The 111,135-nt window shown below is 61.8% G+C and carries 109 protein-coding genes, 1 pseudogene and 1 riboswitch (2 of these 111 running past the window's edge); of the genes and pseudogenes, 70 read left to right on the top strand and 40 right to left on the bottom strand.

Annotation, left to right across the window (positions count from 1 at the left end; genetic code table 11):
• Window positions 1–61, bottom strand: partial view of a TIGR02300 family protein gene (locus tag SJY36_RS01605; protein WP_005851186.1) — the start only. Its footprint begins 266 nt before the window's first position; only the first 61 of its 327 coding nucleotides appear in the window; it begins with the start codon at window positions 59–61; its stop codon lies beyond the left edge, outside the window.
• A 112-nt stretch (window positions 62–173) separates the two neighbouring features.
• Between SJY36_RS01605 and SJY36_RS01610 the strand changes: the two genes are divergently transcribed.
• Complete coding sequence (locus SJY36_RS01610; protein WP_237278239.1) at window positions 174–872, top strand: M48 family metallopeptidase; 699 nt, start codon at window positions 174–176, stop codon at window positions 870–872.
• Between the two features lie 56 nt (window positions 873–928).
• Window positions 929–1,579: a GntR family transcriptional regulator gene (locus tag SJY36_RS01615; protein WP_005851189.1), complete on the top strand. Its 651-nt coding sequence runs from the start codon at window positions 929–931 to the stop codon at window positions 1,577–1,579.
• Window positions 1,580–1,600: 21 nt separating this feature from the next.
• Here the strand turns inward: SJY36_RS01615 and SJY36_RS01620 are convergent, their stop codons facing one another.
• The 3 genes from SJY36_RS01620 to SJY36_RS01630 all read right to left on the bottom strand — a co-directional run bounded on the left by SJY36_RS01620 (window position 1,601) and on the right by SJY36_RS01630 (window position 4,291).
• Window positions 1,601–2,563 (bottom strand): acetyl-CoA carboxylase carboxyltransferase subunit alpha, encoded by a 963-nt coding sequence (locus SJY36_RS01620; protein WP_005851191.1) that lies wholly within the window; start codon window positions 2,561–2,563, stop codon window positions 1,601–1,603.
• 64 nt (window positions 2,564–2,627) lie between these two features.
• Window positions 2,628–3,227, bottom strand: coding sequence for a LysE family translocator (locus SJY36_RS01625; RefSeq protein WP_235602511.1), 600 nt, complete (start codon window positions 3,225–3,227; stop codon window positions 2,628–2,630).
• A 104-nt stretch (window positions 3,228–3,331) separates the two neighbouring features.
• Window positions 3,332–4,291 carry an L-malyl-CoA/beta-methylmalyl-CoA lyase gene (locus SJY36_RS01630; protein WP_386172639.1) on the bottom strand — a complete coding sequence of 320 codons (960 nt, stop codon included), beginning with the start codon at window positions 4,289–4,291 and terminating at the stop codon, window positions 3,332–3,334.
• Between the two features lie 249 nt (window positions 4,292–4,540).
• Between SJY36_RS01630 and dgcN the strand changes: the two genes are divergently transcribed.
• Genes dgcN through SJY36_RS01645 form a run of 3 tightly spaced genes read left to right on the top strand, consistent with a single transcriptional unit; the run spans window position 4,541 to window position 7,417 of the window.
• Complete coding sequence (gene dgcN / locus SJY36_RS01635; protein ID WP_064216388.1) at window positions 4,541–5,542, top strand: N-acetyltransferase DgcN; 1,002 nt, start codon at window positions 4,541–4,543, stop codon at window positions 5,540–5,542.
• 45 nt (window positions 5,543–5,587) lie between these two features.
• Window positions 5,588–6,553 (top strand): N-acetyl-D-Glu racemase DgcA, encoded by a 966-nt coding sequence (dgcA, locus tag SJY36_RS01640; protein ID WP_386172641.1) that lies wholly within the window; start codon window positions 5,588–5,590, stop codon window positions 6,551–6,553.
• 3 nt (window positions 6,554–6,556) lie between these two features.
• A complete protein-coding gene (locus SJY36_RS01645) occupies window positions 6,557–7,417 on the top strand; it encodes a D-amino-acid transaminase (RefSeq protein ID WP_005851201.1) in 861 nt (286 codons plus the stop codon).
• A 31-nt stretch (window positions 7,418–7,448) separates the two neighbouring features.
• Here SJY36_RS01645 and SJY36_RS01650 read toward each other — a convergent pair whose 3' ends face one another.
• The gene (locus SJY36_RS01650) at window positions 7,449–7,763 is read right to left on the bottom strand and encodes a DUF1244 domain-containing protein (protein WP_132997512.1); all 315 of its coding nucleotides are present in this window, start codon (window positions 7,761–7,763) and stop codon (window positions 7,449–7,451) included.
• Window positions 7,764–8,043: 280 nt separating this feature from the next.
• Here SJY36_RS01650 and pyk point away from each other — a divergent pair, with 280 nt between their 5' ends.
• The 4 genes from pyk to rplT all read left to right on the top strand — a co-directional run bounded on the left by pyk (window position 8,044) and on the right by rplT (window position 10,474).
• On the top strand, window positions 8,044–9,489 hold the full coding sequence (gene pyk / locus SJY36_RS01655; protein WP_278374852.1) for a pyruvate kinase: 1,446 nt from the start codon (window positions 8,044–8,046) through the stop codon (window positions 9,487–9,489).
• 44 nt (window positions 9,490–9,533) lie between these two features.
• Window positions 9,534–9,761 carry a hypothetical protein gene (locus SJY36_RS01660; RefSeq protein ID WP_005851207.1) on the top strand — a complete coding sequence of 76 codons (228 nt, stop codon included), beginning with the start codon at window positions 9,534–9,536 and terminating at the stop codon, window positions 9,759–9,761.
• A gap of 131 nt (window positions 9,762–9,892) precedes the next feature.
• The gene (gene rpmI, locus SJY36_RS01665; RefSeq protein ID WP_005851209.1) at window positions 9,893–10,093 is read left to right on the top strand and encodes a 50S ribosomal protein L35; all 201 of its coding nucleotides are present in this window, start codon (window positions 9,893–9,895) and stop codon (window positions 10,091–10,093) included.
• Window positions 10,094–10,108: 15 nt separating this feature from the next.
• On the top strand, window positions 10,109–10,474 hold the full coding sequence (rplT, locus tag SJY36_RS01670) for a 50S ribosomal protein L20 (protein WP_005851211.1): 366 nt from the start codon (window positions 10,109–10,111) through the stop codon (window positions 10,472–10,474).
• A 72-nt stretch (window positions 10,475–10,546) separates the two neighbouring features.
• Here the strand turns inward: rplT and SJY36_RS01675 are convergent, their stop codons facing one another.
• Complete coding sequence (locus tag SJY36_RS01675; protein ID WP_240790831.1) at window positions 10,547–11,770, bottom strand: YbfB/YjiJ family MFS transporter; 1,224 nt, start codon at window positions 11,768–11,770, stop codon at window positions 10,547–10,549.
• Between the two features lie 138 nt (window positions 11,771–11,908).
• Here SJY36_RS01675 and pheS point away from each other — a divergent pair, with 138 nt between their 5' ends.
• The 6 genes from pheS (at window position 11,909) to mscL (ending at window position 18,018) form a co-directional block, all read left to right on the top strand.
• Window positions 11,909–12,982 carry a phenylalanine--tRNA ligase subunit alpha gene (gene pheS, locus SJY36_RS01680; RefSeq protein ID WP_037954562.1) on the top strand — a complete coding sequence of 358 codons (1,074 nt, stop codon included), beginning with the start codon at window positions 11,909–11,911 and terminating at the stop codon, window positions 12,980–12,982.
• Window positions 12,979–13,596, top strand: coding sequence for a hypothetical protein (locus SJY36_RS01685; RefSeq protein WP_386172644.1), 618 nt, complete (start codon window positions 12,979–12,981; stop codon window positions 13,594–13,596). Before pheS ends, SJY36_RS01685 begins: the two co-directional genes overlap by 4 nt.
• A 204-nt stretch (window positions 13,597–13,800) precedes the next feature.
• Window positions 13,801–14,478, top strand: a complete 678-nt coding sequence (locus SJY36_RS01690) for a PHB depolymerase family esterase (RefSeq protein WP_289085313.1) — start codon at window positions 13,801–13,803, stop codon at window positions 14,476–14,478.
• A gap of 83 nt (window positions 14,479–14,561) precedes the next feature.
• Window positions 14,562–16,961 (top strand): phenylalanine--tRNA ligase subunit beta, encoded by a 2,400-nt coding sequence (gene pheT, locus SJY36_RS01695; protein WP_289085312.1) that lies wholly within the window; start codon window positions 14,562–14,564, stop codon window positions 16,959–16,961.
• Window positions 16,962–16,977: 16 nt separating this feature from the next.
• Entirely contained in the window at window positions 16,978–17,427 is a 450-nt protein-coding gene (locus SJY36_RS01700) for a YtoQ family protein (protein ID WP_288959861.1), read from the top strand.
• Between the two features lie 159 nt (window positions 17,428–17,586).
• Complete coding sequence (gene mscL, locus SJY36_RS01705; RefSeq protein ID WP_005851224.1) at window positions 17,587–18,018, top strand: large conductance mechanosensitive channel protein MscL; 432 nt, start codon at window positions 17,587–17,589, stop codon at window positions 18,016–18,018.
• A 72-nt stretch (window positions 18,019–18,090) separates the two neighbouring features.
• On the opposite strand, the gene ald is transcribed toward mscL, so the two are convergent.
• Window positions 18,091–19,209, bottom strand: a complete 1,119-nt coding sequence (gene ald, locus SJY36_RS01710; RefSeq protein WP_386172647.1) for an alanine dehydrogenase — start codon at window positions 19,207–19,209, stop codon at window positions 18,091–18,093.
• Between the two features lie 141 nt (window positions 19,210–19,350).
• On the opposite strand from ald, the gene SJY36_RS01715 reads away from it, so the two are divergent.
• Window positions 19,351–19,812, top strand: coding sequence for an Lrp/AsnC family transcriptional regulator (locus SJY36_RS01715; protein ID WP_005851227.1), 462 nt, complete (start codon window positions 19,351–19,353; stop codon window positions 19,810–19,812).
• On the opposite strand, the gene SJY36_RS01720 is transcribed toward SJY36_RS01715, so the two are convergent.
• Complete coding sequence (locus SJY36_RS01720) at window positions 19,809–20,459, bottom strand: hemolysin III family protein (RefSeq protein WP_005851229.1); 651 nt, start codon at window positions 20,457–20,459, stop codon at window positions 19,809–19,811. The genes SJY36_RS01715 and SJY36_RS01720 overlap by 4 nt on opposite strands.
• A gap of 155 nt (window positions 20,460–20,614) precedes the next feature.
• A complete protein-coding gene (rpsU, locus tag SJY36_RS01725; protein ID WP_005851231.1) occupies window positions 20,615–20,821 on the bottom strand; it encodes a 30S ribosomal protein S21 in 207 nt (68 codons plus the stop codon).
• A 115-nt stretch (window positions 20,822–20,936) separates the two neighbouring features.
• On the opposite strand from rpsU, the gene SJY36_RS01730 reads away from it, so the two are divergent.
• From SJY36_RS01730 to SJY36_RS01745, 4 genes are all read left to right on the top strand, one after another.
• Window positions 20,937–21,635: a COQ9 family protein gene (locus SJY36_RS01730; protein WP_005851232.1), complete on the top strand. Its 699-nt coding sequence runs from the start codon at window positions 20,937–20,939 to the stop codon at window positions 21,633–21,635.
• Between the two features lie 84 nt (window positions 21,636–21,719).
• Window positions 21,720–22,445: an energy-coupling factor ABC transporter ATP-binding protein gene (locus SJY36_RS01735; protein ID WP_386176417.1), complete on the top strand. Its 726-nt coding sequence runs from the start codon at window positions 21,720–21,722 to the stop codon at window positions 22,443–22,445.
• Window positions 22,420–23,016: a CbiQ family ECF transporter T component gene (locus tag SJY36_RS01740; RefSeq protein ID WP_386172650.1), complete on the top strand. Its 597-nt coding sequence runs from the start codon at window positions 22,420–22,422 to the stop codon at window positions 23,014–23,016. Before SJY36_RS01735 ends, SJY36_RS01740 begins: the two co-directional genes overlap by 26 nt.
• A gap of 101 nt (window positions 23,017–23,117) precedes the next feature.
• Entirely contained in the window at window positions 23,118–24,110 is a 993-nt protein-coding gene (locus SJY36_RS01745) for an NAD(P)H-quinone oxidoreductase (protein ID WP_386172652.1), read from the top strand.
• Window positions 24,111–24,177: 67 nt separating this feature from the next.
• Here SJY36_RS01745 and SJY36_RS01750 read toward each other — a convergent pair whose 3' ends face one another.
• Both SJY36_RS01750 and SJY36_RS01755 read right to left on the bottom strand, forming a co-directional pair.
• Window positions 24,178–26,730, bottom strand: coding sequence for an ATP-binding protein (locus SJY36_RS01750; protein ID WP_386172654.1), 2,553 nt, complete (start codon window positions 26,728–26,730; stop codon window positions 24,178–24,180).
• Window positions 26,731–26,748: 18 nt separating this feature from the next.
• Window positions 26,749–27,228: a molybdopterin-dependent oxidoreductase gene (locus SJY36_RS01755; RefSeq protein ID WP_386172656.1), complete on the bottom strand. Its 480-nt coding sequence runs from the start codon at window positions 27,226–27,228 to the stop codon at window positions 26,749–26,751.
• Window positions 27,229–27,441: 213 nt separating this feature from the next.
• Here SJY36_RS01755 and SJY36_RS01760 point away from each other — a divergent pair, with 213 nt between their 5' ends.
• Window positions 27,442–28,062 carry a response regulator gene (locus SJY36_RS01760; protein WP_005851242.1) on the top strand — a complete coding sequence of 207 codons (621 nt, stop codon included), beginning with the start codon at window positions 27,442–27,444 and terminating at the stop codon, window positions 28,060–28,062.
• Here SJY36_RS01760 and SJY36_RS01765 read toward each other — a convergent pair.
• Window positions 28,055–28,699: a ribonuclease T2 gene (locus tag SJY36_RS01765; RefSeq protein WP_260004741.1), complete on the bottom strand. Its 645-nt coding sequence runs from the start codon at window positions 28,697–28,699 to the stop codon at window positions 28,055–28,057. The two genes, SJY36_RS01760 and SJY36_RS01765, sit on opposite strands and share 8 nt — an antisense overlap.
• A gap of 128 nt (window positions 28,700–28,827) precedes the next feature.
• On the opposite strand from SJY36_RS01765, the gene SJY36_RS01770 reads away from it, so the two are divergent.
• The 4 genes from SJY36_RS01770 (at window position 28,828) to aspS (ending at window position 34,270) form a co-directional block, all read left to right on the top strand.
• Window positions 28,828–29,589 (top strand): DUF1013 domain-containing protein, encoded by a 762-nt coding sequence (locus tag SJY36_RS01770; protein WP_074636070.1) that lies wholly within the window; start codon window positions 28,828–28,830, stop codon window positions 29,587–29,589.
• 108 nt (window positions 29,590–29,697) lie between these two features.
• Window positions 29,698–30,801: an endonuclease/exonuclease/phosphatase family protein gene (locus SJY36_RS01775; RefSeq protein ID WP_005851247.1), complete on the top strand. Its 1,104-nt coding sequence runs from the start codon at window positions 29,698–29,700 to the stop codon at window positions 30,799–30,801.
• Window positions 30,802–31,047: 246 nt separating this feature from the next.
• Window positions 31,048–32,226: a type III PLP-dependent enzyme gene (locus SJY36_RS01780; protein WP_386172658.1), complete on the top strand. Its 1,179-nt coding sequence runs from the start codon at window positions 31,048–31,050 to the stop codon at window positions 32,224–32,226.
• 193 nt (window positions 32,227–32,419) lie between these two features.
• The gene (aspS, locus tag SJY36_RS01785) at window positions 32,420–34,270 is read left to right on the top strand and encodes an aspartate--tRNA ligase (RefSeq protein ID WP_037943121.1); all 1,851 of its coding nucleotides are present in this window, start codon (window positions 32,420–32,422) and stop codon (window positions 34,268–34,270) included.
• A gap of 126 nt (window positions 34,271–34,396) precedes the next feature.
• Here aspS and SJY36_RS01790 read toward each other — a convergent pair whose 3' ends face one another.
• On the bottom strand, window positions 34,397–34,558 hold the full coding sequence (locus SJY36_RS01790) for a hypothetical protein (protein ID WP_235602514.1): 162 nt from the start codon (window positions 34,556–34,558) through the stop codon (window positions 34,397–34,399).
• A 165-nt stretch (window positions 34,559–34,723) separates the two neighbouring features.
• On the opposite strand from SJY36_RS01790, the gene SJY36_RS01795 reads away from it, so the two are divergent.
• Window positions 34,724–35,449 (top strand): GNAT family N-acetyltransferase, encoded by a 726-nt coding sequence (locus tag SJY36_RS01795; RefSeq protein ID WP_386172661.1) that lies wholly within the window; start codon window positions 34,724–34,726, stop codon window positions 35,447–35,449.
• 7 nt (window positions 35,450–35,456) lie between these two features.
• Here the strand turns inward: SJY36_RS01795 and SJY36_RS01800 are convergent, their stop codons facing one another.
• A complete protein-coding gene (locus tag SJY36_RS01800; protein ID WP_386172663.1) occupies window positions 35,457–36,176 on the bottom strand; it encodes a response regulator in 720 nt (239 codons plus the stop codon).
• Between the two features lie 134 nt (window positions 36,177–36,310).
• On the opposite strand from SJY36_RS01800, the gene mce reads away from it, so the two are divergent.
• Both mce and SJY36_RS01810 read left to right on the top strand, forming a co-directional pair.
• The gene (mce, locus tag SJY36_RS01805; RefSeq protein ID WP_005851258.1) at window positions 36,311–36,715 is read left to right on the top strand and encodes a methylmalonyl-CoA epimerase; all 405 of its coding nucleotides are present in this window, start codon (window positions 36,311–36,313) and stop codon (window positions 36,713–36,715) included.
• Window positions 36,716–36,717: 2 nt separating this feature from the next.
• The gene (locus tag SJY36_RS01810) at window positions 36,718–37,011 is read left to right on the top strand and encodes a DUF1467 family protein (protein ID WP_005851259.1); all 294 of its coding nucleotides are present in this window, start codon (window positions 36,718–36,720) and stop codon (window positions 37,009–37,011) included.
• Here SJY36_RS01810 and SJY36_RS01815 read toward each other — a convergent pair.
• The 4 genes from SJY36_RS01815 to trpS all read right to left on the bottom strand — a co-directional run bounded on the left by SJY36_RS01815 (window position 36,944) and on the right by trpS (window position 40,513).
• Entirely contained in the window at window positions 36,944–37,678 is a 735-nt protein-coding gene (locus SJY36_RS01815; RefSeq protein ID WP_037964839.1) for an EI24 domain-containing protein, read from the bottom strand. The genes SJY36_RS01810 and SJY36_RS01815 overlap by 68 nt on opposite strands.
• On the bottom strand, window positions 37,669–38,241 hold the full coding sequence (locus SJY36_RS01820) for a nitroreductase (protein ID WP_386172665.1): 573 nt from the start codon (window positions 38,239–38,241) through the stop codon (window positions 37,669–37,671). The genes SJY36_RS01815 and SJY36_RS01820 overlap by 10 nt, the downstream gene beginning before the upstream one ends.
• 11 nt (window positions 38,242–38,252) lie before the next feature.
• A complete protein-coding gene (locus SJY36_RS01825; RefSeq protein WP_386172667.1) occupies window positions 38,253–39,359 on the bottom strand; it encodes a class II histone deacetylase in 1,107 nt (368 codons plus the stop codon).
• A gap of 137 nt (window positions 39,360–39,496) precedes the next feature.
• The gene (gene trpS, locus SJY36_RS01830) at window positions 39,497–40,513 is read right to left on the bottom strand and encodes a tryptophan--tRNA ligase (RefSeq protein WP_005851266.1); all 1,017 of its coding nucleotides are present in this window, start codon (window positions 40,511–40,513) and stop codon (window positions 39,497–39,499) included.
• Between the two features lie 75 nt (window positions 40,514–40,588).
• Here trpS and SJY36_RS01835 point away from each other — a divergent pair, with 75 nt between their 5' ends.
• Window positions 40,589–41,275 carry a rhomboid family intramembrane serine protease gene (locus SJY36_RS01835; protein ID WP_386172669.1) on the top strand — a complete coding sequence of 229 codons (687 nt, stop codon included), beginning with the start codon at window positions 40,589–40,591 and terminating at the stop codon, window positions 41,273–41,275.
• 87 nt (window positions 41,276–41,362) lie between these two features.
• Here the strand turns inward: SJY36_RS01835 and murJ are convergent, their stop codons facing one another.
• The 3 genes from murJ to SJY36_RS01850 form a co-directional block, all read right to left on the bottom strand.
• Complete coding sequence (gene murJ / locus SJY36_RS01840) at window positions 41,363–42,955, bottom strand: murein biosynthesis integral membrane protein MurJ (protein ID WP_037964850.1); 1,593 nt, start codon at window positions 42,953–42,955, stop codon at window positions 41,363–41,365.
• A gap of 108 nt (window positions 42,956–43,063) precedes the next feature.
• Window positions 43,064–45,847, bottom strand: a complete 2,784-nt coding sequence (locus SJY36_RS01845; protein WP_037964853.1) for a [protein-PII] uridylyltransferase — start codon at window positions 45,845–45,847, stop codon at window positions 43,064–43,066.
• A 13-nt stretch (window positions 45,848–45,860) separates the two neighbouring features.
• Window positions 45,861–47,045, bottom strand: coding sequence for a penicillin-binding protein activator (locus SJY36_RS01850; RefSeq protein WP_386172672.1), 1,185 nt, complete (start codon window positions 47,043–47,045; stop codon window positions 45,861–45,863).
• 89 nt (window positions 47,046–47,134) lie between these two features.
• On the opposite strand from SJY36_RS01850, the gene rsmI reads away from it, so the two are divergent.
• The 4 genes from rsmI to SJY36_RS01870 are packed head-to-tail and all read left to right on the top strand — an operon-like array spanning window position 47,135 to window position 50,294.
• Entirely contained in the window at window positions 47,135–47,995 is an 861-nt protein-coding gene (rsmI, locus tag SJY36_RS01855; protein ID WP_386172674.1) for a 16S rRNA (cytidine(1402)-2'-O)-methyltransferase, read from the top strand.
• A 1-nt stretch (window position 47,996) separates the two neighbouring features.
• The gene (locus SJY36_RS01860; protein ID WP_386172676.1) at window positions 47,997–48,386 is read left to right on the top strand and encodes a YraN family protein; all 390 of its coding nucleotides are present in this window, start codon (window positions 47,997–47,999) and stop codon (window positions 48,384–48,386) included.
• A 58-nt stretch (window positions 48,387–48,444) separates the two neighbouring features.
• Window positions 48,445–49,380 carry a glutathione synthase gene (gshB, locus tag SJY36_RS01865; protein ID WP_386172678.1) on the top strand — a complete coding sequence of 312 codons (936 nt, stop codon included), beginning with the start codon at window positions 48,445–48,447 and terminating at the stop codon, window positions 49,378–49,380.
• The gene (locus tag SJY36_RS01870; protein ID WP_386172679.1) at window positions 49,377–50,294 is read left to right on the top strand and encodes an alpha/beta hydrolase; all 918 of its coding nucleotides are present in this window, start codon (window positions 49,377–49,379) and stop codon (window positions 50,292–50,294) included. Before gshB ends, SJY36_RS01870 begins: the two co-directional genes overlap by 4 nt.
• On the opposite strand, the gene SJY36_RS01875 is transcribed toward SJY36_RS01870, so the two are convergent.
• A complete protein-coding gene (locus SJY36_RS01875) occupies window positions 50,260–51,774 on the bottom strand; it encodes a YifB family Mg chelatase-like AAA ATPase (RefSeq protein ID WP_180828650.1) in 1,515 nt (504 codons plus the stop codon). The genes SJY36_RS01870 and SJY36_RS01875 overlap by 35 nt on opposite strands.
• Before the next feature lie 120 nt (window positions 51,775–51,894).
• Entirely contained in the window at window positions 51,895–52,476 is a 582-nt protein-coding gene (locus SJY36_RS01880; protein WP_005851284.1) for a histidine phosphatase family protein, read from the bottom strand.
• Window positions 52,477–52,648: 172 nt separating this feature from the next.
• Between SJY36_RS01880 and SJY36_RS01885 the strand changes: the two genes are divergently transcribed.
• The 8 genes from SJY36_RS01885 (at window position 52,649) to SJY36_RS01920 (ending at window position 60,105) form a co-directional block, all read left to right on the top strand.
• On the top strand, window positions 52,649–53,536 hold the full coding sequence (locus SJY36_RS01885) for an RNA polymerase factor sigma-32 (RefSeq protein WP_005851286.1): 888 nt from the start codon (window positions 52,649–52,651) through the stop codon (window positions 53,534–53,536).
• A 107-nt stretch (window positions 53,537–53,643) separates the two neighbouring features.
• Window positions 53,644–54,837, top strand: coding sequence for a bifunctional phosphopantothenoylcysteine decarboxylase/phosphopantothenate--cysteine ligase CoaBC (gene coaBC, locus SJY36_RS01890; RefSeq protein ID WP_386172682.1), 1,194 nt, complete (start codon window positions 53,644–53,646; stop codon window positions 54,835–54,837).
• Window positions 54,838–54,901: 64 nt separating this feature from the next.
• On the top strand, window positions 54,902–55,351 hold the full coding sequence (gene dut, locus SJY36_RS01895; RefSeq protein WP_039912208.1) for a dUTP diphosphatase: 450 nt from the start codon (window positions 54,902–54,904) through the stop codon (window positions 55,349–55,351).
• A gap of 99 nt (window positions 55,352–55,450) precedes the next feature.
• Entirely contained in the window at window positions 55,451–56,260 is an 810-nt protein-coding gene (gene phnC, locus SJY36_RS01900) for a phosphonate ABC transporter ATP-binding protein (protein WP_037943147.1), read from the top strand.
• 68 nt (window positions 56,261–56,328) lie between these two features.
• The gene (gene phnD / locus SJY36_RS01905; protein WP_386172685.1) at window positions 56,329–57,240 is read left to right on the top strand and encodes a phosphonate ABC transporter substrate-binding protein; all 912 of its coding nucleotides are present in this window, start codon (window positions 56,329–56,331) and stop codon (window positions 57,238–57,240) included.
• Between the two features lie 71 nt (window positions 57,241–57,311).
• Complete coding sequence (gene phnE, locus SJY36_RS01910; RefSeq protein WP_005851294.1) at window positions 57,312–58,196, top strand: phosphonate ABC transporter, permease protein PhnE; 885 nt, start codon at window positions 57,312–57,314, stop codon at window positions 58,194–58,196.
• Entirely contained in the window at window positions 58,193–59,491 is a 1,299-nt protein-coding gene (gene phnE / locus SJY36_RS01915; protein WP_064216357.1) for a phosphonate ABC transporter, permease protein PhnE, read from the top strand. Before phnE (SJY36_RS01910) ends, phnE (SJY36_RS01915) begins: the two co-directional genes overlap by 4 nt.
• Window positions 59,491–60,105 carry a chloramphenicol acetyltransferase gene (locus SJY36_RS01920; RefSeq protein WP_197145897.1) on the top strand — a complete coding sequence of 205 codons (615 nt, stop codon included), beginning with the start codon at window positions 59,491–59,493 and terminating at the stop codon, window positions 60,103–60,105. The genes phnE (SJY36_RS01915) and SJY36_RS01920 overlap by 1 nt, the downstream gene beginning before the upstream one ends.
• Before the next feature lie 12 nt (window positions 60,106–60,117).
• Here SJY36_RS01920 and phnF read toward each other — a convergent pair whose 3' ends face one another.
• Window positions 60,118–60,831 (bottom strand): phosphonate metabolism transcriptional regulator PhnF, encoded by a 714-nt coding sequence (phnF, locus tag SJY36_RS01925; protein WP_005851300.1) that lies wholly within the window; start codon window positions 60,829–60,831, stop codon window positions 60,118–60,120.
• A 102-nt stretch (window positions 60,832–60,933) separates the two neighbouring features.
• On the opposite strand from phnF, the gene phnG reads away from it, so the two are divergent.
• The 10 genes from phnG to SJY36_RS01975 all read left to right on the top strand — a co-directional run bounded on the left by phnG (window position 60,934) and on the right by SJY36_RS01975 (window position 70,464).
• Window positions 60,934–61,389, top strand: coding sequence for a phosphonate C-P lyase system protein PhnG (gene phnG, locus SJY36_RS01930; RefSeq protein ID WP_386176419.1), 456 nt, complete (start codon window positions 60,934–60,936; stop codon window positions 61,387–61,389).
• On the top strand, window positions 61,389–61,949 hold the full coding sequence (gene phnH / locus SJY36_RS01935) for a phosphonate C-P lyase system protein PhnH (RefSeq protein ID WP_386172688.1): 561 nt from the start codon (window positions 61,389–61,391) through the stop codon (window positions 61,947–61,949). The genes phnG and phnH overlap by 1 nt, the downstream gene beginning before the upstream one ends.
• Window positions 61,949–63,097 (top strand): carbon-phosphorus lyase complex subunit PhnI, encoded by a 1,149-nt coding sequence (locus SJY36_RS01940; protein WP_386172690.1) that lies wholly within the window; start codon window positions 61,949–61,951, stop codon window positions 63,095–63,097. The genes phnH and SJY36_RS01940 overlap by 1 nt, the downstream gene beginning before the upstream one ends.
• Window positions 63,094–63,963, top strand: a complete 870-nt coding sequence (locus SJY36_RS01945) for an alpha-D-ribose 1-methylphosphonate 5-phosphate C-P-lyase PhnJ (protein WP_386172692.1) — start codon at window positions 63,094–63,096, stop codon at window positions 63,961–63,963. The genes SJY36_RS01940 and SJY36_RS01945 overlap by 4 nt, the downstream gene beginning before the upstream one ends.
• Window positions 63,960–64,730 carry a phosphonate C-P lyase system protein PhnK gene (gene phnK, locus SJY36_RS01950; RefSeq protein ID WP_005851310.1) on the top strand — a complete coding sequence of 257 codons (771 nt, stop codon included), beginning with the start codon at window positions 63,960–63,962 and terminating at the stop codon, window positions 64,728–64,730. Before SJY36_RS01945 ends, phnK begins: the two co-directional genes overlap by 4 nt.
• 5 nt (window positions 64,731–64,735) lie before the next feature.
• Window positions 64,736–65,419, top strand: a complete 684-nt coding sequence (gene phnL / locus SJY36_RS01955) for a phosphonate C-P lyase system protein PhnL (RefSeq protein ID WP_386172695.1) — start codon at window positions 64,736–64,738, stop codon at window positions 65,417–65,419.
• On the top strand, window positions 65,416–65,991 hold the full coding sequence (gene phnN, locus SJY36_RS01960) for a phosphonate metabolism protein/1,5-bisphosphokinase (PRPP-forming) PhnN (RefSeq protein ID WP_386172697.1): 576 nt from the start codon (window positions 65,416–65,418) through the stop codon (window positions 65,989–65,991). Before phnL ends, phnN begins: the two co-directional genes overlap by 4 nt.
• The gene (locus SJY36_RS01965; protein ID WP_289084711.1) at window positions 65,988–67,130 is read left to right on the top strand and encodes an alpha-D-ribose 1-methylphosphonate 5-triphosphate diphosphatase; all 1,143 of its coding nucleotides are present in this window, start codon (window positions 65,988–65,990) and stop codon (window positions 67,128–67,130) included. The genes phnN and SJY36_RS01965 overlap by 4 nt, the downstream gene beginning before the upstream one ends.
• 181 nt (window positions 67,131–67,311) lie before the next feature.
• Window positions 67,312–68,361 (top strand): molybdopterin-synthase adenylyltransferase MoeB, encoded by a 1,050-nt coding sequence (locus SJY36_RS01970; RefSeq protein WP_306285437.1) that lies wholly within the window; start codon window positions 67,312–67,314, stop codon window positions 68,359–68,361.
• A gap of 87 nt (window positions 68,362–68,448) precedes the next feature.
• Window positions 68,449–70,464 (top strand): M3 family metallopeptidase, encoded by a 2,016-nt coding sequence (locus SJY36_RS01975; RefSeq protein ID WP_386172700.1) that lies wholly within the window; start codon window positions 68,449–68,451, stop codon window positions 70,462–70,464.
• 114 nt (window positions 70,465–70,578) lie between these two features.
• Here the strand turns inward: SJY36_RS01975 and SJY36_RS01980 are convergent, their stop codons facing one another.
• The 6 genes from SJY36_RS01980 to SJY36_RS02005 form a co-directional block, all read right to left on the bottom strand.
• Window positions 70,579–71,511: a 2-hydroxyacid dehydrogenase gene (locus SJY36_RS01980; protein WP_386172702.1), complete on the bottom strand. Its 933-nt coding sequence runs from the start codon at window positions 71,509–71,511 to the stop codon at window positions 70,579–70,581.
• Window positions 71,512–71,518: 7 nt separating this feature from the next.
• Window positions 71,519–72,658 (bottom strand): rod shape-determining protein RodA, encoded by a 1,140-nt coding sequence (rodA, locus tag SJY36_RS01985; protein ID WP_037943167.1) that lies wholly within the window; start codon window positions 72,656–72,658, stop codon window positions 71,519–71,521.
• Window positions 72,655–74,598, bottom strand: coding sequence for a penicillin-binding protein 2 (gene mrdA / locus SJY36_RS01990; protein WP_132997543.1), 1,944 nt, complete (start codon window positions 74,596–74,598; stop codon window positions 72,655–72,657). The genes rodA and mrdA overlap by 4 nt, the downstream gene beginning before the upstream one ends.
• A 10-nt stretch (window positions 74,599–74,608) precedes the next feature.
• Window positions 74,609–75,244, bottom strand: coding sequence for a hypothetical protein (locus SJY36_RS01995; RefSeq protein ID WP_005851327.1), 636 nt, complete (start codon window positions 75,242–75,244; stop codon window positions 74,609–74,611).
• Entirely contained in the window at window positions 75,241–76,146 is a 906-nt protein-coding gene (mreC, locus tag SJY36_RS02000) for a rod shape-determining protein MreC (RefSeq protein ID WP_009825979.1), read from the bottom strand. Before mreC ends, SJY36_RS01995 begins: the two co-directional genes overlap by 4 nt.
• Window positions 76,147–76,215: 69 nt before the next feature.
• Window positions 76,216–77,262, bottom strand: coding sequence for a rod shape-determining protein (locus tag SJY36_RS02005; protein ID WP_037944896.1), 1,047 nt, complete (start codon window positions 77,260–77,262; stop codon window positions 76,216–76,218).
• 174 nt (window positions 77,263–77,436) lie between these two features.
• Here SJY36_RS02005 and SJY36_RS02010 point away from each other — a divergent pair, with 174 nt between their 5' ends.
• Complete coding sequence (locus tag SJY36_RS02010; RefSeq protein ID WP_386172705.1) at window positions 77,437–78,021, top strand: VOC family protein; 585 nt, start codon at window positions 77,437–77,439, stop codon at window positions 78,019–78,021.
• A 145-nt stretch (window positions 78,022–78,166) separates the two neighbouring features.
• On the top strand, window positions 78,167–79,030 hold the full coding sequence (locus SJY36_RS02015) for a porin (RefSeq protein ID WP_386172707.1): 864 nt from the start codon (window positions 78,167–78,169) through the stop codon (window positions 79,028–79,030).
• Window positions 79,031–79,112: 82 nt separating this feature from the next.
• Here SJY36_RS02015 and SJY36_RS02020 read toward each other — a convergent pair whose 3' ends face one another.
• The gene (locus SJY36_RS02020) at window positions 79,113–80,684 is read right to left on the bottom strand and encodes a 2-isopropylmalate synthase (RefSeq protein WP_005851337.1); all 1,572 of its coding nucleotides are present in this window, start codon (window positions 80,682–80,684) and stop codon (window positions 79,113–79,115) included.
• Window positions 80,685–80,949: 265 nt separating this feature from the next.
• On the opposite strand from SJY36_RS02020, the gene SJY36_RS02025 reads away from it, so the two are divergent.
• A complete protein-coding gene (locus SJY36_RS02025) occupies window positions 80,950–81,615 on the top strand; it encodes an SDR family NAD(P)-dependent oxidoreductase (RefSeq protein ID WP_386172709.1) in 666 nt (221 codons plus the stop codon).
• A complete protein-coding gene (locus tag SJY36_RS02030; RefSeq protein WP_386172711.1) occupies window positions 81,609–83,138 on the top strand; it encodes a cryptochrome/photolyase family protein in 1,530 nt (509 codons plus the stop codon). The genes SJY36_RS02025 and SJY36_RS02030 overlap by 7 nt, the downstream gene beginning before the upstream one ends.
• Window positions 83,139–83,189: 51 nt before the next feature.
• Here SJY36_RS02030 and SJY36_RS02035 read toward each other — a convergent pair.
• A pseudogene (locus SJY36_RS02035) lies at window positions 83,190–84,659 on the bottom strand (MORN repeat-containing protein); the annotation flags it as partial.
• A 173-nt stretch (window positions 84,660–84,832) separates the two neighbouring features.
• Between SJY36_RS02035 and SJY36_RS02040 the strand changes: the two are divergent.
• From SJY36_RS02040 to SJY36_RS02050, 3 genes are all read left to right on the top strand, one after another.
• The gene (locus tag SJY36_RS02040; RefSeq protein WP_184583242.1) at window positions 84,833–86,491 is read left to right on the top strand and encodes an NAD+ synthase; all 1,659 of its coding nucleotides are present in this window, start codon (window positions 84,833–84,835) and stop codon (window positions 86,489–86,491) included.
• 77 nt (window positions 86,492–86,568) lie between these two features.
• Window positions 86,569–87,894, top strand: coding sequence for a glutamate--tRNA ligase (gene gltX / locus SJY36_RS02045; RefSeq protein WP_386172713.1), 1,326 nt, complete (start codon window positions 86,569–86,571; stop codon window positions 87,892–87,894).
• Between the two features lie 96 nt (window positions 87,895–87,990).
• Window positions 87,991–89,388: an MATE family efflux transporter gene (locus SJY36_RS02050; protein WP_386172715.1), complete on the top strand. Its 1,398-nt coding sequence runs from the start codon at window positions 87,991–87,993 to the stop codon at window positions 89,386–89,388.
• Here SJY36_RS02050 and SJY36_RS02055 read toward each other — a convergent pair.
• The gene (locus SJY36_RS02055) at window positions 89,368–89,922 is read right to left on the bottom strand and encodes a gamma-glutamylcyclotransferase family protein (protein ID WP_168592801.1); all 555 of its coding nucleotides are present in this window, start codon (window positions 89,920–89,922) and stop codon (window positions 89,368–89,370) included. The two genes, SJY36_RS02050 and SJY36_RS02055, sit on opposite strands and share 21 nt — an antisense overlap.
• 152 nt (window positions 89,923–90,074) lie before the next feature.
• A riboswitch (glycine riboswitch) is annotated at window positions 90,075–90,161 on the top strand.
• Between the two features lie 153 nt (window positions 90,162–90,314).
• Here SJY36_RS02055 and gcvT point away from each other — a divergent pair.
• The 3 genes from gcvT (at window position 90,315) to gcvP (ending at window position 94,729) form a co-directional block, all read left to right on the top strand.
• Entirely contained in the window at window positions 90,315–91,439 is a 1,125-nt protein-coding gene (gene gcvT / locus SJY36_RS02060) for a glycine cleavage system aminomethyltransferase GcvT (protein ID WP_386172717.1), read from the top strand.
• 19 nt (window positions 91,440–91,458) lie between these two features.
• A complete protein-coding gene (gene gcvH, locus SJY36_RS02065; RefSeq protein WP_005851355.1) occupies window positions 91,459–91,818 on the top strand; it encodes a glycine cleavage system protein GcvH in 360 nt (119 codons plus the stop codon).
• A gap of 67 nt (window positions 91,819–91,885) precedes the next feature.
• On the top strand, window positions 91,886–94,729 hold the full coding sequence (gene gcvP, locus SJY36_RS02070) for an aminomethyl-transferring glycine dehydrogenase (RefSeq protein ID WP_386172719.1): 2,844 nt from the start codon (window positions 91,886–91,888) through the stop codon (window positions 94,727–94,729).
• A 66-nt stretch (window positions 94,730–94,795) separates the two neighbouring features.
• Here gcvP and SJY36_RS02075 read toward each other — a convergent pair whose 3' ends face one another.
• Genes SJY36_RS02075 through SJY36_RS02085 form a run of 3 tightly spaced genes read right to left on the bottom strand, consistent with a single transcriptional unit; the run spans window position 94,796 to window position 98,913 of the window.
• Complete coding sequence (locus SJY36_RS02075; protein ID WP_386172721.1) at window positions 94,796–95,671, bottom strand: inositol monophosphatase family protein; 876 nt, start codon at window positions 95,669–95,671, stop codon at window positions 94,796–94,798.
• A 33-nt stretch (window positions 95,672–95,704) separates the two neighbouring features.
• Window positions 95,705–98,233, bottom strand: coding sequence for an ABC transporter permease (locus SJY36_RS02080; RefSeq protein ID WP_386172723.1), 2,529 nt, complete (start codon window positions 98,231–98,233; stop codon window positions 95,705–95,707).
• Window positions 98,230–98,913, bottom strand: coding sequence for an ABC transporter ATP-binding protein (locus SJY36_RS02085; protein ID WP_009825994.1), 684 nt, complete (start codon window positions 98,911–98,913; stop codon window positions 98,230–98,232). The genes SJY36_RS02080 and SJY36_RS02085 overlap by 4 nt, the downstream gene beginning before the upstream one ends.
• Window positions 98,914–98,961: 48 nt before the next feature.
• Between SJY36_RS02085 and SJY36_RS02090 the strand changes: the two genes are divergently transcribed.
• A complete protein-coding gene (locus tag SJY36_RS02090; RefSeq protein WP_005851366.1) occupies window positions 98,962–99,612 on the top strand; it encodes an arylesterase in 651 nt (216 codons plus the stop codon).
• A 66-nt stretch (window positions 99,613–99,678) separates the two neighbouring features.
• Here the strand turns inward: SJY36_RS02090 and SJY36_RS02095 are convergent, their stop codons facing one another.
• Entirely contained in the window at window positions 99,679–99,885 is a 207-nt protein-coding gene (locus SJY36_RS02095; protein ID WP_005851368.1) for a cold-shock protein, read from the bottom strand.
• 284 nt (window positions 99,886–100,169) lie between these two features.
• Here SJY36_RS02095 and SJY36_RS02100 point away from each other — a divergent pair, with 284 nt between their 5' ends.
• Together SJY36_RS02100 and preA are read left to right on the top strand one after the other, a co-directional pair.
• Window positions 100,170–101,492 carry an NAD(P)-dependent oxidoreductase gene (locus SJY36_RS02100; RefSeq protein ID WP_386172726.1) on the top strand — a complete coding sequence of 441 codons (1,323 nt, stop codon included), beginning with the start codon at window positions 100,170–100,172 and terminating at the stop codon, window positions 101,490–101,492.
• Window positions 101,493–101,512: 20 nt separating this feature from the next.
• Window positions 101,513–102,817: an NAD-dependent dihydropyrimidine dehydrogenase subunit PreA gene (preA, locus tag SJY36_RS02105; protein WP_005851372.1), complete on the top strand. Its 1,305-nt coding sequence runs from the start codon at window positions 101,513–101,515 to the stop codon at window positions 102,815–102,817.
• 15 nt (window positions 102,818–102,832) lie between these two features.
• Here preA and SJY36_RS02110 read toward each other — a convergent pair whose 3' ends face one another.
• Window positions 102,833–103,468, bottom strand: coding sequence for a TetR family transcriptional regulator C-terminal domain-containing protein (locus tag SJY36_RS02110; RefSeq protein WP_009825997.1), 636 nt, complete (start codon window positions 103,466–103,468; stop codon window positions 102,833–102,835).
• A gap of 169 nt (window positions 103,469–103,637) precedes the next feature.
• Between SJY36_RS02110 and SJY36_RS02115 the strand changes: the two genes are divergently transcribed.
• From SJY36_RS02115 to SJY36_RS02140, 6 genes are all read left to right on the top strand, one after another.
• Entirely contained in the window at window positions 103,638–104,888 is a 1,251-nt protein-coding gene (locus tag SJY36_RS02115; RefSeq protein ID WP_005851376.1) for a Zn-dependent hydrolase, read from the top strand.
• A 93-nt stretch (window positions 104,889–104,981) separates the two neighbouring features.
• Window positions 104,982–106,442, top strand: coding sequence for a dihydropyrimidinase (hydA, locus tag SJY36_RS02120; RefSeq protein WP_386172729.1), 1,461 nt, complete (start codon window positions 104,982–104,984; stop codon window positions 106,440–106,442).
• A gap of 106 nt (window positions 106,443–106,548) precedes the next feature.
• Entirely contained in the window at window positions 106,549–107,331 is a 783-nt protein-coding gene (locus tag SJY36_RS02125) for an ABC transporter ATP-binding protein (RefSeq protein ID WP_005851381.1), read from the top strand.
• Between the two features lie 69 nt (window positions 107,332–107,400).
• Window positions 107,401–108,267, top strand: a complete 867-nt coding sequence (locus SJY36_RS02130; RefSeq protein ID WP_009826002.1) for an ABC transporter permease — start codon at window positions 107,401–107,403, stop codon at window positions 108,265–108,267.
• Entirely contained in the window at window positions 108,264–109,103 is an 840-nt protein-coding gene (locus tag SJY36_RS02135) for an ABC transporter permease (protein ID WP_243251177.1), read from the top strand. Before SJY36_RS02130 ends, SJY36_RS02135 begins: the two co-directional genes overlap by 4 nt.
• A gap of 47 nt (window positions 109,104–109,150) precedes the next feature.
• A complete protein-coding gene (locus SJY36_RS02140; protein ID WP_005851387.1) occupies window positions 109,151–110,140 on the top strand; it encodes an ABC transporter substrate-binding protein in 990 nt (329 codons plus the stop codon).
• Window positions 110,141–110,242: 102 nt separating this feature from the next.
• Here the strand turns inward: SJY36_RS02140 and SJY36_RS02145 are convergent, their stop codons facing one another.
• Complete coding sequence (locus SJY36_RS02145) at window positions 110,243–110,794, bottom strand: L,D-transpeptidase (RefSeq protein ID WP_005851389.1); 552 nt, start codon at window positions 110,792–110,794, stop codon at window positions 110,243–110,245.
• A 137-nt stretch (window positions 110,795–110,931) separates the two neighbouring features.
• On the bottom strand, window positions 110,932–111,135 hold the 3' portion of the coding sequence (locus SJY36_RS02150) for a cold-shock protein (RefSeq protein ID WP_005851393.1). The gene runs 3 nt beyond the window's last position; 204 of the gene's 207 nt are visible here — the last part of the coding sequence; the start codon falls outside the window, past its right edge; the stop codon is at window positions 110,932–110,934.

Raw genomic sequence — 111,135 nt, forward strand, 5'->3', positions numbered from 1 at the left:
CGTAGAACCGCTTGCCCGTTGTGGGGCACAGGCGCTTGGTTCCCCATTCTTCATTGGGCATCGAAGTCCCCTTTTTGAAAGTGTTGTTGCGTATAGATGATTCAGGCCAAGTGCCATATGAGATAGGCACTGTCAAAGGCAATCGCCACCCCATCGCGACCCGGAACCCTGAAATGCCTGATCCTGTCCTGCCCGGAAACCCGCCTATCCCGCTGATCCTGCGCCGCTCTGCGCGGGCACGGCGGATATCATTGCGGATATCGCAGCTGGATGGGCGGGTGACGCTTACCATGCCGAAACGCTTGAAAGAGGCAGAGGGAATCGCCTTTGCCCGCGAGAAAGAGGCGTGGATTCGGCAACATCTGGAAGCGCGTGGCGCTGATGTTCTGGTGGGCATCGGGGCAGAGTTTCCCTTGGGCGGTCGGATGCTGCGGGTTGAAGCCGGGCAGGGCAGACGGGTGGTGCTGGGGACCGATACGATTTCCGTGCCCGGCCCTGCAGCGCGTGTGCCGACCCGGCTTGCCGCGCATTTGAAAGAGCTCGCGCGGGACCGGCTGACTGGGGCCTGCGACGATTATAGTGCGCTGCTGGGGCGGCCGTACAGCAAGCTAACCTTGCGGGATACGCGGTCGCGGTGGGGGTCTTGCACCTCGGACGGGGGGCTGATGTTTTCGTGGCGCTTGATCCTGACGCCGCCCGACGTGCTGGATTACGTCGCCGCCCACGAGGTCGCGCATCTGGCGCAGATGAACCATTCGCCCGCCTTCTGGGCCGAGGTCGAACGGATTTACGGACCCTATCAAGAGGCGCGTGGCTGGCTGCGCACCCACGGCAGTGACCTGCACCGGTTCAAGTTTACCACGCAGGCATAGGTCTCGCCCGCGTTTGCGACATTGACGCAGCGGCGATTCGTGATCACAACGGCGATATGAACCTGAACCCTCGCCCCCTTGATGCACATCCTTTGGCCCATGACCGTGTCTATCGGCAGTTGCGGACCCGCATCATGCACGGCGATTTGGCCCCGGGACAGGCGCTGACCCTGCGGGGAATCGGGAAGGAATACGAGGTGTCGATGACCCCCGCCCGCGAGGCCGTGCGGCGGCTGGCGGCGGAAGGGGCGCTGACCATGTCGGCCTCTGGCCGGATATCGACGCCGGAGTTGAGCAACGAGCGGATCGAGGAGCTGGCCGCCCTGCGTGCCCTGATCGAGGTGGAGCTTGCGAGCCGCGCCCTGCCGCGGGCCCACCTTGCGCTGATCGACCGGATGCAGGCGATCAACAATGCCATCTCGGATGCGGTGATCCACCGTGACGCGGTGAGCTATATTCGCACCAATCTGGAGTTTCATCGCACGCTGTACCTGCGGGCGCAGGCCCCTGCGATGCTGGCGATGGCTGAAACGGTCTGGCTGCAGATGGGCCCGACGATGCGGGCGCTTTACGGGCGGCTCAGACGGACAGAGCCGCCGCATTTTCACAAGCTGATTATCGCGGCGCTGCGCGCGGGCGACGAACCCGGTTTGCGGCTGGCAGTGCGCACCGATGTGACCCAAGGTCTGCGGATGCTGGCGACGTGATGCGCCAGCGGGCGGCGTAGATTACGCCGCCAGCCCCTTGGCCCCGAGGTCGAGGAATTTCTTGCGACGATCTGCCACCAGCGCCTTCGGGTCTTTGCCCGACAGGTCATCCAGCATCGCGGCAATCGCCTTGCGCACCGATGCAATTGCCTCTTTCCGATCCCGATGCGCGCCGCCACGGGGTTCGGGGATGATGCGGTCGTTGACGCCCAGTTGTTTCAGATCTTGCGCGGTCAGGCGCAGCGCTTCGGCGGCCTCGCGCATTTTCTCGGCATCTTTCCACAGGATCGATGCGCAGCCCTCGGGCGAGATCACGGAATAGACGGAATGTTCCAGCATGGCGACGCGGTTCGCCGTGGCAAAGGCAACCGCCCCGCCTGACCCACCTTCACCGATGATGACAGAAACGAGCGGCACACCGATCTGCAAGCATTTCTCGGTCGCGCGGGCGATGGCTTCGGATTGGCCCCGCTCTTCCGCGCCTTTACCGGGGTAGGCACCGGGGGTGTCCACCAGCGTGATCACGGGCAGCCCGAACTTGTCGGCCAGCTCCATGAGGCGCACGGCTTTGCGGTAGCCTTCGGGGCGGGCCATGCCGAAATTGCGTTCGATACGGGATTTGGTGTCGTTGCCCTTTTCGTGGCCGATCACGACGACAGGCGTGTCGTTGAACCGTGCCAGACCGCCCATGACCGCAAGATCATCGGCAAAGTTCCGGTCCCCCGCCAGCGGGGTGTATTCGGTAAAAAGGGCTTCAATATAGTCTTTGCAATGGGGCCGGTCGGGGTGACGTGCCACCTGACATTTGCGCCACGGCGTCAACGACTTGTACAGATCGTCAAGCATTTGGTGGGCTTTTTCGTCCAGCGTTTTGGCTTCGGCGCTCACGTCCATCCCTTCGGAGGACCGCGCCAGAGCGCGCAGCTCTTCCGCTTTGCCTTCCACTTCGGCCAGTGGTTTTTCGAAATCCAGATACTGTGTCATCACCTGCTCCGCGCTTTGTTCAGGGCTATATGGCGTTGATTTGCGGTCTTTGCAACGGAACCTGTCAGCTGGCCGGCCAAAGGGCGGGCAGCAGCGACGCCACAAGCAGCGCGGCCATGGTCACGTTAAACACCCGCAAACGCCGGGGATTGGTTAGAAAACGGGCCATCTGCCCGCCAAGAAGGGTCCAAAGGGTGACCGACGGCAGCGCCATCACCGCCACGACAAGCGCCGTGATCACCAGCGGCAATATGCCGGCAGAGGGCACGTAGATCGTGATGATGCTGAGCCCGAAGGCCCAGGCCTTGGGGTTGACCCATTGAAACCCCGCCGCTTGCAGAAAGCTCAGCGGTTTGGCGTTCGGGTCTGCGCTTTGCACCGGGGCGGCGGTGGCAATCTTATAGGCGAGGTAGATCAGATAGATCAGGCTCAGGATCTTGAGCACCGTATAGATGACGGGAAAGGCGTCAAACACGCGGATCAGGCCAAAGCCCACCAGCAGCAACATGACCATAAATCCAAGGGTGATGCCCATCATATGCGGGACCGTGCGCGCAAAGCCGAAGTTCGCGCCCGATGCCATCAGCATCAGGTTGTTCGGCCCCGGCGTGATAGAGGTGATCAGCGCGAAAAGCGCGAGCGCAGAGAGGACATCGATGGTCATGCTGCCTTGATGCCCCAAGCCGCGGGGCATGCCAAGCCCGCTTTGCTGCGGGGGAGGTGGCGCGGCGCGAGGGTCGCCTCGCGCCGCTGCTCAGTATCGCGGGGTTAGCGCGAGGCGATCATCTCGGACTGGCGCACGATGACTTCGGCCTGTTTGATGCTGGCGATATCGACCAAACGGCCCTTGTAGACGGTCGCGCCTTCGCCGTTGGCCTTGGCTGTTTCCATCGCGGCCAGAATCTCGCGCGCTTCGGCGACGGCTTCGTCGGAGGGGGTGAACACCTCGTTCGCGACGGCGATCTGCTTGGGGTGAATGGCCCATTTGCCGACCATGCCCAAGGTCGCCGACCGGCGCGCCTGCGCGCGGTAGCCTTCGTCGTCCGAGAAATCACCGAACGGACCGTCGACCGGCAGCACGCCGTGGGTCCGGCAGGCGGCGACGATGGCGGTCTGCGCCCAATGCCACGGATCGGACCAATGCTTTGTCCCGTCGCGCAGCATGTAATAGTTTTCTTGCGTGCCACCGATGCCGGTCGTCTGCATCCCCATCGAGGCGGCAAAGTCGGCGGCACCAAGGCTCATCGCTTGCAGGCGCGGGCTGGCGGCGGCGATCTCTTCGACGTGGGCGATGCCTGCGGCCGATTCGATAATCACCTCGAACGAGATTTTCTTGGTGCGGCCCTTCGCGGTTTCGATCGCCGTGACCAGCGCGTCGACAGTATATACGTCAGCGGCACAGCCGACCTTGGGGATCATGATCTGGTCCAGACGCTCGCCCGCCTGCTCCAGAAGGTCGACGACATCGCGGTACCAGTAAGGAGTATCCAGCCCGTTGATCCGCACGGACAGTGTTTTGTTGCCCCAGTCTACATCGCTGATCGCCTTGATGATATTGGCGCGGGCGCTGTCCTTGTCCGTGGGGGCGACACTGTCTTCCAGATCAAGGTTGATCACATCGGCGTCGGAGCTTGCCATTTTTTCGAAGATTGCCGGGCGCGAACCGGGGCCAAACAATTGGCAGCGGTTGGGACGTGCAGGTGCTGTAGGCTGGATGCGAAAGCTCATATGCGGAATCCTTGAGTAATAAAGTTACGACTTGATTGCCTTGGGTGGTATTAAATTGCGCTGCGCCCTGCAAGGGTGATCTCGCACCTGCAGCATCGGCGGCTGAATTTCTGTGCACAGTTCTTGCTTGGATGGTCGAATACCCGCAAAATTCCCGCGCCATCTCTTGCGCCTACCATTCATTTGCAACCTTATCGCGCCGAAAGGCTGCGAAACTGAGCCAAAGCCAAATTGCAGGAGCATGTGATCATGATCAAAACACCTTATCTTCTTTTTCTGGGCGACGCGCCGGATCACCTTGCGGTTAAAGTGGCGCAGGGCATCAAGGACTGGCGTCCTGAAAATGCCGTCGGTCAGCTGCGGCTGGACGGGTGCAAGGCGGATCTGGGTCTGACCGATATGACGCTTGCGCAAGCGAAAGAGGCAGGCGCGCAGACCCTGGTGATTGGCGTCGCCAACCGCGGGGGCACCATTAGCGCCACATGGCGCGCCGTGCTGGTCGACGCGCTGGAGGCCGGTTTCGATCTGGCATCCGGCTTGCATAACCTGCTGCGCAACGAGCCAGAGCTCGTGGCCGCCGCCGAGAAACACGGGCGCAGCTTGCATGATGTGCGTATCCCGTCGGTGCAGTACCCGATTGCGAATGGCGTCAAACGCAGCGGCAAGCGCGTGCTGGCGGTCGGGACCGATTGTTCGGTCGGCAAGATGTATACCGCGCTGGCGCTGGACGCGGCGATGAAAGAGAAGGGGCTGAAAAGCAGCTTCCGCGCGACGGGCCAGACCGGTATCCTGATCACCGGCGAAGGTGTGCCTTTGGATGCCGTGATCGCGGATTTCATGGCCGGCTCGATCGAGTATCTGACCCCCGACAATGACGATGATCACTGGGATATCATCGAAGGGCAGGGCAGCTTGTTCCACGTGTCCTATTCCGGTGTCACCATGGCACTGATCCACGGCGGCCAACCCGATGCTCTGATCCTGTGCCACGAGCCGACCCGCAAGACCATGCGCGGCCTGCCCGACTACACGCTGCCCACGTTGGAAGAAGTGCGCGACGTGGCACTGACGCTGGCAAAGGTTGCCAACGCAGGCTGTCAGGTGGTCGGTATCTCGATCAACACCCAGCATCTGTCGGAGGCAGAGGCAGACGCCTATCTGGCCGAGGTTGAACAACGCTTGGGCTTGCCAGCCGTGGACCCGTTCCGCCAAGGTGCCGCGAGATTGGCGGAGGCTTTGGCAGCCCTCTGATCGGCCCTTCGGGGAGAGTTTAAGTGGCAAAATGAAGGAGCGGATATGCGTATTGAGGTAAGCCGGGATGTCTTTCGTCTGGCGCAGGTCTTTACCATTTCGCGTGGATCGCGGACCGAGGCGCAGGTGCTCACGGTGAGGATCACCGATGGCGGCGTGACGGGGTGGGGCGAATGTGTGCCCTATGCCCGGTATGGCGAGACGCTGGAGTCGGTCACGGCAGAGATCGAAGCGCTGAGCGGGCCGCTGACGCGTGATGCGCTGTATGACCTGCTGCCGGCTGGTGCCGCGCGCAATGCAGTGGATTGTGCCCTGTGGGATCTGCACGCCAAGCAGGCGGGTAAACCTGTGTGGGAACTGGCGGGGCTGGCGCGACCGGGACCCGAGATCACGGCCTTTACCCTGTCGTTGGATAGCCCCGAAAAGATGCGCGAACAGGCCGCCTTGCATGCGCATCGCCCGCTGTTGAAGATCAAGCTGGGCACGCCGGATGATATGCCCCGCCTTGAGGCTGTGCGCGCCGGTGCGCCTGATGCGCAGATCATCATCGATGCGAATGAGGGCTGGTCGGCAGAGGTTTATGCCGATCTTGCCCCGCATCTGGTGCGGCTGGGTGTGTCATTGGTTGAACAGCCTTTGCCCGCAGGGGATGACGATGCGCTCGTCGGGATGGAGCGGCCCGTGCCGGTCTGTGCCGATGAAAGCTGTCATGACCGTGCGAGCCTTGCTGCGCTGAAGGGCAAATACGATGTGGTCAACGTCAAGCTGGACAAGACCGGTGGTCTGACCGAGGCGCTGGTGCTGCGCGATGCGGCTGTCGCGCAGGGCTATGAGGTCATGGTGGGGTGCATGGTCGGGTCGTCGCTCGCGATGGCTCCGGCGGTGCTGGTGGCACAGGGGGCAAAGGTCGTGGACCTTGACGGCCCGCTGCTTCTGGCCGAAGACCGCGACAACGCTTTGACATTTGACGCCGCCGGGGTGCATCCGCCTGCGGCCAAGCTTTGGGGATAAGACATGCGGACTGTATATGTGAACGGTGAATACCTGCCCGAGACCGAAGCCAAGGTTTCGATCTTTGATCGCGGGTTTCTGATGGCGGACGGGGTCTATGAGGTCACCAGCGTGCTGGACGGCAAGCTGATCGACTTTGACGGCCATGCCATCCGGCTTAGCCGGTCGTTGAACGAGCTACAGATGCGCAACCCGATCTCGAAGGAGGACCTTCTAGAGGTCCACCGCGAGCTGGTGCGCGTGAACGAGATCGACGAGGGGCTGATCTATTTGCAGATCACCCGCGGGTCGGACGGGGACCGCGACTTTGCCTTCCCCGATCCCGAGACGACAGAGCCGACGATTGTCTTGTTCACCCAGTCCAAGCCGGGTCTGGCCGACAGCCCCGCCGCCAAGAAAGGTGCCAAGATCATCAGCATCGAAGACATCCGCTGGGGCCGTCGCGACATCAAGACGGTGCAGCTGCTGTATCCGTCGATGGGCAAGATGATGGCCAAGAAGGCGGGCTGCGATGATGCCTGGATGGTCGAGGACGGCTTTGTCACCGAAGGCACCAGCAACAACGCCTATATCGTGATGGGCAACAAGATCATCACCCGCGCCCTGAGCAACGAGATTTTGCACGGCATCACCCGCGCTGCGGTTCTGCGTTTTGCCAAAGAGGCGCAGATGGTGGTGGAAGAGCGTAACTTTACCATCCACGAAGCGCAGCAGGCGGATGAGGCGTTTACCACCTCCGCCAGCGCCTTTGTCATGCCCGTGGTCGAGATCGACGGCGTGGCCTTGGGCGATGGAACACCGGGCAAGGTCGCGCCGCGTCTGCGCGAGATCTATCTGGACGAGATGCGCAAGGCGGCGGTCTAACCCGCCTTGCCAAGGGGCTGGCTGCGCGCGGTCAGCCCTTTTCGCCGACGTTCTGTTCGAAGGCGACCTTGAACGCCTCTTTCTGCGCGTCCTTCGCGTCGGTCTGATAGTTGGCTTTCCATGCGTCCATGGTCATGCCGTAGAATAGCTCGCGCGCTTCATCCTTGCCCATGTCGATCCCGCGTTCGTTTGCGGCTTCTTGATACCAGCGCGACAGGCAGTTGCGGCAAAATCCGGCCAGGTTCATCATGTCGATGTTCTGCACGTCCGTGCGGTCTTGCATCAGGTGCTGTTGCAGCCGGCGAAACGCCGCAGCCTGAAGTTCGATTTCCTGTTGTGTGGGCATTATGCTCTCCTGCGTGTGGGGTGGGCCCAAGCTATGGGTTGGCCGGTGCGGGTTCAAGGCGGCGGGCCGTGAATGTGGCGCGGCCTTCCGCCGCCCGCTGTCATCGTGCTGTCATACTGTGGTGGGCATAGACGGGGCGGGCGATCTTCGCTAAGTGTTAACGCTAACACATGTTAACGCTAACTTATTTACTATCCACTCTGACCGCCGCGCGTGTTAGACCCGTGGCAATAAGCGCAGGGGCTGCCAAAGCCCGCAGATGAAAAGGGACGTCACCAGTATGAAACGCACGCGGAATGTCAAAGTAGTTGCCACCTTGGGTCCGGCCTCGGACACGCACGAGACGATATCGGCACTGTTTCACGCGGGCGCGGATGTGTTCCGGTTGAACATGAGCCATGGCAGCCATGACGAAATTCGGATCAAGCACCAGATCATCCGCCAGATCGAAGAGGAAACGGGATCCACGATCGGTATTCTCGCGGATCTTCAGGGGCCAAAGCTGCGTGTGGGTGTCTTTTCGGGGGACAGCGAATTGCTGGTCGAGGGCGCGTCCTTCCGGCTGGACCTGGACGAGGCAGAGGGCAATGCCCGCCGCGTGTGCCTGCCGCACCCCGAGATTTTCCAGGCGCTTGAACCGGGCGCATCGCTGTTGGTCAATGACGGCAAGATCCGCCTGAAGGTCAAGGAATGCGGCCCCGATTTCGCGGAGTGCGAAGTGATGATCGGCGGCGTGATCTCTAACCGCAAGGGCGTGAACGTGCCGGATGTGGTGCTGCCGCTGGCCGCCTTGTCGGAAAAAGACCGCGCTGATCTGGAATTCGTGTGCGAGCTGGGGGTCGACTGGCTGGCGCTGAGCTTTGTGCAGCGTCCCGAAGATGTGACCGAGGCGCGCGACCTGGCCAAGGGCCGTGCCGCATTGCTGAGCAAGATCGAAAAACCGTCGGCCGTGGACCGGTTCGAGGACATCCTGGCGGTGAGCGACGGTATCATGGTTGCGCGCGGTGATCTGGGGGTTGAACTGCCGGTACAGAACGTGCCGCCGATCCAGAAACGACTGGTGCGCAAATGCCGTGCGGCGGCAAAGCCGGTGATCGTGGCGACGCAGATGCTGGAATCGATGATCGAAAGCCCGATCCCCACCCGGGCCGAGGTATCAGATGTCGCGACCGCCATTTATGAAGGGGCCGATGCGGTGATGTTGTCAGCGGAATCCGCGGCCGGTGCCTATCCGGTCGAGGCGGTGCGCACGATGGATAACGTGGCCACCGAGGTAGAGCAGGATCCGACCTACACCCAGATTATCGAATCGTCGCGCAAGGTGGACCGCATGACCGTGGCGGACGGTATCGTTGCCGCCGCACGCGAGATTGCGGAAACCGCGAACATCAAGGCGATCTGTTGCTTCACCCAAAGCGGGACCACGGCGCTTTTGACCGCACGTGAACGCCCGCGGGTGCCGATCATCGCGTTGACGCCCCTAGTCAAGACCGCGCGCCGTCTGGCGCTCACTTGGGGCGTCAATTGCGTTCAGACCGGTACGCTGGAACGCTTCAAGATGGCCGTGGTCAGCGCCGCACGCGTTGCCCGTGACGAAGGCTATGCCGGGCCGGAGGATATGATCGTTGTCACCGCAGGCGTGCCTTTCAACGTCGAGGGCAGCACAAATATCCTGCGCGTCGCACCCTGCGACGAACGATTGATTTTTAATACCGATCCGGAATAACCTCTGGTCAGGTAACAAGAATATATCGAGCAAGGGCAGGAATAATGGATACTGATCTGATTTTGGTGATTGGTCTTGCCCTTGCTGTGCTTTCTATCCCCTCTGTCGTGTCGGCCTTCTCTGATGGCCGTGCGCCGCGCGCGTCGGCGTTGACGGTGCTGATCGCGGGTGGGATGATCGTCTATGCCATCAACACCCATCCGGGCGGCTATGCGTTGGAAGACGTGCCAGACGCCGTTTTGCATGTGATTGCGCGCTACAAGTTCTGGTAAGCGCAGGCGTTTCGCGCTTTTGCCCTTGCTTTGGGCCCCTGTCCCTCCTATACGCCAGCTTCGTTCCGCGCGTCCGGCCTTCGTGGCATGCCGAGTCGCGCACTTACCGAACTCAAGTTAAGGAGACGGAAATGCCCAAGATGAAGACGAAATCGAGCGCCAAGAAGCGCTTTAAGATCTCGGCGACCGGCAAGGTCATCGGCGGTCAGGCTGGCAAACAGCATGGTATGATCAAACGGACGAAAAAATTCATCCGTGACGCGCGTGGGACAACAGCTTTGTCTGCACCCGACGCCAAGATCATCAAGGGCTTCATGCCCTACGACCGCTAAGATAGGAGAGCCGATATGTCCCGTACAAAAGGTGGTGTCGTTACCCACGCCCGTCACAAAAAGGTAATCAAAGCAGCCAAAGGTTACTATGGCCGCCGCAAGAACACCTTTAAGGTCGCCCGCCAGGCGGTCGACAAAGCCAACCAATACGCCACGCGCGACCGTAAGAACCGCAAGCGGAACTTCCGCGCATTGTGGATCCAGCGGATCAACGCCGCTGTGCGCAGCCACGACGAAGCACTGACATACAGCCGCTTCATCAATGGTCTGTCCCTGGCTGGTATCGAAGTGGACCGGAAGGTTCTGTCCGACCTGGCCATCAACGAGCCCGAAGCATTCGGTGCCATCGTGAAGCAAGCACAAGACGCACTGGCCGCGTAAGCGCCCTTTGCCGACCCCAAGTTTTAGAACGCCGCCCTGACATCGGGGCGGCGTTTTGCGTTTGTGCGGTGATCAGCTGGGGTCTTGTTGCGGCAGCGGTTTTTGAAACGCCACCACAGCGGCCCCTGTCAGCAGGATCGCAGCGGCAGCCAGGAGGCTGGACCCGATATTGCCCGTCAGGTCGCCCAAGGCACCGGCGGCGAAGGGGCCAGCGGTCTGCGCGATGGCAAAGACCACGGTGAACAGGCTCATCGCGGCGGCCCAGCTTTCGGCAGGCAGGTTCTGGCGGATAAAGCTGGTGATCGCGCCGGGGGCCATGAAGACGCAAAGCCCGAAAACCACGGCTGAAATCACCACGGCCCCACCCGCAGGCAGGACGAGCGGCAGCGCCGACCCGATTGCGATGCCGGTCAGGATCATCGCCAAGGGCTTGCCCGAAGCGTGCCGCGCCAATACCCCGCGCCAGACGAAGGGCGAGGCGATCAGCGCCACCCCCATGATGATCCACACCGCCGAGATCAGCAGCGCCGGTGCCTGTTGATCCGTCATCCACGCAGACAGGAACGTCAAATAGACGATATAGCCCATGGCAAAACCGACGTAGCCTGCAAGCTCTCTCCAGATCAGGTGCAGCTTGATGCCGCCGGCCGCCGTGTTGCGCTGTGCAGGCACCGACAAACGCGCCGCGGCCCATAGGGACAGGGGCAGGCAGGCCACGCTGATCACGCCGATGATATACCAGCCATAGCGCCATGATCCGGTGCCCCAGAACTCTATCATCAGGGGCAGGGACGCGCCTGCGAGCATGATCCCGATACCGCCGCCCGCGCCGAACAGGATCGCGATCGCCAGCGCATTGCGACGCGCGTCGCCCGGGAACAGCCGCGCGGTCAGAACGCCTGCGGTGGAAAAGGACATCGCCCCGAATACCCCCGCCGCGATCCGCCAGAAGGTCTGCCAGCCCATCGTCGCCTCGTACCCCGTCGCCAACAGCGTCAGCGTCGTGGTCACCATGCCGAACCCGAACAACCGCGCAGGCGCGATGCGCCCGATCAGCAGCAACGTCAGCACCGCGCCGATGATATAGCCGATGGCATTCGCCGTGTTCAGCCAGCCCGCCTGCGCATAGGTCCAGTCCAGCTCGGTCTTCATCGCGGGCAGGATCAGCCCGTAGGCAAAGCGCGCGAACCCGTTGGTGACCGTCACCCCCAGCGTCAGGCCAAGCAGCGCCAGCCAGGGCCGTGTGACAGGTCGGGGCAGGGACGGGTTGCCGTCGGGTTGTAAAATCTCTGCCACGCGCGGCACCCCCTTGATGGTTTGCGCCACTATGTGCCCGCGGTTTCAGCATCACAAGACCCGCTTCAAATGGCCCTGCCGCTTGTATTCGGGGCCAATTCTGCTAGCACCAGCCCGAGCAAAAGACATGAGGCCGATATGGACGACCTGAAAGCGAAATATCTGGGCCAGATCGCTGGTGCCGCCGACGAAGCCGCGTTGGAGGACATCCGTCTGGCCGCCGTGGGTAAAAAGGGTGAAGTCGCCCTGAAGATGCGCGAGCTGGGCCGTATGACGCCCGAAGAACGCCAGACAGTCGGCCCCGCGCTGAACGCGCTCAAGGACGAGATCAACTCCGCCATTGCCGCGAAGAAAGCAGCACTTGGGGATGCGGCCCTTGATGAGCGTCTGCGCAGCGAATGGCTGGACGTGACACTGCCCACGCGGGCGACGCGTCAGGGCACGATCCACCCCGTCAGCCAGGTGACCGAGGAAGTGACCGCGATCTTCGCCGAGCTGGGGTTTTCGGTCGCCGAAGGGCCGCGCATCGACACTGATTGGTATAACTTCGACGCGCTGAACATCCCCGGCCACCACCCCGCACGCGCCGAGATGGACACGTTCTATATGGCCCGTGCCGAGGGCGACGACCGTCCGCCCCACGTGCTGCGCACCCACACCAGCCCCGTGCAGATCCGCACGATGGAGGCCGAAGGCGCGCCCCTGCGCATCATCTGCCCCGGTGGCGTCTACCGTGCCGACTATGACCAGACCCACACACCGATGTTCCATCAGGTCGAAGGTCTGGCGATCGACAAAGACATCTCTATGGCGAACCTGAAATGGACGCTGGAGGAATTCTTTAGCGCGTTTTTCGAGGTCGAGGGCATCAAGACCCGCTTCCGCGCCTCGCATTTCCCCTTCACCGAACCATCGGCAGAGGTTGATATCCAGTGTTCCTGGGTCGACGGACAGCTGCGCATCGGCGAAGGCGACGGCTGGATGGAGGTGCTGGGCTCCGGCATGGTCCACCCGAAGGTGCTGCAAGCGGGCGGGATCGACCCGAACGAATGGCAAGGCTTTGCCTTCGGCATGGGCATCGACCGTATCGCGATGCTGAAATACGGCATTCCTGATTTGCGGGCGTTCTTTGATTCAGACCTGCGCTGGCTGCGCCACTACGGGTTTGCGAGCTTGGACCAGCCGACGCTGCATGGTGGTTTGAGTAGGTGACTGCTGCCCTAACTACCTTAGAGAACTTAAGCCAAGATTTCTTTTGGTTTCCAGATTTTCTTAAATGGTTTGGCGAGCTAATTTCCAATTTAAGCCCGATCATTGGTTTGGTTGGTGCCATACTATTGTACTACAAGAAACTTGAGGCTGACCGTGCAGAAAACCGACGGGAGGAACGCAGAAGGGTTTACGCTGACTTCATCTCTGAGTGCGGCGTGATATGGGAAAAGATTTCCGGTGGGCCCACCAGCGGGGAAATATCTAAGCAATTATCATTGATGAAGCGGAACATTGATGAGCTTCAACTGATAGCGCCATCGAACATCTTCCAACATGCGACGCATGTGCGAAGAATTTACATTGAGTACGGAATCTACATTATTGGTTTATCCAATCAGGACTGGGTGAACAAAAATGCAGATCAGTCACGCACTGACAAAGATTTTTTGTCTAGGCTAGTAGCGGCGGAAGATGCACTAATCACTGCCATGAGAAATGATTTGGGCAACTATCTTGGCGAGTTCAAAGGTGAAATCGCGAAAACGGGCTCAAGTGATCGTGAAATTCTCTCTATTCTGGCTAAAGAACCGTCTCGACACCACAGGGTGGACTAGTCAGGACACTCGATCACGCTGTGCCGGCCTCTTCACCCACTAAGTCTTCAACCCCTTCCGTGAGCTGCGCTGGTGAAACACTTAATACTTCTCTTCTGCTTCAGCGTTCTTCTCACCGCTCCCGCTCCCGCCACCGCCCAAATCCTCCCGCCCTGCGGCGGGGATACCGTCTGCCCTGTCGGCAACCGCAGCTACAACATCCTGATGCCCGACGATTGGGACGGCGTGACGCCCCTGCCTGTTATGATGCATTTCCACGCTTTTCTGCGGCGCGGGCGGACGGTGATCCATCATCCGCGTATCGGGTCCGAGACAAAGCCCCGTGGCGTGATGCTGGTGGCCCCGTCGGCGCAGCATCGGGCGTGGCGGTTCTGGCAGGATGACCCTGCGGATATCGCCTTTGCCGATGCGGTGCTGGCGGATGTGGCGAAACGCTATCCGGTGGATCAAAGCCAGATCTATATCTCGGGGTTCAGTTTCGGGGCGGCGATGGCGTGGCGCTATGCCTGCGCGCGCGGCGACCGGATCGCGGGGCTGATGACCATGTCGGGCACGATCAAACAGGCCAGCACCTGCGCCAACCCGCCGCGTCAGGTCCGCCATGTGCACGGGCTCAATGACCTGTGGATGAGCCTGCCGCGCGGGCCTGAGCATGACACCACCAATGTCGTCGCGCTGTGGCGCAAGGCGTTCCGCTGCGGCAAGGGCCGGCTGGATGGTGCGCTGACCCTCGCCCCGGGGGTAGAGTTCGCGCATTTCACGTGGGACAATTGCGCCGGCGACCGCAGCGTGACGCTGGACATCCATACCGGCGGACATTTCATCCCGACCGGATGGCTTGGCTACCAGCTGGACGGGTTGATGCCCAAAACACCGGGCTAGGCGCAAAACGCAGCCGCACCGCATTGAAACCGCGCCGATTAAACGCTACGCCCTAGCGCAAGCATTGCATGAGGATCACCGCCATGAAATTCACACTGTCCTGGCTGAAGGAACATCTCGACACCACTGCGTCGATCGATGAAATCACCTATGCGCTGACCGATCTGGGGCTCGAGGTCGAAGGCGTCGAAGACCGTGGCGCGAAGCTGGCGGATTTTACGCTGGGCTATGTGCAATCGGCAGAAAAGCACCCCGACGCGGATCGTTTGCAGATCTGTCAGGTGGATACCGACGAAGGCGTGCAGCAGATCATCTGCGGTGCCCCGAACGCGCGTCAGGGCATCACCGTGGTTGTGGCGAAACCGGGCGTTTATGTGCCGGGCATTGATACCACCATCGGCGTCGGCAAAATTCGTGGCGTCGAAAGCTTTGGCATGATGGCGTCAGAGCGCGAACTTGAACTATCTGAGGAACATGACGGTATCATTGAACTGCCCTCGGGCAATGTCGGCGACCGTTTTATCGACTGGCTGGCGGAAAACGACCCCGCCAAGGTCGACCCCGTGATCGAGATCGCGATTACCCCCAACCGACCCGATGCCTTGGGTGTGCGCGGGATCGCGCGTGATCTGGCAGCCCGTGGTCTGGGCACGCTGAAACAGCGCGATGTGCCTGCGGTCGAAGGGCAGTTCCCGTGCCCGATCTCTGTTTCGATCGACGAAGACACGCTGGACCAATGTCCGGTTTTCTACGGTCGTGTGATCCGTGGCGTCAAGAACGGCCCGTCGCCGGCGTGGTTGCAGGACAAGCTGCGCGCCATTGGCCTGCGCCCGATCTCGTTCCTCGTCGATGTGACGAACTTCTTCACCTATGACCGCAACCGTCCTTTGCACGTGTTCGACGCGGATAAGGTCGCGGGTAACAGCCTGCGCATCCACCGCGCCAAGGGCGGCGAGACCCTGATGGGGCTGGACGACAAGGAATATACCTTCAGCGAAGGCATGACCCTGATTTCGGACGCCGAAAAGGTTGAAAGCATCGCGGGTGTGATGGGCGGCGCGGAAAGCGGCTGTTCCATGGACACGGTGAATGTCTTTGTCGAAGCGGCCTATTTCGATCCGGTGCGCACCGCCTACACGGGCCGCGCGCTCAAGATCAACTCGGACGCGCGCTATCGCTTTGAACGGGGGATCGACCCCGAATGGACGCCCTATGCCATCGAACATGCGACCCGGATGATCCTGGACATCGCAGGCGGTGAGGCGTCCGAAGTTGTCGTCGCGGGCAAGGTGCCGGACTATTCTCGCGCCTACAAGCTGGACGCGGCGCGCGTGCAGTCGCTGGTGGGGATGACCATCTCGGAAAGCGAGCAGCGCAAGACGCTGACAGCACTTGGCTTCCGTCTGGAAGGCGACATGGCGCATGTCCCAAGCTGGCGCCCCGATGTGCAGGGCGAAGCCGATCTGGTCGAGGAAGTCGCGCGTATTGCGTCACTCACCAAGCTTGAAGGGCGCCCCTTGCCGCGCCTGACGACCGGCGTGCCCAAGCCCGTCCTGTCGCCGATGCAGCGCCGCGAGGCCATCGCGCGCCGCGCCTGCGCGGCCTTGGGTTATAACGAATGTGTGTCTTACAGCTTTATCGATCAGGCGTCTGCCGCGCTGTTTGGTGGTGGCACCGATGACACCCGTCTGGAAAATCCGATCAGCAATGACATGAGCCATATGCGCCCCTCGCTGTTGCCCGCCTTGCTGCAGGCCGCGGCCCGCAATCAGGCGCGGGGCTTCCCTGACATGGCGCTGTTCGAGGTCGGCCCCGTCTTCACCGGCGGCGAGCCCGGCGATCAGCATCTGCAGATCAGCGGCCTGCTGACCGGCAGCACCGGCCCCAAAGATGTGCATGGCGCATCGCGTCCGGTCGATGTGTTCGACGTCAAAGCGGATATCGAGGCGGTTTTGTCCGCCATCGGTGCCCCCGCCAAGGTGCAGATCAACCGCAATGGGGCTGACTGGTTCCACCCCGGGCGTCACGGGCAGATCTGCCTTGGCCCGAAAAAAGTGCTTGGCGTCTTTGGCGAAATTCACCCGCGGGTTCTGGCGGCACTGGATGTGAAAGGGCCCGCGATGGGCTTCACCATCTGGCCAGCCGAGGTGCCCTTGCCGCGCAAGTCCGGTGCCACACGTCCCGCGCTGAACACCAGCGCGCTGCAAGCGGTGGAACGCGACTTTGCCTTTGTGGTGGATGCCGATGTTGACGCGCTGACGCTGGTCAATGCGGCGATGGGGGCGGACAAGGCCCTGATTGACGATGTACGCGTCTTTGATGAATTCATCGGCGGTGCCTTGGGCGAGGGGAAAAAATCGCTCGCCCTCACGGTACGGATGCAGCCAAGCGACAAGACACTGAAAGACGCGGATATCGAGGCGGTTGGCGCCAAGGTGATCGACAAGGTGACCAAAGCCAGTGGCGGCGTGCTGCGCGGCTAAAGCGAACGGAGGCGGTATGACACTGCATGTATATCTCTCGGGTGAAATCCACACCGACTGGCGCGATCAGATCATCGATGGCGCGGCGGGGTTGGATGTTGTGTTCACCGGCCCTGTCACCGACCACGCGGCCAGCGACGACTGCGGTGTGGCGATCCTAGGGGCCGAGGAAAACAAGTTCTGGCACGACCGCAAGGGCGCACAGCTGAACGCGATCCGCACCCGCAAGGGCATCGAAGAGGCGGATGTCGTGGTCGTGCGTTTTGGCGATCAGTACAAACAGTGGAACGCGGCTTTTGATGCGGGCTATGCGGCGGCTCTGGGTAAATCGCTGGTGATCCTGCATGGGGCCGACCACGCGCACGCGCTGAAAGAGGTCGACGCCGCAGCTTTGGCTGTCGCCCAAGAGCCCGCGCAGGTCGTGCAAATCCTGCGCTATGTGCTGACGGGCACCCTGCCAGCGTAAGCACGCTTTGCACCGGATTGCGCGGTTTTCGCCTCTGTATGGGGGAAAACCGTGCTTATCCGACAAAAACCCATCGTTATTTCGAAAACTTGTGCTAACGCATGCGCAGTATGTCGTGCGACGTAGCGGACACGGCTTTCAATCATACGAGGGACAGACATGATTCAAGAATTCAAGGATTTCATTGCCAAGGGCAATGTTATGGACCTGGCAGTCGGTATCATTATCGGCGCGGCCTTTACAGCTATTGTGACCTCGCTGGTCAGCGATCTGATCAACCCTGTGATCGGTCTGGTCCTTGGCGGCGTTGATTTCACCAGCATGTATGTGGTGCTGTCTGGCGATGTGCCTGCGGGTACCGGTCTGGACGCGGCGCGCGAAACCGGCGCGGCGATCTTTGCCTATGGCGCGTTCATCACGGCCTGCATCAACTTCCTGATCATCGCTTTTGTGGTGTTCATGCTTGTCAAATCCGTCAACCGGCTGAAATCGCTGGCCGAACGCCCCGATGATGTCGCCCCCGAAGTGGCGACTGGCCCCAGCCAGTTGGATGTGCTGCTGCAAATTCGCGATGAGCTTGCCAAGAAGTAAGCGTTTCAACGGCGTGAAACGAAAAGGCCCGCAGGTGCACTGCGGGCCTTTTGCGTGGTGCGTAGGGGGTGATTAACCGGCGATGGCCTGATCGGCGGTGATTGCCTCCATCCCGAGCGCTTCGGCCACGGCGGCGTAGGTCAGCTGACCTGCGTGCACGTTCAGACCTGCCTTGAGGTGGGGATCGTCGGCGCAGGCTTGCTTCCAGCCTTTATCCGCCAGTGCCAGCATGAATGGCATCGTGGCGTTGCCAAGCGCAATGGTCGATGTCCGCGCCACGGCACCGGGCATGTTGGCAACGCAGTAGTGCATGATGCCGTCCACTTCGTATACGGGGTCTTGGTGGGTGGTCGCTTTCGAGGTTTCAAAGCAGCCGCCTTGGTCAATCGCCACGTCCACCAGCGCCGCGCCGGGCTTGAGCTCGGACAGTTGCGCGCGGCTGATCAGTTTGGGGGCGGCGGCCCCGGGGATCAGGACGGCGCCGATGATCATATCAGCCTCGCGCGCCAGTTCGATCGTATTGCCCGCCGAGGCGTAAGAGGTGTTGAACACGCCGCCATAGATGTCATCCAGATAGCGTAGACGGGGTAGGGACCGGTCAAGCACGGTGACATCCGCGCCCATACCAGCGGCAATGCGTGCGGCGTGGGTGCCGACAACACCGCCGCCGATCACGACCACGCGCGCCGGACCAACGCCGGGGACGCCGCCCATCAGCACGCCGCGCCCGCCGTTGGCTTTTTGCAGCGTCCATGCGCCCACCTGCGGGGCCAGACGACCCGCGACTTCGGACATTGGCGCAAGCAGCGGCAAGCCACCATTGCGGTCGGTGACTGTTTCATAGGCGATACAAGTCGCACCGGAAGCGAGAAGATCCTTGGTCTGTTCGGGGTCGGGGGCGAGGTGCAGATAGGTGAAGAGGATCTGCCCTTCGCGCAGCATCTTGCGCTCGACCGCTTGGGGTTCCTTGACCTTGACGATCATGTCGGCGCTGTCGAAGACCTCTTTCGCGGTGGCAAGGATCGTCGCGCCGGCGTCGGTATAGGCGGCGTCATCAAAACCAGCGCCGATGCCGGCACCTGCTTCGATAACAACCTCATGTCCCTTGTTCACCGCCTCGTAAGCGGCATTCGGGGTCATGCCGACGCGGAATTCCTGTGGCTTGATTTCTTTGGGGCAACCGATTTTCATGAGTTCATCCTATTGAGGGTGCATTTGAATTACGGTACGCCCCTCGATACGCAATTGGGCACGGATTATGGGCCGCTATCCCCCTTGCTCTTCGAATACTCTGCTGCATATTGGTTATTTCACGCGAAAGTATTGCGCCACATGAGTTTAGACGACATCGATCGCCGCATCCTTACTGCCCTGCAACGCAACGGGCGGATGTCGAACTCTGACCTGTCGGAAAAGGTACATCTGTCGCCGTCAGCCTGTCACCGGCGCGTGCAGCGGCTGGAAGCCGAAGGGTATATCCGCGATTACGTCGCCCTGCTGAACCCGCGCAAGATGGGCGTCCCCACGACGGTGTTTGTCGAGATCACCCTGCAAGGCCAAGCGGACGAGGTGCTGGACGCCTTTGAAAAGGCGGTTGCGCGTATTCCCGATGTGCTGGAATGCCACCTGATGGCGGGGGCCGCGGATTACCTGCTTAAGGTCGTGGCCGAAAATACCGAGGATTTCGCCCGCATCCATCGCCAGCATTTGGCGCGGTTGCCCGGTGTGGGGCAGATGCAATCCAGCTTTGCGCTGCGCACGGTGTGCAACACCACAGCGCTGCCAGTCGGTTAAGTCGCGGAGGGAAACAGCGCCATCCAGATGCCCGCGAACATCGCGATGCCGCCGATATTGACCCAAGCGTGCCATGTCGCATAGCGAAAGCGCATGGCCCGGCGCACGTAAAAGCCGACGCCGATCACATAGGCAAATGCCCCGCCGATGATGCACCAGAGTGTTGCCAGCGGCACCCCTGTCAGGTCCGGTAGCGCGCAAAGGCCAATGGCGCCCAGCCCCAGATAGGATGCGGTGGACCACTTGCCCTGAACCTGCGGGTCGGTGATCTTTTTGTACATCGCCACCAGTGCCAGCCCCCATGACACACAAAGCAGCGTGATCGTCCATGTCGTGCCGGCCTGCACGAAGAACGGCGTAAACGTGCCCGCGATACTGGGATAGATCGCCGCATGATCAATCCGCCGCATGAGTTTGCGCGCGTCATGCCACGGCGCGAAGTGGTAGGCGCAGGATGCAAGGTTTGATGCCAGCGCGCAAAGCACATAGACCACCACCGCGACCGTCACCGCCGTTTGCAGCGATGTGGCCGATTTCATCACCAACGCGCCGCCAGCCCCCAGAATCAGCGCAAGCCCCACAAGGTGGACGATCAGATCAGCCCGCCGGTGGATCGGGGCAACGCTGGGGTAGGTGGGCTGGGTCATGGTCTGTCCTGTCTTTGGCCGCTTTGCGATACGCTCTGCCATCGGGTCCTGTCTACTGTACCCATGCGTCACCACGCGCGCAGCGGCAGACAAAAGAAAACCCCCGGCACCGAAAGGTAACGGGGGTTCGTATTCTTATGCGTCGCTTGGATGATTTACATCATGCCTTCGCGCTGCAATTTCTTCCGTGCCAGTTTGCGGCTACGGCGGATCGCTTCTGCTTTCTCGCGTGCTTTTTTCTCGGAAGGTTTCTCGAAATGCTGCTTAAGCTTCATTTCACGAAACACACCCTCGCGCTGAAGTTTTTTCTTCAGGGCGCGCAGCGCTTGATCGACGTTGTTATCGCGAACACTAACCTGCATGTGGTTTTCACCACCTTTCTAGTTTGAAGTTGCAAGGATTTGCAGGAACTGGCCATATAGCAACCGAAACCTATATTGTCTAGAGCAAAGCCAATCACCCCTTCAGGAGGCCGCTATGACGAACACGTCCCAGACACCGAAAGAACAGCTGCTGGATGCCGCGCTGATGCATGTCGCGTTTGACGGCTGGTCAGAGGCGACGTTCAAGGCTGCGGTCAGCGATACCGGCATGGACCCGACCGTCGCGCGTGCTGTCTGTCCGCGCGGTGCCGTTGATCTGGCCGTCGCCTATCACAAACGGGGCGATCAGCAGATGATCGACCGGATGAAGGCCGAAAACATGACCGAGATGAAATTCTCGGCCAAGGTTGCCGCTATGGTCCGTTTCCGTCTTGAAGCCGCCACAGACAAAGAGGCCGTGCGTCGTGGGACAACCCTGTTTGCCCTGCCACAATATGCGCCCGAGGGGGCCAAACTGGTCTGGGGGACGGCGGATGCCATATGGGCTGCCTTGGGGGATACGTCCGAAGACGTGAACTGGTACACCAAACGCGCCACGCTGAGCGCGGTCTATTCCTCGACCGTGCTGTTCTGGCTGGGCGACACCAGCGAGGGCCACGCAGAGACATGGGCCTTCCTTGATCGGCGGATTGAGAATGTGATGCAGATCGAAAAGGTCAAGGCGCAGGTGAACAGCAGCCCGACGCTCAGCATGTTGATGGCCGGGCCCAACTGGTTGCTTTCCCATGTGAAAGCCCCCTCGCGGCTGAACCGTAGCGATCTTCCCGGTAGCTGGGGCAGCCCGCGACCCTAGGCTGGCTTTCCTCGCCAGACCAGACCTGCTAGGTGCTGCGGCGTCCGCATCCGGCGCGGGCGCGGCTTATTGGTACTCACGCATATGCACCCGTTTCTGATTGATCTGGACAAGGTTTCCTACACCCCCGAAGGAACCTCGGTGCTATGTGATGTGACACTGCAGGCATCCGAGCGGCGGATTGGTATTGTCGGGCGTAACGGGTCCGGCAAGACATCTCTGGCGCGGGTGCTGGCGGGGCTGGTGGCCCCGTCGTCGGGCAAGCTGCGGATCAACGGGGTGGATGTGGTCAAGGATCGCAAGGCGGCGTTGCGGCAGGTCGGCATCCTGTTCCAGAACCCCGATCATCAGATTATCTTCCCCACGGTGGAAGAAGAGATCAGCTTTGGCCTGACCCAGCTGAAACACGCCCCACAAGAGGCCGCAGAGAGAACGGCGGATATCCTCGCCCGCTTTAACCGCAGCCATTGGGCGAAGGCGGCGATCCATCAGCTATCTCAGGGACAGCGGCAGCTGGTCTGTCTGATGTCGATCCTTGCCATGCAGCCGCGCCTGATCATCCTCGATGAACCTTTTGCGGGGCTTGATATCCCGACGATGATGCACCTCACGCGCGTGCTGCACGCGGTAGAGGCGCATCTGGTGCACATCACCCATGACCCCGCGCATCTGGCGACCTATGACCGGATGATCTGGATCGATCAGGGTCAGATCGTGCAGGACGGCGCGGTGCCTCGGGTGACCCAAGCCTTTGTGGCACAGATGCAAGAGATCGGGGAAAGCGATGATTTCACTCACCTCCCCGGTTGAGACCCGCGCCCACGGTTGGCCTGCGGGGGCAAAGCTGGCAGCGCTTTGCGTGGCGACGATGGGGCTATTCAGCCTGACCCACCCCGCGCTGCAGGCGGCGGCCTTGGCGGTGACCCTGCTGCTTTATGCGCTGCCGGGATGGCGGTTTTTCAAGGTGGGGCTGGCGCGCTTGCGAGTGCTGCTGCCCTTCGTTGTGCTGATCATGGTCTGGCATATCGTGACCCATGACATCATGGCGGGCGCGACCGTGACGTTGCGGATGATGACAGCGGTGGCACTGGCGAATCTGGTGACCATGACGACCAAGCTGGCACAGATGGTGGCTGTGGTGACATGGCTGACAACGCCGCTGCGCCGCCTTGGTATCCAGACCCGCGCAATCGAACTGGGCATCGCCCTCGTCATCCGCTTTACCCCCGTTCTGGCGCAAAAGGGCCAGTTGCTGGCGCAGTCATGGCGCGCGCGTTCCACCAAGCGGATCGGCTGGCGGATGATCATCCCGTTTACCGTGCTGGCGATTGACGACGCCGAACATGTGGCCGAGGCCCTGCGTGCCCGTGGCGGGCTTTGATGTGAGACCCTCCGCGACCTGACGCCTGTCAGTTCGCATTGTGTGTGCCGAAAACCGTGCCTATGGTGCGGCAAATCAGATTTACGGAGGAGACGTAGTCGATGACAGAAACCATGCGTGCGATAGAGATCACCAAGGCCGGCGGGCCCGAAGTGCTGCAACCCACCGACCGCCCCATGCCGCAGCCGGCTCACGGGCAAGTGGTGATCAAAGTGGCCTATGCCGGTGTGAACCGCCCCGATGCGCTGCAACGCGCGGGCATGTATGCGCCGCCCCCCACTGCCAGCGATCTGCCCGGGCTTGAAGCCTCGGGCGTGGTGTCCGCCGTGGGTGAAGGCGTCAGCGGTCTGGCTGTCGGCGACAAGGTCTGCGCGCTGCTGCCCGGTGGCGGCTATGCGGAATATGTCGCGACGCCTGCGGCCCATTGTCTGCCGGTGCCCAAGGGCATGGACATGAAGGAAGCCGCCTGCCTGCCCGAGACATTCTTCACCGTCTGGTCCAATGTGTTCATGCGCGGTGGCCTGAAAGCGGGCGAACGGTTCTTGGTGCATGGCGGGTCGTCGGGCATCGGGACGACAGCGATCCAGCTGGCGCGCGAATTCGGCGCACGGGTTTTTGCGACGGCAGGGACCGATAGCAAATGCGACGCCTGCGCCAAACTCGGGGCGGAGGCCGCGATCAACTACCGTGACTCGGATTTCGTTGATGTGCTGAAAGCCGAGGGCGGGGCAGACCTGATCCTTGATATGGTCGGCGGCGATTACATCCCGCGCAACCTGCAAGCGCTGGCCGAAGACGGCCGTCTTGTGCAGATCGCCTTCCTCAGCGGGCCGAAGGTAGAGGTGAACTTTGCCACGCTGATGACACGCCGTCTGACGATGACCGGCAGCACCCTGCGTCCGCAAAGCGATCTGGCCAAGGCCAAGATCGCCGAAGAACTGCGCGAGAAGGTCTGGCCACTGCTGGAGGCGGGCAAGATCGCACCGGTGATGGACAGCGAATACGCGTTCGAGGACGCGAGCGAGGCGCACGCCCGCATGGAGACAAGCGGCCATATCGGCAAGATCGTGTTGAAGGTTGACGCCAACGCCTAAGCGGCGGGCAATAATTTGAGGCAAGGGGTGCTCTGATATCAGGGTGCCCTTTGTCGTTCAGGGGGCGTTACGCCGACAGGCGCGCCTCCCATGCGTCAAGGGTTTCGGCCCATGCCGCGGGCACTTTGGCGACCTGATCACGGGCCTTGTCCACGTCGCCCTGTTTGCAGTCCTGTTCGATGGTGGCGAGCAGCGCGTGCATACGCTCTGCGCCGAACATGCCGCACAACCCGGCAAGGTCGTGGGTCTTGCGTTGCAGATCGTCGCGGTCCTCGGCAGAGGCTAGAGGCGGCAATTGCCCCTCTACACGTTGGCGCAGATTGCCAATGCGATCGGCAAGCTTTTCAGGGCCAAGCAGTTCGAACAATTCGTTCACCTGATTGGCGTTCAGTACCGGATGCTGCGGCTCGGCGTGCGTCGCTTCAGCCCCATCAGAGGCACCGTCAGCGGCAGGCATCACAAGCTCGCTTAGCGCGGTTTTCAGACGGCGCGTGTTGATGGGTTTTTGCAGAAATCCGGTCATCCCGCCCGCGGTAAAGGCCGCGCGTTCGTTGGGCAGGGCGTGGGCGGTCACGGCCATGATCGGGGTATCGGCATTGGGCCCGCCCCCTTGAAGGATCACCTGCGTAGCCTGTAGCCCGCTCATCCCCGGCATCGAAATATCCATCAGGATCGCGTCAAACCTCTGTTCGGCCGCGCGATCGATGCCTTCAGGGCCGCTGCTGGCAAGGGTGACCTCGTGACCCAGACGGCCCAGCATCGCCTTAAGCAGATCGCGGTTGATCTCGTTATCGTCGACGACCAGCAGGTTCATCGCGGGGGTGTCTTCGGTATCAAGCTGCGGTTGGGCGACGGGCTGCGGGGCTTCTGTCTGCACGAAGTCTGCTGGCAGTCGCACGATAAACCGCGCGCCTTTGCCAGCCTCCGAGACGCAGGTGATCGTGCCGCCCAGACGGTGCACCAGCCGCCGCACGATGCCCAGCCCCAGACCGGTGCCCCCTGTGCGCCGCTCGTAGCGGCTGTCGAGCGATACGTAATCCTCGAAAATCCGCTTGAGGTCATCGGGCGGGATACCGGGGCCATTGTCTGCCACTTCGATATGCAGCATCGGCGCATTGGCCGTTTCGATGTCATAGGTCGCGCTAAGCACAATATCGTCGTCGGGGCTGAACTTGATCGCGTTGCTGATGAGGTTGACCAGAATCTGCTGCACCGCGCGCGGGTCTGTCAGGATGGGTGTGTCGGTCAGCCCGTCCTGATCCAGATGCAGGCGCGTGTCCGATGTCTTGGCCAGTGGCGTCATGGTGTTGACCATGCCGGCGGTCAGCGCGACCATATCACTGGCTTGCAACTCGTTGTCGTTGGTTTCGGCCTCACTGCGTTCGATGGCTAGCACGTCGTCGATATGGCCCAGCAGGATGTCACCGGATTTCAGCGCGGCTTCGACGTATTTGCGCTGTTCGGCGTCCAGCTTGTCGTCATGCAGCAAGTGGATGGCGGAGAGGATGCCGTTCAGCGGCGTGCGCATCTCGTGGCTCATCATCGCGAAGAAACGCGATTTTTCCTGATAGGCATCCAGTGCCTCGTCGCGGGCGCGGATGATCTCTTGCTCTTTTTGCAGTTTGTCGGTGATGTCGCGGATATAGGTGACGAAAACCGGCGCGTCGTTTGACCGCGCCAGCGACACCGAAAGTTCGACAGGGAAGATGCGCCCGGTGCCGTCGATCATCTCTGTCTCGTGACGGCCGGTTTCGGCCAGCCGCGTTTTGCCGGTCTCGTTGAAATGGGCGAGGTTATCCCGTTGGCGATGGCGCAGTTTAGGGGGGACCAGCAGTTCGATGTAGCTGCGCCCAAGCGCATGATCGCGCGAGATGCTAAAGACCTCTTCGGCGGAGCCGTTGAAATCGATAATCTCGCCATCCACCGACAGCACCATCACCGCATCAAGCGAGGCGCGTAGCATGGTTTCAAGCTGCGAGTGGTTGCGTTCGACCTCGCGCGAGGCACGGTTGAGCGTGATCGTCTGGCGCGACAGCCGGAGGATCGCCCCCAGTAGCGCAATGGTCACGGTCACCACGATCACCAGCAAGATCTCGATCAGCTGCGCGATCTCTTTGCGCTCGGCCTCCGCCGCTTTGGCGGCAAAGGAGATGGAGGCAAGCCCGATGTTGCGCGGCATATCCTCGACCGTGGCAAGCGCTTCCGATAGGGTGGGCACACCGGCGGCAAGCGCCTCATCGCTGCCGTCGATCAGGGGGATCTGTGTGTCCAGAACCGCTTGGATTTGTTGGATTTCACGGGTCAGGTCGCCGCTTTGCTGTACGCGTTCGGCGACTTCGGTGCGGCTGTAGAAGATGTCGAACCGTTTGCGCAGGTTCGCCAGATCGTTTTCGTCCCCGGACCGCGCCTGTTCAACGGCACCATCCAGTTTGAGAAAGTCGATTTCAAGCTGCGAGAACACCCACTCGGCATGATCCTGCTGCGCGCTGCCAAGGGCGCGCACGCGGTCCCAGACGTTGAACGCCAGGTAACCGGCAAGCAGGATGCCGACCATCAGCGCCAGGGCAAGAATATATCTTACCCTGTTGCGCTGTGGGCCGTCCTGCATCAAATCGGCCATGGTAAACATGCCTTGCGGTTACTTGATCGCCAGCCGGTTCAACTGCCAGATAGAACGGCTATAGATCGTTTCTGTCTGGTACTTTACGTTGCTGTCATAGGGATAGACAATCCATAGCGGACCTTTCCCGCGGCGCGACATCTCTTTGTCGTTGTTAGCGTAGGCGACGATCGGCCCGTCGGACACCGCATCCTCCATCGGGATTTCGACCGCATAGTCGTTGATCGCGGTTGCTTCGATCATACCTTCGGACAGGTCCAGCGTGTCCATCAGATCCTTGAGCGATACGCCCTGAAAGGTCTGCGCGCCTTCGGTCCAGATGGTTTCGGTCTCGAAGCTGGACGACGGCAGTTCTTTCAGCTGCTCCATCGTATAGGTGTGTTCCATGTCGCCTGCCGTGACGGTCAGAACGGCGTCTTCTTGTGCACTCACAGCAGTGGCCAATGCGGCACCGCACAGTGCGGCGGTGATTGTCTTGGTGAAAGCTTGAAACGTCATAACTCGGTATCCTTCCCCTGTGTTTGTACATCAACCTTAGGTTAACGCCGTTTGGAGAGCGACTGAGATTAAGGGTATTCTTACTATACGAAGGTATAGCCGTCAAAAATTCGACACAGTTATCCTATCCTCATGTGTGCTATTATTCGCCCATAAGTTGGTCTACGACTACTTAAGCAGCATTGAGGTGGTGGCGAGGGAAGGAAAGAACTTATGGCATTACGGATACTGATTGCGGACGACCACGATATGGTCCGCGAAACGATTGCAATGTTTCTGGACGCCGATGGCGGGACAGAGACGGTTGCAGCAAGCGACCTGCCCGAAGCGATGGCCAAGATAGAGGCAGAGGGGCCGTTTGATCTGGTACTGCTCGACTATACGATGCCCGGCATGAAGGGGCTTGAGGCGCTGCCTAAGGTCATGAAAGCCAACGAGGAAAAGCCTGTCGGTCTGATTTCGGGCACGGCAACGCGGTTGATCGCGGAACAGGCGCTGGCCATGGGCGCGATTGGTTTCCTGCCCAAGACGCTGCCTGCGAAATCACTGGTCAACGCGGTCCGCTTTATGGCCGCGGGCGAGATTTACGCGCCCGTCAACTTTATGTCTGGCAAGGACGATCCCGAAGAAACCGACTTTGAAAAGGCCCTGTCAGAGCGGGAGCGTCAGGTTCTGCGCGGCTTGATGGAGGCGAAATCGAACAAGGAAATCGCCCGCGACCTAGAGTTGCAAGAGGTCACGATCAAGCTGCACGTCAAAACGCTGTGCCGCAAGCTGGACGCCCGCAACCGCACCGACGCCGCAATGATCGCACGTAGTGCCGGGTTTATCTGATCGGGGTAAACAGCGCGTCGTCCAGCGTGCAATCCTTGATCACGTCGCGCCCGCAAGGCACCGGCTCCAGCGTTTTTGACAGGCATAGACGCACTTCTTGAATGTAGCCGCTTTTGCAGGTGACGGTAACGCCATCGGCCTCCATCGTCGGGTTTGCTTTCAGAAACGCTTCCTCCACCACCGAGGCGGGCAGGCGGATGTCGCCCGTGACCTTGCGAAAGACCGCGGGGCGGGTCACGGCATCATAGGCCTGACGCGACAGATCGAAATATCCGGTGGCGGGCAGGCCGGTACAACTGCCGTGTTTCTTCCATTGATGCCACGCCAGACCGGGCGTTCCCATAATGTCAGCCATGGCGGCGGTCATGCCACGGGTGGGGGGCCGTTCGGCGGTGCGGCAATAAGAGGGAAACCCCCGATGCAGCTGCGGCCAAAGCCCGTGCATGATCCAGCCGTGATCGTGGCGCGCGTCGCATTGCGCGGAATCGCGCGCGTCGCCTTCCAGCGCGCACCAGTTGGGCGACCAGCTGAGCGCCAGCACGTAATAGTCGAATTCCCCTGCAATTTCGCCCTTGGCCGCCGCGGGGCGGGGCATCGGGGCCAGCAACAGACACAGGCACAGGATCAGCAATCGCATTGGGGTCTTTCCTTATTTTGCCGGTCCGAGTATAAGGCGTTCAAGTTCCCCCACAATGGAAACCGTTCTGCCCCGCAGGACAGCCTATTTCAGGCGACGGGGAAAGTGCGTTTTAAGGAGAGACCGACATGGCAAAACCGATTATGGCCCGCGCCACTGCCGTATGGCTGGTGGACAACACAACCTTGAGCTTCAAACAGATCGCGGATTTCGTGGAAATGCACGAGCTTGAAGTGCAGGGCATCGCGGATGGTGACGTGGCGCAAGGCGTGAAGGGCTTTGACCCGATTGCCAACAACCAGCTGACCGAAGAAGAGATCGAAAAAGGGCAGGCGAACCCGCTGCACAAGCTCAAGCTCAAGTTCAACGCGTCTGCCCAAGGCGAAGAGAAACGTCGCGGCCCGCGCTATACGCCGCTGTCCAAACGTCAGGACCGCCCCGCGTCGATCTACTGGCTGGTCAAGTTCCACCCCGAACTCTCCGACGGTCAGGTCAGCAAGCTGGTCGGCACCACCAAGCCAACCATTCAGGCGATCCGCGAGCGGACGCACTGGAACATAGCGAATATCCAACCGATCGATCCCGTGGCTTTGGGGCTGTGCAAACAGTCCGAACTGGACGCCGCCGTCCAGAAAGCCGCTGCCAAGAAAGCCGCCGAAGGTGGCTTGATGACCGATGACGAACGCCGCCGTCTGGTCAGCACCGAACAATCGCTTGGCATGGATACGGAACCGAAGATGCCGACCTCTATCGAAGGTCTGGAAACGTTCACCCTGTCCGGCAACCCTGCGGATGACGAAGAAAAAGACCACGGCGACTATTCTGACGCCGACAGTTTCTTCAAGCTGCCCGAGGGCGGTTCCGACACGGATGAAGACGACGACAAGTAATTCGGTTCCGCCCTTCTGGCGGCTTCGGAACAATTTCGCTTAACCTCGTGTTGAGCTAGGGGTGCAGGGCAACCGCTCTGCGCCCCTTTTTTGACGTAGGGGGCATGCATGCTGGCGACGATACTACTCGGTCTGTTTTGGGGCGTTGTCGCACTCGTTGCTGCGATCAGCGTGCTTCCCTTTAGCAAGATACCGCACGGCGCGATCCGGGGGATGGCGTTCCCCCGTGAGCAGCTGTTTGTGTTGACCGTGGCGCTGGCTGCCGTGGCGCTGGTGTTTCTTGAACCTGACCATCGCAACCCGGCGTTGGCGATCCTCGCTGTGATTGCGGCGATCCACACGGGCTACATCCTGAAATTCACGCCGCTCTGGCCGCGCCAATCGGTGGATGCGACCGAGGCACAGGCCGCTGATGCGGAAAACCGTGTCACCATCCTTGCGTCAAACGTGAAACAATCCAATCGGCAGTATCAGCGTCTGATCGACCTGATCCGCACCGAAGACCCCGATATCGCCGCCGCGCTTGAGGTGGACCCAGACTGGGTCGACGCGCTTTATGACGCGCTGAAAGACCAGTACCCCCATTGGGTGAAAGTGCCCAAGGATAACTCCTATGGCGTGGTCATGATGTCCAAGATGGAGCCGTCAGAGACGCAGGTGCGGGACCTGCTGGTTGATGATGTGCCGTCGATCCGGACCAAGGTCGCGATGCCGTCAGGGCGGATGTGGCGTTTGTATATTGTGCACCCCGAACCCCCCGTGCCCTATCACGATACCAAGGGCCGCGACGGAGAGATCGCGTTGGTCGGCATCGAAGCCAGCAAGGACGATCTGCCCGCGATCGTGACAGGTGATCTGAACGACGTTGCCTGGTCCACCACCACCCGCCGGTTTCAGCGGCTATCGGGATTGCTGGACCCACGGGTCGGACGTGGGTTCTATAACACGTTTCACGCGGGTATTGCCGTCATGCGCTGGCCCCTTGACCACCTGTTCCATGATGCAGAGTTCCGCCTGATCCGTATGTCGCGCTTGCCCAATATCGGGTCCGACCACTTCCCGATCCTGTTCTCGCTTGCCCTGACAGGGGAGCCACAGTCAAATTCCACGCCCGAACAAAGCGACGCCGAAGAGCGCGCGGAAGTGCGGGAAATGGCAGCTGAGGAACGCGAAAAGGACCGCGAAGCCATCGGCACGGATTGGGAAAAATAGCCCCGATCCGTCACCGCTCACCGGTACGCAGCGCTTTGCGTGCCTCCTTGAAAAACGAATTGTCGTATCAAGTATTTTGCCACTTGCGCGAATCTGAAAACAGCGTAAATGCGCGCTTACAGACGCCAACGCACGCGCCTCTGGCCGGTCCGTCTGTCCGCGGATTGACCCCGCGCCTATGCAGCGACGGTAACGTCTCTTGAAACGACATGTTAGGGTACTCCCGCCCTTCCTTGCTCTTTGGAGATGACCATGAACGCCACAGCTACCGCCACCGTGAACACATCCGCGGCATCGAACTATGACGAAGCGGCTGATTACATCTGGAACAACAGCTTCGACAAACCGACTCTCGTCGTCAGCCGCGCCCGTGTGGGTGTACAATACGACGCGCTGCAAGCCGGTCTGGGCGATGCGCGAATCCACTATGCGGTAAAGGCGAACCCCGCCCCCGAGATCATTCGTATGCTGGTCGAACGCGGCTCGGGCTTTGATGCGGCGTCGCGTCAGGAGATCGAGCTGTGTCTGTCCCAAGGGGCGGATCCTGCGAAAATCTCTTTCGGCAACACCATCAAACGCGGCGTTGATATCGCCTTTGCCCATTCCATCGGGGTGACCATGTTCGCCGCCGACTGCGAGGCAGAGCTCGACAAAATCGCAGAGCACGCCCCCGGCGCGCGCGTCTATATCCGTCTGATCGTCGAGAATTCCATGGCGGACTGGCCGCTGACCCGCAAGTTCGGCTGTGCGGGCTCGCTGCTGCCAAGCCTGCTGGATTACACCAAATCCGTGGGTCTCGTGCCTTATGGTCTGTCGTTTCACGTCGGGTCGCAAACCCGTCGCGCCGAATACTGGCACCCCGTTCTGGATCAGGTCGCCCCGCTGTGGCACGCCGCGAAAGAAGCAGGGCACGACCTGCAACTGCTGAACATCGGCGGCGGTTTTCCTGCCTATCACGGTGATCCGGTGGATGCGCCGCGCGGCTATGCCGCCGCAGTCGTTGCCGCCGTCAAAGAACGCTTTGGCGAGATTCCGGTCCTGATGGCAGAGCCGGGCCGCGGCATGGTCGCAGAGGCAGGGCATATCGCGGCCGAAGTGTTGCTGGTGTCGCGCAAATCGGCAGAGGCGGCGCGCCGTTGGGTGTATCTGGATATCGGGCGTTTTTCCGGTCTGGCCGAAACCGAGGGCGAGGCGATCCGCTATCAGTTCGTGACCCCGCATGACGGCAAGCCCGTCGGCCCCTGTGTGCTTGCTGGCCCGTCCTGCGACAGTGCCGATGTGCTTTATGAAAAAAATCCGGTTGACCTTCCACTTGACCTAAGGGACGGTGACAAAGTCATGATCAAGAACTGCGGCGCTTACACAAGCTCGTACAGTTCGGTCGGCTTTAACGGGTTTCCGCCGCTTGATGTATTGGTCCTGTAAGAGGATCATCAACGTCGCGCGGGAAGGGCCGTCTGCTTTGGGAGGAGCAGGCGGCCCATCTATTTTCAGCCCTATGGTTTAACGCGGGGGTTTTACCCGCGGTTTGTGCCGTTTTTACGGGAAACTCTTGACTTCCGCGGCCCCAAACGGTGTACCTGCCCCGAACAATTCTAGCCCTCGAAAGGGACCCGTCATGCACGCATATCGCAGCCATACATGCGCCGATCTGAGCAAGGAAAACGTTGGCGACAAGGTTCGCCTGTCCGGGTGGGTGCACCGTGTGCGCGACCACGGTGGTATCCTGTTTATCGACCTGCGCGACCATTACGGCATGACCCAAGTGCTGTGCGACCCTGATTCCCCCGTCTTCGCCGAGGTGGAAAAGGTGCGGTCCGAATGGTGTATCCGCATTGATGGCGAGGTAAAGGCCCGCGACGCCGATCTGGTCAACACCAAGATCCCCACCGGCGAGATCGAAGTTTTCGTGCGCGACATCGAAGTGCTGGGGCCCGCGAAAGAACTGCCTTTGCAGGTCTTTGGCGATCAGGAATACCCCGAGGAAACCCGCCTGCGCTATCGCTACCTCGATCTGCGTCGCGAAAAAATGCAGGACAACATGGTGCTGCGGTCCGATGTTGTGTCGTCGATCCGCAAGCGCATGTGGGACCAGAACTTCAAAGAATTCCAGACGCCGATCATCACCGCGTCTTCCCCCGAAGGCGCGCGCGACTTCCTCGTGCCGTCGCGTCTGCACCCGGGCAAGTTCTACGCTTTGCCGCAGGCCCCGCAGCAGTTCAAACAGCTGCTGATGGTGTCCGGCTTTGACAAGTATTTCCAGATCGCGCCCTGTTTCCGCGACGAAGATCCGCGCGCTGACCGGTCGCCCACCGATTTCTACCAGCTCGACCTCGAGATGTCCTTTGTCGAACAGCAAGACGTGTTCGACACCATCCAGCCCGTGCTGACCGGCATTTTCGAAGAATTCGGCGGCGGCAAGGCTGTGGATCAGGAATGGCCGCAAATCTCTTATAAAGATGCGGCGCTGTGGTATGGCTCTGACAAGCCCGACCTGCGCAACCCGATCAAGATGCAGGTCGTGTCTGACCATTTCCGCGACTCCGGCTTTGCGATCTTCGCGAAACTGCTGGAACAGGAAGGCACCGAAATCCGCGCCATTCCCGCGCCCACAGGCGGCAGCCGCAAGTTCTGCGACCGCATGAACGCCTTTGCGCAAAAAGAAGGGCTGCCCGGCATGGGCTATATCTTCTGGCGCGAGAAAACCGCCGACAGCGTGGCACAGGAACTGGGCATCACGGTGAAAGAAGCCCAAGCCAAGCTGAAAGCCGGTGAGGTCGAAGGCGGCATGGAAGCAGCGGGCCCACTGGCCAAGAACATCGGGCCAGAGCGTACCGAGGCGATCCGCCAGCAATTGGGGCTGGACGTGGGCGATGCGGCGTTCTTCCTTGGCGGCAAGCCCAAGTCCTTCGAAGGTGTCGCGGGCCGTGCCCGTAACGTTATCGGTGCCGAATTGGGTCTGACGGACGAAAACCGTTTCGCCTTTGCCTGGATCGTCGATTTCCCGATCTACGAGAAAGACGAAGAAACCGGCAAGATCGACTTTGAACACAACCCGTTCTCTATGCCACAGGGCGGGATGGACGCGCTGATGGGCGACCCGCTTGAAGTGCTTGGCTATCAGTATGACCTTGCGTGCAACGGCTACGAACTGGTGTCCGGTGCCATCCGGAACCACAAGCCAGAGATCATGTTCAAGGCGTTCGAAATCGCAGGCTATGGCAAGGACGAAGTCGAGAAGCGGTTCGGCGGCATGGTGAACGCGTTCCAATACGGTGCCCCGCCCCACGGTGGTTGTGCCGCCGGTATCGACCGGATCGTCATGTTGCTGGCGGAAGAGGCGAACATCCGCGAGGTGATCCTCTTCCCGATGAACCAGCGCGCCGAAGACCTGATGATGAACGCGCCAAGCGAACCACAGTCTGATCAGTTGATGGAGCTGGGTCTGCGGGTCATCCCGCAGGACTAAGCCCTGCAACATTCCATAGAAAAGCCCGCCTTGGATATTCCAAAGGCGGGCTTTTTCGTTTGAACGCGATGGAACCGCGTTGGTGTCGGGGTGGCGGTCTATGTCAGGCCGGCCTGCGCCCGAGGCTCAGAAACCGGCTTGCGCAACCTCTACCACGGTCTGTGCGCCAAAGTCGCGCGCATGGGCAAAAGCCAGTGCCACGATCGCCACACCCACCACATTTGCCGCAAAGACTGTCCAGTCGAAACTGGTTTCCTTGGCGTAGATGCGGCGCAGTTTGGTGAACATGATGTGCCCCTTGGGATGGGTGACGTGGGTGGGTTGGTGGTTGCGGATGCCATCAGCCTCGCAGGCGTTTGTGGCAAAAACAGGACTTTTCTGCGCTCCAGATTGGGTGATGTCATATGACATTCGGGTCTTGGCGCTGACAGCGCTTGGCCTTAACGTAAGCGCATGAAACAAGATGACCAGCCCCCCGGCCCACTTGGTGCCCCTGTTGCAGATTTTTCCGTCCCGCCGCGACCGCCGCGGACGGTGATGGCAGGCCGCTACGCCCAGCTTGAACCGTTGAACGCCGAGGCCCACGCCGCCCTGCTGTTCCGCGCCTTTGAAGGGCAGGATCACCTGTGGCATTATATGTATGACGGGCCGTTCTCATCCTCTGCCCAGTTTCACCGCTGGGTGCGCGAGGTCGAAACCAAGGACGACCCGCTCTTCTATGCGATCAAGAACCTAGAGACAGGGCATATCGAAGGGGTGGCAAGCTATTTGCGCATCGCGCCAGAGGCCGGATCGATAGAGGTCGGGTCAATCACCTTTGGGCCCGCGTTGCAGCGCACGCGGGCGGCGACGGATGCCATGTATCTGATGATGAAATGGGCGTTCGAGGCGGGATACCGTCGGTATGAATGGAAGTGTAACGCGCTGAACATGCCGTCGCGCCGTGCCGCGCAACGCTTGGGCTTCAGCTACGAAGGCATCTTCCGGCAGGCGGCTGTCGTTAAAGGGCGCAACCGCGATACGGCATGGTTTGCGGCGATTGACGCCGAATGGCCGGGCCTGCGTGAAGCCTTCGAAGCGTGGCTTTCCCCTGCAAACTTTGACGCAGAGGGCAAGCAGCGCGAACGGCTGGGCGATCTGACCAGCCTCGTGCGGGTGTCCAGTGACCCGCTGACGTGACCCGCGACTAGATCGCGATTTGCCGCATCAGCCGTTGGCGCAGGACCGATCGGATCACCCGTTGTTCCTCTATCGCGGGCAGGCCCAAGGTGCTGCGTGTTGCCAGCGCTGTCGCCGCCTGTTCCAGTGCGGCGTCCCGCGCACTGCGCGCCACGCCGGTCAGAAACTGCGCGACATATTCCAGCGTCTGAGGCGTACAGGGGCCGGACAGAACGTCATCCATATGCGCCATGTCATCCTGCAACGCGATAGTGTCGGGCGTGATCGTTTCATCGGCAAGCACGGACAGTCCCAGCGGACGGTGATGCTGCGGCAGGGCGGCCAGCACGACCTGTTGAAACTGTGACAAAGACTGCAACGGTTTGCTCATGAAACGGTCTGCCCCTGCGGCCAGCGCATCCGCCGCCAGGTGGGTGTCCCCCGAAATCGCCAGTAGCGCATCCACGCGGGGCTGCGATTGTGCCAGTTCCGCAATCAGATCAATGCCGTTTCCGTCTGGTAACCCCAGATCGGCAATCACGATCGACGGGCGGTAGACCTGCAAATGCCGCCGCGCCGCGCGCAGGCTGTCGGCCCGTCTGATCCGCGCGCCAGAGCGGAGACAGAGCAGGCGCATCGCCTCGCAGGCAAAGCGGCTGTCTTCGATCACCAGAACGGTAAGCCCCAAAAGCGGGCGGTCGGCCGTGGGGGCGGGCAGGCTTTGGGCCTGATGTTCAAGCGTATCCATGATTCCTCCGTTATGCTTTGTGGGTGACCTATGGTTAGGCGCGCTTCGCTAATACGGTGTTAACGTGACGCATTGCTCTTGCGGCAGCGGCAGCCCATAAACCGGGTCAAATGTTGATTTGAGGGAGAAGAATGATGATCGGTCGCCTAAACCACGTAGCTATCGCCGTGCCGGACCTTGAGGCCGCTGCGGATCAATACCGCAACGCTTTGGGTGCGAATGTCGGTCCTGCGCAGGACGAACCCGACCACGGCGTCACCGTAATCTTTATCGAACTGCCCAATACCAAGATCGAACTGCTTTACCCGCTGGGGGACGATAGCCCGATCAACGGTTTTCTGGAAAAGAACCCCGCCGGTGGCATCCACCACATCTGCTATGAGGTCGAAGACATCATCGCGGCGCGGGATCGCCTGAAGGAAAGCGGCGCGCGTGTTCTGGGGAACGGAGAGCCCAAGATCGGTGCCCATGGCAAGCCGGTGATTTTCCTGCACCCCAAAGACTTTAACGGCGCGCTGGTCGAGCTGGAGCAGGTGTAACCATGGCCGTCATGTCAGGTATCGTTCTGTTCACCGTGATCTGGTCGATGGTCTTTATGATCCTGCTGCCAGTACGGGTGCAGACCCAGGGGGATCTGGGCCAGATCGTCGAGGGCACCCACGCGGGGGCCCCCGAACATCACCATCTTAAAAAGAAAGCGCTGTGGACGACCGCTGTGTCGATCGTGCTTTGGGCGATCATCGCGGGGATCATCCTGTCGGGCTGGTTCACCGTGGCGGATGTGGAGCAGTGGCTCCACGGGGCGCCGACACCAATTGGTGGAACAAATGGGTAAAGGTCGCCGCCCCTAGGATCGGAATCACCAGATTCAGCAGCGGCACCGACAAGGGAATCGCCATCAACACGCCGGCGGCCCAGATTGTAAGGCCATGTTTCCCGCGCAGACGCTTTGCCTCGGTCCGGCCTACCCGCCGGATCGCGGCAAGCGTGAAATACTCGCGCCCCAGCAAGAAACCGTTCACGCTCCAGAAGATCAGGGGCGCGAAGGGGGCGAACATCAGGTACAGCACCAACGCCACGACGTTCACGCCGATCAGCACCCCCATGAAGTTCACCGTATCGCGCAGCGCATCGCCAAAGGGCACAGGCGTGGCGGGGGGCAGATGGGGGTAGTGTTCGGCCTCTACCGCGTCGGCCACATCATCCAGAAACATCGACGTGATGGCCGAGGCGACGGGCACCATCAAGAACACCGACAGCACCATCAACAGCAGCGCTGCCCCCCAGCTGAACAGATCGTCAAGCCACGAAACCTCGCCCAGAACGGGCAGCCAGTTGTCCTCTCCGGTCAGCCAGTCGATCAGCCAGACAAAGCCCGCAGACGCACCGACCAGCAGCAGCAACGCCAAGCCGACACCCAGCAGCAGCACGCGGCGAAAGCTTGGATCGCCAACCTGTCCAACGGCCAGCCCGAAGGCGCGAAAAATCTGTGCTATTGCCATGTGGTGATCGCCGTGATGTCGGGGCGCCCGCGCTCTGGCGGGGCGGAGGTTTCGGTGCCGATATGGATAATGCCGGCGATGCGTTCATGTTCCGCGAGGTCGAAAGCCTCGGTCATGAAGGCGCGGTCGTGGCTGACCCAACCGCTTAGCCAGTTCGCGCCCCAGCCAGAGGCGAGCGCGGCATTGACCAGCGAAAGGCAGACCCCGCCCACGGCATAGGTCTGTTCCAACGGCGGGATCTTGGGCGAGGGTTTCTGCACCTCGACCACAACAACCGCCAGATCGCCCTGATCGAATTGCCCGCGGCCCTTCTGGATCTGCTCGGGGTCAAGCGCCAGGGCGGTGCCGCGTGCCTCGGCGATGTCGGCCAGACGCGCCATCGCGGGCTTTTCGATCACGATAAAACGCCACGGCTCCAGCATCCCGTGATCCGGCGCGCGCGAGGCCAGGGTCAACAGCTCGGTCAGCGTGTCGCGGTCGGGGACCGGTGTGGTCAGGGTCTTGGCGGGGCGCGAACGGCGGGTTTGCAGGAAGTGCAGCGCGTCGGGATTGGGTGTCGGCATCGGGGTCTCTCTTATAGGTTCAGCTCCTGCGCCATGTCGTCAATGGACGCGCGCAGGAAAGCGTCGAATGCGGGGCTTGGCTGGCGAATGCGAAAGTTCTTCGCATGGGGATCTGGCGCTGTGATGTCACTGTCTGCGAGGGCTGCAATGGTGGCGTGGCCACAGAAGGGAACATAGGCCTCTGAATAGCCGCCTTCATGGACGAGCACCAGCTTGCCGCCGCAAAGTTTTTGCGCCGCGGCTTTGATCCGCTGTGTCATCTCGGCAAAGGTTTCCGCTGTGGCCTGCATGCGCGCCAGCGGGTCCACGATAGAAGCATCGAAACCGCAGGCGACGATGATCATATCGGGCTGATACGCGTCGAGCGCGGGGAGCACCACACGATCGAGCGCATGCAGATAGGCCGTATGCCCCGACCCCGCGTGCATCGGCAGGTTGATATTGTAACCGGCTCCCGCGCCGTCGCCCCGATCCGCCAGCGCGCCGGTATCAAGCGGGTAATTCCCTTCTTGATGGAGCGAGATCGTCAGCACGTCGTCGCGGTCATAAAAGATCGCCTCGGTGCCATTGCCGTGGTGCACATCCCAGTCCAGCACGGCAACGCGGCGCACCAGTCCCTTGGCCTTTGCTGCCTCGATCGCGATGGCGATATTGGCGAGCAGGCAGAAGCCGTTGGGGAAATCAGGCAGCGCATGGTGCCCCGGTGGACGGCTGAGCGCATAGGCATTGTCGAGGTCACCTTTGGCGACGGCCTCTACCGCGGCGAGGGAGAGACCCGCGGACAGCGCCGCAATCTCGAACCCGCCGGCGGCGAAGGGGGTGCGCAACCCCAGCTCTCCTCCGCCCGCGTCTGAAAGGCGTTTGAAGTCGTCGAGATAGGCAGCCGGATGGACCCGCAGCAGATCCTCGCGCGATGCAGGCGATGCGCTGCGCAGGTCGAGCTCGGCCATCAGGCCGGTGACCTCCATCAGATTGCGCAGGCGGCGTTTGGTCTCGGGGTTTTCCGGCAGGCCGCCCGCGGCCAGCGGCTGCACCAAGCCGCCCACGGGCATGGTAAAGGCATAGTTGCCACCTGCGTGCCAAAAGCAGCGTTCATCCATGAAAAAACCGGTGGTCATCGTCTATCCCCTTCGTGGTTCGGGCGAAGGCTGGCAAAACGCTAAAGGATTGTCCATGGGGGCAAGGCCCGCAGCCGTGGTGCTGCGGGGGGACCTGTGGAGTGAGTATTTGGGAAAGGGTGAAGGGGCGGGCTGGTTTAGCCCACCATGCCCACAATCTCGTAGGTTTTCTTGAGGATCGGCGCGGTGATCTCGCGCGCTTGGGTGGCACCGTGGGCCAGAATGCGGTCGATCTCTGCCTCGTCGGCCATCAGCTCTGCCATGCGGGTGCTGATCGGGGCCATTTTGGCGACGGCGAGTTCAGCCAGTTTGGGTTTGAAGGTGCCGAACTGCTGGCCGCCCACATCGGCCAGAACCTGTTCAACGGTCTGGTCGTTCAGCGCGGCGAAGATATTCACCAGATTGCGCGCCTCTGGCCGGTCCTTGAGGCCGTCCACTTCGGAGGGGAGCGCATCGGCGTCGGTCTTGGCCTTGCGGATTTTCTTGGCGATGGTGTCGGCATCGTCGGTCAGGTTGATACGGCTGGCATCGGAAGGGTCGGATTTCGACATCTTCTTGGACCCGTCGCGCAGGGACATGACGCGGGTCGCAGCCCCTTCGATCACCGGTTCGGTCAACGGGAAGAAATCGACGCCGTAGTCATGGTTGAACTTGGCCGCGATGTCGCGGGTCAGTTCAAGGTGCTGTTTCTGGTCCTCGCCCACGGGCACATGGGTCGCGTGATAGATCAGGATGTCGGCGGCCATCAGCGCGGGATAGGCAAAGAGCCCCAGCGAGGCAGCTTCGGCGTTCTTGCCGGCCTTGTCCTTCCACTGGGTCATGCGGCCCATCCAGCCCATGCGCGCCACGCAGTTGAAGACCCAGGCCAGTTGCGCGTGTTCGGGCACCTGGCTTTGGTTGATCAGGATGGATTTATCGGGGTCGATGCCCGACGCGATGAAACCGGCACAAAGCTCGCGCGTGCTGCGCTTGAGGTCTGCAGGGTCCTGCCAGACGGTGATCGCGTGCAGATCGACCATGCAGTAGATCGACTGTACCCCCTTGTCCTGCGCATCGGCGAAACGTTTGAGCGCGCCCAGGTAGTTTCCAAGGTGCAAATCGCCCGACGGCTGGATGCCGGAAAACACACGCGGGGTGAAAGAGGTGTCGGTCATTGGATGCTCCGATAAGGCTGGAAACTACGGCCAGATGGGCTTACCCATGCGCACCATGCCCGTCAAGGAGGCCCTATGGAAGACCCAGATTTTCACCCCCCCGTGAACCCGATGCCCGCAACCGTCACGCTGCTTTTTCTGGCGCTGGCGGGGATAGAGGTCGTGCTGTCGTTGGCCGAGGCCGGGATCATCGGAGGTCCTGCTGCTGTGGGCTGGCGTCTGGCCTTGATCCGCGACTTCGGATTTTCGGGCGATGTCTTCGACTGGATGGTCGCCAACATGCAGTTTCCCCTGCGCGACCTGTCGCGGGGGGTGAGCTATAGTTTCATCCATCTGGGGTTCACCCATGCGATCTTTGCCTGCGTGCTGTTGCTGGCGCTTGGCAAGATGGTGGCCGAGGCGATGGGGCAGGTGGCGTTTCTGGCGATCTTCTTTGTGTCGGGCATTTTCGGCGCGGTGGTCTATGCGCTGGTGCTGGATGATCCGGTCTGGCTGGTCGGTGCCTACCCGTCGGTCTATGGGCTGATCGGCGGCTATTCCTTTGTCATGTGGCGCAAGCTGGCGGGGCAAGGAGAACAGCAGTACCGCGCGTTTTCCCTGATTGCCGTGCTGATGGGGTTGCAGCTGATCTGGGGCGTGTTCTTTGAGGCGGGCACCCAGTGGGTGGCGGAGCTTTTGGGCTTTGCCTGTGGTTTCGCGCTGAGCTTTGTTTTTGCGCCGGGCGAATGGAGCAAGCTGCGGGAGCGTATTCGGCATCGGTGAGGCTTGCAGTCGGGACAGGCAGACGTGACAGGCAGGGGGCCAGCCCCCTGACCCCCGGGATTTAATGCCATTTGGAAGCGGGTCGGGTTAGCCGCGTTTTAGGGCGCGTTTGAATTCGGCCAGTTTGAACGCACCGATGAGCTGGCCGGTGCCGAAGTAGCTGACGGCCGCCAGGGCAATGAGGATCACCAGAGCGACCCCGCGCCACCAGGCTTCGGCGAGCAGGGGTTGCAGGGCCAGATTGCCGATCCAGAGCGCGCCGCCCATGACCGCCGCCGCCGCCATGATGCGCCAGATGCGTTTGTGAAAACGCGCATCGAATTTCGCGGCCAACCCGAAGCCACGTGCGCCATAGGCCAGCAAGGCAAACATCGCCCATCCCGCCAATGTCGTCGCGATGGCAGGGGCAATCCAGCCGATCACGGGGCTGAGGCCGACGGCCAGTACCACGTTCACCACCATTGCCACCACGGCAAAGTAGAAGGGGCGGCGGGTGTCTTCACGCGCATAGTAAAGCGGTTGCAGGATCTTTTGCAGCACAAACGCCGGCAGGCCGAGCCCGTAGATCGCCACCGCAATGGCGATGGCCGCGGCGTCATCTGTGGTTGTGGCCCCGCGTTGGAACAGCACCGTGGCCAGCGTGAAGGGGATCACCATCAGCGCAACCGCCGAGGGGATGGTCAGCGCCAGCGACACCTCGGCGGCGCGGCTGATCTGGGTGTGCGATCCCTGTTCGTCTCCGGCCTTGAGCCGTCGTGACAGGTCGGGCAGCAGCACCACGCCAATCGCGATCCCCACCACGCCCAAGGGCAGTTGGTAGAGGCGGTCTGCGTAATTGAGCCAAGCCACGGCCCCTTCGTAGAAGCTGGCGACCTGACGGCCGACCAGCAGGTTGATCTGCATAACCCCGCCTGCCAGGGCCGCAGGGGCGGCGATGATGGCAAGGCGTTTCAGCTCGGGCGTCAGGCGGGGGCGACGGCCGAAGGTCAGTGTGAAGCCTGCGCGTTTCGCGGCCCACCAGACCAGCGCCAGTTGCGCGATCCCCGCCAGCGGGACAGACAGCGCCAGCGTGTCGCCGATCTGTAGGCCAAGGGCCTTGTCGATGCCCATGCCGATCGCCTCTGATCCGTCGCGGCCAAGGGCGGCCCCTATAAGGACGGCGAGGATGAAAATGACGTTCAACACCACAGGGGCTGCTGCCGCCGCCATGAAGCGGCCCGTGGCGTTCAGCACGCCCGATACAAGTGCGGCGAGGGAGATGAACAGAATATAGGGGAAGGCCAGCCGCCCATATTCGACCGCCAGATCGAACCGTTCGTCCCCCGCAAAGCCCGAGGCCATCAGCAGCACCAGCCCCGGCATCGCGACGATCCCGATGATGGTGAACAGCGTCAGGATGAACGCCATGCCGACGAAAGCATCCTGCGCGAATTTTTCCGGATCATCGCCGCTTTCGAGCTTTTTCGAGAACATCGGCACAAAGGCCATGTTGAACGCCCCCTCGGCAAAGAAGCGGCGGAACATGTTGGGCAGGGAAAAGGCGACCAGAAACGCTTCGGCTGCAGGGCCGGAGCCAAGGTAGCCCGCGATCATCACATCACGCACGAACCCCATGACCCTGCTGAGGAGGGTCCAGATCCCGACGGTGAAGAAGCCGGACATAAGGCGGATAGGTTTCATGGTGGTGCTGCCCCGTAACTGCGGTGCAAATGGCCTAGCCGTTGGCGCCGCACTGCGCAATCAGGGAAATGCGAACACAGCCGTCATGCCCGCGCGAAAGCGCCGATGTCAGTCCTGTGCCCGCGCAACGCCGTCGATGATCGCCGCGCGCAACCGTTTCTCGAGCGTCTTTTGTTTGCTTTCGGTATAGTATTTCAACCCGAACATATCCTTAACGTAGAAGGTATCGACCACCTGTTCGCCATAGGTCGCGATCACCGCATTGGCGATATAGACGTTGGATTCAGACAGCGACCGCGTGAGGTCATAGAGCAGGCCGGGGCGGTCGCGGGTATCCACCTCGATAATCGTGTAGATCTCGGAGCCTTCGTTATCAAAGGTGATATGCGTGGGCACCTTGAACACTTTCTCGCGCTTTTTCACCTTGTCGCGGGATTTCAGCGCATCGCGGGCCAGAATTTCACCCTTGAGCGTCTTGGAGATCATCTGCCGCAGCCGTGGCAGGCGCGAGACGTCGTAGGGGTTGCCCTCGGCGTCCTGGATCCAGAACGCATCGGTCACCCAGCCATCCTTGGTGGTATAGCTGCGGGCATCGACGACATTGGCCCCGACCAGCGCCAGCGCACCGGCGAGCCGTGCAAAGATGCCCGGGTGGTCAGCCATGACAAAGCAGGCGCGGGTGGCGTCGCGGTCATCGTCAGGGTGCAGGTCAATGCGGATTTCACCGTCCTGAATATCGCGGAGCTGTTCGGCGAATACCACCTGAGAGGCCGTATGAAGCCCCTGCCAATAGGGCGGGTAGTGGCGTGCGGTTTCGGCCTGAAGATCCTTGCGCGGCCAATGGGCGAGGGCCGCACGCAGGGCCTTTTTGGCACCCGCGCCGCGGTTCTCGCGGTTGAGGTCTTCGAGCCCGGTTTCAAGCGCGCGTTTGGTTTGCCGGTAGAGCCCGCGGATCAGTACGGCTTTCCAGTTGTTCCATGTGTTCGGGCCGACGCCGCGGATATCGCAGACGGTCAGCACACACAGCAGATCAAGCCGTTTGACGGTCTGCACAGCCTTGGCAAAGTCCCGCACGGTGCGCGGATCGGAAATATCGCGTTTTTGCGCCATATCCGACATCAGCAGGTGGTAGCGGACCAGCCATTCGACCGTGTCGACCTCGGCCTTGTTGAGGCCCAGACGGGGCGCGATCTTGCGGGCCATTTGGGCTCCGAGGATCGAATGGTCTTCGGGGCGGCCCTTGGCGATATCATGCAGCAATAGAGCCACATATAGCACCTTGCGGTTCACCCCACGTTGCAGGATCGACGAGGCGACGGGCAGGTCTTCTTCCAGCTCGCCCTTCTCGATCAGGGCAAGGTTTGTGATGCACTGGATCGTGTGCTCGTCCACCGTATAGCTGTGGTACATGTTGAACTGCATCATCGCCACGATGGGCTCAAACTCGGGGATGAAGGCCGACAGCACGCCCAGTTCGTTCATCCGGCGCAGGCCGCGTTCGGGGTTGCCGTGTTTCAGCATCAGATCAAGGAAGATCCGCCGCGCTTCGGGCGTGTTGCGCATGTCGTCGTCGATCAGGGCGAGGTTCGCTTTGACCAGACGCATCGCATCGGGGTGGATCAACATGCCGGTGCGCAATGCCTCTTCGAAGATGCGTAGCAGGTTCAGCTTGTCGCTGATAAACGCCTTGCCATCGGTGACCGCCAGCCGCCCGCCCACGACCTCATAGCCGTCGCGCAGCTTGGGGCGACGGCGAAAGATGCGTTCGAGCAGCGGTTCCGCCTTGACGTGCAAGGCTTCGAGCTTGGTGAGGAAGATGCGCGTCAGTTCGCCCACTTCGGTGGCATGGCGGAAATAGGCCTGCATGAACACCTCGACCCCGCGGCGGCCCCGCGTGTCGCGGTATCCCATCGCCTCGGCCACGGCGACCTGCATGTCAAAGGTCAACTGTTCGGTCGCGCGTCCTGAAATGAGGTGCAGGTGTCCGCGTACCGCCCAAAGAAAATTCTCGGCCGCGACGAAGGTCTTGAATTCTTCCTCCAGAAACACGCCGCGGTCGACAAGATCGGCGGCATGTTCGACGCTGTAGATATGTTTGGCGATCCAGAACAACGATTGCAGATCGCGCAAGCCGCCCTTTGCCTCTTTGACATTGGGTTCCACCACATAACGTAGACCCTGCTTGCGGTGCCGCGCGTCGCGTTCCTCCAGTTTGGCTTCGATAAAGCTGCGACCGGTGCCTGCAAAAAGATCGGTCTTGAGCGTTTCATCCAAATCCTGCGCCAAAGCCACATCGGCGGCGATAAAGCGGTGCTCCAGCAGGGCTGTCTGGATCGTAAAATCCTCGCGGCCAAGGGTCACGCAGTCGCGGATGGTGCGGGTGGAATGGCCGACCTTCAACTTGAGATCCCATAGCATGTAGAGCATGGATTCGATCAGGTTTTCAGTGCGCTGGCTGGGCGTTTGGGGGATGAGGAACAGTAGGTCCACATCAGAATAGGGGGCCATCTCTCCGCGGCCATACCCGCCGACGCCGATCACGGCGAGCCGGTCGTTCGGGCCAAGCGTTTCAACCGGGTGGAGCCGTTGTCCGGCGATCTGCAGGGTCGTGCGGACAAGCTGATCGGTGAGGTAGCAATAGGCCGACGTCATGGGGCGCGCGTTGAAGGGTGACGCCGCGAAGGCGCGGGCGATTTCGGCGCGCCCGTTCTTTTGCGCGTCTTGCAGAACGGCGACGGCGGCGGCCTGAATCTCTGCCGGATCGGTCAAACCGTCCAGCACGTCCTTGAGCGCGGCGGAAACAGCCGCTTCGTCAAAGATGCGTTTGGGGGTGCTGATCAGGTGACGCGCGGTGGCCTCACCTGATTCTGCTGGTGCAACAAGGGGTTTCACAAAAGGCGGTCCCTTAGAAACCGGCCCCGCCAAAGGCTTGGGGGGCAGGGCTGATGATGACGACCTGCTGGTTGCGGATCGTGGCAATGGCAAGGCCGCGTTCGGCGGTGCCGTCGGCCTTGAGGCGGAACACGCCGCTCGCCCCGCGGAAGCCCGCGCCTTGGGTCAGACGTGCCGCGGACAACGCGTCGGATTTGCCGGATTTCGCCAAGGCCCCCACGGCTGCGATCCCGTCAAAGGCCAGACCAGCGATCGGGCCCGGTGTGTCGCCATAGGCTGCGGCATAACGCTGCGAAAATGCGGTTGTCGCACCGGGATCGGGCAGGGCGAACCAGCCACCTTGCACGCCGGGCAGGGCCAGCGTTTGGGGCGGGATGTCCCAGCGGGTCAGACCGATGTACTGCGTGGTGGCACCGCTGATCCCTGCCTCTGGCAGCATCTGTGCGAAAAGCGGCAGGGCACTGGCCGAGGATGTCGTCAGGAAGACCGCATTCGCCCCGTTGCTTTCTACGGCAGCTTTCACGCGCGGCACGGCAGACATTACGGCTTCTTGGCTCAGCGCGTAATCAACCGTACCGGCAGAGGTCGCCCCGTTTGCGGCAATCGCCTTGAGGATGGCATCGCGGCCCAGCTGGCCGGCCAGATCCTGACCGTGCAGTACGAGGATCTTGTCTTTTCCGTTGCTTTTGGCGTAGCGGACCAGACGGTTGGAGGTGTCGTTAAAGTTCTGACCCAGCACAAAGACATTGCCGCCCGCGATGCTGGGATTGTTCGAGAAGGACAGGACATTCACGCCCTGCGCGGCAACCGCGTTGCCCGCCGCATTTGCGGCCTCGCCATAAAGCGGCCCCAGAATGATCTGCGCCCCGTCGGTGACGGCCTGCGCCGCCGCGGTGCCCGCAGTGCCAGCATTGCCGCCCGTACCATAGACCCGCAGGTCAATCTGCACGCCGCCCAGATCGCGGATCGCCAGACGCGCGGCATTCTCAAGTTCTTGCGCCAGCAGGTTATCTGCCGCCGATCCGCCACGCGGGATCAGCAAGGCCACCGGAATAGGTTTGCTCGAGTTGACTTTGGGGCCCTTGGACCCGTTCATATTGGTCATCGCCACAGGTTCACAGGCGGCAAGCGCCAATGCGATCAGTGGCAGGATCAAAAGCCGCAGTGGCTTGCGAAGGATGTTGAAAACAGCGATCATAACAGTGTCACTCCATTGGTGGCAGGTCGGCGGCGATGGCCCCGGGGACATATGCACTGATCATAGAGGGTGCGAAAGGCGGGTCCAGCTTGAATTACCAAAAGATTCCCCTTGCGGCGGGGCTTTACTTTGTCGGGGTGCCGATCGGCTCTGCCCGCGACATAACCTTGCGGGCGCTCGACGTGCTGGCCTCGGCTGATGTGCTGGCGGCGGAGGACACGCGGAGCCTGCGTAAGTTGATGGATATCCATGGGGTGCCTCTCAACGGGCGGCAGATTGTGGCGCTGCACGACCATTCGGGCAGTGGCGTGCAGGACAAGCTTGTCGCCGCGATCCGCGATGGGCAATCCGTCGCCTATGCCTCTGAGGCTGGCATGCCGCTGATCGCGGATCCGGGGTTCGAACTGTCCCGCGGTGTGGGCGAGGCAGGGCTCATGCTGACCTGCGCCCCGGGCCCCTCGGCGGTGCTGACCGCGCTGGCTTTGGCAGGGCTGCCGACGGATGCCTTCTTTTTCGCAGGGTTCCTGCCCAATGCGAAAGGCGCACGGCTCACGGCGCTGCAAAAGTTGAAAGAGGTGCAAGGCACGCTGGTTTTCTACGAATCACCCAAGCGGGTGGGGGCGATGCTGCGCGATGCCGCACAGGCGCTGGGCGGGGAACGTCCGGCGGCTGTCTGTCGCGAGCTGACCAAGAAGTTCGAGGAAATTCAGCGCGGTACCCTGGATGAATTGACCGAACACTACAGCGGTAAAGCCCCGAAGGGCGAGATTGTTGTGCTGATTGATCGCGGGCGTTTACCGGCTGTTAGCGAAAGTGATCTAACCTCTGACCTTGCGAACGCATTGGAAACGAATTCGATGCGCGATGCCGTCGATATGGTGTCGCAGGCATATGATGTGCCGCGCCGACAGGTGTATCAGGCGGCATTGGAACTGGGGAAAGAAACCTAAGATGGCCGACACACTGACGACATTGGCGAAATCCGTTCAAGGGGCTGTTTCCTATCACGCAGGTCGTGCGGCTGAACTGCAGGTTTCGGATGACTACCGCCGCCGCGGCTTTGATCTGGCACATGAACGGTGGCGCGGTAAGGCGGGCGAAATTGATCTGATCATGCGCGACGGCGACGGGATCGTCTTTGTCGAAGTGAAGAAAAGCAAAAGCCATGACAGCGCCCTGCAGCGTCTGAACCGGAAACAGATGCGCCGTATCTATCGATCCGCCGAAGAATTCATTGGCGGCGAACCCAAAGGCGCGCTGACGGACGTGCGGTTTGACGTGGCGTTGGTCGATCAGACCGGTGACCTGCGGATCCTTGAAAACGCCTTCGGGCACGACTGACCCATTGCACCCCACGCCCTGCTGCGCCATCTAGAAAGGAACAACAGGGAGACCCCTTATGAAAATCGCCTTTCAGATGGACCCGATCGGGGACGTGAACATCAACGCGGACAGCAGCTTTCGCCTGGCCGAGGAAGCACAGGCGCGCGGGCACGCGCTTTTCTACTACACCCCCGATCACCTCGCCTATCAAGAGGGGCGTATAACCGCACGGGGTCATGATCTGACCGTGCAGAGGGTACAGGGCGATCACGCCACCTTGGGGCCTGAACGCGAGGTTGATCTGGCGGATTTCGACGTGGTCTGGCTGCGGCAGGATCCGCCGTTCGACATGCATTACATCACCTCGACCCATTTGCTGGACCGTCTGAAAGAGACAACGCTGGTGGTGAATGACCCGTTCTGGGTGCGGAACTATCCCGAAAAACTGCTGGTGCTCGATTTCCCGGAGCTGACCCCGCCGACCACAATCGCCCGTGATCTGGACACGATCAAAGCGTTCAAGGCGAAGCACAAGGATGTCATCCTCAAGCCGCTATACGGGAACGGGGGCGCGGGTGTTTTCCGTCTGGACACGAATGATCGCAACCTCAGCTCTTTGCACGAACTGTTCACCGGTTTCTCGCGCGAGCCGTTGATCGTACAGAAATTCCTGCCTGCTGTGTCCAAGGGCGATAAACGGGTGATTCTCGTGGATGGCGAAGCCGTCGGGGCCATCAACCGCGTCCCGGCAGAGGGGGAAACCCGGTCGAACATGCATGTGGGCGGCCGCCCCGAGAAGGTCGGCCTGACAGAGCGTGACCTTGAAATTTGCGCCGCCATCGGCCCGTTGCTGCGTGAGAAGGGGCAGATTTTCGTCGGCATCGATGTCATCGGCGACTATCTGACAGAGATCAACGTGACCTCCCCCACGGGCATACAAGAACTGGAACGTTTCGACGGCACCAATATCGCGGCCAAGATATGGGAAGCGATCGAACGTAAGCGCGCATGAGCGTGCTGCGCCCTCTGCTGAACGGCTATTTACGTTTGGTAGAGAAGCGCAAGCTGGCGCGCACGCGTGATGTGCACAAGATACGTCGTGATTTTGCGAAGACCGCGCGGCTGCTGTTTCGGGCACCGCGGGGCACCCAGATCACCCGCAGCCGCTTGGTTGGCGCGGGCGATGTTCTGCGGGTGACCCCTGCGCAAACACGCTCTGATCTGGTGATCTTTTACATTCATGGGGGCGGTTTCGTGTTTGGCAGCCCCGATACCCACGGCGCGATGCTGGGGGCCTTGGCGCAGCGTCTGGGGGCTGAGGCGGTGTTGCCCTATTACCGTCTTGCCCCCGAAGCGCCGTTTCCCGCCGCAATCGAAGATGTCGCCACGGCCTATCAGGCGTTGCTCGACAGCGGTGTGTCGGCGCAGAATATCATTGTCGGCGGCGATAGCGCTGGCGGCGCGCTGGCGTTCAATCTGCTTAGCCGGCTTTGTGCAGGCAGTGGCCCCCTGCCGCGGGCGCTTTTTGCCTTTTCACCGCTGACCGATTTTCTGCACGAGGGGGCGAGCTTCCGCGAGAATGCTGCGCGAGAGGCCGTATTGCCCGCCGCGCAGGCCGGTCTTATGGCAGAGATGTATCTGGCAGGTGCCGACCCCCGAGATCCCGATATAAGCCCCTTGCTTGCGAGCTATCCGGGGGCACCGCCAGTCTGGATCACCGTCGGTTCCACAGAGATTCTACGCGATGACGCGCGCCGGATGGCAGCGCATTTGCGGGATCAAGGTGTTAGCGCGTCGTTGGAAGAGGAGCATGACCTGCCCCACGTCTGGCCGATCTTCCACAACACCCTGCCCGAAGCGCGGGTCACGCTGGACGCATTGGCGCGCTGGATCACGCAACTGCCACCGACGGCAACCGAAAGCTGAGCGCTTCGGCCAGATGCGGTTTGCGCACGTCGCCGGCCCCGTCCAGATCCGCGATGGTGCGCGCCACGCGCAATACCCTGTGATACCCACGTGCCGATAGGTGAAACCGCTCTGCCGCGCGGGACAGCAGCTGTCGCGCCTCTGTATCCGGGGCGGCGATCTGTTCCAGCAGGTCCCCTTCGGCATCTGCGTTCAGGGCCGCTGTGGGATGGTCGGCAAAGCGGTCGTGCTGGCGGCGGCGCGCGGCTTGCACCCTTTGGGCGACTTCCGCCGAGCCTTCCGCACTGGGGGGCAGGTCGAGGTCGGTATAGCCCACGGGCGGCACATCTATGCGCAGGTCGAAGCGGTCACGCAGCGGGCCTGAAACGCGGTTCATATAATCCTCTCCGCAAGCGGGGGCCTTGCTACATGCGCGGGACGGATCGCTAAGGTAGCCGCATTTGCAGGGGTTGGCTGCGGCGACAAGCATGAATTTGCACGGGTATTTCACATGTGCATTGGCGCGGGCGATCATCACCTCGCCCGTCTCGACGGGTTGGCGCAGGGTTTCCAGCACGGTGCGGGGGAATTCGGGAAATTCATCCATGAACAGCACGCCGTTATGGGCAAGGCTGACCTCCCCCGGTTTGGCCAGCCGCCCGCCGCCAATGATCGCCGCCATAGACGCCGTGTGGTGCGGTTCGCGGAACGGGCGCAGACGAGAGATGCCGCCGTCATCCAGAAGCCCGGCAAGCGAATGGATCATTGAGGTGCTGAGCGCTTCTTGTGGGGTCAGCGGGGGGAGGATGGAGGGTAAACGCGCCGCCAGCATGGATTTGCCCGAGCCGGGCGTGCCGACAAACATCAGGTGATGACGTCCCGCGGCCGCGATTTCCAAGGCGCGTTTGGCGCGTTCCTGACCTTTGACATCACGCAGGTCATGCTGGCTGGGGCTTTGCGAGACTTCGCCCGGTGTGGCAGGCGGCAGCGGGGTTTGGCCGGTATAATGTCGCACCACCGCGCCGAGGCTGGGGGCCGCGATTACTTGCGCATTGCCGACCCAAGCCGCTTCGGCACCAGAGGCAGCGGGACAAAGCAGGCTACGCCCGTTTTCCGCCGCAGCCATCGCCGCAGGCAGCGCGCCGATCACGGGGATCAGGCTCCCGTCCAGCGACAGTTCGCCCAAGGCGACGGTGCTTTGGATGACATCATTCGGCAGGATATCGATCGCCCCCAGCAGGGCTAGCGCGATCGGCAGGTCGAAATGGCTGCCTTCTTTAGGCAGGTCGGCAGGGCTGAGGTTGATCGTGATCCGTTTGCTGGGCAGGGCGATGGCCATCGCACCAAGCGCGGCGCGGACCCTTTCGCGCGCTTCTGACACCGCTTTGTCGGGCAGGCCCACGATTGAAAAGGCGGGCATGCCAGCAGAGAGCGCGCACTGCACCTCGACGATGCGCGCGTCGATGCCCTGGAATGCGACCGTATATGCCCGTGCGACCATTCTACCCCTGATGTCTTGCGATACCTCAGGGGTAGGGCGGGGGTGTTTAATAAGCGTTAACGGGCGTGGAAAGCGCGGGATTTGAGTTTAATTGGCAAAATGAAGGTAGGGGCGGGGCCGTCAGACCTGATGGTTGATCGTGCCGATGTCCCACCCCTGCGGGGTGATGTGGATATCCGTGACCGACAGGTTGTCGATCTTATGGGCCATCGCGGCATGGGCATCCACGCCAAGCGCGCGCTGGACCTGTGTCAGGATCACGCCGAAATGCGCCACGGCGATGATGTCTGTGTTCGGATGGGCCTGTGTGATCCGGTCAACGGCGGCGTTGATCCGGCGGGCCGCGTCGTTCCAGCTTTCGCCTTCGGGGGCGGCGATGTCACCCGGGTTGGTCCAATAGGCGCGGCTGAGCTCGGGGTGGCTTTGCGATACATCGCGGGCGTGCATGCCGTCCCACAGCCCGAAATCAAGCTCGCGCAGGTCGCGGTCATGGGGCAGGCGCAGGCGGCTGGCAGAGGCTAGCGTATCGGCGGTGGCAGAAGCGCGGATAAGGTCCGAGGATACCAACACGGCCCTCTGCGGAAGATGCGCGTTGAGCCGCCCGAGCTGTGCGACATCGGACAGATCGGCAGGGACATCGCGCCAGCCGACAAAGTTTTTCTCGTGGGTCGGGCCGTGGCGCACCCAGTGCCAGATAGTCATGATCAGCGCGCCTTATTCGCCCAGTGGTTTGCGATTTATTTAGCGTCATTGTCACAAAGTCAAAGCAAGCTGCGCGGAAAAAAGCCGATTCTTTTTCGATTCCGCGTGAACCAACTGGCGGTTTTCCGCGTTTAGATGAAAAGGCGCAGACAGATGTGCCTCAATAGTAGGGATGGACATCATGACGCTGGCGCAATCACGTGAATTTTCTTTGACCCGCACCGCAATGAAGGCAGAGCTTTTAGATGCGGAGACAGAACTGAAGCTTGCCTATGCCTGGCGGGACGAACGCGACGAGGAAGCGCTGCACCGGCTGATCACAGCCTACATGCGTCTAGCTATCTCGATGGCGGGAAAGTTCAAGCGCTATGGCGCGTCGATGAATGATCTGATCCAAGAGGCCGGATTGGGTCTTATGAAAGCTGCCGACAAGTTCGACCCCGACCGCGGGGTGCGCTTTTCTACCTATGCCGTCTGGTGGATCAAGGCGAGCATTCAGGATCACGTTATGCGCAACTGGTCGATGGTGCGCACCGGCTCTACGTCCTCTCAGAAATCGCTGTTCTTCAACATGCGCCGTGTACAGGCACGCCTTGAGCGCGAGGCCCAAGCCGCGGGCGAAACCCTGGACAAGCATCAGCTGCGTCAGATGATCTCTACCGAGATTGGCGTGCCTATGCATGACGTCGAGATGATGGAGGGGCGTTTGTCCGGCTCTGATTTCTCGTTGAACGCGACGCAATCGGCCGAGGACGAGGGCCGCGAGTGGATCGACGCGCTGGTCGATGACAGTGCGCAGGCCGCCGAACGTGTCGAGGAAAGCCACGACACGCTGACATTGCGCAGCTGGCTGTTGTCGGCGATGCAGGCCCTGAACGAACGCGAACAATTCATTGTGCGCGAACGCAAGCTGCGCGATCAGCCACGCACGCTTGAAAGTCTGGGTGCCGAGCTGAGCCTGTCGAAAGAACGCGTGCGCCAGCTGGAGGCCGCGGCCTTTGGCAAGATGCGCAAAACGCTTGAGACGCAATCCTCCGAGGTGCGCCACTTCCTGATGTGAGCCCCCAGATATGATCTCACTGTCTGCGCGCACTGCCGCAGGAACGGGCTGGCGGAAAATGAACCGCCCCCCTATGGTCGGAACGAATACCGACGACGGGGGCGATCATGCTGGCTGGCAAACATATTCTGCTGATAATCGGGGGCGGCATTGCCGCTTTCAAATCCCTTGATCTGATCCGCCGCCTGCGCGAACGCGGGGCCACTGTGACGCCCGTGCTGACCCGCGCGGGCGAAGAATTTGTGACGCCTTTGTCTGTTTCGGCGTTGGCGGGGCAGAAGCTGTATCGCGACTTGTTCGATCTGGGCGACGAGGCCGAGATGGGGCATATCCAGCTCAGCCGTGTCGCGGATCTGGTTGTGGTGGCCCCTGCCACGGCGGATCTGATGGCCAAGATGGCGAGCGGTGTGGCGAATGATCTGGCCTCTACCCTATTGTTGGCGACAGATACGCCGGTGCTGATTGCGCCGGCGATGAACGTGCGCATGTGGGACCACCCCGCGACCCAACGCAACCTTGCGACCCTGCGCGGTGATGGCATCCATGTGGTCGGCCCGAATGATGGTGATATGGCTTGCGGGGAATTCGGCCCCGGGCGCATGTCCGAACCGCTTGAGATTGTCGCGGCGGTTGAGGCGCAGCTGGCCGATGGTCCGCTAAAGGGGCGACGTATTCTGGTGACCTCCGGCCCGACGCATGAGCCGATTGATCCTGTGCGCTATATCGCGAACCGGTCCTCGGGCGCGCAGGGCACAGCGATCGCGCGCGCGCTAGCGGCGTTGGGGGCTCAGGTGATCTTTGTCACTGGCCCTGCCGACGTGCCCCCGCCCGACGGGGTAGAGGTGATCCGCGTGCAAACGGCGCAGCAGATGCAGGAGGCGGTAGAGGCCGCCTTGCCCGTCGACGCAGGCGTATTCGCCGCGGCGGTGGCGGATTGGCGCATGGCCAGCGCCAGTGATCGAAAGCTCAAGAAATCGAAAGACGGGCTGCCGGTGCTGAGCTTTGCTGAAAATCCCGATATTCTGAAAACCGTCAGCGCGGCGGGGGCGCGGCGGCCCAAGCTGGTCGTGGGATTCGCTGCGGAGACGAATGACGTCGTTGAAAACGCCACGGCGAAACGGCTGCGCAAAGGCTGCGACTGGATCGTTGCGAATGATGTCTCACCGGCGACAGGCATTATGGGCGGGGCGGAAAATGCTGTGACCCTGATCACGGATGCGGGTGCCGAAAGCTGGCCGCGTATGGGCAAGGATCAGGTGGCACAGCAGTTGGCCGCGCGCATTGCAGAAACGTTGAGCTAGAGTTTTCTTGCCTTCGGCGAGGATTTAAAACCATTTGGAAAGCGCGCGTGCGGTGGAGCGGATGATGAGCGAGATCAAATTCAAACGGGTCAGCGGCAATGATGATCTGCCGCTGCCGTCCTATGCCACTGCCGGGGCGGCGGGTATGGATTTGCGGGCCTTTCTGCCAGACGGGCCGATGGAATTTGTAAAAGGGCAGATCAGTCTGATCTCTATCGGGTTCTCGGTCGAGCTGCCGCGCGGGACAGAGATGCAGATTCGGCCACGGTCGGGCCTGGCGTTGAAGCACGGGTTTCTGATTCCCAATGCGCCCGGCACGGTGGATGAGGATTACCGCGGCGTGGTGATGGTCGGGCTGTACTATGTAGGGGATGCGCCTTTCGTTATCCGGCACGGCGATAGGATCGCACAGGCTGTTATTGCGCAGGTTCAACAATACGCCTGTGTTGAGGTCGATGCCTTGTCCGATACCACGCGCGGGGACGGCGGATTCGGCTCTACCGGCCTGAAATAGACGAGGATCGTGAAAGGTTCCGCTGTCGTGAAACTTTCATAAAGCTGAAACGAATGTGAATTAATGCCGCCCTAGGTTCCCCGAAAAAAGGGGAACCGAATGCTTCAGCTTCAAGCCGTCACAAAAACATTTGGCGCGAATACAGCCGTTCACGCAGCGAGCTTTTCCGTCGACCGCCCGATGATGATTGGCATCATTGGCAGTTCCGGTGCCGGTAAGTCGACGCTGCTGCGGATGATGAATTGCCTGACCCCTGCCAGTTCGGGCGAGATTCTGGTCAACGGGCGCGACATCACCAAGCTGCGCGGGGCCGAGAAGCGCGACTGGCAATCCCATTGCGCGATGATCTTTCAGCAGTTCAATCTGGTGCCGCGTCTGGATGTGGTGTCGAACGTGCTGCACGGCACGTTGAACCGCCGGTCGACATTGGCGACGATGTTCAACCTCTACCCCGAAGGCGACATCATCCGCGCCATCGATATTCTGGACCGTCTGGGCATTGCCGAGCACGCGCCCAAACGCGCCGAGGCCCTGTCGGGCGGGCAGCAGCAACGTGTCGCCATCGCGCGCGCACTGATGCAGGACCCCACGATTATTCTGGCCGATGAACCCATTGCCTCGCTTGATCCGATGAACGCGCAGCTGGTGATGCAGGCGCTGCGGGACATCCACGAACAAGACGGGCGCATGGTGATCGCGAACCTGCACACGCTGGACACCGCACGTCGCTATTGCGACCGCGTGATCGGCATGCGGCAGGGGCGGATCGTGTTTGACGGCACGCCCGCGCAGCTGACCACCGGTGTGGCGCGCGACATTTACGGGGCGGATGCCAGCTTTTCCGAAGCAACGACATCGACCCAGATCGAAACGCTGTCCGCCCGTCCCGAAACGGTGGCGGCGCAATAACCCCAATTATCTTTTCATCCCCAGCCTCCGATCCTCGGGGGCCTATCTGCAAAAAAGAGAGACGACCGATGAACAAACTACTTGCTGCTGCTTTCGCGACGACCGCCCTTGCGACGGGTGCTGTGGCCCAAACCGAAGCCATTTCCGAATTCCGCATCGGTATTCTGGGTGGCGAGAACGCGCAGGACCGGATGAATTCGAACGAATGTATGCGCGCCATGACCGAGGATGCCTTGGGCGTCCCGACCAAGCTGTTCGCCCCTGCCGATTATAACGGCGTTATCCAGGGTCTGCTGGGTGGCACGCTGGATATGGCATGGTTGGGTGCTTCCGCCTATGCTGCGGTATATCTGCAAGACGCCGAAGCGGTCGAGCCTGTGCTGGTGAAAATCAACGTGGACGGGTCCTATGGCTACCACTCCATCGGGTTTGCCCGCGCCGACAGCGGCATCACCAAGCTTGAAGACGTCAAGGGCAAGGTCTTTGGTTTCGGTGACCCGAACTCCACCTCCGGCTATCTGATCCCGTCGATCGAGATCCCCCAGATGGGCGAAGAGATCACCATGGACTCCGGCGCGTATTTTGGCGAGGTCAAGTTCACTGGCGGTCACGAGCAGACCATCGTTGCGGTCAATAATGGCGACATCGACGCAGGCGTGACCTGGGCTGATGGTCAGGGCAACTGGGAAGACGGCTACAACTCCGGCGCGCTGCGCAAGGCCGTGGACGCAGGCCTGGTCGATATGAACGATCTGGTGGAAATCTGGCGCTCCAAGCCGATCCCTGAAGGCCCTGTCGTACTGCGCACCAGCCTGCCTCAGGACGTCAAAGACAAGATGACCGCGCTGGTCGACAGCCTGCACGAAAACGACCCCGAGTGCGCCTATGGCGTGGCGGCGGGCGAAAGCCTTGGGTTCGATCCGATCACCCATGACGCCTATGTGTCGATCATCGAAGCCCGCAAGGCAAAATCGAATTGATCCAAGTGATTTAAGCACTGTCGCTGGCTCCGATCCGCATCGGGGCCAGCATTTTTACGTAAGGGCTTCCCATGACCGCGACATCGCAAACCGACCCTGATCTGGCAGGGATTCAGGAAAACTATCTGGCACTGGCCCGATCAAAACGCTGGATGAATCTGGTGCTGCTGATCCTCTTCGTAGCGCTGCTGGTGGGTGGATTTAACACCGCAGGCAACCGCAATGCGGGCGGGTTCTGGGACGGCTTGCCGAATATTCTGGATTTCCCCGCCGATGTGATCGGCGAAGCAATAGAACGCGGGCACCTGTTGCCCGGCTATATGGCGAAATACCTGCCCTCGCTGATAGAGACGGTGAATATCGCCGCCGCCTCGACCCTGCTGGGGGCGATGGTCGGACTGTTCTTGTCGCTGATGGTCACACGCGGGCTGGCCCCGGTGCCGTGGCTCGTGGGCCCTTTGCGCCGCGTATTGGATCTGTTGCGCGCCATACCCGAGATTGTCATCGCGCTGGTGCTGATCTTTCTTCTGGGGGGCGGGCCGGTGCCTGCGATGATCGCCATCGCGCTGCATACCATCGGTGCCTTGGGCAAGTTGTTCTCGGAGGTGAATGAAAACGCATCACTCAAACCGGTAGAGGGGCTTGCCTCTGTCGGGGCGGGGTGGAGCCAGCGCATGTGGCTTGGCGTGATCCCGCAGGTGGCCCCGAACTACATCAGCTATGCGCTCTTGCGGTTCGAGATCAACATCCGCGCCTCTGCGATCCTTGGCTTCGTCGGGGCGGGGGGCATCGGCTATGACCTGCGCAACACCATGAGCTGGGGGCAGGGCAAATTCGACGAGGCCGCTGCCATCTTCCTGCTGCTGTTCCTGACGATTGTGATCGTCGACCAGCTTTCTTCCGTTTTCCGTAACCGTCTGACCCACGGCCTGCCGAGCGCAAAGGTGACCCTATGACCGCGACCGCCCTTCACACCCAGACGATGGTCCATTTCTCGCGCAAGCGGATGGCTGCGCTGGCGCTGCCCGTGATCGTTCTGGCCTATTTCGTCTATATCTTCTTTGCCTTCGATATTCCGGGGCTGGGGGATCGGATCAACGTGGGCAATGCCCGCACGCTGGTGGCCGATGCCTATAGCTACAAGACCCATGTCACGCAGGACAACCGCGACGGCGCGTTTTCCGTCGCGATCGAAGGCGAGCGCAAGGGAGCATATGAAGCCGGCACGGCCCCCGATTGGGTCACGTTGGGGGATCGCCCTGTCGCGGATCTGGGGGGCGGGCATATCGTGACCTTTGGCCCGCAGGTCAGCTATGACATCCCGGGCTATGGCACGGTCGTGGCCGAGCCGGGGCAGCGCGGTGTTCAGGCGACATTCCCGCCCGGCGATGTGCCTGACTATATCAGCGCGTCCAAAAACCGCGTGATGATCAACACGGAGGCAGGGCGGCTGACGATCACCCGCAACCGGACCGAGGTGTTCAAATACGACTACGGGTGGGAGCTGTTCTTCTTCACGCTCGACAGCCCCTATCACGGGCTGGGCCCGGTCGCGCTGATGGGCCGCGCGTTCAGCGGTGAAGCGGGTGCGATCTTCCATGACTTCTGGACCAACCGCATGTGGCGGCACAGTGATGTGGCCTGGGCGCTTTACGAGACTTTGCTGATGGCCTTTCTGGGCACATTCGGCGCGGCGATCATCGCCCTGCCGCTGGGGTTTCTTGCGGCCAAAAACTTTACCCCGCTGCGGTCCTTGCGCTTTGCCGCGCGGCGGATGTTCGATTTCCTGCGCGGTGTCGACGGGCTGATCTGGACCATCGTCCTGTCGCGCGCCTTCGGGCCGGGGCCGCTGACCGGAGCCTTGGCGATCCTGCTCACCGATACGGGGTCTTTCGGCAAGATGTTCTCGGAAGCGCTGGAGAATGTGGACGGCAAACAGATCGAAGGTATCGCCTCTACCGGGGCCAAGCCGCTGCAACGCTACCGTTTTGGGGTGTTGCCGCAGATCGTGCCCGTGCTGCTCAGCCAGGTCCTCTATTTCCTTGAATCCAACACCCGCTCTGCGACGATCATCGGGGCGATCACCGGCGGCGGCATCGGTCTGCTGCTGACGCAAGCGATTGCCACCCAGAAGGACTGGGAAGAGGTGACCTATTATATCGTGCTGATCGTGCTCATGGTCATGGCGATGGACAGTTTCTCGGGCTGGTTGCGCCGCAAGCTGATCAACGGTGACGAGGGCGGTCACTGATGCCGCGCCTGACTGCCGACAGCCCCTTCATCCACCCCGACTGCGAGATCAAAGATGCTACATTCGGAGCCTATACAGAGATCGGGCGCGGGTCGCGGATCGCCCACAGCCAGCTTGGCGATTACAGCTATTGCGACCGCTACGCCGACATTGCCAACACCACCGTGGGTAAATTCTCGAACATCGCGGCCTATGTACGGATCGGGGCCACAGACCACCCGATGGAAAAAGCCAGCCTGCATCACTTTCACTACCGCGCGGGCGACTACTTTGACGGCGCGGCTGACGATGACGCTTGGTTCGCACACCGTCGCAGCCGGCGCGTTACCCTTGGTCATGACACATGGCTTGGCAATGGCGCACAGGTGCGGCCAGAGGTAACGATCGGCCATGGCGCGGTCGTCGCGGGTGGGGCCATCGTGACCAAGGATGTCGCCCCCTATATGATCGTCGCGGGTATTCCCGCGGTGCCGCTGCGGGCGCGGTTCAGCGCGGGCATCGCTGACCGGATGATGGCGTTGGCATGGTGGGACTGGCCCCATGACGCCTTGCACCGCGCGCTGGATGATTTCCGCGCGCTGTCAGCCGAGGCGTTTCTGGAGCGCTACGAATAACCCCACGGGATTTCAGGTGTCTGCCAGTGTCAGGGTCACTTTGTCCCCCGCGAACCACGTGCGCCCGTATTCCAGCGGTTGCCCCTGATCATCCACATTCAGGTTGATCGTGCGCAAGATCGGCGCGCCCTCGGCCACGCGTAGGTGCAGCGCCTGGGTGGCGCTGGCGAGCTTGGCGTTGATGCGGGTTGATGCGCGGGTATAATCCGTCACGCCCCCGAGCCGCAGCGCTGCCGTCACCGATTGCGCCTGTTCAAGATGCGCCAGCATGTCGGGGAAGCGCGCGGCAGAGAAGACGCTGCGAAACAGGGCGATCACCTGACCGTCGGCAAAGGACAGCCCCTCGCAGACCTGCACTTGTGCGTTCTGCGCCAGCGCAAGTGCGTCGCTTTCTTCGGGGCGCGCGGTGCGGGTTTCCAACGTCAGGAACTCTTTGCTTGGCATCCGCCCCTGCGCCGACAGGTTCTGGTGAAACCGCACGCGGCGGCCGATGGGGTAATCGGTGGGCGTCGAGGTCACGAACACCCCCGCACCGCGCCGCGGCAACACCAGCCCTTCGCCCGCCAGCGCCTTGATCGCGTGCCGCACCGTATGCCGGTTCACCCCGAACCGCGCCGCCAGCGCGCTTTCGGTCGGCAGCTTGTCGTCGGGGCCGTAGACACCCGCTGCGATGTCGCTGCGCAGGCTATGGGCGATGGCGGTCCAGATCGGGGTGCGTTGGGGCATGTCACAAATATTTCGCAAAAGGAGGGCTTGGCGCTGATCGGTGTCACAGGTAGTATTTGTCTAGTTGTATAGACAACTCGAAAAGGTGTCTAGATGAATATGATGAACTCAGAAATCGACCCTCATGCGCCTCGTAAGGCATGGTTGGGTCTGCTTGCCAAATCCCCCGCCGCCGAGGTCGCGCGTCTTTGGGCTGCCTATGGCACCCACCCTGATCACAGCATTCTGCGCGCGCCGGAAATTGGCGGCGTAATGGTGCGCGGTCGGGCAGGGGCTGCCGGCGCCGCGTTCAACCTTGGCGAGATGTCCGTCACCCGTGCATCTGTCAAACTGGGCTGCGGTACGGTGGGTCACGGCTATGTGCAGGGCCGCAGCAAGGACCACGCGCTGCAGACGGCGCTGATTGACGCGCTGATGCAAACCGACGCGGCGGCGCAGGTAGGGGCCGCGATCCTCGCGCCCCTGCGCAAGGGGCGTGACACGGCCAAGGCCACCCGCGCGGCCAAGGCGGCGGCGACCAAGGTGGATTTCTTTACAATGGTACGAGGGGAAGACTGATGCAGACCCATGCTTTGGAGGGCGGCTTTACCGACGCCCCGATCGACGCCGCCCGCGCCTTTCGCGGGCTGATGACCGCGATGGCGCGCCCGGGGACGATCTGTGACGTCTCTGGGGCCACACCGCCCGCCCCGCTTGGCGCGGCGGCGGGCACCGCGATCCTGACGCTGTGTGATCCCGATACGCCAATCTATCTCGGCACCACTTTTGACACCCAAGACGTGCGCGATTGGATCACCTTTCAGACCGGCGCGCCCTTTGTGCCGCCCGCACAGGCGATGTTTGCCGTCGGGGCTTGGGATGATCTCCCGCTCTGCGAATTTTCCATCGGCACCGCCGAATATCCCGACCGGTCAGCGACGGTGGTTGTCGAGATGCCAGACCTCACGTCTCTGGGTGCGACCCTAAGCGGGCCGGGCATCAAGGATACCGCCAGCCTGTCGCTGCCGGATACTGCCGCGTTCCAACGCAACGCCGCGCTGTTCCCGCTGGGGTTGGATTTCATTTTCACCTGCGCAAACCGGCTTGCCGCGCTGCCGCGCACGACGAGGGTTCGCTGATGTATGTTGCTGTCAAAGGGGGCGAGAGCGCCATCGACAACGCCCATGCCTGGCTGGCCGAGGAACGGCGCGGGGACCGTGATGTGGCGGAACTGGGGGTAGACCAGATTCGCGAGCAGATGACGCTCGCCGTTAATCGGGTGATGGCAGAAGGGTCGCTGTATGATCCCGACCTTGCCGCGCTGGCGATCAAACAATCGCGCGGTGATCTGATAGAGGCGATCTTTCTGATCCGCGCCTACCGTACCACGTTGCCGCGTTTTGGCGGCTCTAACCCGGTGGATACGGCCACCATGGCCTGCGACCGCCGCGTGTCTGCAACGTTCAAGGATGCACCCGGCGGGCAAGTGCTGGGACCGACATTTGACTACACCCACCGTCTGCTGGACTTCAAACTCGCCGCCGATGGCGCCCTTGGCGAGATGCCGCAAACAGAGCCTAATGCAGGCGAAACGCCGCATATCATGGGGTTCCTTGATCGCGAGGATCTGATCCAGTCGGAACCCGCAGCGGCGGACACACCGGACGATCTGACCCGCAGCCCGCTGGAGCTTCCGGCGAGCCGTGCCCTGCGTTTGCAGGCTCTAACACGGGGGGATGAGGGGTTTATCCTTGGCATGGCCTATTCCACCCAACGGGGCTATGCGCGCAACCACGCCTTTGTGGCAGAGCTGCGCATCGGTGCGGTCGCGGTCGAGATGGAGATCCCCGAGCTCGGCTTTGCCATCGACATCGGCGAGATCACCCTGACCGAATGCGAAACCGTCAACCAGTTCAAAGGCTCGAAAACCGAACCGCCGCAATTCACGCGCGGCTACGGGCTGGTCTTCGGGATGACGGAGCGCAAGGCGATCTCTATGGCGCTGGTCGACCGCGCGTTGCGCTGGAAAGAACTGGGCGAGGATAACCTAGGCGCGCCCGCGCAGGACGAGGAATTCGTGCTGTATCACGCCGACAACATCCAGGCGACGGGGTTTCTGGAGCATATCAAACTGCCCCACTACGTCGACTTCCAATCCGAACTGGAGCTGATCCGCAAACTGCGCCGCGAGGCGCAGGCGTCAGAGCAAGCGGCGGGACAGGCCGAGGGGGAGGGCCCCTCCGGGGGGAGTTTAAAGGGCAAAATGAAGGAAGGGGTGGCGTCATGAGCGACTATAACTTCGCCTATCTGGACGAGCAGACCAAACGCATGATCCGCCGCGCTATACTGAAAGGACTGGCGATACCGGGGTATCAGGTGCCTTTTGCCAGCCGCGAGATGCCGATGCCCTACGGCTGGGGCACGGGCGGTGTGCAGGTTTCGGCAGCGGTTCTGACGCCCGGGGACCGGTTCAAGGTGATCGATCAGGGCGCCGATGATACGACCAATGCAGTCTCTATCAGGCGGTTTTTCGAGAAAACGGCGGGTGTCGCCGTGACCGAGGCCACCACAGAGGCCAGCGTTATCCAGACCCGTCACCGCATCCCCGAAACACCCCTGCGCGAAGACCAGATCCTTGTCTATCAGGTGCCGATCCCCGAACCCCTGCGGTTTCTTGAACCGTCAGAGGTCGAGACACGCAAGATGCACAGCCTTGAGGAGTACGGATTGATGCACGTGAAACTTTACGAAGACATCAGCCAGCACGGCGCGATTGCCACGGCCTATGCCTATCCGGTGAAGGTCGAAGGGCGCTATGTCATGGACCCGTCCCCGATCCCCAAGTTCGACAACCCCAAGCTCGAGATGGCGGGTATCCAACTGTTCGGCGCAGGCCGCGAACAGCGCATCTATGCGGTGCCGCCCTATACGCAGGTGGTCAGTCTGGACTTTGACGATTATCCGTTCGAGCCGACCAAGGCGGATCATGCCTGTGACCTATGCGGCGCGACGGACAGCTATCTGGACGAGCTGATCATGGATGACGCCGGCGGGCGGATGTTCATGTGTTCGGATACGGATTACTGCGGCGCGCGGCGTGCGGCGGGGCATCTGGGTGCGCAGGGCGCCCCCTTGGCGGAGGACGCGGCATGACCCCTTTGTTGCAAGTGGAAGGCATCGCCAAGATGTATGGCGCGCGGATCGGCTGCACCGACGTGTCGTTTGATCTTTATCCGGGCGAGGTGATGGGCATCGTCGGGGAAAGCGGGTCGGGCAAGTCGACGCTTCTGAACTGTCTGGCAGGGCATTTGCAGCCCGACGCCGGGGCCGTCCGTTTCGACACCCGCGCCGAGGGCCTGCGCGATACGGTCACCATGAGCGAGCCTGAACGCCGCATGTTGTCGCGCACCGACTGGGCCTTTGTGCACCAGCACGCCCGCGACGGGTTGCGCATGAATGTCAGCGCAGGCGGCAATGTGGGCGAGCGGCTGATGGCCGTGAACGCCCGCCACTATGGCGACATCCGCGACAAGGCGATCGACTGGCTGGGCCGCGTCGAGATCAGCGCTGACCGCATTGATGACCGGCCCACGGCGTTCTCTGGCGGTATGCAACAGCGTTTGCAGATCGCGCGCAATCTGGTGACAGGCCCGCGGTTGGTGTTCATGGATGAACCCACCGGCGGTCTGGATGTCAGCGTGCAGGCGCGGTTGCTGGACCTGCTGCGGGGGCTCGTGCGCGAGATGGGGTTGAGCGCCATAATCGTCACCCATGATCTGGCTGTGGTGCGTTTGCTGGCCGACCGGCTGATGGTCATGAAAGACGGCCATGTGATCGAAAGCGGGCTGACCGATCAGGTGCTCGACGATCCGCAGCATGCCTATACGCAGCTTCTTGTTTCCTCTGTCCTACAGGTATGAACCCGATGATTACTGTTGAAAACGTGTCGAAATCTTTTGTGTTGCACAATCAGGGGGCTGCCGAAATCTCTGTTATGGCGGGGGCGTCGCTGTCGGTGGCGCAGGGGGAGTGTATCGCTTTGGTCGGGGCGTCAGGCGCAGGTAAATCGACCCTGATGCGGATGATTTACGGCAATTACCTGACCCAGTCGGGGCGCATTATGGTGGGCGATCTGGATGTCGTGACCGCGGCTCCAAGGCAGGTGATCCAGCTGCGCCGCACCACATTGGGCTATGTCAGCCAGTTCCTGCGGGTTGTGCCGCGGGTATCGACGCTGGACGTGGTGGCAGAGCCGCTGATGGCCACCGGATCGGACCGCGCCAGTGCCGAAGCGCAGGCGAAAACCCTGTTGCAGAGACTGAATATATCCGAACGTCTGTGGCAGCTGAGCCCCACGACCTTCTCGGGCGGAGAGCAGCAGCGCGTCAATATCGCACGCGGTTTTGCCTACCCCTACCCCGCGCTATTGCTGGATGAACCGACCGCCAGCCTTGATCCCGTGAACCGCGCCACCGTGCTAAAGATGATCGCCGAGGCGAAGGCGCGTGGCGCTGCCATCATCGGGATTTTTCACGACCACGCCGCGCGCGACGAAATTTGCGACCGGCAGTTTGACGTGACCCGGTTCACCCCGGGGCTGGCCGCATGACGGGGCGGTTCATTGCAGTCGTCGGGCCTTCCGGTGTGGGGAAAGACAGCGTGATGGAGGGGCTGGCCGCGGCGGACCCGTCGCTTTGCCTTGCGCGGCGCGTGATCTCGCGGCCCGCAACCCTTGGCGGAGAAGCATTCGACGGCGTGTCGGAACGTGCCTTCAGGAAGGCAGAGGATGACGGTGCGTTTATCCTCAGCTGGCATGCGCATGGTTGGCACTACGGCATCCCGCAGTCCGTCGCGCTAGAGGTGACGCAGGGGCGCGATGTGCTGGTGAACCTGTCGCGGGCCGTCCTGCCACAGGCACAGGCCCTCTTTGCGCGGTTTTGCGTGATCTTGCTGCGAGCGGATCATGACATCCTCTCCGCCCGTCTGACGGCGCGCAACCGCGAGGACGCCGCCGAGATAGAGCGCCGTCTGGCCCGTGCGGATTTCGCCATGCCCCTCGGTATTCCCCATCAGGTGATCGACAACAGCGGCCCCTTGGCGCAGACCATTGCCACGATACGCCAGCACCTTTCCCAGACAGCCTGCGACGCTGGCCAGTCCAATCAGAAGATAATGCCATGACCCAAGAGACAATTTTCGCCAACGCCCGCCTGATCCTGCGGGATCGCGTCGAAACCGGAACGCTCCGCATCGCAGACGGGGTGATCACCGACATCGATTTCGGCACCGCCGTGCCCAAAGGCGCGCAGGACATGCAGGGTGACTACATCGCGCCCGGTCTGGTCGAACTGCACACCGATAATCTGGAACGGCATATGTCGCCGCGCCCCAAGGTCGACTGGCCGCACCGCGCGGCCATCCTCGCCCATGACCGTGAACTTGCGGGCACCGGCATCACCACCGTGTTCGATGCGATCCGCGTCGGGTCGATGATCTCGGCCGAGCACCAGTACCAGAGATATGCGCGCGGCATGGTCGATACCATTCTGGCGATGCGCGCCGCCGGAGCCCTGCGGATCAGCCACCACATCCACCTGCGGGCCGAGATCTGTTCGGAAACGCTGGCCGAAGAGCTGGCCGAATTCGGCCCAGAGGATCGCGTTGGCATCGTCTCGATGATGGACCACACGCCGGGTCAGCGACAGTTCCGCGATCTGTCGAAATTCGAGGCCTATGTGCGCGGCAAACACAGCTTTGATGCCGCCGCCTTCCAGCGTCATGTGGACACTCTGTACGATGTGCAAAAGCAATATGGCAAAACCCACGAGGCCGCGACCGTTGCGGCAGCCACCCGATATGGCGCAGCGCTTGCCAGCCACGACGACACCACCGCAGAGCAGGTCGAGACGAGCCACCGCTACGGCGTCCGGCTTGCCGAGTTTCCCACCACGATCGAGGCGGCGCATAGCTGTCATGCCAATGGGATCGCGACCATCATGGGCGCGCCCAACGTCATTCGCGGCGGGTCGCATTCGGGCAATGTCGCCGCCCTTGATCTGGCGAAGGCGGACCGGCTGGATATCTTGTCGTCCGACTACGTGCCCGCGGGCCTGTTGATCGCGGCATTGCAACTGGGGGATCTGTGGGGGGATCTGGCGCGCGGGCTGGCGACGGTCACCCACGCGCCTGCACAAAGCGTGGGGCTGACGGACCGCGGCACGATCAAGGTCGGCGCACGCGGCGATGTGATCCGGTTTGCGCGGCTAGATGGCTTGCCGATCCTGCGCGAGACATGGGTCGAAGGGCAGCGCGTCTTTTGACCTGATGCAGCGGCGCGACGCTTGCGGCGCTCTGGCGGGCAGGGCGTAGCTTTGGGGTTGGTGTCGGCGGAAAAATGCTTAGGTTGCCGCTTTAGGGTCTGAACACCCGGAAACAAAGCGGGGGCCTTATGCGCCAATCATTCATGCAACCACATCCCTATGTCACCGGCGGAGGCGTCTGATGCTGTTGGTGCTGGGACTGGCCGCCTTGATCTGGGGCGCGGGGGCCGCGTTCGGCCAGCCGCGCGAACGACGCGTCGTGGTGTTGGGCATGCTGTTTGGTCTGGTGATCGGGTTGAACCTCTTGCTGCCCGAAGCGCACCCCTTGCGCGTGGCGACCGGTGGCTCGGCAGCCCCGTGGCTGCTGCTGACGGGATTTCTGCTGCTGATCTTTGGCTATAGCTGGGTGTTGAACCGCCTGCGCGCCCGCGCCGAACCGGTGGCCGCACCGACGCCCGCCGCGCAAACTGGCACATTCTCTGAAACGGAGCTGAACCGCTATGCCCGCCACATCGTGCTGCGCGAGGTCGGCGGACCGGGCCAGAAGGCGCTGAAGCAGGCGCGGGTGCTGGTCATTGGCGCGGGTGGGCTTGGTGCGCCGGTGCTGCAATACCTGACGGCGGCCGGTGTCGGCACCATTGGTGTGATCGACGATGACGTCGTCGAGAATGCCAATCTGCAACGGCAAGTGATCCACAAGGACAGCGCCATCGGCACGCCCAAGGTCTTTTCAGCGCAGGCCGAGATGGAGGCGCAGAACCCTTTTGTCACCGTGCGGCCCTATCACCGCCGCCTGACGGAAGACATCGCGGCAGAGCTTTTCGCCGATTACGATCTGGTGTTGGACGGCACGGATAATTTCGACACGCGCTATCTGGTGAACCGCACCTGTGTCGCGGCTGGTTTGCCGCTGATCTCGGGGGCGTTGTCGCAATGGGAAGGACAGCTGAGCATCTTTGACCCCTCCAAGGGCGCGCCATGCTACCAGTGCATTTTCCCGCAGGCCCCGGCGGCCCATCTTGCCCCCAGCTGTGCGCAGGCCGGGGTGATCGGCCCCTTGCCCGGCGTGATCGGCGCGATGATGGCATCCGAGGCGATCAAGCTGATCACCGGTGCCGGTGCGCCGCTGCGTGGTCAAATGCTGATGTATGATGCGCTCTACGGCGAGAACCGCGTGATCGGCGTCTCCAAACGGGACGACTGTCCGATCTGCGGGAACGCGGGCGACTAGACGACCCGTCATGGCGGCTTTGCGCGCGGGTATTGCGATTGTATTGCCCCGCCGCAGTGCATAGCTTGATCCGTAAAGGAGACCGCCATGACAAACCCTTTGCTACAGGATTGGGACACCCCGTTTCAGATCGCCCCTTTCGACAAGATTTCCGACGATGATTTCGCCCCCGCGCTGGACGAGGCCCTGCAGACCCACCGGATGGAGATCGACGCCATCGCCGACTGCGAATACGATCCGACGTTTTCCAACACGATCGAGGCGCTCGAGGAAGCAGGCAGCCAGCTGGACCGCGTGTTGGGCGTGTTCTTCACCGTCGCAGGGGCCGACAGCAACCCCACGCGCGAAGACCTGCAGCGCAAATTCTCGCCGCTGCTGTCTGCGCATTTCTCTGACATCTCAAGCAACAAGGCGCTTTTTGCGCGCGTGGCCTCCGTCTGGGAAAATCGCGACAGCTTCGACCTGACGCCCGAACAGGCACGGGTGTTGATGCTGACCCACCGCGGCTTTGTGCGCGCGGGCGCGGCGCTGGAGGGAGCGGATGATGCGCGGATGAAAGAGATCAAGAACCGGCTGGCGGTGCTGGGGACACAGTTCACCCAGAACCTGCTGGCGGATGAACGCAGCTGGTTCATGCCGTTGGAGGAATCCGATCTGGAAGAGCTGCCCGACTTTGTCATCGATGCCGCCCGTGCGGCGGGCGAGGAGAAAGAGGCAGGCGCGCCGGTCATTACTCTTTCGCGGTCATTGATCACACCGTTCCTGCAATTCTCGCCGCGCCGTGATCTGCGCGAAAAGGCGTTTCTCGCCTGGCAGTCCCGTGGGGCCAATGGCGGCGACACCGATAACCGCGCCATCGCTGCCGAGATCCTCGCCCTGCGCGAGGAACGGGCCAAGCTTCTGGGCTACGACAATTTCGCGGCTTACAAGCTGGAAACAGAGATGGCGAAAACACCCAAAGCGGTGCGTCAGCTGCTGATGGATGTCTGGACCCCGGCAAAACGCCAAGCGCAGGCGGACGCCGAGGTACTGACCCGTATGATGCATGACGATGGCGTGAACGCCGATCTGGCCCCGTGGGACTGGCGCTACTATGCGCAGAAACGGCGCGTAGCAGAGCATGATCTGGATGAAGCCGCGTTGAAACCGTATTTCCAGCTGGACCGGATGATCGACGCGGCCTTCGACTGCGCCACGCGATTGTTCGCTCTCGAATTCAAGCCCCTCGACGTGCCGCTCTATCACCCCGATTGTCGCGCGTGGGAAGTGACCCGCAACGGCGAACATGTGGCCGTGTTCATCGGTGACTACTTTGCACGCGGATCGAAACGGTCGGGCGCGTGGTGCAGCGCCATGCGGTCTCAGGCGAAATTCCCCGACGTGCAGTCGCCCATCGTGATCAACGTGTGCAACTTTGCCAAAGCCGCGCCCGCGCTGCTGTCCTATGACGATGCGCGCACGCTGTTCCATGAATTTGGTCATGCGCTGCACCAGATGCTGTCAAACGTGACCTACGAATCCGTGAGCGGCACATCGGTCGCGCGTGATTTTGTCGAACTGCCCAGCCAGTTGTTCGAACATTGGCTCGAAGTGCCCGACGTGCTCAGCCAATTTGCCACCCATGCCAAAACAGGCGACCCCATGCCGCCCGAGATGCTGGAAAAGGTGCTGGGGGCCGCGAATTTCGACATGGGGTTCGCCACGGTCGAATATGCCGCCTCTGCGCTGGTCGATCTCGAATTCCACGACGGTGCGGCACCTGCCGATCCGATGGAGAAACAAGCGCAGGTGTTGGCCGATCTGGGCATGCCACCCGCAATCACCATGCGCCACGCCACGCCGCAGTTTGCCCATGTCTTTTCCGGCGACGGCTATTCCAGCGGCTACTACAGCTACATGTGGTCCGAGGTGATGGACGCAGACGCCTTCGCCGCCTTTGAAGAGGCCGGTAGCGCCTTTGATCCCGACCGCGCCGCCGCGCTAGAGCAGCACATCCTGTCCACCGGCGGCAGTCAGGACGCGGCGGAACTGTACAAAGCGTTCCGTGGCCGGTTGCCGGGGGTAGAGGCTTTGCTGAAGGGGCGCGGCCTGACAGCAGGCTGAGCGCCTGCGGCTGGCCTGCCTTCGGCGAGAGTTTAAGAGGCAAAATGAAGGGGCGCGCGGCTGCAGCTTCATTTTGCCAAATAAACTCATATCCCGCCCTCGATACGGGGCGGGTCAGTAGCCTTTGGCGCGATCCACCAGATGCAGGAAATCCTCACCTGCTTCGCCGCGGCGGATGTTTTCGACGATGGCCTGTGCAGCGGTTGTCGCGCGGGTTTCAGCGGCGATGTGGGGCGTGACGGTGACCTTGGGATGCGCCCAATAGGGGTGGTCCGCGGGCAGGGGCTCGACACGGAACACATCCAGCGTGGCATGGGCGATCTGGCCGCTGTCGAGCGCTGCCAGCAGCGCGTCGTCGTCGATCAGCGCGCCGCGGCCCGGGTTGATGATACAGGCACCAGCGGGCATTTGCGCCAGCGTCTCGGCATTCAGCATGTTTTCGGTATCGGGCGTGTTGGGCAGCAGCAGCACCGCGATCTCGGCACGGCGTAGCGCATCTGCGCGCCCGGCGTCCCCATGCTGGCAGGTGACGCCCGTGATGTCCTTGGGGCTGCGCGACCAGCCGGTGACGTTGAACCCCAGATAGACCAGAGTTTCCGCCACCGCCGCGCCCAAGGCCCCCAGACCCAGAATAGTGACCTGTCGTTCCTGTGCCAGCGGTGGGGTGCGCGGGGTCCAATCGGTGTCCGTTTTGCGAATATCCGTGTCCAGCCCCAGATGATAGCGCATCACATGGCCCGTGACCCATTCCACCATTCCCTTGGTCAGCCCCGGGTCCACCATCCGCGCCAGAGGGATCTTGAGCGTCTGGTTATTGGTGATGTTTTCCACCCCCGCCCAGAGGTTCAGCACCGCCTTGGCCCGCGTGTAGGGCGTGAAATCCTGCAAGGGGCTGTTGGGGGCATAGACGATGTAGTCCACGTCCTGCGGGGCGATATCCGTTGATAGGTGAGCCGCGATCCCCGCGGCATCAAGCGCTTGGCGCAGCGGCGTTTCATACGTCACCCAGCGTTCGGGGCGCGCGGCGAAAAGGATATTGAGAGGCATGGGCTTCCTATCTGGGGCGGTGGACATGGGCCGATTGTACAAGGCCAAAAGCCAGCAGCAACACCAGCATCGCCGATCCGCCATAGCTGACCAGCGGCAAGGGGACACCGACAACGGGCGCCAGCCCCATCACCATTGACATGTTCACCGCGAAGAACAAAAAGAAGTTCAGCGCGATGCCGAGGGTCAGCAGCGACGAGAAACGGTCCTTGTTGATCAGCGCCGCCGCGACGCAGAAGACGATGATCAGCGCATAGAGACCCAGCAGTGAGAACCCGCCGACAAAGCCGAACTCCTCGGCCAGGGTGGTAAAGATGAAGTCGGTGTGTTTCTCGGGCAGGAAGTTCAGGCGCGACTGGGTGCCTTGCATGAACCCGCGCCCCGTCCAGCCGCCGGAGCCGAGCGCGATCTTGGATTGCGTGATGTGATACCCTGCGCCCAGTGGGTCGGTGCTGGGATCGATAAACGTGTCAATGCGCCGGAACTGGTAATCCTTGATCAACTGCCACGGCGTGCCGCGGGACTGGAACACCGCCGTCACCAGTCCGACGGCGCCGGTGATGACCACGGCGAAATAGCCCCAGTGCACACCGGCCAGAAACATCAGCCCGCCGCCCGCTGCCATCAGCAGGATCGCGGTGCCCAGGTCGGGCTGTTTCAGCACCAGTGCCGTGGGGATGAGGATCAGCAGGACCGGCAGCAACACCCAAAGCGGGCGCGAGGTTTTCTTGGGCGGGAGCCAGTCGTAGTAGGCCGCCAGCATCATCACCAGCGTGATCTTCATCAGTTCGGAGGGTTGCAGGCGGAACGATCCGAGCTCGATCCAGCGCTGCGCGCCCATGCCGACAGCGCCGAAAAGTTCCACCCCGATCAGCAGGATCACGGTCCCGAAATAGGCCACGCCTGCAAGGTTTCGCCAAAGCCAGATCGGCACCATCCCCGCGGCGATCATCAGCGCGATGCCAAGGGCAAAGCGTTTCATTTGCGGTTCGGCCCAGGGGGTAAAGCTGCCACCGGCCACGGAGTAGAGCATCAGGAACCCCACCCCCGAAACAGCGGCCAGCAGGATGGTCAGCGGCCAGTTCAGGTGCAGGATCTTGGCAAAGCCCGTGGGGACATGTTTGACCGTATATTCAAGGTAGCTCATGCTTGGTCTTTCCCGCTGAAGTCCGCTTGGGGCTGGATCGCGCGCAGGGCTTTTTGCTGCTCGGCGATGCGGCCGCGGTCGGCGGTGGGGTAGGCCTCTAGCGGCGGTTCGCCGCCATAGATCGCTTGCAGCATGACATCGCGGGCGATGGGGGCCGCCGCGGTCGATCCGCCGCCGCCGTGTTCCACCAGCACCGATACCGCATAGCGTGGCTTGTCATAGGGGGCGAAGGCGACAAACAGCGCGTGGTCGCGGCGTTCCCAGGGCAGGTCCTCGTTGCGGCTGACCCCGCGCGCGCGTTCGGCCGCGGTGATGTTGCGTACCTGGCTGGTGCCGCTTTTGCCGGCCATGCGCACACCCTCGGCGATGACGCGCGACCGGTAGCCGGTGCCGCGTCGGTCGTTTACCACCGAATACATGCCCTTGCGCACCTGCCGCATGTTGTTTTCGTTCATGCCCAGAGGCTCGCCCGCGCCGCTGGGTTGTTCGACACCGTCGATGGATTTGATCAGCCGCGGGACCACGGCGCGGTTGGTGGCGATCCGCGCGGTCATCACCGCCAGTTGCAGCGGCGAACTGAGGGTGAAGCCTTGCCCGATAGAGGCATTAACCGTGTCGCCGATCACCCATGAATCACCCTTGGTCGCTTGCTTCCATTCTTTCGTGGGGGCCAGACCGGCAGCGACTGAAGACAGCGGCAGGTCGTGTTTCCAGCCCAGACCAAAGCGGTTCGCCATGGCCGAGATTTTCTCGATCCCGACTTTCATCGCCAGATCATAGTAATAGACGTCGCAGGATTGCTTGAGCGAGTTCTCGAGGTCGATCCAGCCGTGGCCTGCGCGTTTCCAGCAGTGGAAACGGCGACCGCCGACCTCTAGGTGGCCGGGGCAATAGACGGTTTCTTCGGGGCCGACAATACCCTCTTCGAGGGCGGCCATGGCCACGACCATCTTGTAGGTCGATCCGGGCGGGTAGGTGCCCTGCACGGTCTTGTTGACCAGCGGGCGGTATTCCGATTGCAGCAGCGGGTTATAATCGGCCGAGGATATCCCCCCGATGAACAGGTTCGGGTCGTAGCTGGGCGAAGACGCATTGGCGACCAGATCGCCGTTCTCGCAATCCATGATCACGACGGCGGCGCTTTCGCTCCCCAGACGGGCCTGCACAAAGTTCTGCAGCTTGGAATCGATGGTGAGCTGCAGATCGGCCCCCGATTGCCCTTCGCGGCGGGCGAGTTCGCGCATCACACGGCCGGTGGCGTTGACCTCGACCTGTTTGGTGCCGGCAGAGCCGCGCAACAGGGATTCCTGTCGGGCCTCGACGTTGATTTTGCCGATCTGGAATCGGGGGATGCGCAGCACCGCATCGGGGTTTTCCAGCGCATCCAGATCGGCTTGGCTCACGCGGCCCACACGGCCGACGATATGCGCAAAGTCCGACCCACGGGGATAGACACGGGTCAGGCCGACCTCGGGGCTGACACCGGGCAGGGCGGGGGCGTTGACCGACACGCGGCTTACCTCGTCCCATGTGACATCATCGGCGACGGTCACCGGCAGGAACGGGGCGGAGCGTTTGATCTCGGCCATCGCGCGGTCGCGCATTTCGGGATCAAGGTCGATGACCTTGCCCAGCCGGTCCATCACCGCATCCACATCATCGGCATCCTCGCGCACGATCACGATCCGGTACGACGGCACGTTTTGCGCCAGCCGCACGCCGTTGCGGTCAAAGATTTCGCCTCGTGCAGGCGGGATCAACCGGATGTTGATCCGGTTCTCTTCGGCCAGCAGGCGGAACTGGTCAGCCTGATCGACCTGCAAGTAATTCATCCGCGCGGCCAGACCGCCCATGAACAGCAGCTGCGCGCTGCCCAGCAAAACAGCGCGGCGGCTGAGCTTGGAGTGGCTGGCTTCGCTATCGGCCCTGCTGCGTCTCATCTTGGTCTCCTCATGAGCGGTTGCCCATACTGTCCAGATCGCCGGGGGCGGATTTGCGCACACCCATCAGCGCATGGGTCACAAACACCACAGCCGGATAGGTCAGGATCGTGACGGCCAGTTCAAACAGGCTCAGCGACCATTGTGGCGGTGGGACCAGCAACAACGATAGCACGATCCGGTTCAGCATCAAAATAGCGATCAGCCATACGGAGACCGCCAGCCATTCCGCGCCAAAGGTGCTGTCGCGCAGGGTACGACCACGTGTTTTCATATTCTCGCATGCCAGCAACGCCAGTAGCGCCCAGAGGCCGGGCGGGCGTTGCAGCAACAGGTCCGTCAGCAGGAAGGCGACGGCAAGCAGTAGGGCGGGGACATAGTCGGGCCGCCGCACAGACCACGCCAGCGCAAAGGCGATCAGCAGGTCGGGGGCGATCCAGATGCGGTCGCTGCCTTGGTCCAGCAGGGCCCGCAGGCGCGCCTCTGCGGGGTCGATGGTGGCCAGGGGGGGCGACAGCTCGGGCGCGAACAGCGCGATCGGCTGGGTATCAAGCGGCAGCAGATGGAAAAATAGCAGCACCACCGTCAGCGCCAGAAACGCCGCGCGCATCAGCCACAATCGCAGGGGCGACAGTTCGTCCATCATTCGGTCGCAGGATCAAAGGGCAGGGGCGCGATCATGCCGGTGGCGTCATCCCGCACCACGGCCGCATCCTCGTTCACTTTTTCGGAGCCATGGTGGCGCAGCACGCGCAGGAATTCGAGCCGCTCGAAATCCGCCGCAAGACGCACGCGCAGCCGCCCGCCGGGGTCGGCGGCGACCTGACCGATCAGGATACCCGCAGGAAACACGCCGCCATCGCCAGAGCTGCTGACCCGATCACCGGGACGCACGAGGTCGGGGTTCTCGAGAAAATCAATCGGCGGCGCGGCAGAGTTGTCGCCCGCAATAATTGCTCGTTGTCCCGACGGCTGGATCACCGCAGGTATGCGGCTAGAGGTATCGGTCACCAGAATGACGCGCGCGGTGTTTTCGCCCACGCCGGAAATACGCCCGACCAGCCCGATGCCGTCCACCGTGGCCCAGCCATCGACAATGCCGTCACGGGCCCCGACGTTCAGCAGCACAGATTGGCGGAAGGGCGAACCGGAGTCCGCCTGCACCACACCGGTAATATGGGTCAAACGCGGATCAAGCCGCACCTTGTTCAGGTCCAGCAAACGGGCGTTTTCCTGTTCAAGCTGCAGCGCGGCCTCTTTCCAGGTCTGCATCTTGCGCAGCTCGGACCGCAGTTCCTGGTTCTGCACGGTCAGACGTTGATAGCTTTGGAAATCGCGGAACAGGTTCACCGTGCCGGTAACAGGGGTCATCGCCCAATCCAGATTGGGGACGATCCGGTCGGTGATCTGCGCGCGAAACCGTTCGACACGGGGGCTGTCGATCCGCCACAGCAGAAAGATGCCCGCCAGCACCAGCACGATGACGGCCAGCAGCAAGCGGCGCAGCGGGCGCCCAAAATCGTTCGAAGAGGATCGGTCGATGGCCATGCGTTATACGTTTCCCACCGCGAGGGCAGCGCCGTCCTGCCGCATCGCGGGCTGTTCTAGCTGCGCTGATTAGCTGTCGTAGTCGATGGCGTGGCGCAGCTGCTTTTCATACTCCAGCGCTTTGCCGGTGCCCAAGGCCACGCAGTTCAACGGTTCATCCGCCACGGAAATGGCCAGCCCGGTCTGTTCGCGCAGCGCCAGATCCAGATCGCCCAGCAAGGCACCGCCACCGGTCAGCATGACGCCACGGTCCACGATGTCAGCCGCCAGATCGGGCGGGGTGGTCTCCAGCGCGGTCATCACCGCCTCGCAGATCTGCTGCACAGGCTCGGCCAGCGCTTCGGCGATCTGCGCCTGGGTCACTTCGATCTCTTTGGGGACACCGTTCAGCAGGTCGCGCCCGCGGATCTGCATCGAGGTGCCGCGCCCGTCGTCGGGCATCCGTGCGGTCCCGATAGAGGTTTTCACCCGCTCGGCGGTTGTTTCACCGATCAGCAGGTTTTGCTGGCGACGCAGGTAGCTGATGATCGCCTCGTCCATGCGGTCGCCGCCCACACGGACAGAGCGTGCATAGACGATATCGCCCAAGGACAGCACCGCGACCTCGGTTGTGCCACCACCTATATCGACAACCATGTTCCCGGTCGGATCGGTGATCGGCATGCCCGCCCCGATGGCCGCGGCAATCGGTTCGGCAATCAGGCCGGCGCGGCGTGCGCCCGCAGACAGCACCGACTGACGGATCGCGCGTTTTTCAACAGGCGTCGCCCCATGCGGTACGCAGACGATGATCTTGGGCTTCGAGAAGGTGGACCGTTTGTGCACCTTGCGGATGAAATGCTTGATCATCTCTTCGGCGGTATCAAAGTCGGCAATCACGCCCTCGCGCATGGGGCGGATCGCTTCGATGCTGCCGGGGGTCCGGCCCAGCATCAACTTTGCGTCTTCGCCCACGGCGAGCACCTTTTTGACGCCATCCTTGACGTGATAGGCGACAACCGAAGGTTCGGACAGGACGATGCCCTTGCCTTTGACATAAACCAAGGTGTTCGCGGTCCCGAGGTCGATGGCCATATCGGACGAGAACAAACCACGGAATTGATCAAAAACGGACATGGGCAGCAGGACCTTGCAAAAATTCATTTTGGCCCGTCGACTCTGACAAGTCACGGGCTAAACGGCTTATAGGCCGATGAGGTCAAAGACGAAAGGGGGGTTGACCTTTGTGGTGGCATGATGCCGCCACCGCGCTATGGTTTGCGGCAAGCCGGACAATAGGGGGAGAGAGAAATGCAGAAGATTCAAGTTATTGGTGTGCATCACATCACGCTGATGGGCGCGGACCGTCAGACCAGTATCGACTTCTGGGAGGGTCTGCTGGGCATGCCGTTCATCTTCGACCAGCCAAATCTGGACGATCCCGACGAAGGGCACCTGTATTTCGATCCCGGCGACGGCCGGTTGATCACCATCTTTACCAATGAAAACCGCAAACCCGTCTACAGTCGCACGCCGACGGATGCGGGCTGCGTGCACCACCTCGCGTTCGAGGTCGATCGCGCCATGTTTGATCAAGTGCTCGACCGGCTCAAGGAGCGGGGGATCGGCAATTCGGGCGTGAAGGATCGCGGGTTCATGCATTCGATCTACTTCAAGGATCCGCTGGGGTTCCTGATCGAACTGGCTTGCTACACCTTCATCCCGCCGCGCGGATCGTCCCACGCGGAAGTGATGCTAGAGGCGCATAAGCTGCGGGTCGCACGCGGAGATCACCATATCGAACGCCAGCATCTGGCCGATGCCACAGTGATGATCGTCGAACGCTCGCGACGGTCGCTGTCAGACGATCGCAGCCCCAAGGACCCCTATCGCTAAGGGGCGGCGGGCACCGGTTCAGGCGGGTCAAAAATACCACAAGTAAACGGATCGTAACGGCGGTTTCGCTTGGGTGTTGCGGGCGGATTCCGCTGCGCCTAAGAGCCATGGTACGAGCAACCGTAAATTGTGCGAAGGAACCAGCATGATCCGTAATATTTTTGTCGCCTCGCTTCTGAGCGTGACCGCAACCGCAGCTGCTGCCGAACTGACCTATGGCACGGCTTTCGCGAAATTCCACGACTTCGACGTTGACGGCGCAGGCACGATCGACGTGAAATCCTTTGGCGGCGGCATCGAATACCGCTACGACAACTTCATCCTCTCGGGTGAGCTGTCGAACATCTCTATCGAGGGCGTCGATATCGATCTGGGCACAGTGGGCGTCGAATACGCGCTGGCCAACGGCTTTAACATCGGCCTCGACTATTCGCGTTTTGACATCGAAGGCTTCGACGCGGATGTCACCAGCCTGTTCGGGTCCTATCAGTCCGGCGCGCATACCTTTGGTGCCGCAATCGGTGATTCCTCTGATCTGGACGACATGACCTTCAGCATCTTCGCCGCTTGGGATGTTACCCCCACCGGCACCGTCGGTCTGGACCTCGTTCACATCGAAGACGAGACGCTTTACGCCGCCTATGCCGATTATGATGTCGCGCAATACAACGTACAGGCAGACCTGCTAAAACTGGATGATCTGAGCGTTGTCGCTGTCGCAGGCGGCTATGAATTCGCCAACGGCTTCTCTGCTATCGGCTCTGTCGGGTTCCTGGATCTGGGCCCCGAAGACGTGCGGTCGATCACCATCGGCGGTCAGTATGAATTCACCCCCGGTGCGAATGTAGAACTGGCCTTGGGCCGTCTGGACTTTGACAGTGGCGAGGACGTGGACCAGCTGACTTTCGGCGTGAACTATGAACTGGGTCGCCGTACCTCCAAACGTCGTTCGCTGGGTAACATCTTTTCAAGCGCGACCGGTACTTTTGCGGGTCTGACAGATTTTTAATCTGCGCTGACAGACCACCAGATACAGAAAAGGCCCCCGACTTCGGGGGCCTTTTTGCGTTCGCGGGGGAAGAGCGGGCGGGTTAACCCACCACGTCTTTATAGCTGATCTCGCGCTTGTCGGTGCCGCCCTTCTCGCGGCGCACCAACAGACGGTTGAGCGCGTGGATATAGGCGCGGACCGATGCGACCACGGTGTCTGTATCCGCCGACTGACCGGTCACGATGCGCCCGTCTTCCTCAAGCCGGACAGAAACGGTGGCCTGCGCGTCGGTGCCTTCGGTCACGGCGTGCACCTGATACAATTGCAAGCGCGCGCTGTGATCGACCAGTGCCTTGATGCAGTTGAACGCGGCATCCACAGGCCCGTCACCGGTTTGCGAGGTAGAGGTTTCGGCACCATCCACCGTCAGCGACATCTCGGCCTTCTGCGGGCCTTCGGTGCCGCAGACGACGGTCATGCTACCCAGCACAATGCGGTCGCTTTCAGGATCGGTGGCGGTGCGCATCAAGGCGATGAGATCGTCGTCGTAGATCTCTTTCTTGCGGTCGGCCAGTTCCTTGAAACGGACAAACACATCCTTGAGCTGGTTATCCCCCAATTCATAGCCGAGGTTTTCCAGCTTCGAGCGTAACGCCGCACGTCCCGAGTGTTTGCCCATCACGATGTTGGTCTCGGTCAGGCCCACGTCTTCGGGGCGCATGATCTCGAATGTTTCGGCGTTCTTCAGCATGCCGTCCTGATGGATGCCGCTTTCGTGCGCAAAGGCGTTCTTGCCGACGATGGCCTTGTTGAACTGCACGGCGAAGCCCGAAACAGCGGCAACGCGGCGCGAGATATTCATGATCTTGGTGCTGTCGATCTTGGTCTGGAACGGCATGATGTCATTGCGCACTTTCAGCGCCATAACGACCTCTTCCAACGCGGTGTTGCCCGCGCGTTCGCCCAAGCCGTTGATCGTGCATTCGATCTGGCGCGCGCCCGCTTCGACGGCGGCAAGGCTGTTGGCGGTCGCCATACCAAGGTCGTTGTGGCAGTGCGTGGCAAAGACGATCTCGTCCGCGCCGGGCACGTTTTCCAAGAGCTTGCGGATCAGATCGGCGCTTTCGCGGGGGGCGGTATAGCCGACGGTATCGGGGATGTTGATCGTGGTCGCCCCCGCCTTGATCGCGATTTCGACGACACGGTAGAGGTAATCAAGCTCGGTCCGCGTGGCGTCCATCGGCGACCATTGCACATTGTCGCAAAGGTTGCGTGCATGGGTCACCGTTTCGTGGATGCGGTCGGCCATTTCGTCCATCGTGAGGTTCGGAATGGCGCGGTGCAGCGGCGAGGTGCCGATAAACGTGTGGATGCGGGGCTGGGCCGCGTGTTTGATCGCCTCATAGCAACGATCAATGTCGCCGAATTGTGCGCGGGCCAAGCCGCAGATGACCGAGTTCTTCGACAGTTTCGCGATTTCGCTGACGGCGGCGAAATCCCCTTCGGAGGCGATAGGGAAACCGGCCTCGATAATGTCGACGCCCATCTCGTCCAGCAGGCCCGCGATCTCGATCTTTTCGGCGTGGGTCATGGTGGCGCCGGGGGATTGTTCGCCGTCGCGCAATGTCGTGTCGAAAATCAAGACGCGGTCTTGTTGTGTGGTATCTGTCATCGTTTGGGTTCTTTCATTCTGCTGTATAAATCCGTGGCGCGCGGCACATCCCTCTGAGCGGGCGCGCCGGATGGCACGCTCAGAGGCGGATTAGCAGCAGTAGGTTGGCACGCAGGAAAGTCGCGCAGCGGCGCGGCAGGATCGCAATATGATCGGCGTGTGTCATGGCGACAAGTTATACCCGTGCATTCGCAAATGGGAAGGGTTTTTCTGCGCCCTTTTTTCCGCGCTTGAAGGGGGGCTGTTTTCCGCTACCTCCCCTTGCATGAAACAGGTTTTGATCATCGGGGCGTCGGGCGGTGTGGGTGCCGCCCTGGCCGCCGCTTACGAGGGGCGTGGCGATACGGTCACGCGGCTGTCACGGTCGGTGGACGGGTTCGACATCACGGACGAATGCAGTGTGGACCAGCACTTGACTGCGCTGAACGGGCCGTTTGATGTGGTGCTGGTGGCCACAGGCGCGCTCGAGATTGACGGCGCCGCACCGGAAAAGACGATCAAATCCATCAGCCAAAAGGCGATGTTGGACCAATTCGCGTTGAACGCCGTGGGCCCTGCACTGGTGCTGCGCCACGCGGGCGACCTGCTGCGGCGGGACGCGCCTTGTGTCTTTGCCGTATTCTCTGCGCGGGTGGGGTCGATCGGTGACAACCGCATCGGCGGCTGGATCAGCTACCGCAGCGCCAAGGCGGCGGTGAACCAGATCGTGCACACCGCCGCGATCGAACTGGCGCGCAGGCACAAGAACAGCATCTGCGTCGCCCTGCACCCCGGCACGGTCAAGACCGCCTTTACCGCGAAATACCTTGCCCGTCATCCCGCTGTCGCACCGTCGGAGGCGGCGGAAAATCTGCTGGCTGTGATCGACGGGCTCACGCCTGCGGACACAGGCCAGTTCTTTGACTGGGCCGGAAAGCCCGTGCCATGGTAGGGCGCTTGGTGCTGGTTCTGGGCGACCAACTGACAGAAACGCTCAGCGCCTTGGCGCAGGCGGATAAGGCACGCGATACGGTCGTGATGGCCGAGGTCGCGGACGAGGCGGCCTATGTCCAGCATCACCCCAAGAAGATCGCCCTGATCTTTGCGGCGATGCGCAAGTTTGCCCATGCGCTGGAACAGGATGGCTGGACGGTCGCCTATACGCAACTGGACGATACGGATAACGCGGGCTCTATCGTGGGGGAATTGCTGCGCCGTGCAGCGCAGACGGGGGCAAGCGAGGTGCTGGCGACAGAGCCGGGGGAATGGCGCTTGATCGACAAGCTGAAATACGCGCCGCTGAAGGTGCACCTGCTGCCCGACGACCGCTTTCTTGCCACTCATGCAGAATTCGAGGCATGGGCCGAAGGCCGCAAAGCGTTGCGGATGGAGTATTTCTACCGCGAGATGCGCCGCAAGACCGGCCTGCTGATGGAAGGGGACCAACCCGCTGGCGGTAAGTGGAACTTCGACCACGACAACCGCAAAGCCGCGCCCGAGGATGTCACCGTAGATGGCCCTCTGCGGTTCGACCTCGATGCCACGACGCGGGAGGTGCTGGAGCTGGTTCAAGCGCGTTTCGGCGATAACTTCGGCGCGCTAGAGCCATTCTGGTTCGCCACCACCCGCGCCGAGGCGCTGCAAGCGCTGGACCATTTCATCGCGAACGCCCTGCCGCGGTTTGGGGACTATCAAGACGCGATGCTGAACGAGAATGAATTCCTGTATCACGCGATCCTGTCGCCCTACCTCAACATCGGGTTGCTGAACGTGACCGAGATTTGCGAGGCCGCTGCCGACGCCTATGCCGCAGGTCATGCGCCGATCAACGCCGCCGAAGGGTTCATCCGGCAGATCATCGGCTGGCGCGAATATGTGCGGGGCATCTATTTCCTTGAAGGGCCGGACTATACCGCCCGAAATATTCTGGGGCATGACCGCGACCTGCCGTGGTTCTACTGGGGTGGCGAAACGCGGATGAACTGTGTGGCCAAGGCCGTGGGGCAGACCAGGACCCAAGCCTATGCGCATCATATCCAGCGGCTGATGGTGACGGGCAACTTTGCCCTGTTGGCGGGGATTGATCCGGCGCAGGTGCATGAATGGTATCTGGCGGTCTATGCCGATGCCTTTGAATGGGTAGAGGCCCCCAATACCATCGGCATGAGCCAATTCGCCGACGGCGGCGTTATCGCGTCCAAGCCCTATGTCTCGTCCGGGGCCTATATCAACCGCATGTCGGATCACTGCAAAAGCTGCCACTATTCAGTCAGCGCAAAGACGGGTGACACCGCTTGCCCGTTCAACCTGCTTTACTGGCACTTTCTGGACCGCCATCGCGACCGGTTCTCGAACAATCCGCGCATGGGCAATATGTACCGCACGTGGGACCGGATGGACGCCGACAAACGCAAGACAGTTCTGGCCGAAGGCGATGCCTTGCTCGCCCGTTTGGACGCGGGCGAGGTGATCTAGCCGTCGTTGCTTTCGGCCGCGTCCGTACTGTCGGCGGGTGCCTTCTGACGGAGTGTCGGCGTCTGTCGGTGCCTCATCCGCGGCGTCAGGCGTGGGTGCCGCCTGTGTATCCTCGGCAGGGGCTGTGCCCGCTTCTTGCAGCGCGCCGTTGACCCACTGGCCCGAGACTTCCTCGCCCGATTTATAGCGCATGGTGCCCTGACCCTGACGTTTGCCGCCCTCGAACGCGCCTTCGTAGATATCGCCGTTGGGGTAGGTGGCGGTGCCGGTGCCTTCGATCTCTCCGCCGGACCACTGGCCGTCATAGGTGAACCCGTCGGGCATGGTGATCTTGCCCGTGCCGTCGCGTAGCCCGTCGACAAAGCCGCCGGTATAGACGGTGCCATCGGGGTAGGTCGCGGTGCCCATGCCGTTGCGTTGGCCGTCTTTCCAGCTGCCGTCATACTTATAGCCATCGGCATAGGTCATCACGCCCTGACCGTCATTGCGCGCGTTCTTGAACCCGCCCTCGTAGACGATGCCGTTGGGGTAGGTCGCGCGGCCTTCGCCTTCGATCACGCCCGCGACCCATGACCCTTCGTAGGTTGATCCGTCGGGATAGGTGATCTTGCCCTCCCCATCGGCCAGATCATCGCGGAAACTGCCCTCGTAGACAGAGCCGTCGGGGTAGGTCACCTTGCCCGTGCCTTCGATCTGCCCGGCAACCCATGATCCGGTGTAGACATAGCCATCTGTGCCGGTGAACGTGCCCTGACCCTCGCGGCGGTCGTCCTCGAAGCCGCCCTCGTAAGTGTCGCCATTGGCATAGGTCACCTTGCCCGTGCCCTGGCGCTGACCGGCGACCAGATCGCCTTCGTAGACATCGCCATTGGGTTGGGTCAGCGTGCCGGTGCCGTCGATCTGCCCGTCTTTCCACTGGCCGGTATAGGTCAGCCCGTCGGGCATGGTCAGCGTGCCCGTGCCATTGCGTTCGCCATCGGCGATGTCACCGTCATAGAGCGCGCCATCGGGATAGGTGATCTTGCCGACGCCCTGCTTGACGCCATCGACCCAGTCGCCCTGATACTCGTACCCGCCGGGGGATTGCATGACGCCCTTGCCGTGATGGTTGGCATTGCGGAACGATCCTTCGTAGCGCACCCCGTTGGCATAAAGCGCGATGCCCTGACCGGTGATCGCACCGGCCTCCCATTCGCCCTCATAGGTGCCGCCATCGGCAAAGGTGATCTTGCCGAAACCGTCCGGTTTGCCCTTTTCAAAGTTGCCTTCGTAGACGGATCCGTTGGGGAAACGCGCGACGCCTTTGCCCTTGATCTCTCCGTCCACCCAGGCACCTTCGTATTCATAGCCGTTGGGCAGCGTATAGGTGCCGGTCCCGTGCTGTACGCCGTCCTTGAACGTCCCCTCATAGACGCCGCCATCGTCGTATTGCTTGCTTTGAACCTCTCCGTCTTGCGCAAGCGCGGTGAAGGGCAGCAGCCCAAGGCAAAGGATCAGCGGGGTCAGGGTCAATTTCGTCATACAGCAACTTTCAAAAGAGAGTGCGGCCAAGAGCGGCGGGCGAGTTTGTTAACGCTTAGCCTATTCAATGGCCTGCAAGGGGGCAATCGTCTTTTGCCCGGCGGTGCGCCTTGGCCTTTCACTTGGCGCGTGATCTGCTACATCACTTGCGTAGATTATCGAAGGACCGCCCTATGACATCGCGTTTTCGCATCACGCTTGGCCAGTTGAACCCCACCGTCGGGGATCTGGCCGGAAACGCAGACCTCGCGCGGGAGGCCTGGGCGCAGGGCAAAGAGGCAGGCGCCGATCTGGTTGCTTTGCCAGAGATGTTCCTGGCCGGGTATAACGCGCAAGATCTGGTGATGAAGCAGGCGTTCCAGCTGGATGTGATGACCCACCTCGAAGCGCTGGCGGCTGATTGTGCCGACGGGCCCGCGCTGGCCATCGGTGCGCCCTGGGTCGAAGGGGCCAAGCTTTATAATGCCTATCTGATCCTCAGAAACGGCAAGATCGCCAGCCGTGTCTTCAAGCACAACCTGCCGAACGAGACCGTGTTCGACGAGGTGCGCATCTTCGACAGCGCGCCTTTGGGTGGGCCGTACGCCGTTGGCGATACCCGCATCGGCAGCCCGATCTGCGAAGACGCATGGCACCCCGATGTGGCCGAAACGCTGGCCGAAACCGGGGCGGAGTTTCTGTTGGTGCCCAACGGGTCGCCCTATTATCGCGGCAAATTCGAGACGCGGTTGAACCATATGGTCGCCCGCGTGGTCGAAACTGAACTGCCGCTGATCTACCTCAATATGGTGGGCGGTCAGGATGATCAGGTCTTTGACGGGGCGAGCTTTGCGCTGAACCCCGGCGGCAAGCTGGCGTTCCAGATGCCCGCCTTTGACGCGCAGATCGCGCATGTCGATCTTGAACAGACCCCCGAAGGCTGGCGCGTGGTCGAGGGCGAGAAGGCGCATATGCCGTCGGACCTTGAGCAGGACTACCGCGTGATGGTGCAGGGCTTGCGCGACTACATGGGCAAGACCGGGTTCAAGAAAGTGTTGCTGGGTCTGTCGGGCGGGATCGATTCGGCGATTGTGGCGACGATCGCTGTGGATGCGCTTGGCGCTGACAATGTGCGCTGTGTGATGCTGCCGTCCGAATATACCTCCCAAGCCTCGCTGGACGATGCTGAATCCGTCGCCAAGGCGCTTGGCTGCCGCTACGACTATGTGCCGATTGCGCAGGGCCGTGCCGCGATCACCGACACGCTGGCCCCGCTGTTTGACGGCACCACCCCAGACCTGACCGAGGAAAATATCCAGTCGCGCCTGCGCGGTTTGCTGTTGATGGCGGTCAGCAACAAGTTCGGTGAGATGCTGTTGACCACGGGCAACAAGTCAGAGGTGGCGGTGGGCTATGCCACGATCTATGGCGACATGGCGGGGGGCTATAACCCCATCAAGGATATGTATAAAACCCGCGTCTTCGACAGCTGCCGCTGGCGCAACGAGAACCACCGCGACTGGATGAAGGGCCCAGAGGGTGAGGTGATCGCGCCGCGCATCATCGACAAGCCGCCCTCGGCCGAGCTGCGCGAGGATCAGAAAGACAGCGACAGCCTGCCCGACTATCCCGATCTGGACGCGATGCTGACGATCCTTGTGGATGACGACGGGTCCATCGCCGATTGCGTGGCAGCGGGCTTTGACCGCGAGGTTGCCAAAAAGGTCGAACACCTGCTCTATATCAGTGAATACAAACGGTTCCAGTCCGCCCCCGGTCCGCGTTTGACCAAGGGCGCGTTCTGGTTGGACCGCCGCTATCCCATCGTGAACCGCTGGCGCGACCCCAGTTGACCGCGCGGGCGACGCTGCACGTTATCTAGACAATGGCGCCGCGCTGTGACAAGCCAGCGGCCAATCAGGAGAACCTAATGACCATCACCCGCTTCGCCCCGTCCCCGACCGGCTATATCCACGTAGGCAACCTGCGCACGGCGCTGATGAACTATCTGATCGCCCGCAAGAACGGCGGAGAGTTCATCCTGCGGATCGACGACACCGATCCGGTGCGCAGCAAGGAAGAATACGTCGACGGTCTGAAAGAAGACCTGACATGGCTCGGCCTGCATTGGGACCGCGTTGAGCGTCAGTCCGAACGGTTGGACAAATACCACGCCGCCGCGGACGAGTTGCGCAAGATCGGGCGGTTCTATGAAGCCTGGGAAACCCCGACCGAGTTGGACCTAAAGCGCAAGAAACAGCTGAACATGGGCAAGCCGCCGGTCTATGACCGCGCCGCGCTGAACCTGTCGGACGCCGAAAAAGCCAAGCTGCGCGACGAACGCGGCCCCGGTGTGTGGCGCTTCAAGCTGGATCAGGAACGGATCGAGTGGAAAGACGGTATCCTGGGCGATATCTCGATCGATGCGGCGTCGGTCTCCGACCCTGTGTTGATCCGCGGCGACGGGCAGATCTTGTATACTCTGGCGTCCGTGGTCGATGACACGGAAATGGGTGTGACCGATGTCGTGCGCGGGTCCGACCATGTGACCAACACGGCGACACAAATCCAGATCATGCAAGCGCTTGGCGGCACCGTGCCGACCTTTGCGCACCATTCGCTGCTCACCGGTCCGCAGGGCGAGGCGCTGTCGAAACGTCTGGGCGTGCTGGCGCTGCGCGACCTGCGTGAGCGCGGTGTGCATCCTTTTGCGCTACTGTCGACAATGGCGCGCCTGGGCTCTTCGGACCCGATTGAACTGCGCACCGATATGGAGAGCCTGATCGACGGTTTCGACATTGAACGATTTGGCTCTGCGCCGACCAAATTCGACGTCGAGGACCTGTTCCCCATGACCGGCCGCTATCTGCAGACCCTCCCGCTTGAGGCTGTCGCAAGCGACATCGCAGCCCTTGGTGTGCCCGAGGATAAGGCCGCGCTGTTCTGGCAGGTCACCCGCGAAAACATCACCACGCTGCACGATCTAAAAGGTTGGTGGCAGATGTTCAGCGAAGGCGCAGAGCCTGTGATCGCAGACGAGGATAAAGAGTTCGTCGCCGAAGCCTTGGCGCTTCTGCCCGAGGGCGAGTTTGACGAAAGCACCTGGGGCACATGGACGGCCGCCGTGAAAGAGCAGACCGGCCGCAAGGGCAAGGGGCTGTTCATGCCGCTGCGTCTGGCGCTGACTGGTAAACCCCACGGCCCCGACATGGGCGCGGTGCTGCCGTTGCTGCAAGTCGTGAAGGCACGCGGGTGAAACGGGCCGGGTTCACGGGCGCAAGTTCGGGAGCCTTCGGCGAGAGTTTATCTGGCAAAATGAAGCCGCTGTCGGCTGACATAGGGCGCGTCCATCATGGTTGATGGGCGCGCCAAATTTTTGTCGGGCAATCTGTTCGGGCATGTCGCCAATATGTCTTTGCTCGCCTCTGTCGGGCTGGTGGCGGTGTTTCTTGTCGATTTCGTCGACATGATTTTCATCTCTATGTTGGGCAAGGCAGAGCTGGCAGCGGCCATCGGCTATGCCGGTGCGATCCTGTTTTTCACCACCTCCTTCGGGATCGGGTTGGGCATCGCGGCGGGGGCCTTGGTCGCGCGGGCCTTGGGGCAGGACAACGCGCAACTCGCACGGGAGAGGACAACTCATGCGCTGTGCTATGGCGCGGTTTTTGGCGTGATCTTTGCGCTTTGTGTGTTTCTGTCGCTGGATGTGCTGGTCGGCTGGGTTGGCGCAGGCGGTGAGACGGCGGCGCTGGCGGTGGATTTCCTGCAGATCGTCGTGCCGTCGGTGCCATTTCTGATGGTCGGAATGATGGGCAGCGCGATCCTGCGGGCCCATGGGGATGCGCGGCGGGCGATGATGGCGACCATCGCGGGGGGCATCGTAAATGCCATCCTCGATCCGATCCTGATCTTTACCTTTGATCTGGGGCTGACCGGTGCGGCCTGGGCGTCTTTCATGGCGCGGGTGGTGATTGCCTATACCGCCCTGATGCCGATTGTGCGCCACTATGGCGGGATCGCGATGCCGCGCCCCGCGGGGCTATGGCGCGATCTGATGCCCGTGTTGTCCATCGCGGTGCCCGCCATTCTGACGCAGGTCGCCACGCCGGTGGGGCAGGCCTATGTCACCCGTGCAATGGCGGCCTATGGCGAGGATGCTGTCGCAGGCATGGCGATTGTCAGCCGCATGATGCCCGTCGCCTTTGCCGTGATCTTTGCCCTGTCAGGGGCGGTAGGGCCGATCATCGGGCAGAACTTTGGCGCGGGCGATCTGGGGCGGGTCAGGCGGACCTATGCCGCGGGGGTCAGCTTTGCCGCTTTGGTGATCGTCGTCATCTCGGCCGCGCTGTTTGCCTTCCGCGCGCCGCTGGCGGCGATGTTTGATGCGCAGGGGATCACCTTGACGTTGATCTATCTGTTCTGCGGGCCGCTGTCCCTGGCGTTCTTCTTCAACGGTGTGTTGTTCGTGTCGAATGCGGCGTTCAACAATATGGGCCACCCCTATTATTCGACCGTGACCAACTGGGGTCGCAACACGCTGGGGATGATCCCGCTAGTCTGGGGTGGCAGCCTGCTGTTCGGGGCCCCTGGTGTGCTGATCGGGCAGGCGGCGGCGGGGGTGCTGTTCGGGGCGCTGGCCTGGGTGCTCGCGCGGCGGATGATCGCGCAAGGCGGACAGCGCAAACGCGCCAAGCCCGAAGCTTTCGCCCGCGACGGGCGGTTGATGTCGCTACTGCACCTGCGCCGATAGGCGGGACAGATGCTGGTCGACCAGCGCAGTTTCCTGCGCGGTAAGCTCTTGCGCGCGGGGGTATTTTGGCGCGGCGCGGTCGTTCAGGATCGGCGTATCCCAGCCCCGCGTCGTGTCAAAGAAGCGCTGCACCCCGTCGATGCCATATTCGCGCAGGAACCCCTGCACCACCACATCAAGATAGCTGAGCAGGATGGTATGGTCGCCCGATGTCACATGGGTGTCTGTGGGCACGGAATAATGCGCCATATCGGGAGCCGGTATGATGTCATGCACCACCGCCCCGTTCGACCCGATGCGATCATAGTTGGTTTCGCGCGTATCCAGCGCCACCCAATCGGCACCGGGGACCGCCGCGATCAACCCGTCGATCACGGTGCCCTCTTCGGGCAGCACGCTCAGGAACACATGCGCGGCGCCTTCGATGCGCACCCAAAGCCGGTGCCAGCCGCGAAGCTGCGCCGGACGGGCGTCTGGATAGGCGTGGGTATTGCGGTTTACGAGGCTGCCGTAGCCGAAGAAATATGGTGTCATGCGGGTGTTTTGGCGCCGCTGCGCGATGATGTCCACATCTTGCGCGCGCCGCACCCGACGTGCTGCCCAATATCGCGGCACCGGATGAAAGTTTTCGCGCCGCCCTGTCAACTTTGCTTGACGCAGCGCCGCGTTCCGGCATAGCACTTGCCCACACCGTTACGGGAGAACCGGCGCAAGCCGGTGCCGAAGGAGCAACCGCCCCGGAAACTCTCAGGCCAAAGGACCGCAACGGGACCTAACAACTCTGGAGAGTGACGCGACAGCGTCCGCCGAAGGGATAACGATCTCAGGCGAAAGGACAGAGGGGGCATTTGACAGGCTGCATTCCTGCGGTCTGCTGGGTGCCAGTATGGTCGATGGCCTTCTGGATAGGGAAAGGCCGCGTGACCATGAGCGATTTGCAACAGACACCGCTATACGATCTTCATCTGGAACTGGGGGGCAAGATGGTGCCCTTTGCGGGCTATTCCATGCCTGTGCAATATCCGATGGGCGTGATGAAAGAGCACCTGCACACCCGCGCCGCAGCGGGCGTCTTTGATGTCAGCCACATGGGGCAGGTGATGGTGACCGGTCCGTCGTGGGACGCCGTGGCGCTGGCGTTCGAGACATTGGTGCCGATGAATGTGCTGGGGCTGGAAGACGGGCGGCAGCGCTATGGGTTCTTCACCAATGACGCCGGCGGGATCGAGGATGACCTGATGTTCGCGCGCCGTGGTGATGACCTGTTCGTCGTGGTCAACGCCGCCTGCAAGGATGCCGATATCGCACGCATGAAAGCCGCGTTAGAGCCAGAGATCACCGTGACCCCGGTCACCGACCGCGCGCTGGTGGCGGTGCAGGGCCCTGCGGCGGGGGCGGCTGTGGCGTCGCTTGATGCCGCCGCGGACGGAATGCGGTTCATGGATTTCGGCACATTGACGCTGGACGGGGTAGAGGTCTGGGCCTCGCGGTCGGGCTATACCGGCGAGGATGGCTTCGAGATTTCGGTGCCGGAGGCGCAGGCCGAAGCGCTGGTCCGCCGGTTGCTGGAGATCGAGGGTGTGGAACCCATCGGTCTGGGCGCGCGGGATTCGCTGCGGCTTGAGGCGGGCTTGTGTCTTTATGGCAATGACATCGACGCGGGCACCAATCCGGTAGAGGCCAGCCTGACCTGGGCGATCCAGAAAGCGCGCCGCGCCGGTGGTGAACGCGCGGGCGGCTACCCCGGTGCCGATGTCGTTCAGGCGGCGTTCGACGATGGTGTCGGCCGCAAGCGTGTCGGTCTGGCCCCCGAAGGCCGTGCGCCGATGCGCGACGGGACACCGCTGTTTGACGCGGCGACAGGGGGCACGCAGGTGGGCGAGGTCACCTCGGGCAGTTTCGGGCCGACGGTAGGCGGGCCTGTCGCAATGGGCTATGTCAGTGAGGCGCAGGCGGGTATTGATACGATGCTGTGGGGCGAAGTCCGTGGCAAGCGTCTGCCGGTGACTGTGGCCAAGCTGCCCTTTGTTGCGGCGAATTTTAAAAGATAATCTAGCGAAGGATGAAAGAATGAAGTTTACCGAAGAGCACGAATGGCTGCGGGTTGAAGGCGACGAGATCGTCGTTGGCATCACCATCCACGCCGCCGAACAGCTGGGCGACGTGGTGTTTGTCGAACTGCCCGACGAAGGCACGACCGTCAGCAAGGACGACGAGGTCGTCGTGATCGAATCCGTCAAGGCCGCGTCTGATATTCTGGCACCGATCGATGGCGAGATCATCGAGGTCAACAGCACGCTGTCCGACAACCCCGCGATGGTGAATGACGATCCGCAGGGCGAGGCGTGGTTCTTCAAGATGAAGGCGTCCGATCCAAGCCAGATGGACGAGTTCATGGACGAAGCCGCCTATCAGAAGTTCATCGGGTAAATCCCGCTGCCCCCGTCGGAGCCTCCGGCGGGGATTTTTATACCATTTGGAAGAGGGGCCCCGCGCCATGGTTTTCAAACCGACCGAATATTTGCCGTATGATTTTGCCAATCGCAGACATATCGGGCCGTCCCCGGCAGAGATGTCGGACATGTTGAAAACCGTCGGCGCACAGAGCCTTGCCGCGTTGATCGATGACACGATGCCCGCGCAAATCCGCCAGAAAGAGCCGCTGGATTTCGGCAAGCCCATGTCAGAGCGCGAAGTGCTGGAATACATGCGCCTGGTGGCGGGCAAGAACAAGGTGCTCACCTCGCTGATCGGGCAGGGCTATCACGGCACGGTGACGCCGCCTGCGATCCAGCGCAATATTTTTGAAAACCCCGCATGGTACACGGCCTACACCCCCTACCAGCCCGAGATCAGCCAGGGGCGTCTTGAGGCGCTGTTGAACTTCCAGACCATGGTCAGCGATCTGACCGGGCTTGAGGTCGCCAATGCGTCCTTGCTGGACGAGGCGACGGCCTGTGCCGAGGCGATGACCATGGCGATGCGCCTATCGAAGTCAAAGGCCAAGGCGTTCTTTGTCGACCGCGATTGCCACCCCCAGAACATCGCCGTGATCCAGACCCGCGCAGCCCCGCTGGATATCGAGGTGATCATCGGCGACCCTGACAAGATGGACGCGAGCGCCGTCTTCGGGGCGCTGTTCCAGTACCCTGGCACCTATGGCCATGTGCGCGACTTTACCGACCATATGGCCGCGCTGCATGAGGCCGGTGCCTTGGGCGTCGTCTCGGCCGATCCGATGGCGCTGACGCTGTTGAAAGAGCCCGGCGCCATGGGGGCCGATATCGCCGTCGGGTCCACCCAGAGGTTTGGCGTGCCCGAAGGCTATGGCGGTCCGCATGCGGCCTATATGGCATGCAAGGATGCCTATAAGCGCGCAATGCCGGGGCGGATTGTCGGTGTCTCGATTGATGCGCATGGCAACCGCGCCTACCGTCTGTCCCTGCAGACCCGCGAGCAGCACATCCGCCGCGAAAAGGCGACCTCTAACGTGTGCACGGCGCAGGCTTTGCTGGCGGTGATGGCGTCCATGTATGCGGTGTTCCACGGGCCCGAGGGGCTGAAGGCTATCGCGCAGCGCATCCATCGCAAGGCGGTGCGTCTGGCGAACGGGCTGGAGGAGGCCGGCTTTAAGGTCGATCCCAAATCCTTCTTCGACACGGTGACGGTTGATGTCGGCCCCTTGCAGGCCGCGGTCATGAAATCTGCGGTGGACGAAGGCATCAACCTGCGCCGCGTCGGTGAAACACGTGTCGGCATCACGCTGGACGAACGTACGGTGCCCGAGACGATCGAAGCCGTCTGGCGCGCCTTTGGCATCCGCCGCAGCGACGAGAAATTCGAGGCGCAGTATCGGTTCCCCGATGATATGCTACGTGAAAGCGCCTATCTCACGCATCCGATCTTCCACATGAACCGCGCCGAGACCGAGATGATGCGCTACATGCGTCGTCTGGCCGACCGTGATCTGGCGCTGGACCGCGCGATGATCCCGCTGGGGTCCTGCACGATGAAGCTGAATTCGGCCGCAGAGATGATGCCCGTCAGCTGGCGCGAGTTTTCGATGATCCACCCATTTGTGCCGCAGGATCAGGCGCTTGGCTATAAGCACATGATCGACGACCTGTCGGCCAAGCTTTGTGACATCACCGGGTATGACGCGATTTCCATGCAGCCGAATTCCGGCGCGCAGGGGGAATATGCGGGCCTGCTGGCGATTGCGTCCTATCACCGTGCCAACGGGCAGGGGCATCGCAACATCTGCCTGATCCCCATGTCGGCCCATGGCACAAACCCCGCCAGCGCCAATATGGTGGGTTGGAAGGTGGTCGTGATCAAGACGGCGGCCAATGGTGACATCGACTTGGATGACTTCCGCGCCAAGGCGGAAAAGCACAGCGAGAACCTTGCCGGTTGCATGATCACCTATCCCTCGACCCACGGCGTATTCGAGGAAACCGTGACCGAGGTGACCAAGATCACCCATGATCACGGCGGGCAGGTCTATATCGACGGGGCGAATATGAACGCGATGGTCGGTCTGGCGCGTCCGGGCGATGTCGGCGGTGATGTAAGCCACCTGAACCTGCACAAGACCTTCTGCATCCCGCATGGGGGCGGTGGCCCCGGCATGGGGCCGATCGGCGTGAAATCACATCTCATCCCCCATGTGCCCGGCCATCCGAACGGCGGTGAAGGCGCTGTTTCGGCGGCACCCTACGGGTCGCCATCGTTGCTGCCGATCTCGTGGTCGTATTGCTTGATGATGGGCGGTGACGGGCTGACGCAGGCGACGCGGGTGGCGATCCTGAACGCCAACTACATTGCCAAGCGCCTCGAAGGGGCGTTCGAGGTGCTGTACAAAGGGCCGACGGGACGTGTCGCCCATGAATGTATCTTTGACGTGCGCCCGTTCGAGGATAGCGCAGGCGTGACAGTGGATGACATTGCGAAACGTCTGATCGACGCCGGCTTCCATGCGCCAACGATGAGTTTCCCTGTCGCGGGCACGCTGATGGTGGAACCGACGGAGTCGGAAACCAAGGCCGAGCTGGACCGTTTCTGCGACGCGATGCTCGCGATCCGTGACGAGATCCGCGCGATTGAAAATGGCGATATGCCGCGCGAGAACAACGCGCTAAAGAACGCGCCGCACACGGTCGAGGATCTGGTCGGTGACTGGGATCGCCCCTACACGCGCGAGCAGGGCTGCTTCCCCCCCGGTGCGTTCCGCGTCGACAAATACTGGCCTCCGGTCAACCGTGTCGACAACGTGCATGGTGACCGCAACCTGATCTGCACCTGCCCCCCGATGGAGGAATACGCAGAGGCGGCTGAGTAAGCCGTTCCCTATATATGTGATCGAACGGGCGCGGGGGAAACCTCGCGCCCGTTTTACATTGGAGGATCAGTCGTCGGCGAGGAAGGCAAAGACCTTGCGCAGGCGGTTCCATGTCGTTTTGTCCGGTGCCACCAGAATATGCCCTGTGCGCAGCGTCGCGTCATAGGGGCCGCCCGACAGCATCTCGACATGGGCACCGGCTTGGGCGCAGATCAACGCGCCGGCAGCGTGGTCCCAAGGGTGCAGCGTCCCGCTGAGCACGAAATCGGCGTGCCCTTGGGCGACAGTACGGTATTCATGCGCCGAGCAACGAAGCGAGTTCACCTTGGCAAAGCTGGGCAGGGTGGCCGCGACTTTGCCCCGCAGCTCTTTGCTGAAGTTCCCCAGCGGAACGAAACCGCTGAGGTCCTCGATCTGTTTGCCCATGCTGACCCGCAGCGGGCGCGACTGCCCAAGGGCGCGTTCAAAGCGCGGCGTGCTGGTGTCATCGCTGATCACCCAGTCGTCATTGACCGGGTCATAGATGACGCCGAAGGCCGGTTTGCCAAAGCGAGTGACCGCAAGGATCATGCCGAAGGTGGACAGCCCGTGGGCGAAATTCGATGTGCCGTCGATGGGATCGAGGATAAAGGCCAGCGGGGCGTCGGCGATCTTGTCCTGCAGGGCGGGGTCGGCCGATACCGCCTCTTCTCCGATGATCAGCGCATCCGGATAGGCCGTGGCGAGGGCGCGGGTGATCATTGCCTCGGCCGCCAGATCGGCAGCGGTGACCAGATCATGGGGGCCGGATTTGGTGTCGATGTCAGCGGGGGCGAGGTTGCGGAAACGCGGCAGTACCTCGGCCCGTGCGGCACGGCGCAGGACATTCACCACATGCGTTTGCTGGGCTGCCGTCAGAACGGGGGGCAGGGGGGCGGGCAGTGTCTGGGTGGTCTGCGTCATTGTTGTATCCCTCTTTCGGTCTATCGGTTCCATCTATTCGCGGGCGCGCAGCACCTGCGCGGGTCTGGCGTTCAAGGCTTTGATCGCAAAGCCAAGCGAGGCAAGGATCGACGCCAGCGCGCCACCGGTGACGATCAACAGCGCCGAAGGCCATACCACGGCAAAGCTGGTGTCCATCACAAAGCGGCTCACGGCCCATCCGCCCAAAATACCTGCCAGCAGGGCAACGGTCCCGGCGAAGAGCCCCAGCAGAGCGGCACGCATCAGAAAGCTGGCGGCGATGCTGCGGCGCGAGGCCCCCAGCGTTTTCAGCAAGGCGGCTTCATAGCGACGGGCATCCGCGCCGGCGGCGGCTGCCCCGATCAATACCAGAAACCCGGTCAGAAGAGTAGCCGCCGCGCCGTAGGATGTCGCCGCAGCCAACCCGCTAAGCACCGCCGCCACGCGGTCGATCGCATCGCGCACGCGGATCGCGGTGATGTTGGGGTAGGCGGTGGCCAGATCACGCAGGATAGGTGCTTCGGCCTCTGCATCGGCGTAGACGGTCGAGATATAGGTATGCGGCGCGCCGGTCAGGGCGGCGGGGTTCATGGTCAGGATAAACCCGATCCCCGCGGTCGAGAAGTCGACCTCTTGGAAGCTGGCGATGGTGCCGGTGATGTCGCGCCCCAGCACGTTGACGGTCAGCGTATCGCCAAGCTCTAGCCCGATCTCCTCGGCCTCTTCGGCGGCAAAGCTAATGAGCGGCGGGCCGTCATAGTCAGGCGCCCACCATTCGCCCGCGGTGATCACGGTGTCGTCGTCGGGGGCCTCGGCATAGGTTAGCCCGCGGTCGCCGCGCACCACCCAGTGATCGCCCGCGACCTCTTTGGCGGGCCTGCCGTTGATTTGGGTCACGACGCCGCGCAGCATCGGCGCGCTGTCGATGCGGCGCACGGCGGGGTCATCGGTCAGCCGTTTGGTATAGCCGTCGATCTGGTCTTTCTGGATGTCGACAAAGAAATACGACGGGGCCACATCGGGCAGGTTGCCCGAGATCGCCTGCCGCAGGTTGCCGTCGATCTGCCCCACGGCGGCCAGCACCGACAGGCCGAGCCCCAGCGAGAGCACCACGGCCCCGGCACCTTCGCCACTGCCGCCAATCGCGGCGAGGGCCCAACGCAGCCGCGGTCGCCCGCGTGCCAGAACCGCGGCGCGTTGTGCGAGGAACCGCACCAGCAGTGCCGCCAGCGTGAGGATCCCGAGCGCGCCTGCGATGCCGCCCAAAGTCCAGAGCGTCAGCCACCAACTGCCATTGAACCACCCCGCCAGCGCGACCAGCAGCGCCACAGTCATCACGATAATCGCCACATAGCGCGGTGCCGGAAAGCGCGCGGCCCCGTCCCATGCATCGCGAAACAGGGTCGCTGCTCGGATATTCTCGCTGCGGGCCAGCGGCCACAGCGTGAAGGCAAAGGCTGTCAGCAACCCGTAAATCGCTGCCTCGGCCAAGGGTGCCGGATAGATGGCAAAGGCCGCAGGGATCGGCAGCCGCGCAGAGATGAGCGGCGCAAAGACCAGCGGGGCCACGGCCCCAAGTACCACGCCAATGGCGACGCCCAGAAGCGATAGGGCACCGATCTGCATGAAGTATGTCTGGAAGATCGTCGCGCGGTCTGCCCCTAGCGCGCGAAGCACGGCGATGACTTCGGTCTTGCCGGTGAGGTAAGATCGCACCGCGGCCGATACGCCCACACCGCCCACAGCCAGACCGGATAGACCCACGAGGATCAGAAACGCCGTCAACCGTTCGACAAAGCGCGACACCCCCGGTGCCCCGTTGCGCGCATCGGTCCAGCGCATCCCGCTGTTTTCGAACCGCGCACGGGCGGCAGAGCGCAGTTGATCAAGGTCGGTATCGGCAGGCAGCAGCATCCGGTATTTGGAGTTGAACAGCGTCCCTTCCGCCAGCAGGCCGGCCCCATCCAGCGCCTCGGTCCGGAGCAGGGTGCGGGGCCCAAGGGCAAAGCCGCTGGCGGCGCTGTCGGGTTCGCGCACGATCAGGGCGGAGAGGCGGAATTCTTTAACGCCAAGCTTGAAGGTGTCGCCGGGGGACAGGCCTAGACGGTCGGACAAGGCGCGCTCCATCACCGCGCCGGACAGGCCGTTTTCCAGCCCAAGCGCCTGCTCCAGCGGCATCGCCGGTTCCAGCACCATCTCTCCCACCAGCGGATAAAGATCATCGACCGCCTTCACCTGCGTCAGCGCACGGTCAGCGGCGGCCCCGTCACCCGCGACAGCCATGGACCGGAACTCGACAACCTCGGACACGGCGCTGGCTTGGCTCTCGATCCAGTCGCGTTCGGCATCGGTGGCGAAACGATAGGTGAAATCAATCTCGGCCGCGCCACCAAGCAGGGCCGCACCTTCACGCTGCAAGCCACCCTCGATCGCAGAGCGGACAGAGCCGACGGCAGCGATTGCCGCGACGCCAAGGGCGAGGCAGGCCAGAAACAGACGGAAACCCCGCAGCCCCCCGCGCATCTCGCGGCGGGCAAAGCGGCCGGCCAGACGCAGGCTCATGCGCCTGTCCCGCTGACGATCCGCCCGTCGGTCAGGGTGACGATCCGATCACAGCGCGCGGCCAATTCATCGGCGTGGGTCACCAACACCAAAGTCGCGCCATGTTTTTCGCGCAGATCGAACAACAGCTCCATGATCGCGGCACCATTGGTACTGTCGAGGTTCCCTGTCGGCTCATCCGCCAAAAGGATCGCCGGACGCGGGGCAGAGGCGCGGGCCAATGCAACCCGCTGCTGTTCGCCGCCCGACATCTGCGCGGGATAGTGGTTCAGCCGGTGCCCCAGACCCACCGCGTGCAATTCCGCCTCGGCCCGGTCAAAGGCGTCCGCGACGCCGTTCAGTTCCAGCGGGGTAGCGACGTTTTCCAGCGCGGTCATGGTAGGGATGAGGTGGAAGGACTGGAACACGATGCCCATCCGCCCGCGGCGGAATTTGGCCAGCCCATCTTCGGACAGGGTGCTCAGGTCTTCGCCCAAGGCGCGCACCGATCCGCCGGTCGCACGCTCCAGCCCGCCCATGACCATCAGCAACGAAGACTTGCCCGACCCCGACGGGCCGGTAAAGGCGACCGTCTCTCCTTGTGCGACGTCCAGGGTGATCCCATGTAGGATGTCGACCTTTCCGGCGTTGCCATTCAGTTTCAGGGATGCATCTTGAAGCTGGAACACCGGGTCGGTCATAGGGCTGCCTTTTGAAATACGGTCCCTGTTGGATATGGAGGTTCGACCATGATGCGCAAGGTTACGACGGCACTTGTTCTGGTATTATCAGGCCCCGCACTGGCGGAACCGCTTGTTATTGCAGCATTGGGCGACAGTCTGACGCAGGGCTACGGCCTGCCCGCCGAGGACGGGTTCGTGCCACAGTTGCAAAACTGGCTGGATCAGAACGGTGCGGATGTGACGGTGATCAACGCAGGCGTGTCTGGTGACACGACCGCTGGCGGGTTGGCGCGGGTCGCCTGGACCATGACGCCCGAGGTCGATGGCATGATCGTGACCCTTGGCGGGAATGACCTGTTGCGCGGGATTGACCCCGCGGTCAGCCGCGCCAATCTGGATGGAATCATGAAGGCCGCCCAAGACGCCGAGGTAGAGGTGCTGCTGGTCGGCATGACCGCGCCGGGCAACTTTGGCCCTGAATATAAAACGGCCTTTGACAGCATCTATCCCGATCTTGCCGCGCAATATGACGCGAGCCTGATGGGCAGCTTCTTCGACGGCCTGTCCGACAATGGCGAGACGCCAGATCTGGCGCAGGCGCGCGGGTTTTTCCAGGCCGACGGGGTGCATCCGAACGCGCAAGGCGTCACGAGAATCGTTGACGCTTTGGGCCCGAAAGTGCTGACGCTGATCGATCAGATCAACGAAAACGAGTAGTTTTGCACAAAAAACGGGCACCGAAGCGCCCGTCGTCAAAAATATTATGAACCGGTTTTGGGCCGGTTAGGCCAATGCGATATTCGCGGCGCTTTCGCGGCCGTCACGGCCCGCTTCTACGTCGAATGTCACCTTCTGGTTGTCGGCAAGCCCGGTCAGGCCAGCGCGTTCAACCGCCGAGATGTGAACAAAGATATCTTTGCCGCCACCATCAGGCGCGATAAAGCCGTATCCCTTTGTGGTATTGAACCATTTTACGGTGCCAGTCGCCATGCCCCGTTTCTCCTCGTGTTTGTCCTGCCCACATTATGCGGCAGCGTGGCTCGGTCAGAACTTGATCGCACCAGCGCCGGAGGGCTGAGGGGTCGAAAGTCTTTCGCGTCGCACCTCTGACTTTGGCGCCAAATAGGACAAAATCAAGAGTTTTTGCCCCGAAACGCGTAACCGGCGGGCATTTGCGCAAGAAATTTCACAGTTATGAAATAATTTTACCAGTTGATAAAAAAATCATTCCGTGGGAGCGTTTCAGCATAAATAGTGACAGCAGGGATAAAAAAATGTCGCAGAAAATCTTTGAACCGGGGGTGGCTGCCGGACGGCTGGACACCGACGCCTATGCCGCGCAGTTTTCCGATTTGCACCCGCCACTGGATGTGCACGAAGCGCTTGTCGCGGCGGACCGATGCTACTTCTGTCACGACGCGCCGTGCATCACGGCCTGCCCGACGGATATCGATATTCCGCTCTTCATCCGGCAGATCGCCACGGGCACACCGGATGCCGCCGCCAAAACGATCCTGAGCCAGAATATCATGGGCGGCATGTGTGCCCGCGTTTGTCCGACCGAACAGCTTTGTGAACAGGCCTGTGTGCGCGAGGTGGCCGAGGGCAAGCCAGTCAAGATCGGCGAGCTTCAGCGCTATGCCACCGACCATCTGCAAGCACAGGGCGCGCATCCGTTCGAACGCGCGGCCTTGACGGGCAAGCGCGTGGCCGTTGTCGGTGCAGGTCCGGCGGGGCTGTCTTGTGCGCACCGTTTGGCGATGATGGGGCATGATGTCACCGTTTTTGACGCGCGGCCCAAGCCCGGCGGTCTGAATGAATACGGGATCGCCACCTATAAGACGCCCGACGGCTTCGCGCAGGCAGAGGTGGACTGGCTGCTCAAGATCGGCGGCATCACCGTGCAGAACAACGCAGCCCTTGGGGCGGCGATGACGCTGGACAGTTTGCGGGCCGACTATGACGCCGTGTTCCTTGGTATGGGCCTTGGCGGTGTGAACGCCTTGGGGGCCGAGGGCGAGGATAAGACCGGCGTGCTGGATGCGGTCGACTTCATCTCTCACCTGCGTCAGGCGAGCGATGTGGCTGCGGTCCCGATCGGTCGTGACGTGGTGGTGATCGGCGGCGGGATGACCGCGATCGATGCCGCCATTCAGGCGAAACTGCTGGGCGCGCTCAATGTGACGCTGGTCTATCGTCGCGGGCGCGACCGGATGAACGCCAGCGTGTTTGAACAGGATCTCGCGGCCTCCAAGGGCGTGCGGATCGTGACCCATGCCACGCCGGTCGCCGTGATTGGCAACGGTGCGGTGCGCGAGATCGAATTCGAATATGTCGACGACCAGATGCAGGGCACGGGTCAGACCCTGCGCCTGCCCGCGGATCAGGTGTTCAAGGCCATCGGCCAGACCCTTCAAGGCGACGCGCTGCCGATGCTTGAGGCGCGCAAGATCAAGGTCGATGGCACCGGACGCACCAGTGTCGACGGGGTCTGGGCTGGCGGGGATTGCGCCAGCGGCGGCGATGACCTGACCGTGACCGCTGTCGCCGAAGGACGCGACGCGGCGATGGACATTCACATGGTATTGATGGGCTAAGCCCCTACAGGAGAACGCAAATGGCTGATCTAAGAAGCGACTTCGTGGGCATCAAAAGCCCCAACCCGTTCTGGCTGGCATCCGCGCCACCCACGGACAAGGAATACAACGTCCGCCGCGCCTACGAGGCAGGCTGGGGCGGTGTCGTGTGGAAGACCCTCGGCATGGAGGGTCCGCCCGTCGTCAACGTCAACGGCCCGCGCTACGGCGCGATCTGGGGCGCGGACCGGCGGCTGTTGGGGCTCAACAACATCGAGCTGATCACCGATCGCCCGCTGGAGGTGAACCTGCGCGAGATGAAAGCGGTGAAACGGGATTACCCCGACCGCGCGCTGATCGCGTCGATCATGGTCCCGTGCGAGGAGGAAGCGTGGAAAGCGATCCTGCCGCATGTGGAGGAAACCGGCGCCGACGGGATCGAGCTGAACTTCGGCTGCCCACATGGCATGGCGGAACGCGGCATGGGATCGGCTGTGGGGCAGGTGCCGGAATATATCGAAATGGTCACCCGCTGGTGCAAGCAATACACGCGCATGCCGGTGATCGTGAAGCTGACGCCGAACATCACGAATGTGCTCTACCCCGCCGAGGCCGCCAAACGCGGCGGCGCGGATGCGGTGAGCCTGATCAACACGATCAACTCCATCACCTCGGTTGATCTCGACCTGTTCGCGCCGGAGCCGATGATCGACGGGAAAGGCACCCACGGCGGCTATTGCGGGCCGGCGGTAAAGCCGATTGCCTTGAACATGGTGGCGGAAATCGCGCGCAACCCCGAGACGGCGGATATGCCGATTAGCGGCATCGGCGGCGTGACCACATGGCGCGACGCGGCAGAGTTTCTGGCCCTTGGCGCGGGCAATGTGCAGGTCTGCACGGCGGCGATGACCTATGGTTTCAAGGTTGTGCAAGAGATGATCTCGGGCCTGTCGGAATATATGGACGACAAGGGGATGACTTCGGTCGATCAACTGGTGCGCCGTGCGGTGCCGAATGTGACCGACTGGAACCAGCTGAACCTGAACTATGTCGCCAAGGCCAAGATCGATCAGGATCTGTGCATCTCGTGCGGGCGCTGCTTTGCCGCCTGCGAAGACACCTCGCATCAGGCGATTGCCATGTCCGAAGATCGCACCTTCAGCGTGATCGACGACGAATGTGTGGCCTGCAACCTCTGCGTCAATGTTTGCCCGGTCGAGGATTGTATCTCGATGGTGGAGCTGGCCCCCGGCACCACGGACCCGCGCACGGGCAAGCCCGTCGATCCGAATTACGCCAACTGGACGACGCACCCCAACAACCCCTCCGCCACTGCGGCCGAGTGACCCTTGCCCCCGCCGCTACTGTTGCGGCGCGGCGGGGGTCAACAACGTCGAGAACATCAGTCGCAGATGGTCCGACGCCTGCTGGTGCTGATCGGCATCGCCGTCCAGCAGCAGCGCGACTTGCGGCGCGAAATCGGCATAGTGTTGCGTGGTCGACCAGATCGAGAAAATCAGATGGCGCGGGTCCATCCGCGCGATCTTTCCCGCCGCCATCCAATCGGAAATAACGGCGCATTTCTCGTCGAACAGCGGTTTCAGATCGCTTTGCAAGCGCGGCTCCATATGGGGCGCGCCGCGTAAAATTTCACCAGCAAACAAGCGGCTTTCACGGGGCAGATCCCGCGCCATATCCAGTTTGCGCTGCACATAATCCAACAGCTCTGTGCGCGGGTCACCATCGGCGTCCAACTCGACCAGCGGGTCGAGCCATGTCTCCATCAGCTGGCTCAGCAGGGTCGTGTGGATTTCTTCCTTCCCGCTGAAATAATACAATATATTCGGTTTGCTCAGCCCCGCCTCGCTGGCGATCTGATCCAGCGTGGCCCCGCGAAACCCGTAGGTCGAAAACACATCAAGCGCCGCATCCAGGATCACACGGCGGTTGCGCCTTTGGATTCGGCTGGGCTTTTTCTTGGCGGTTGTCTCGGGCATGGCGCGTCCCCTTTCGATGTAAGTGCCTGAAAATGCGGCACCCCACTTCGGACGGGTGGCCCTATGGGAAAGCATTTCTTGACAGACTTAACCCTAGCCGCAATCGTGGATTTACCAAATGGTAAAAATTTACGCCTTGCACAAGGTAGAAAACGCAAAGGAAACCGCTATGGCCGCGCCCGGTGAAAACCTGAAGATCAACCCGGATCGTTTGTGGGACAGTCTGATGGAGATGGCCAAGATCGGCCCCGGTGTGGCGGGTGGCAACAACCGCCAGACGCTGACCGACGAAGACGCCGAAGGTCGCGCCCTGTTCCAGAAATGGTGCGAGGAGGCGGGCTGCACCATGGGTCTTGATACGATGGGCAACATGTTCGCGCAGCGCGACGGCACCGACCCCGATGCGCTGCCGGTCTACGTCGGGTCGCATCTGGATACGCAGCCCACGGGCGGCAAGTATGACGGCGTGCTGGGTGTGCTGGGCGGGCTGGAATTGCTGCGCACGATGAACGATCTGGGGATCAAGACGAAACACCCCGTGGTCGTGACCAACTGGACCAACGAAGAGGGCACCCGCTATGCCCCCGCGATGCTGTCGTCTGGCGTTTTTGCCGGCATCCACACGCAGGAATGGGCCTATGCCAAGACCGATGCCGAGGGCTTGCGCTTTGGCGACGAGCTCAAGCGGATCGGCTGGCAGGGCGACGAAGAGGTCGGCGCGCGCAAGATGCATGCTTTCTTCGAGCTGCACATCGAACAGGGCCCGATCCTGGAGGCCGAAGGCAAGGACATCGGCGTCGTGACCCACGGGCAGGGGCTGTCGTGGACCCAAGTCACCGTGACCGGCAAGGATGCGCATACCGGATCAACGCCGATGCCGATGCGCAAGAATGCGGGGCTTGGCATGGCGCGTATGCTTGAAGCGGTGGACCAGATCGCATGGTCCCACGCGCCGCATGCGGTTGGTGCCGCGGGGCATATCGAGGTCTACCCGAACTCGCGCAACGTGATCCCGGGGCAGGTGATCTTTACCGTCGATTTCCGGTCGCCCGATCTGAGCGTGATCGAGGATATGGAAAAGCGTCTGCGCGTCGAGGGTCAGAAGATCGCCGATGACATGGGGCTTGAGGTCGCTTTTGAAAAGGTCGGTGGCTTTGATCCTGTCGCCTTTGACGAAGGCTGCGTCTCGGCCATCCGTTCCGCGGCAGAGCGGTTGGGGTACAGCCATATGGACGTCATCTCGGGGGCGGGTCACGATGCCTGCTGGATCAACGGGGTGGCCCCGACCGCGATGGTCATGTGCCCCTGCGTGGATGGGCTGAGCCATAACGAGGCCGAAGAGATCACCAAGGAATGGGCCAAGGCCGGTGCCGATGTTTTGCTGCATGCGGTGCTGGAAACGGCTGAGATTGTGGGCTGAACCCGTCGGGGGCCTGAGCGGGCGTGGCCTGGGGGCCAGCCCCCAGACCCCCGGGATTTGGACCATTTGGATGACAGATAGGGGAGAGGACAGATGAGCAAGGTTATCAAGGGCGGCATGGTCTGCACGGCGGATCGCACCTGGAAAGCGGATGTGTTGATCGAGGGCGAGATCATCAAGCAGATCGGCGAGGATCTGGTGGGCGACGAATATATCGACGCCGAAGGGGCCTATGTCATCCCCGGCGGGATCGATCCCCATACCCATCTGGAGATGCCCTTTATGGGTACCACAGCGGCCGAGACATTCGAGACAGGCACCTGGGCCGCCGCCGTGGGCGGGACCACGATGATCGTCGATTTCTGTCTGCCCGGGGCGGACGGGTCGATCAAGAACGCGATCAATGAATGGCACCGCAAATCCGCGCCGCAGATCTGTTCGGATGTCGGCTATCACATGGCAATCACCGGTTGGAACGAGAATGTCTTTGACGAGATGAAAGACGCCGTCGACATGGGGGTGAATTCGTTCAAACACTTTATGGCCTATAAAGGGGCCTTGATGGTCGAGGATGACGAGATGTTCGCATCCTTCCAGCGCTGTGCCGAACTGGGGGCGCTGCCGATGGTCCATGCCGAGAACGGCGATCTGGTCGCGGCCCTGCAGGAGAAGTATTTCAATCAGGGGATCACGGGGCCGGAGGGGCATGCCTATTCCCGCCCGCCCGAACTGGAGGGCGAGGCCGCCAACCGCGCGATCACCATTGCCGATGCCGCCGGCGTGCCGCTTTATATCGTGCATGTCTCTTGCGAGCAGACCCACGAAGCGATCCGCCGTGCGCGGCAAAAGGGGATGCGGGTCTATGGCGAGCCGCTGGTCCAGTTCCTGACCCTGGACGAGAGCGAGTATTTCAACAAAGATTGGGATCACGCCGCACGCCGTGTCATGTCGCCGCCCTTCCGGTCCAAGGACCATCAGGACAGTCTATGGGCGGGCTTGCAGTCGGGGTCGTTGCAGGTGGTTGCCACGGATCACGCTGCGTTTTCGACCGAGCAGAAACGCGCGGGCCGCGATGATTTCCGCATCATCCCCAACGGGTCCAACGGGTTGGAGGAACGTCTGGCGGTGCTCTGGACCGAAGGGGTGGAGACGGGCCGTCTGACGCCTAATGAATTCGTCGCTGCCACCTCGACCAATGTGGCGAAGATCCTGAATATCTATCCGCGCAAGGGCGCGATTGTCGAAGGGGCGGACGCGGATATTGTGGTATGGGATCCCAAGATCAGCAAGACGATTTCGACGGCGAACCACCACTCCATTCTGGATTACAACGTCTTTGAAGGCTTCGAGGTGAAGGCACAGGCGCGCTATACCTTAAGCCGTGGCGAGGTCATCTGGGCTTGGGGGCAGAACTCGCAGCCCAACCCCGGACGAGGGCGCTTCGTGCCGCGGCCTGCTTTCCCGTCGGCCAACCTTGCGCTGAGCAAGTGGAAAGAGTTGACTGCGCCGAAACTGATCAAACGCGATCCGCTGAACATCCCTGGGGGGATCTGAACGCGGGACTATCAACGCAGCGCGGCGGTTGCGCCGCGCTGCCCTGAAGAAGAAAGAGGCCAGCATAGATGCGAGCACGTTGTACGGCAGAAGAGGGACGCAGCTTATGAGCACCGCGCCCGTGATCTCGGCCCAGAACCTATCCCTTACATTTGAAACCAACGACGGCCCTGTGCATGCGCTGAAAGACGTGTCGCTTGATATCGAGAAAGGCGATTTCGTCAGCTTTATCGGGCCGTCGGGCTGCGGCAAGACGACGTTCCTGCGCTGTATGGCGGACCTGGAGCAGCCCACGGGGGGCGAGATCACGGTGAATGGCGTCAGTGCTGCCGAGGCACGGCGGGCGCGGGCCTATGGCTATGTGTTTCAGGCGGCGGGGCTTTATCCTTGGCGGACGATTGGCGGCAATATCCGGCTGCCGCTTGAGATCATGGGGTATTCCAAGGCGGATCAGGCGGCGCGGGTTCGCCAAGTGTTGGAGCTGGTGGAGCTGGCAGGGTTCGAGCGCAAGTTCCCTTGGCAGCTGTCGGGTGGGATGCAGCAACGGGCCTCGATTGCGCGGGCGCTGGCGTTTGACGCGGATATCTTGCTGATGGATGAACCCTTTGGCGCGCTGGACGAGATCGTACGCGACCATTTGAATGAACAGCTGTTGCGCCTGTGGGCGCGCACGCAAAAGACCATCGCTTTTGTCACCCACTCCATCCCGGAGGCGGTGTATCTGAGCACCAAGATCGTGGTAATGAGCCCGCGCCCCGGACGGATTGCGGATGTCATCGACAGCCCTTTGCCGAAAGAGCGCCCCTTGGACATTCGCGAAACGCCCGAGTTTCTGGAGATCGCGCATCGGGTGCGGGAAGGATTGCGGGCGGGGCATGCGGATGATTGATCGCGCGCCTGCTGCCGCCCGGCCCTTCGGGGAGGATTTTCGGACCATCTGGAAGCAGGGGGGCGCGCGATGAGGTCGAGCTTCTTGCCTGTCCTGACTGTGGTCGGGGTCTTGTTTGCGTTGTGGTATGCGGCGGCGGTCTGGCTGAATGCGGACTGGACCTATGACAAGGCCACACGGTCGGGCGAGACGGTGACCGCCACGTCTTTGGTTGCGGATACCTGGGCGCAGAAAAAGCCCAAACTGCCCGCGCCGCATCAGGTCGCGTCAGAGATCTGGGACACGACCGTGATGAAGAAAGTCACGTCGAAGCGGTCCTTGGTCTATCATTCCTGGATCACGCTTAGCGCGACCCTGCTGGGCTTTGGCATGGGCACCTTGCTGGGCGTCTTGCTGGCGGTGGGGATCGTGTTCAACCGGGTGATGGATATGTCGGTGATGCCTTGGGTGATCGCCAGCCAGACCATTCCCATTCTGGCGATTGCGCCGATGATCATTGTGGTTCTGAACGCCGTGGGCGTGTCGGGGCTGCTGCCGAAAGCGATGATCAGCATGTATCTGTCGTTCTTCCCCGTCGTTGTCGGCATGGTGAAAGGGCTGCGCAGCCCTGACCAGATGCAGCTGGACCAGATGCGCACCTGGCATGCCAGTGCGGGCCAGACCTTCTGGAAGCTGCGGTTGCCTGCGTCGATGCCGTATTTCTTTACCTCGCTCAAGATCGCGATGGCTGCGTCGCTGGTGGGGGCCATCATTGGTGAGCTGCCAACGGGTGCCGTTGCGGGTCTGGGGGCGCGGTTGTTGGCTGGCAGCTACTATGGCCAGACGATCCAGATCTGGAGCGCGTTGATCATGGCGGCGGCCCTGGCGGCGTTGCTGGTGGGGATCATCGGCTTGATCCAGCGTGTGACATTGAAACGGATGGGGATGGCGCGATGATCTGGCTGGTTTTTGCCGCAGTGGCCTGGGCCTTTGGCATGTGGGTCAACATCCGGTTGGCGCGATTGCGGCCGGCCCGCTGGGTGTCTTTTGCAGCGCCCTTGGTTTTTGGCGCGACGCTGATCGCTGTCTGGGAGGGCATTGTGCGCGGGCTCGAGATTTCGCAGGTCTTGCTGCCTGCGCCGTCGCTGATTGCCCTGCGGCTGGTGTCATCGCTTGATATCCTTTGGGTGGATTTCGTGCAGACCGTGCTGAAGGGCGCGTTGTCGGGCTATGTGCTGGGCTGTGGTGCGGCCTTTTTGATCGCCGTTGCGATTGACCGTTTCCCCTTCTTGCAACGGGGGCTTTTGCCGGTGGGGAACTTTGTGGCCGCGCTGCCGGTGATCGGGATGGCCCCGATTCTGGTGATGTGGTTCGGCTTTGACTGGCAGTCCAAGGCCGCCGTGGTCGTGGTCATGGTGTTCTTTCCGATGCTGGTGAACACGGTGCAGGGCTTGCAAGCCACCGACGCCATGCAACGCGATCTGATGCGGACCTATGCGGCCAGCTATTGGGCGACGCTGTTCAAGCTGCGCTTGCCTGCCGCGATGCCTTTCGTGTTCAATGGGCTGAAGATCGGCACGACCCTTGCCTTGATCGGGGCGATTGTTGCTGAATTTTTCGGCTCTCCTGTGCGGGGGATGGGGTTTCGGATCTCTACCTCGGTGGGCCAGCTTGCGCTTGATCTGGTCTGGGCCGAGATTGTTGTCGCGGCGATTGCCGGGTCCGCATTCTACGGCGCGATGTCATTGTTTGAACGGCGGGTGACCTTTTGGCACCCGAGCCAGCGGAACTAACGCGGAACTAACCAAGACGACCAACCAACCAAGAGGGAGATATAAAAATGAAAAAACTATCAACATATGTCGCCGGGGCCGCTGTGGGCCTGATGGGGACCATGGCCCAAGCGGCGGATGATGTGACGCTTCAGCTGAAGTGGGTCACGCAGGCGCAGTTCGCGGGCTATTATGTGGCGCAGGACAAAGGGTTCTATGACGAAGAAGATCTAAACGTCACGATCAAGCCGGGCGGTCCGGATATTGCGCCGACACAGGTGCTGGCCGGTGGTGGTGCCGATGTCGCCGTTGAATGGATGCCCGCCGCTTTGGCCGCGCGCGAGAAGGGCCTGCCGATGGTGAACATCGCGCAGCCGTTCAAATCCTCGGGCATGATGCTGACCTGCCGCAAGGATGCCGGGATCGAGACCACGGATGACTTCAAGGGCAAGACGTTGGGCGTCTGGTTCTTTGGCAATGAATTCCCCTTTCTCAGCTGGATGAGCAAACTTGAGCTGCCCACCGAAGGCGGTGAGGATGGTGTGACCGTGCTGAAACAAGGCTTTAACGTGGATCCGCTGCTGCAAAATCAGGCCGCCTGCGTGTCGACCATGACCTATAACGAATACTGGCAGGTGATCGACGCAGGTCTGACGCCGGATGATCTGAACGTGTTCAAATACGAAGAGCAGGGCGTTGCCACATTGGAAGACGGGCTTTACGCGCTGGAAGAGAACCTTGCCGATCCGGCGTTCGAGGACAAGATGGTGCGCTTTGTGCGGGCCTCTATGAAGGGCTGGAAATACGCCGAGGAAAACCCCGATGAAGCGGCGGAAATCGTGTTGGACAACGATGCCTCCGGTGCGCAAACCGAAGAGCATCAGAAGCGCATGATGGGCGAAGTGGCCAAGCTGACCGCAGGCAGCAACGGCGCGCTGGACGAGGCGGATTACGAGCGGACCGTGCAATCGCTGCTGTCCGGTGGGTCGGACCCCGTCATCACGGTAGAGCCGTCGGGCGCATGGACCCATGCGATCACCGACAAAGCCTTGAACTAAGGGGCGCTGGACTACGGGGACACGTCCCCGATACAGTGTAGAAATGCGAAGGGGCTGGCAGCGATGCCAGCCCCTTTTGCGTGGTGAATAAAGCCAGCGGCGTTACAGCACCGTGACCTTGGTGCCGATAGGCACACGTTGGTACAGGTCTTTGACGTGTTCATTCAGCATGCGGATACACCCGTTCGAGACAGAGCGCCCGATGCTGCTGGGTTGGGTGGTGCCGTGGATGCGGAAATATGTATCGCGGCCGTTCTGGAACAGATAGAGCGCGCGCGCCCCCAGCGGATTGGACGGGCCACCGGGTTGCGCATCGGTATTGCCGATGAACCGCGCATAGGTCTTGGGCTCCCGTTCGATCATCTCGTCCGTGGGGCGCCAGGTGGGCCATTCCTTTTTGACGTCGATCGTCGCGGTGCCGGTAAACTCCAGCCCCGCCTTGCCGACGCCCACACCGTATCGCATGGCCTGACCGGGGGCGGTCACCAGATACAGGTAGTGGCTGCGGGGCAGGATCAGCAGTTCGCCCACGGCATATTGTGGTTTGATCGACACCATTTGCGGCGTGGGGTCATAGGCGGCACCCGCGGCAAACAGCGCGTGGGGAAAGGCGAGGGCGGCCAAAGAACCTGCGATAAACTGACGGCGGCGCATGGGGGGCTCCTTTAGGATGTGATGCCGGTATTTTGCCCCTTGGGTTGTGTTTGGCAACCCTGAGGACATAAAAAAACCGGCTGTCCCGTGAGGGTCAGCCGGCAAATTCATCCTGCGGGCCTAAGGCCCTGCATGGCTTATGCCAGTGCGATGTTCGACGCGGATTCGCGGCCGTCACGGCCAGCTTCGATGTCGAATGTCACTTTCTGGTTGTCGGCCAGACCGGTCAGGCCTGCGCGCTCAACAGCGGAGATGTGTACGAATACATCTTTGCTGCCGCCATCGGGTGCGATAAAGCCGAAGCCTTTTGTTGTGTTGAACCATTTTACGGTGCCAGTGGC

It is taken from the genome of Sulfitobacter sp. R86518 (assembly GCF_042466275.1).
Classification (GTDB): domain Bacteria; phylum Pseudomonadota; class Alphaproteobacteria; order Rhodobacterales; family Rhodobacteraceae; genus Sulfitobacter; species Sulfitobacter pontiacus.

Excerpts from the sequence above, each read along its gene's own strand:
- rpmI (WP_005851209.1), top strand. The coding sequence starts at position 9,893 with ATGCCCAAGATGAAGACGAAATCGAGCGCCAAGAAGCGCTTTAAGATC.
- SJY36_RS02100 (WP_386172726.1), top strand. The coding sequence starts at position 100,170 with ATGTCGCAGAAAATCTTTGAACCGGGGGTGGCTGCCGGACGGCTGGAC.
- SJY36_RS01730 (WP_005851232.1), top strand. The coding sequence starts at position 20,937 with ATGACGAACACGTCCCAGACACCGAAAGAACAGCTGCTGGATGCCGCG.
- SJY36_RS02110 (WP_009825997.1), bottom strand. The coding sequence starts at position 103,468 with ATGCCCGAGACAACCGCCAAGAAAAAGCCCAGCCGAATCCAAAGGCGC.
- SJY36_RS02125 (WP_005851381.1), top strand. The coding sequence starts at position 106,549 with ATGAGCACCGCGCCCGTGATCTCGGCCCAGAACCTATCCCTTACATTT.
- SJY36_RS01610 (WP_237278239.1), top strand. The coding sequence starts at position 174 with ATGCCTGATCCTGTCCTGCCCGGAAACCCGCCTATCCCGCTGATCCTG.
- SJY36_RS01885 (WP_005851286.1), top strand. The coding sequence starts at position 52,649 with ATGGACATCATGACGCTGGCGCAATCACGTGAATTTTCTTTGACCCGC.
- gltX (WP_386172713.1), top strand. The coding sequence starts at position 86,569 with ATGACCATCACCCGCTTCGCCCCGTCCCCGACCGGCTATATCCACGTA.
- ald (WP_386172647.1), bottom strand. The coding sequence starts at position 19,209 with ATGAAAATCGGTTGCCCCAAAGAAATCAAGCCACAGGAATTCCGCGTC.
- pheT (WP_289085312.1), top strand. The coding sequence starts at position 14,562 with ATGAAATTCACACTGTCCTGGCTGAAGGAACATCTCGACACCACTGCG.
- gshB (WP_386172678.1), top strand. The coding sequence starts at position 48,445 with ATGAAAATCGCCTTTCAGATGGACCCGATCGGGGACGTGAACATCAAC.
- mreC (WP_009825979.1), bottom strand. The coding sequence starts at position 76,146 with ATGGCCATCGACCGATCCTCTTCGAACGATTTTGGGCGCCCGCTGCGC.
- SJY36_RS02085 (WP_009825994.1), bottom strand. The coding sequence starts at position 98,913 with ATGACCGACCCGGTGTTCCAGCTTCAAGATGCATCCCTGAAACTGAAT.
- rodA (WP_037943167.1), bottom strand. The coding sequence starts at position 72,658 with ATGAGCTACCTTGAATATACGGTCAAACATGTCCCCACGGGCTTTGCC.
- SJY36_RS01835 (WP_386172669.1), top strand. The coding sequence starts at position 40,589 with ATGGAAGACCCAGATTTTCACCCCCCCGTGAACCCGATGCCCGCAACC.
- phnD (WP_386172685.1), top strand. The coding sequence starts at position 56,329 with ATGAACAAACTACTTGCTGCTGCTTTCGCGACGACCGCCCTTGCGACG.
- aspS (WP_037943121.1), top strand. The coding sequence starts at position 32,420 with ATGCACGCATATCGCAGCCATACATGCGCCGATCTGAGCAAGGAAAAC.
- SJY36_RS01850 (WP_386172672.1), bottom strand. The coding sequence starts at position 47,045 with ATGATCGCTGTTTTCAACATCCTTCGCAAGCCACTGCGGCTTTTGATC.
- trpS (WP_005851266.1), bottom strand. The coding sequence starts at position 40,513 with ATGACCGACACCTCTTTCACCCCGCGTGTGTTTTCCGGCATCCAGCCG.
- SJY36_RS02050 (WP_386172715.1), top strand. The coding sequence starts at position 87,991 with ATGGTTGATGGGCGCGCCAAATTTTTGTCGGGCAATCTGTTCGGGCAT.
- SJY36_RS02140 (WP_005851387.1), top strand. The coding sequence starts at position 109,151 with ATGAAAAAACTATCAACATATGTCGCCGGGGCCGCTGTGGGCCTGATG.
- SJY36_RS02030 (WP_386172711.1), top strand. The coding sequence starts at position 81,609 with ATGGTAGGGCGCTTGGTGCTGGTTCTGGGCGACCAACTGACAGAAACG.
- SJY36_RS01995 (WP_005851327.1), bottom strand. The coding sequence starts at position 75,244 with ATGATGGACGAACTGTCGCCCCTGCGATTGTGGCTGATGCGCGCGGCG.
- dgcA (WP_386172641.1), top strand. The coding sequence starts at position 5,588 with ATGCGTATTGAGGTAAGCCGGGATGTCTTTCGTCTGGCGCAGGTCTTT.
- SJY36_RS02075 (WP_386172721.1), bottom strand. The coding sequence starts at position 95,671 with ATGACGCAGACCACCCAGACACTGCCCGCCCCCCTGCCCCCCGTTCTG.
- pyk (WP_278374852.1), top strand. The coding sequence starts at position 8,044 with ATGAAACGCACGCGGAATGTCAAAGTAGTTGCCACCTTGGGTCCGGCC.
- SJY36_RS01765 (WP_260004741.1), bottom strand. The coding sequence starts at position 28,699 with ATGCGATTGCTGATCCTGTGCCTGTGTCTGTTGCTGGCCCCGATGCCC.
- rplT (WP_005851211.1), top strand. The coding sequence starts at position 10,109 with ATGTCCCGTACAAAAGGTGGTGTCGTTACCCACGCCCGTCACAAAAAG.
- SJY36_RS01815 (WP_037964839.1), bottom strand. The coding sequence starts at position 37,678 with ATGGCAATAGCACAGATTTTTCGCGCCTTCGGGCTGGCCGTTGGACAG.
- SJY36_RS02025 (WP_386172709.1), top strand. The coding sequence starts at position 80,950 with ATGAAACAGGTTTTGATCATCGGGGCGTCGGGCGGTGTGGGTGCCGCC.
- phnF (WP_005851300.1), bottom strand. The coding sequence starts at position 60,831 with ATGCCCCAACGCACCCCGATCTGGACCGCCATCGCCCATAGCCTGCGC.
- coaBC (WP_386172682.1), top strand. The coding sequence starts at position 53,644 with ATGCTGGCTGGCAAACATATTCTGCTGATAATCGGGGGCGGCATTGCC.
- phnE (WP_005851294.1), top strand. The coding sequence starts at position 57,312 with ATGACCGCGACATCGCAAACCGACCCTGATCTGGCAGGGATTCAGGAA.
- SJY36_RS01940 (WP_386172690.1), top strand. The coding sequence starts at position 61,949 with ATGTATGTTGCTGTCAAAGGGGGCGAGAGCGCCATCGACAACGCCCAT.
- SJY36_RS01770 (WP_074636070.1), top strand. The coding sequence starts at position 28,828 with ATGGCAAAACCGATTATGGCCCGCGCCACTGCCGTATGGCTGGTGGAC.
- SJY36_RS01980 (WP_386172702.1), bottom strand. The coding sequence starts at position 71,511 with ATGCCTCTCAATATCCTTTTCGCCGCGCGCCCCGAACGCTGGGTGACG.
- gcvP (WP_386172719.1), top strand. The coding sequence starts at position 91,886 with ATGGTTTTCAAACCGACCGAATATTTGCCGTATGATTTTGCCAATCGC.
- gcvH (WP_005851355.1), top strand. The coding sequence starts at position 91,459 with ATGAAGTTTACCGAAGAGCACGAATGGCTGCGGGTTGAAGGCGACGAG.
- SJY36_RS01645 (WP_005851201.1), top strand. The coding sequence starts at position 6,557 with ATGCGGACTGTATATGTGAACGGTGAATACCTGCCCGAGACCGAAGCC.
- SJY36_RS01975 (WP_386172700.1), top strand. The coding sequence starts at position 68,449 with ATGACAAACCCTTTGCTACAGGATTGGGACACCCCGTTTCAGATCGCC.
- SJY36_RS02145 (WP_005851389.1), bottom strand. The coding sequence starts at position 110,794 with ATGCGCCGCCGTCAGTTTATCGCAGGTTCTTTGGCCGCCCTCGCCTTT.
- mscL (WP_005851224.1), top strand. The coding sequence starts at position 17,587 with ATGATTCAAGAATTCAAGGATTTCATTGCCAAGGGCAATGTTATGGAC.
- SJY36_RS02010 (WP_386172705.1), top strand. The coding sequence starts at position 77,437 with ATGCAGAAGATTCAAGTTATTGGTGTGCATCACATCACGCTGATGGGC.
- SJY36_RS01880 (WP_005851284.1), bottom strand. The coding sequence starts at position 52,476 with ATGACTATCTGGCACTGGGTGCGCCACGGCCCGACCCACGAGAAAAAC.
- SJY36_RS01750 (WP_386172654.1), bottom strand. The coding sequence starts at position 26,730 with ATGGCCGATTTGATGCAGGACGGCCCACAGCGCAACAGGGTAAGATAT.
- SJY36_RS02115 (WP_005851376.1), top strand. The coding sequence starts at position 103,638 with ATGGCCGCGCCCGGTGAAAACCTGAAGATCAACCCGGATCGTTTGTGG.
- SJY36_RS01660 (WP_005851207.1), top strand. The coding sequence starts at position 9,534 with ATGGATACTGATCTGATTTTGGTGATTGGTCTTGCCCTTGCTGTGCTT.
- SJY36_RS02020 (WP_005851337.1), bottom strand. The coding sequence starts at position 80,684 with ATGACAGATACCACACAACAAGACCGCGTCTTGATTTTCGACACGACA.
- SJY36_RS01720 (WP_005851229.1), bottom strand. The coding sequence starts at position 20,459 with ATGACCCAGCCCACCTACCCCAGCGTTGCCCCGATCCACCGGCGGGCT.
- SJY36_RS01735 (WP_386176417.1), top strand. The coding sequence starts at position 21,720 with ATGCACCCGTTTCTGATTGATCTGGACAAGGTTTCCTACACCCCCGAA.
- SJY36_RS01875 (WP_180828650.1), bottom strand. The coding sequence starts at position 51,774 with ATGGTCGCACGGGCATATACGGTCGCATTCCAGGGCATCGACGCGCGC.
- SJY36_RS01775 (WP_005851247.1), top strand. The coding sequence starts at position 29,698 with ATGCTGGCGACGATACTACTCGGTCTGTTTTGGGGCGTTGTCGCACTC.
- phnL (WP_386172695.1), top strand. The coding sequence starts at position 64,736 with ATGATTACTGTTGAAAACGTGTCGAAATCTTTTGTGTTGCACAATCAG.
- SJY36_RS02135 (WP_243251177.1), top strand. The coding sequence starts at position 108,264 with ATGATCTGGCTGGTTTTTGCCGCAGTGGCCTGGGCCTTTGGCATGTGG.
- dgcN (WP_064216388.1), top strand. The coding sequence starts at position 4,541 with ATGATCAAAACACCTTATCTTCTTTTTCTGGGCGACGCGCCGGATCAC.
- SJY36_RS01965 (WP_289084711.1), top strand. The coding sequence starts at position 65,988 with ATGACCCAAGAGACAATTTTCGCCAACGCCCGCCTGATCCTGCGGGAT.
- SJY36_RS01630 (WP_386172639.1), bottom strand. The coding sequence starts at position 4,291 with ATGAGCTTTCGCATCCAGCCTACAGCACCTGCACGTCCCAACCGCTGC.
- SJY36_RS01810 (WP_005851259.1), top strand. The coding sequence starts at position 36,718 with ATGGCCGTCATGTCAGGTATCGTTCTGTTCACCGTGATCTGGTCGATG.
- SJY36_RS01625 (WP_235602511.1), bottom strand. The coding sequence starts at position 3,227 with ATGACCATCGATGTCCTCTCTGCGCTCGCGCTTTTCGCGCTGATCACC.
- SJY36_RS02040 (WP_184583242.1), top strand. The coding sequence starts at position 84,833 with ATGACATCGCGTTTTCGCATCACGCTTGGCCAGTTGAACCCCACCGTC.
- SJY36_RS01755 (WP_386172656.1), bottom strand. The coding sequence starts at position 27,228 with ATGACGTTTCAAGCTTTCACCAAGACAATCACCGCCGCACTGTGCGGT.
- SJY36_RS01715 (WP_005851227.1), top strand. The coding sequence starts at position 19,351 with ATGAGTTTAGACGACATCGATCGCCGCATCCTTACTGCCCTGCAACGC.
- SJY36_RS01820 (WP_386172665.1), bottom strand. The coding sequence starts at position 38,241 with ATGCCGACACCCAATCCCGACGCGCTGCACTTCCTGCAAACCCGCCGT.
- phnK (WP_005851310.1), top strand. The coding sequence starts at position 63,960 with ATGACCCCTTTGTTGCAAGTGGAAGGCATCGCCAAGATGTATGGCGCG.
- SJY36_RS01700 (WP_288959861.1), top strand. The coding sequence starts at position 16,978 with ATGACACTGCATGTATATCTCTCGGGTGAAATCCACACCGACTGGCGC.
- SJY36_RS02005 (WP_037944896.1), bottom strand. The coding sequence starts at position 77,262 with ATGTCCGTTTTTGATCAATTCCGTGGTTTGTTCTCGTCCGATATGGCC.
- SJY36_RS01870 (WP_386172679.1), top strand. The coding sequence starts at position 49,377 with ATGAGCGTGCTGCGCCCTCTGCTGAACGGCTATTTACGTTTGGTAGAG.
- gcvT (WP_386172717.1), top strand. The coding sequence starts at position 90,315 with ATGAGCGATTTGCAACAGACACCGCTATACGATCTTCATCTGGAACTG.
- SJY36_RS01860 (WP_386172676.1), top strand. The coding sequence starts at position 47,997 with ATGGCCGACACACTGACGACATTGGCGAAATCCGTTCAAGGGGCTGTT.
- SJY36_RS01970 (WP_306285437.1), top strand. The coding sequence starts at position 67,312 with ATGCTGTTGGTGCTGGGACTGGCCGCCTTGATCTGGGGCGCGGGGGCC.
- SJY36_RS01790 (WP_235602514.1), bottom strand. The coding sequence starts at position 34,558 with ATGTTCACCAAACTGCGCCGCATCTACGCCAAGGAAACCAGTTTCGAC.
- SJY36_RS01615 (WP_005851189.1), top strand. The coding sequence starts at position 929 with ATGAACCTGAACCCTCGCCCCCTTGATGCACATCCTTTGGCCCATGAC.
- SJY36_RS02015 (WP_386172707.1), top strand. The coding sequence starts at position 78,167 with ATGATCCGTAATATTTTTGTCGCCTCGCTTCTGAGCGTGACCGCAACC.
- SJY36_RS01825 (WP_386172667.1), bottom strand. The coding sequence starts at position 39,359 with ATGACCACCGGTTTTTTCATGGATGAACGCTGCTTTTGGCACGCAGGT.
- mrdA (WP_132997543.1), bottom strand. The coding sequence starts at position 74,598 with ATGAGACGCAGCAGGGCCGATAGCGAAGCCAGCCACTCCAAGCTCAGC.
- phnN (WP_386172697.1), top strand. The coding sequence starts at position 65,416 with ATGACGGGGCGGTTCATTGCAGTCGTCGGGCCTTCCGGTGTGGGGAAA.
- SJY36_RS01690 (WP_289085313.1), top strand. The coding sequence starts at position 13,801 with ATGCCCGACGATTGGGACGGCGTGACGCCCCTGCCTGTTATGATGCAT.
- SJY36_RS01740 (WP_386172650.1), top strand. The coding sequence starts at position 22,420 with ATGATTTCACTCACCTCCCCGGTTGAGACCCGCGCCCACGGTTGGCCT.
- SJY36_RS02090 (WP_005851366.1), top strand. The coding sequence starts at position 98,962 with ATGATGCGCAAGGTTACGACGGCACTTGTTCTGGTATTATCAGGCCCC.
- SJY36_RS01745 (WP_386172652.1), top strand. The coding sequence starts at position 23,118 with ATGACAGAAACCATGCGTGCGATAGAGATCACCAAGGCCGGCGGGCCC.
- SJY36_RS02080 (WP_386172723.1), bottom strand. The coding sequence starts at position 98,233 with ATGAGCCTGCGTCTGGCCGGCCGCTTTGCCCGCCGCGAGATGCGCGGG.
- phnC (WP_037943147.1), top strand. The coding sequence starts at position 55,451 with ATGCTTCAGCTTCAAGCCGTCACAAAAACATTTGGCGCGAATACAGCC.
- phnE (WP_064216357.1), top strand. The coding sequence starts at position 58,193 with ATGACCGCGACCGCCCTTCACACCCAGACGATGGTCCATTTCTCGCGC.
- SJY36_RS01800 (WP_386172663.1), bottom strand. The coding sequence starts at position 36,176 with ATGGATACGCTTGAACATCAGGCCCAAAGCCTGCCCGCCCCCACGGCC.
- murJ (WP_037964850.1), bottom strand. The coding sequence starts at position 42,955 with ATGAAACCTATCCGCCTTATGTCCGGCTTCTTCACCGTCGGGATCTGG.
- SJY36_RS01780 (WP_386172658.1), top strand. The coding sequence starts at position 31,048 with ATGACCATGAACGCCACAGCTACCGCCACCGTGAACACATCCGCGGCA.
- SJY36_RS02130 (WP_009826002.1), top strand. The coding sequence starts at position 107,401 with ATGAGGTCGAGCTTCTTGCCTGTCCTGACTGTGGTCGGGGTCTTGTTT.
- phnG (WP_386176419.1), top strand. The coding sequence starts at position 60,934 with ATGAACTCAGAAATCGACCCTCATGCGCCTCGTAAGGCATGGTTGGGT.
- SJY36_RS01795 (WP_386172661.1), top strand. The coding sequence starts at position 34,724 with ATGAAACAAGATGACCAGCCCCCCGGCCCACTTGGTGCCCCTGTTGCA.
- SJY36_RS01920 (WP_197145897.1), top strand. The coding sequence starts at position 59,491 with ATGCCGCGCCTGACTGCCGACAGCCCCTTCATCCACCCCGACTGCGAG.
- SJY36_RS02055 (WP_168592801.1), bottom strand. The coding sequence starts at position 89,922 with ATGACACCATATTTCTTCGGCTACGGCAGCCTCGTAAACCGCAATACC.
- SJY36_RS01760 (WP_005851242.1), top strand. The coding sequence starts at position 27,442 with ATGGCATTACGGATACTGATTGCGGACGACCACGATATGGTCCGCGAA.
- rpsU (WP_005851231.1), bottom strand. The coding sequence starts at position 20,821 with ATGCAGGTTAGTGTTCGCGATAACAACGTCGATCAAGCGCTGCGCGCC.
- SJY36_RS01650 (WP_132997512.1), bottom strand. The coding sequence starts at position 7,763 with ATGCCCACACAACAGGAAATCGAACTTCAGGCTGCGGCGTTTCGCCGG.
- SJY36_RS02095 (WP_005851368.1), bottom strand. The coding sequence starts at position 99,885 with ATGGCGACTGGCACCGTAAAATGGTTCAATACCACAAAGGGATACGGC.
- mce (WP_005851258.1), top strand. The coding sequence starts at position 36,311 with ATGATCGGTCGCCTAAACCACGTAGCTATCGCCGTGCCGGACCTTGAG.
- preA (WP_005851372.1), top strand. The coding sequence starts at position 101,513 with ATGGCTGATCTAAGAAGCGACTTCGTGGGCATCAAAAGCCCCAACCCG.
- phnH (WP_386172688.1), top strand. The coding sequence starts at position 61,389 with ATGCAGACCCATGCTTTGGAGGGCGGCTTTACCGACGCCCCGATCGAC.
- dut (WP_039912208.1), top strand. The coding sequence starts at position 54,902 with ATGAGCGAGATCAAATTCAAACGGGTCAGCGGCAATGATGATCTGCCG.
- pheS (WP_037954562.1), top strand. The coding sequence starts at position 11,909 with ATGGACGACCTGAAAGCGAAATATCTGGGCCAGATCGCTGGTGCCGCC.
- SJY36_RS01620 (WP_005851191.1), bottom strand. The coding sequence starts at position 2,563 with ATGACACAGTATCTGGATTTCGAAAAACCACTGGCCGAAGTGGAAGGC.
- SJY36_RS01945 (WP_386172692.1), top strand. The coding sequence starts at position 63,094 with ATGAGCGACTATAACTTCGCCTATCTGGACGAGCAGACCAAACGCATG.
- hydA (WP_386172729.1), top strand. The coding sequence starts at position 104,982 with ATGAGCAAGGTTATCAAGGGCGGCATGGTCTGCACGGCGGATCGCACC.